The 115,343-nt window shown below is 70.9% G+C and carries 91 protein-coding genes and 1 pseudogene (2 of these 92 only partly in view); 43 read left to right on the forward strand and 49 right to left on the reverse strand.

The genetic code is table 11. The features are described from left to right. From AB0H56_RS11405 to AB0H56_RS11445, 9 genes are all read right to left on the reverse strand, one after another. Nucleotides 1-1,212, reverse strand: partial view of a sensor domain-containing protein gene (locus AB0H56_RS11405; protein WP_357160642.1) — the 5' portion only. It extends 39 nt beyond the left edge of the window; only the first 1,212 of its 1,251 coding nucleotides appear in the window; its start codon is at nt 1,210-1,212; its stop codon lies off the left edge, out of view. 188 nt (nt 1,213-1,400) lie between these two features. Further along, complete coding sequence (locus AB0H56_RS11410) at nt 1,401-2,393, reverse strand: putative sulfate exporter family transporter (RefSeq protein WP_357160645.1); 993 nt, start codon at nt 2,391-2,393, stop codon at nt 1,401-1,403. 238 nt (nt 2,394-2,631) lie between these two features. Next, nucleotides 2,632-3,303: a 3-oxoacid CoA-transferase subunit B gene (locus AB0H56_RS11415; protein ID WP_357160648.1), complete on the reverse strand. Its 672-nt coding sequence runs from the start codon at nt 3,301-3,303 to the stop codon at nt 2,632-2,634. 1 nt (nt 3,304) lies between these two features. After that, nucleotides 3,305-4,066, reverse strand: coding sequence for a CoA transferase subunit A (locus tag AB0H56_RS11420; protein ID WP_357160651.1), 762 nt, complete (start codon nt 4,064-4,066; stop codon nt 3,305-3,307). Continuing rightward, nucleotides 4,063-4,656 carry an alpha/beta fold hydrolase gene (locus tag AB0H56_RS11425; protein ID WP_357160654.1) on the reverse strand — a complete coding sequence of 198 codons (594 nt, stop codon included), beginning with the start codon at nt 4,654-4,656 and terminating at the stop codon, nt 4,063-4,065. Before AB0H56_RS11425 ends, AB0H56_RS11420 begins: the two co-directional genes overlap by 4 nt. 24 nt (nt 4,657-4,680) lie before the next feature. Then, nucleotides 4,681-6,018: an MFS transporter gene (locus tag AB0H56_RS11430; protein WP_357160657.1), complete on the reverse strand. Its 1,338-nt coding sequence runs from the start codon at nt 6,016-6,018 to the stop codon at nt 4,681-4,683. A gap of 69 nt (nt 6,019-6,087) precedes the next feature. Beyond that, on the reverse strand, nt 6,088-7,140 hold the full coding sequence (locus tag AB0H56_RS11435) for a 3-keto-5-aminohexanoate cleavage protein (protein ID WP_357160660.1): 1,053 nt from the start codon (nt 7,138-7,140) through the stop codon (nt 6,088-6,090). Between the two features lie 50 nt (nt 7,141-7,190). Further along, nucleotides 7,191-8,060 carry a TauD/TfdA family dioxygenase gene (locus AB0H56_RS11440; protein WP_357160663.1) on the reverse strand — a complete coding sequence of 290 codons (870 nt, stop codon included), beginning with the start codon at nt 8,058-8,060 and terminating at the stop codon, nt 7,191-7,193. A 27-nt stretch (nt 8,061-8,087) separates the two neighbouring features. Further along, nucleotides 8,088-9,062, reverse strand: a complete 975-nt coding sequence (locus AB0H56_RS11445) for a quinone oxidoreductase (protein WP_357160666.1) — start codon at nt 9,060-9,062, stop codon at nt 8,088-8,090. A gap of 271 nt (nt 9,063-9,333) precedes the next feature. Here AB0H56_RS11445 and AB0H56_RS11450 point away from each other — a divergent pair, with 271 nt between their 5' ends. Continuing rightward, the gene (locus AB0H56_RS11450) at nt 9,334-10,425 is read left to right on the forward strand and encodes an AraC family transcriptional regulator (RefSeq protein WP_357160669.1); all 1,092 of its coding nucleotides are present in this window, start codon (nt 9,334-9,336) and stop codon (nt 10,423-10,425) included. Nucleotides 10,426-10,609: 184 nt separating this feature from the next. After that, on the forward strand, nt 10,610-11,050 hold the full coding sequence (locus AB0H56_RS11455) for a hypothetical protein (RefSeq protein WP_357160672.1): 441 nt from the start codon (nt 10,610-10,612) through the stop codon (nt 11,048-11,050). Nucleotides 11,051-11,173: 123 nt separating this feature from the next. On the opposite strand, the gene AB0H56_RS11460 is transcribed toward AB0H56_RS11455, so the two are convergent. Then, a complete protein-coding gene (locus tag AB0H56_RS11460) occupies nt 11,174-12,106 on the reverse strand; it encodes a nitrilase-related carbon-nitrogen hydrolase (RefSeq protein WP_357160675.1) in 933 nt (310 codons plus the stop codon). A gap of 254 nt (nt 12,107-12,360) precedes the next feature. Between AB0H56_RS11460 and AB0H56_RS11465 the strand changes: the two genes are divergently transcribed. After that, nucleotides 12,361-12,756, forward strand: coding sequence for a hypothetical protein (locus AB0H56_RS11465; RefSeq protein WP_357160678.1), 396 nt, complete (start codon nt 12,361-12,363; stop codon nt 12,754-12,756). Between the two features lie 79 nt (nt 12,757-12,835). Here AB0H56_RS11465 and AB0H56_RS11470 read toward each other — a convergent pair whose 3' ends face one another. Further along, nucleotides 12,836-13,411: a GNAT family N-acetyltransferase gene (locus AB0H56_RS11470; protein ID WP_357160681.1), complete on the reverse strand. Its 576-nt coding sequence runs from the start codon at nt 13,409-13,411 to the stop codon at nt 12,836-12,838. Between the two features lie 111 nt (nt 13,412-13,522). Here AB0H56_RS11470 and AB0H56_RS11475 point away from each other — a divergent pair, with 111 nt between their 5' ends. Both AB0H56_RS11475 and AB0H56_RS11480 read left to right on the forward strand, forming a co-directional pair. Beyond that, nucleotides 13,523-14,074, forward strand: coding sequence for a TetR family transcriptional regulator (locus AB0H56_RS11475; protein ID WP_357160684.1), 552 nt, complete (start codon nt 13,523-13,525; stop codon nt 14,072-14,074). A 94-nt stretch (nt 14,075-14,168) separates the two neighbouring features. Next, the gene (locus tag AB0H56_RS11480; protein ID WP_357160687.1) at nt 14,169-14,858 is read left to right on the forward strand and encodes a hypothetical protein; all 690 of its coding nucleotides are present in this window, start codon (nt 14,169-14,171) and stop codon (nt 14,856-14,858) included. Nucleotides 14,859-14,866: 8 nt separating this feature from the next. Here AB0H56_RS11480 and AB0H56_RS11485 read toward each other — a convergent pair whose 3' ends face one another. Beyond that, nucleotides 14,867-15,529 carry a TetR/AcrR family transcriptional regulator gene (locus AB0H56_RS11485; RefSeq protein ID WP_357160689.1) on the reverse strand — a complete coding sequence of 221 codons (663 nt, stop codon included), beginning with the start codon at nt 15,527-15,529 and terminating at the stop codon, nt 14,867-14,869. 178 nt (nt 15,530-15,707) lie between these two features. On the opposite strand from AB0H56_RS11485, the gene AB0H56_RS11490 reads away from it, so the two are divergent. Continuing rightward, nucleotides 15,708-16,643, forward strand: a complete 936-nt coding sequence (locus AB0H56_RS11490) for an oxygenase MpaB family protein (RefSeq protein ID WP_357160692.1) — start codon at nt 15,708-15,710, stop codon at nt 16,641-16,643. Nucleotides 16,644-16,652: 9 nt separating this feature from the next. Here the strand turns inward: AB0H56_RS11490 and AB0H56_RS11495 are convergent, their stop codons facing one another. Beyond that, nucleotides 16,653-17,300: a TetR/AcrR family transcriptional regulator gene (locus tag AB0H56_RS11495; RefSeq protein ID WP_357160695.1), complete on the reverse strand. Its 648-nt coding sequence runs from the start codon at nt 17,298-17,300 to the stop codon at nt 16,653-16,655. Nucleotides 17,301-17,502: 202 nt separating this feature from the next. On the opposite strand from AB0H56_RS11495, the gene AB0H56_RS11500 reads away from it, so the two are divergent. Genes AB0H56_RS11500 through AB0H56_RS11515 form a run of 4 tightly spaced genes read left to right on the forward strand, consistent with a single transcriptional unit; the run spans nt 17,503 to nt 21,489 of the window. Beyond that, nucleotides 17,503-18,921, forward strand: a complete 1,419-nt coding sequence (locus AB0H56_RS11500) for an NAD(P)/FAD-dependent oxidoreductase (protein WP_357160698.1) — start codon at nt 17,503-17,505, stop codon at nt 18,919-18,921. Further along, on the forward strand, nt 18,914-20,695 hold the full coding sequence (locus AB0H56_RS11505) for an FAD-dependent oxidoreductase (RefSeq protein ID WP_357160701.1): 1,782 nt from the start codon (nt 18,914-18,916) through the stop codon (nt 20,693-20,695). The genes AB0H56_RS11500 and AB0H56_RS11505 overlap by 8 nt, the downstream gene beginning before the upstream one ends. A gap of 54 nt (nt 20,696-20,749) precedes the next feature. Then, complete coding sequence (locus AB0H56_RS11510; RefSeq protein WP_357160704.1) at nt 20,750-21,184, forward strand: hypothetical protein; 435 nt, start codon at nt 20,750-20,752, stop codon at nt 21,182-21,184. Continuing rightward, complete coding sequence (locus tag AB0H56_RS11515; RefSeq protein WP_357160707.1) at nt 21,184-21,489, forward strand: transcriptional regulator; 306 nt, start codon at nt 21,184-21,186, stop codon at nt 21,487-21,489. The genes AB0H56_RS11510 and AB0H56_RS11515 overlap by 1 nt, the downstream gene beginning before the upstream one ends. A 23-nt stretch (nt 21,490-21,512) precedes the next feature. On the opposite strand, the gene AB0H56_RS11520 is transcribed toward AB0H56_RS11515, so the two are convergent. The 3 genes from AB0H56_RS11520 to AB0H56_RS11530 form a co-directional block, all read right to left on the reverse strand. Then, a complete protein-coding gene (locus AB0H56_RS11520; RefSeq protein ID WP_357160710.1) occupies nt 21,513-21,986 on the reverse strand; it encodes a DUF4232 domain-containing protein in 474 nt (157 codons plus the stop codon). Between the two features lie 151 nt (nt 21,987-22,137). Further along, nucleotides 22,138-23,712, reverse strand: coding sequence for a GMC family oxidoreductase N-terminal domain-containing protein (locus AB0H56_RS11525; RefSeq protein ID WP_357160713.1), 1,575 nt, complete (start codon nt 23,710-23,712; stop codon nt 22,138-22,140). A gap of 24 nt (nt 23,713-23,736) precedes the next feature. Continuing rightward, nucleotides 23,737-25,452: an aldehyde dehydrogenase family protein gene (locus tag AB0H56_RS11530; RefSeq protein WP_357160716.1), complete on the reverse strand. Its 1,716-nt coding sequence runs from the start codon at nt 25,450-25,452 to the stop codon at nt 23,737-23,739. Nucleotides 25,453-25,739: 287 nt separating this feature from the next. On the opposite strand from AB0H56_RS11530, the gene AB0H56_RS11535 reads away from it, so the two are divergent. After that, the gene (locus AB0H56_RS11535; protein ID WP_357160719.1) at nt 25,740-26,927 is read left to right on the forward strand and encodes a helix-turn-helix domain-containing protein; all 1,188 of its coding nucleotides are present in this window, start codon (nt 25,740-25,742) and stop codon (nt 26,925-26,927) included. Nucleotides 26,928-27,015: 88 nt separating this feature from the next. Here the strand turns inward: AB0H56_RS11535 and AB0H56_RS11540 are convergent, their stop codons facing one another. After that, entirely contained in the window at nt 27,016-27,972 is a 957-nt protein-coding gene (locus AB0H56_RS11540) for a MerR family transcriptional regulator (protein WP_357160722.1), read from the reverse strand. Nucleotides 27,973-28,032: 60 nt separating this feature from the next. Between AB0H56_RS11540 and AB0H56_RS11545 the strand changes: the two genes are divergently transcribed. Further along, nucleotides 28,033-28,626 carry a lipocalin family protein gene (locus AB0H56_RS11545; RefSeq protein WP_357160725.1) on the forward strand — a complete coding sequence of 198 codons (594 nt, stop codon included), beginning with the start codon at nt 28,033-28,035 and terminating at the stop codon, nt 28,624-28,626. After that, nucleotides 28,623-29,933 carry a deoxyribodipyrimidine photo-lyase gene (locus AB0H56_RS11550; RefSeq protein ID WP_357160728.1) on the forward strand — a complete coding sequence of 437 codons (1,311 nt, stop codon included), beginning with the start codon at nt 28,623-28,625 and terminating at the stop codon, nt 29,931-29,933. Before AB0H56_RS11545 ends, AB0H56_RS11550 begins: the two co-directional genes overlap by 4 nt. A 35-nt stretch (nt 29,934-29,968) precedes the next feature. Here the strand turns inward: AB0H56_RS11550 and AB0H56_RS11555 are convergent, their stop codons facing one another. From AB0H56_RS11555 to AB0H56_RS11575, 5 genes are read right to left on the reverse strand one after another with little or no spacing between them, the layout of a single operon-like run. Continuing rightward, nucleotides 29,969-31,429 (reverse strand): SDR family oxidoreductase, encoded by a 1,461-nt coding sequence (locus AB0H56_RS11555; RefSeq protein ID WP_357160731.1) that lies wholly within the window; start codon nt 31,427-31,429, stop codon nt 29,969-29,971. Nucleotides 31,430-31,435: 6 nt separating this feature from the next. Further along, nucleotides 31,436-31,807, reverse strand: a complete 372-nt coding sequence (locus AB0H56_RS11560) for a hypothetical protein (RefSeq protein WP_357160734.1) — start codon at nt 31,805-31,807, stop codon at nt 31,436-31,438. Continuing rightward, complete coding sequence (locus AB0H56_RS11565; RefSeq protein ID WP_357160738.1) at nt 31,804-33,105, reverse strand: class I SAM-dependent methyltransferase; 1,302 nt, start codon at nt 33,103-33,105, stop codon at nt 31,804-31,806. The genes AB0H56_RS11560 and AB0H56_RS11565 overlap by 4 nt, the downstream gene beginning before the upstream one ends. After that, nucleotides 33,102-33,827 carry a DUF1365 domain-containing protein gene (locus AB0H56_RS11570; RefSeq protein ID WP_357160741.1) on the reverse strand — a complete coding sequence of 242 codons (726 nt, stop codon included), beginning with the start codon at nt 33,825-33,827 and terminating at the stop codon, nt 33,102-33,104. The genes AB0H56_RS11565 and AB0H56_RS11570 overlap by 4 nt, the downstream gene beginning before the upstream one ends. After that, nucleotides 33,824-35,185, reverse strand: coding sequence for an FAD-dependent oxidoreductase (locus tag AB0H56_RS11575; RefSeq protein ID WP_357160744.1), 1,362 nt, complete (start codon nt 35,183-35,185; stop codon nt 33,824-33,826). The genes AB0H56_RS11570 and AB0H56_RS11575 overlap by 4 nt, the downstream gene beginning before the upstream one ends. A 116-nt stretch (nt 35,186-35,301) precedes the next feature. Between AB0H56_RS11575 and AB0H56_RS11580 the strand changes: the two genes are divergently transcribed. Both AB0H56_RS11580 and AB0H56_RS11585 read left to right on the forward strand, forming a co-directional pair. Beyond that, nucleotides 35,302-36,261: an SDR family NAD(P)-dependent oxidoreductase gene (locus tag AB0H56_RS11580; protein WP_357160747.1), complete on the forward strand. Its 960-nt coding sequence runs from the start codon at nt 35,302-35,304 to the stop codon at nt 36,259-36,261. A gap of 113 nt (nt 36,262-36,374) precedes the next feature. Then, nucleotides 36,375-37,478, forward strand: coding sequence for a serine hydrolase domain-containing protein (locus AB0H56_RS11585; RefSeq protein WP_357160750.1), 1,104 nt, complete (start codon nt 36,375-36,377; stop codon nt 37,476-37,478). A 34-nt stretch (nt 37,479-37,512) separates the two neighbouring features. Here the strand turns inward: AB0H56_RS11585 and AB0H56_RS11590 are convergent, their stop codons facing one another. Beyond that, complete coding sequence (locus tag AB0H56_RS11590; RefSeq protein ID WP_357160753.1) at nt 37,513-38,871, reverse strand: MFS transporter; 1,359 nt, start codon at nt 38,869-38,871, stop codon at nt 37,513-37,515. Between the two features lie 122 nt (nt 38,872-38,993). Here AB0H56_RS11590 and AB0H56_RS11595 point away from each other — a divergent pair, with 122 nt between their 5' ends. From AB0H56_RS11595 to AB0H56_RS11615, 5 genes are all read left to right on the forward strand, one after another. Beyond that, the gene (locus AB0H56_RS11595; protein WP_357160756.1) at nt 38,994-39,479 is read left to right on the forward strand and encodes an Lrp/AsnC family transcriptional regulator; all 486 of its coding nucleotides are present in this window, start codon (nt 38,994-38,996) and stop codon (nt 39,477-39,479) included. A 156-nt stretch (nt 39,480-39,635) separates the two neighbouring features. Further along, a complete protein-coding gene (locus tag AB0H56_RS11600; protein ID WP_357160759.1) occupies nt 39,636-43,109 on the forward strand; it encodes an indolepyruvate ferredoxin oxidoreductase family protein in 3,474 nt (1,157 codons plus the stop codon). A 124-nt stretch (nt 43,110-43,233) separates the two neighbouring features. After that, nucleotides 43,234-44,313, forward strand: a complete 1,080-nt coding sequence (locus AB0H56_RS11605) for a Glu/Leu/Phe/Val dehydrogenase dimerization domain-containing protein (RefSeq protein WP_357160762.1) — start codon at nt 43,234-43,236, stop codon at nt 44,311-44,313. After that, nucleotides 44,313-45,806, forward strand: coding sequence for an amino acid permease (locus tag AB0H56_RS11610; RefSeq protein ID WP_357160765.1), 1,494 nt, complete (start codon nt 44,313-44,315; stop codon nt 45,804-45,806). The genes AB0H56_RS11605 and AB0H56_RS11610 overlap by 1 nt, the downstream gene beginning before the upstream one ends. 155 nt (nt 45,807-45,961) lie before the next feature. Beyond that, nucleotides 45,962-46,813 (forward strand): 3-hydroxybutyryl-CoA dehydrogenase, encoded by an 852-nt coding sequence (locus tag AB0H56_RS11615; protein ID WP_110036186.1) that lies wholly within the window; start codon nt 45,962-45,964, stop codon nt 46,811-46,813. A gap of 42 nt (nt 46,814-46,855) precedes the next feature. Here the strand turns inward: AB0H56_RS11615 and AB0H56_RS11620 are convergent, their stop codons facing one another. The 4 genes from AB0H56_RS11620 to AB0H56_RS11635 all read right to left on the reverse strand — a co-directional run bounded on the left by AB0H56_RS11620 (nt 46,856) and on the right by AB0H56_RS11635 (nt 56,652). Next, complete coding sequence (locus AB0H56_RS11620; protein ID WP_357160769.1) at nt 46,856-52,969, reverse strand: amino acid adenylation domain-containing protein; 6,114 nt, start codon at nt 52,967-52,969, stop codon at nt 46,856-46,858. Between the two features lie 432 nt (nt 52,970-53,401). Further along, complete coding sequence (locus AB0H56_RS11625; protein WP_357160772.1) at nt 53,402-54,349, reverse strand: lysophospholipid acyltransferase family protein; 948 nt, start codon at nt 54,347-54,349, stop codon at nt 53,402-53,404. A 5-nt stretch (nt 54,350-54,354) separates the two neighbouring features. Then, on the reverse strand, nt 54,355-55,173 hold the full coding sequence (locus AB0H56_RS11630; protein ID WP_357160775.1) for a GNAT family N-acyltransferase: 819 nt from the start codon (nt 55,171-55,173) through the stop codon (nt 54,355-54,357). Between the two features lie 204 nt (nt 55,174-55,377). Beyond that, nucleotides 55,378-56,652 (reverse strand): NAD(P)/FAD-dependent oxidoreductase, encoded by a 1,275-nt coding sequence (locus AB0H56_RS11635; protein ID WP_357160778.1) that lies wholly within the window; start codon nt 56,650-56,652, stop codon nt 55,378-55,380. A gap of 134 nt (nt 56,653-56,786) precedes the next feature. On the opposite strand from AB0H56_RS11635, the gene AB0H56_RS11640 reads away from it, so the two are divergent. Beyond that, entirely contained in the window at nt 56,787-57,641 is an 855-nt protein-coding gene (locus AB0H56_RS11640) for a LysR family transcriptional regulator (RefSeq protein ID WP_280217827.1), read from the forward strand. Nucleotides 57,642-57,676: 35 nt separating this feature from the next. Here AB0H56_RS11640 and AB0H56_RS11645 read toward each other — a convergent pair whose 3' ends face one another. The 5 genes from AB0H56_RS11645 to AB0H56_RS11665 form a co-directional block, all read right to left on the reverse strand. Beyond that, a complete protein-coding gene (locus AB0H56_RS11645; protein WP_357160782.1) occupies nt 57,677-58,660 on the reverse strand; it encodes an aminoglycoside phosphotransferase family protein in 984 nt (327 codons plus the stop codon). Nucleotides 58,661-58,711: 51 nt separating this feature from the next. Further along, nucleotides 58,712-59,362, reverse strand: coding sequence for an ankyrin repeat domain-containing protein (locus AB0H56_RS11650; protein WP_357160785.1), 651 nt, complete (start codon nt 59,360-59,362; stop codon nt 58,712-58,714). 28 nt (nt 59,363-59,390) lie between these two features. Then, nucleotides 59,391-60,044, reverse strand: coding sequence for a Uma2 family endonuclease (locus tag AB0H56_RS11655; protein ID WP_357160788.1), 654 nt, complete (start codon nt 60,042-60,044; stop codon nt 59,391-59,393). A gap of 125 nt (nt 60,045-60,169) precedes the next feature. Then, nucleotides 60,170-61,126: an electron transfer flavoprotein subunit alpha/FixB family protein gene (locus AB0H56_RS11660; RefSeq protein ID WP_110036192.1), complete on the reverse strand. Its 957-nt coding sequence runs from the start codon at nt 61,124-61,126 to the stop codon at nt 60,170-60,172. A gap of 37 nt (nt 61,127-61,163) precedes the next feature. Continuing rightward, entirely contained in the window at nt 61,164-61,949 is a 786-nt protein-coding gene (locus AB0H56_RS11665) for an electron transfer flavoprotein subunit beta/FixA family protein (protein WP_233000110.1), read from the reverse strand. Between the two features lie 184 nt (nt 61,950-62,133). Here AB0H56_RS11665 and AB0H56_RS11670 point away from each other — a divergent pair, with 184 nt between their 5' ends. The 4 genes from AB0H56_RS11670 (at nt 62,134) to AB0H56_RS11685 (ending at nt 66,199) form a co-directional block, all read left to right on the forward strand. Then, nucleotides 62,134-62,922 carry a class I SAM-dependent methyltransferase gene (locus AB0H56_RS11670; RefSeq protein WP_357160793.1) on the forward strand — a complete coding sequence of 263 codons (789 nt, stop codon included), beginning with the start codon at nt 62,134-62,136 and terminating at the stop codon, nt 62,920-62,922. After that, complete coding sequence (locus AB0H56_RS11675) at nt 62,919-64,475, forward strand: glycoside hydrolase family 57 protein (RefSeq protein ID WP_357160795.1); 1,557 nt, start codon at nt 62,919-62,921, stop codon at nt 64,473-64,475. The genes AB0H56_RS11670 and AB0H56_RS11675 overlap by 4 nt, the downstream gene beginning before the upstream one ends. Further along, nucleotides 64,472-65,725: a glycosyltransferase family 4 protein gene (locus tag AB0H56_RS11680; protein WP_357160797.1), complete on the forward strand. Its 1,254-nt coding sequence runs from the start codon at nt 64,472-64,474 to the stop codon at nt 65,723-65,725. Before AB0H56_RS11675 ends, AB0H56_RS11680 begins: the two co-directional genes overlap by 4 nt. Before the next feature lie 111 nt (nt 65,726-65,836). After that, complete coding sequence (locus tag AB0H56_RS11685) at nt 65,837-66,199, forward strand: STAS/SEC14 domain-containing protein (RefSeq protein WP_357160800.1); 363 nt, start codon at nt 65,837-65,839, stop codon at nt 66,197-66,199. Between the two features lie 7 nt (nt 66,200-66,206). Here the strand turns inward: AB0H56_RS11685 and AB0H56_RS11690 are convergent, their stop codons facing one another. Continuing rightward, a complete protein-coding gene (locus AB0H56_RS11690) occupies nt 66,207-67,544 on the reverse strand; it encodes a putative glycoside hydrolase (protein WP_357160803.1) in 1,338 nt (445 codons plus the stop codon). Nucleotides 67,545-67,660: 116 nt separating this feature from the next. Between AB0H56_RS11690 and AB0H56_RS11695 the strand changes: the two genes are divergently transcribed. After that, complete coding sequence (locus tag AB0H56_RS11695; protein ID WP_357160807.1) at nt 67,661-68,662, forward strand: polysaccharide deacetylase family protein; 1,002 nt, start codon at nt 67,661-67,663, stop codon at nt 68,660-68,662. Here AB0H56_RS11695 and AB0H56_RS11700 read toward each other — a convergent pair. Further along, entirely contained in the window at nt 68,656-69,951 is a 1,296-nt protein-coding gene (locus AB0H56_RS11700) for a PQQ-binding-like beta-propeller repeat protein (RefSeq protein WP_357160810.1), read from the reverse strand. The genes AB0H56_RS11695 and AB0H56_RS11700 overlap by 7 nt on opposite strands. 146 nt (nt 69,952-70,097) lie before the next feature. Here AB0H56_RS11700 and AB0H56_RS11705 point away from each other — a divergent pair, with 146 nt between their 5' ends. Next, entirely contained in the window at nt 70,098-70,835 is a 738-nt protein-coding gene (locus tag AB0H56_RS11705) for an acyltransferase (RefSeq protein ID WP_357161256.1), read from the forward strand. 57 nt (nt 70,836-70,892) lie between these two features. Next, nucleotides 70,893-71,432, forward strand: a complete 540-nt coding sequence (locus tag AB0H56_RS11710; RefSeq protein ID WP_357160813.1) for a DUF1697 domain-containing protein — start codon at nt 70,893-70,895, stop codon at nt 71,430-71,432. A 4-nt stretch (nt 71,433-71,436) separates the two neighbouring features. On the opposite strand, the gene AB0H56_RS11715 is transcribed toward AB0H56_RS11710, so the two are convergent. Beyond that, complete coding sequence (locus AB0H56_RS11715) at nt 71,437-71,634, reverse strand: hypothetical protein (RefSeq protein ID WP_357160816.1); 198 nt, start codon at nt 71,632-71,634, stop codon at nt 71,437-71,439. A gap of 112 nt (nt 71,635-71,746) precedes the next feature. Here AB0H56_RS11715 and AB0H56_RS11720 point away from each other — a divergent pair, with 112 nt between their 5' ends. Beyond that, nucleotides 71,747-72,436: a CoA pyrophosphatase gene (locus AB0H56_RS11720; RefSeq protein WP_357160819.1), complete on the forward strand. Its 690-nt coding sequence runs from the start codon at nt 71,747-71,749 to the stop codon at nt 72,434-72,436. A 28-nt stretch (nt 72,437-72,464) separates the two neighbouring features. Here the strand turns inward: AB0H56_RS11720 and AB0H56_RS11725 are convergent, their stop codons facing one another. The 9 genes from AB0H56_RS11725 to ctaD form a co-directional block, all read right to left on the reverse strand. Further along, nucleotides 72,465-73,796, reverse strand: a complete 1,332-nt coding sequence (locus tag AB0H56_RS11725) for a class I SAM-dependent methyltransferase (RefSeq protein WP_357160822.1) — start codon at nt 73,794-73,796, stop codon at nt 72,465-72,467. After that, nucleotides 73,797-74,774 (reverse strand): class I SAM-dependent methyltransferase, encoded by a 978-nt coding sequence (locus AB0H56_RS11730; protein WP_110036203.1) that lies wholly within the window; start codon nt 74,772-74,774, stop codon nt 73,797-73,799. A gap of 87 nt (nt 74,775-74,861) precedes the next feature. Beyond that, nucleotides 74,862-75,638 carry an enoyl-CoA hydratase-related protein gene (locus AB0H56_RS11735; RefSeq protein ID WP_357160826.1) on the reverse strand — a complete coding sequence of 259 codons (777 nt, stop codon included), beginning with the start codon at nt 75,636-75,638 and terminating at the stop codon, nt 74,862-74,864. Nucleotides 75,639-75,648: 10 nt separating this feature from the next. Further along, nucleotides 75,649-76,455, reverse strand: a complete 807-nt coding sequence (locus AB0H56_RS11740) for an NUDIX hydrolase (RefSeq protein WP_357160829.1) — start codon at nt 76,453-76,455, stop codon at nt 75,649-75,651. A 143-nt stretch (nt 76,456-76,598) separates the two neighbouring features. Then, nucleotides 76,599-77,432 carry an ABC transporter ATP-binding protein gene (locus AB0H56_RS11745; protein WP_110036206.1) on the reverse strand — a complete coding sequence of 278 codons (834 nt, stop codon included), beginning with the start codon at nt 77,430-77,432 and terminating at the stop codon, nt 76,599-76,601. A gap of 59 nt (nt 77,433-77,491) precedes the next feature. Continuing rightward, the gene (locus AB0H56_RS11750) at nt 77,492-78,271 is read right to left on the reverse strand and encodes a peptidyl-tRNA hydrolase (protein ID WP_357160833.1); all 780 of its coding nucleotides are present in this window, start codon (nt 78,269-78,271) and stop codon (nt 77,492-77,494) included. An 86-nt stretch (nt 78,272-78,357) separates the two neighbouring features. Beyond that, the gene (locus AB0H56_RS11755; protein WP_357160836.1) at nt 78,358-78,783 is read right to left on the reverse strand and encodes a protease inhibitor I42 family protein; all 426 of its coding nucleotides are present in this window, start codon (nt 78,781-78,783) and stop codon (nt 78,358-78,360) included. Nucleotides 78,784-78,864: 81 nt separating this feature from the next. Next, nucleotides 78,865-80,094: a phosphoserine phosphatase SerB gene (gene serB / locus AB0H56_RS11760; RefSeq protein WP_280346865.1), complete on the reverse strand. Its 1,230-nt coding sequence runs from the start codon at nt 80,092-80,094 to the stop codon at nt 78,865-78,867. A gap of 82 nt (nt 80,095-80,176) precedes the next feature. Next, entirely contained in the window at nt 80,177-81,919 is a 1,743-nt protein-coding gene (ctaD, locus tag AB0H56_RS11765; protein WP_357160839.1) for a cytochrome c oxidase subunit I, read from the reverse strand. Nucleotides 81,920-82,245: 326 nt separating this feature from the next. Between ctaD and AB0H56_RS11770 the strand changes: the two genes are divergently transcribed. The 9 genes from AB0H56_RS11770 (at nt 82,246) to AB0H56_RS11810 (ending at nt 103,358) form a co-directional block, all read left to right on the forward strand. After that, on the forward strand, nt 82,246-83,049 hold the full coding sequence (locus AB0H56_RS11770) for a VOC family protein (RefSeq protein WP_357160842.1): 804 nt from the start codon (nt 82,246-82,248) through the stop codon (nt 83,047-83,049). Between the two features lie 96 nt (nt 83,050-83,145). Further along, a complete protein-coding gene (locus AB0H56_RS11775) occupies nt 83,146-84,615 on the forward strand; it encodes a PQQ-binding-like beta-propeller repeat protein (protein WP_357160845.1) in 1,470 nt (489 codons plus the stop codon). Then, on the forward strand, nt 84,588-84,956 hold the full coding sequence (locus tag AB0H56_RS11780) for a hypothetical protein (RefSeq protein ID WP_357160848.1): 369 nt from the start codon (nt 84,588-84,590) through the stop codon (nt 84,954-84,956). The genes AB0H56_RS11775 and AB0H56_RS11780 overlap by 28 nt, the downstream gene beginning before the upstream one ends. 180 nt (nt 84,957-85,136) lie before the next feature. Beyond that, a complete protein-coding gene (locus AB0H56_RS11785) occupies nt 85,137-85,556 on the forward strand; it encodes an AMP-binding protein (RefSeq protein ID WP_357160851.1) in 420 nt (139 codons plus the stop codon). A 146-nt stretch (nt 85,557-85,702) separates the two neighbouring features. Beyond that, nucleotides 85,703-99,619, forward strand: coding sequence for an amino acid adenylation domain-containing protein (locus tag AB0H56_RS11790; RefSeq protein WP_357160854.1), 13,917 nt, complete (start codon nt 85,703-85,705; stop codon nt 99,617-99,619). Beyond that, the gene (locus AB0H56_RS11795; RefSeq protein WP_357160857.1) at nt 99,616-100,602 is read left to right on the forward strand and encodes an ATP-binding cassette domain-containing protein; all 987 of its coding nucleotides are present in this window, start codon (nt 99,616-99,618) and stop codon (nt 100,600-100,602) included. Before AB0H56_RS11790 ends, AB0H56_RS11795 begins: the two co-directional genes overlap by 4 nt. Continuing rightward, nucleotides 100,599-101,417: an ABC transporter permease gene (locus tag AB0H56_RS11800; protein ID WP_280219860.1), complete on the forward strand. Its 819-nt coding sequence runs from the start codon at nt 100,599-100,601 to the stop codon at nt 101,415-101,417. Before AB0H56_RS11795 ends, AB0H56_RS11800 begins: the two co-directional genes overlap by 4 nt. Then, nucleotides 101,417-102,214: an ABC transporter permease gene (locus AB0H56_RS11805; protein ID WP_357160861.1), complete on the forward strand. Its 798-nt coding sequence runs from the start codon at nt 101,417-101,419 to the stop codon at nt 102,212-102,214. Before AB0H56_RS11800 ends, AB0H56_RS11805 begins: the two co-directional genes overlap by 1 nt. 49 nt (nt 102,215-102,263) lie before the next feature. Then, nucleotides 102,264-103,358, forward strand: coding sequence for an ABC transporter substrate-binding protein (locus AB0H56_RS11810; RefSeq protein WP_357160864.1), 1,095 nt, complete (start codon nt 102,264-102,266; stop codon nt 103,356-103,358). Between the two features lie 309 nt (nt 103,359-103,667). On the opposite strand, the gene AB0H56_RS11815 is transcribed toward AB0H56_RS11810, so the two are convergent. After that, nucleotides 103,668-104,237: a TetR/AcrR family transcriptional regulator gene (locus tag AB0H56_RS11815; protein WP_357160867.1), complete on the reverse strand. Its 570-nt coding sequence runs from the start codon at nt 104,235-104,237 to the stop codon at nt 103,668-103,670. A 102-nt stretch (nt 104,238-104,339) separates the two neighbouring features. On the opposite strand from AB0H56_RS11815, the gene AB0H56_RS11820 reads away from it, so the two are divergent. Next, entirely contained in the window at nt 104,340-104,777 is a 438-nt protein-coding gene (locus AB0H56_RS11820) for a hypothetical protein (protein ID WP_357160870.1), read from the forward strand. A gap of 4 nt (nt 104,778-104,781) precedes the next feature. On the opposite strand, the gene AB0H56_RS11825 is transcribed toward AB0H56_RS11820, so the two are convergent. Then, entirely contained in the window at nt 104,782-105,396 is a 615-nt protein-coding gene (locus AB0H56_RS11825; protein ID WP_357161260.1) for a helix-turn-helix domain-containing protein, read from the reverse strand. Between the two features lie 135 nt (nt 105,397-105,531). Further along, nucleotides 105,532-105,735: pseudogene (locus tag AB0H56_RS11830) on the reverse strand (helix-turn-helix domain-containing protein); the annotation flags it as partial. Between the two features lie 252 nt (nt 105,736-105,987). Here AB0H56_RS11830 and AB0H56_RS11835 point away from each other — a divergent pair. Next, on the forward strand, nt 105,988-107,190 hold the full coding sequence (locus AB0H56_RS11835; RefSeq protein WP_357160873.1) for a serine hydrolase domain-containing protein: 1,203 nt from the start codon (nt 105,988-105,990) through the stop codon (nt 107,188-107,190). A gap of 124 nt (nt 107,191-107,314) precedes the next feature. Next, a complete protein-coding gene (locus AB0H56_RS11840; RefSeq protein WP_357160876.1) occupies nt 107,315-108,745 on the forward strand; it encodes a PQQ-binding-like beta-propeller repeat protein in 1,431 nt (476 codons plus the stop codon). A gap of 74 nt (nt 108,746-108,819) precedes the next feature. Here the strand turns inward: AB0H56_RS11840 and AB0H56_RS11845 are convergent, their stop codons facing one another. Further along, nucleotides 108,820-109,482 (reverse strand): TetR/AcrR family transcriptional regulator, encoded by a 663-nt coding sequence (locus AB0H56_RS11845; RefSeq protein WP_357160879.1) that lies wholly within the window; start codon nt 109,480-109,482, stop codon nt 108,820-108,822. A 95-nt stretch (nt 109,483-109,577) separates the two neighbouring features. On the opposite strand from AB0H56_RS11845, the gene AB0H56_RS11850 reads away from it, so the two are divergent. Both AB0H56_RS11850 and AB0H56_RS11855 read left to right on the forward strand, forming a co-directional pair. Continuing rightward, nucleotides 109,578-110,855, forward strand: a complete 1,278-nt coding sequence (locus AB0H56_RS11850) for a lipase family protein (RefSeq protein WP_357160883.1) — start codon at nt 109,578-109,580, stop codon at nt 110,853-110,855. Nucleotides 110,856-110,946: 91 nt separating this feature from the next. Next, nucleotides 110,947-112,503, forward strand: coding sequence for an AMP-binding protein (locus tag AB0H56_RS11855; RefSeq protein WP_357161263.1), 1,557 nt, complete (start codon nt 110,947-110,949; stop codon nt 112,501-112,503). Nucleotides 112,504-112,536: 33 nt separating this feature from the next. Here the strand turns inward: AB0H56_RS11855 and AB0H56_RS11860 are convergent, their stop codons facing one another. Next, nucleotides 112,537-115,343, reverse strand: partial view of an amino acid adenylation domain-containing protein gene (locus tag AB0H56_RS11860; RefSeq protein ID WP_357160886.1) — the end only. Its footprint extends 2,983 nt past the window's final position; 2,807 of the gene's 5,790 nt are visible here — the last part of the coding sequence; its start codon lies off the right edge, out of view; its stop codon occupies nt 112,537-112,539.

Consider the following 115,343-nt stretch of genomic DNA (forward strand, 5'->3'; position numbering starts at 1 on the left):
GCCACCGGGCGGGCTGGTCAGCACCATCCGGCCGTCGAGCGCCTCGGCCCTGCGCCGGATGCCGGCCAGCCCGCCGTCGTAGATCTCCACGGCGCCCCCGACCCCGTCGTCGCTGATCTCGATCGTCAGCAGCTCGGGCGGACCGCCGAGCACAAGGGAGATGCCCGTGGCGCCGGAGTGCTTGGTGGCGTTGGTGAGCGCCTCGGTGATGACGAAGTACGCGGCCGCCTCCACGGCGGCGGGAAGTCTGCCCACCTCGCCGAGATCGAGCACGCACGGGATGGGATTGCGGGCGGCAACTGCCGAAACGGCACTGACAAGGCCACGATCGGCGAGCACCGGCGGATAGACGTTGCGCACCACATCGCGCAGCTCGGCGAGCGCGGCCGTCGCGGTGTCCTGTGCCTTGCGCACCAGATCTCGGGCGGTGTCCGGGTCCTGGTCGCGCAGCTGGTCGGCCATTCCGAGCTGCATGATCACCGCCGCGAGCCGGGCCTGCGCGCCGTCGTGCAGGTCACGCTCGATCCGGCGCAGTTCGGCGCCGTGCGCGTCGAGCGCGGCGGCCCTGGTGGCGGTGAGGGCCGCGACCCGGTCGGCGAGCAGGGCGTCCTCGGTCGGTTTCAGCATCGCTCTGGTGGCCAGCGCCTGCCAGCGCGCGGCCACCGGAAGCTGCAGGGTCACCAGGGCCAGCGGGATCGCGAGCGAGCAGCTCAGGATCGCCTTCGGCCAGGAGTCCACGGCGAAACCGAAGCCGGCGAACTCCTGTCCCGGCGGCATCAGCTGCCAGAACGCCGGGATCGCCAGCTGAGTCAGGGTGCTCAGCGGCAGCGCGACGGCGAACACCGCGAGGTAGATGCCGGTCAGCGCGTGGGCGACCAGCCAGCCGAAGTCCCGGCGGTTCGCCGGATCGGTGAAGACGGTCGCGACCCGCTGCCGCAAGCCACCGGTGAACGGCTGATACGCCCGCACCGCCCGCTCCCCCAGAAACCCCGCCGCCCTGCGCCGCTCGAACGACACCAACGGCCGCACCAGCCGAACCGCCTCGGGCAGCGCCGGTATCCCGACCCCGATCAGGCAGAACGCGCCGACGATCAGCAGCCCGACCACCGCGAACAACGCGAGCAGCGCGGTGACACCACCGACCGCCAGGTACCAGACAGCACCCGGCAACCGCTGTGCCTTGTCGCGCGCGGTGCGCAGTGCCTCGATCACCCCGCCATCGTGTCAGACCCGTCGTCTCGCGAACTGGACCGCATGTCGGCGGACGGGCTCATAGACATCCGGTTCGGGCAGCAAGAACGCCGACCCGACAAGTGCCCGCACGCGATCACGAGGCCGGGACCGCACCGGCGGTGCGCGAACGCCGGGAACGGCGCGTGGCCGAGCTCGCCCGGCACCGTTCAGTGGGTCGCGATCAGCGCGCCTGCCAGTGCCAGCGAGCTCACCCACACGGTCGATCCGGTGGCCAGCAGGATCGGGCGGGGCCCGACCCGTGCCAGCGACCGCAGCTTCACACCCGTGCCGAGCGCGAACATGGCCGCGGTGAGCAGCAGGGTCTGCCCTTCGCGGGCCACCGCCAGCACCCCCGCCGGGACCACGCCGGTCGAGCGCACCGCGGCGCAGGCCAGGAAGGCCAGCACGAAGAGCGGAACCAGCGGCGGCCGGTGGCCCGCACCCACCGATTCGTCGGTCCGGCTGCGCCGGACGTGCCAGCTGACGGCGGCCAGCACCGGGGCGAGCAGGACGACGCGGGCGAGCTTGACCACCACCGCGACGGTGAGAGCGGTCCCGCCGAGTGCCCCGCCGACGGCCACCACCTGGGCGACCTCGTGGACGGCGGCTCCCGCCCACACCCCGCTGGTCACCGCGTCGAGCCCGAGGACGTGCGCCGCGGGCGGCAGGATCGCGATCAGCAGCGTCCCGAACACCACCACCAGCGCGATCGAGGTCAGCACTTCTTCCTCGTCGGCGTCCACGACGCCGTCGGCGGCGGCCGCGCCACAGATGGAGAACCCACAGGCGATCAGCAGACGCTGGGTCCATCCGATGCCGAGCATGCGGCCGAGCACCATGGTGCCGCCGATCCCCCCGACCACCACGACGAGTACGGCGAGCAGGGTCGCCGGGCCGAGTCCGAGGATGTCGGTGAAGGTCACCTGCACGCCCAGCAGCGCGACGCCGACCCGGAGCAGCCGCTTGGCGCAGAACTGCAGGCCGGGCCGCAGACGTTGCGGGATATCGACGACATTCGCGGCGATCGCCCCCACCAAGATCGCGGCCAGCAGCGGGCTGATGGCGGAGTATCGCCTGGTCAGCAACAGGATGGCGGTGACGGCAGCGGCGGCGAGCAGCAACCCGGGCGTGTACTCGCCGCTCCATCGACGCGCGCGCATCGCACGCGAGAGAGGTGCCGGTTCGGCCGGCGCGGGCGTTCGGCTCGACAGGTCGGACGCAGGGGGCTGCAACATGATTCGAGGTGCTCGTGCTTTCGGTAGGAGCGACCGTGGGTGGTGAGGCCCCGCGGTCGATGACATCGACGGTCCGTGCGCGCGCTGTCCGGCCGAGACGGTGGCCGGATTACGCTGGGCGAGATCGCGTTCGAGGATCTTGTCGCCGGCGGTCAGCGGCGGATCAGTGGTGAACTCGATCGAGCGCGGCTATCAGCGGGGCGGCGGTCGCGGCTCTGACCGCGGCTTCGGTGACGCCGGGCGCGCATTCCCGCAGCGCCAGTCCGCGCGGAAGGACGTCGATGACGGCGAGGTCGGTGATGATCCGGTGGACGACCCGCTCACCGGTCAGCGGAAGTGTGCAGCGCGGCACGATCTTCGGTCTGCCACTCTTGTCGGTGTGCTCCATGAGCACGATCACCCGGCGAGCACCGTGGACCAGATCCATCGCCCCGCCCATGCCCTTGACCATGTGCCCCGGGACCATCCAGTTGGCCAGGTCGCCGGCCGCCGAGACCTGCATGCCACCGAGGACGGCGGTGTCGATGTGGCCGCCGCGGATCATCCCGAAGCTGGTCGCGGAGCCGAAGAACGAAGCCCCGGCGAGCACCGTGACGGTTTCCTTGCCCGCGTTGATCAGATCGGCGTCGACCTCCGCCGCGTCCGGGTACGGCCCGGTGCCGAGGATGCCGTTCTCCGAGTGCAGGGTGACCCGCACACCCACCGGCAGATGGTTGGGGATCAGCGTCGGCAATCCGATACCGAGATTGACGTACTCTCCCGACCGCAGCTCGCGGGCGGCCCTGGCCGCCATCTCGGTGCGCGACCAGCCGAGAACTGTTGCGGTAGTGGCCATATCAGTCCTCCTTGGCGACGGTGCGCTTCTCGATGTGCTTGGTCTGCACGCCGGTGTGCACGATGCGGTCGACGAAGATGCCCGGCAGGTGGACCTGGTCCGGGTCGATCTCGCCCGCGGGAACGAGATGTTCCACCTGCGCGATGCAGACCCGGCCTGCCGTCGCGACGTCGGGATTGAAATTGCGGGCCGCCTTGTCGAAGACGAGGTTGCCGTCGGTGTCCCCGACGAGAGCGTGCACCAGGGCGTAGTCGGCGGTGATCGCCTCCTCGAGCACGTACCGCCGCTCGCCCCAGCCGCCGAACGTGCGCACCTCCTTGGGCGGTGACGAGATCGCGACCGAGCCGTCGGGCGCGTACCGCCAGGGCAGGCCGCCGTCGGCAACGGGCGTACCGACGCCGGCGGGGGTGAAGAAGGCGGGCAGGCCGGCGCCGCCTGCCCGGAGCTTTTCGGCGAGGGTGCCCTGCGGCGTCAGTTCCACTTCGATCTCGCCGGCCAGATACTGCCGGGCGAACTCCGCGTTCTCCCCGACATACGAGGCGATCACGCGGCGTATCTGTTTGTTCCGCAACAGGATTCCCAGCCCGATCCGATCGGTGCCGCAGTTGTTGGAGATGATCTCCAGGTCGGTGACGGCACTGGCCGCCAATGCCTCGATGAGCGCGTCGGGGATGCCGCACACCCCGAATCCGCCGACCGCCACCCGGGAACCGGAGGCGATGTCGGCCACCGCCGCTGCCGCCGAGGCGACGACTTCGCTCATCGCGCGGCCGCCGTATCGGGCGCGGTCGAGGCGATCAGCTCACTGAGCAGTTCCTGCGCCCGTGGCCACTCGCCGTAGCCGGAAGCCGGGTTGAGGTGACCGACATCGCCGAGATCCACCAGGCGGCTGCCCCAGGCCTCAGCCATGCCCGCCACCCGGCGGGACGACGCGAGCGGGTCGTTGGTGGACGCCGCGACGACGCTCGGGAAGGGCAGCCGCGCCCGTGGGATCGGATTCCAGCCGCCCGCCGCCAGTTCCTCGGCGGTCGGATACCCGTCCGGGAGAGCGGATTCCAGGTCGGCCGGGGTGGCCAGCAGCGCTGCCCGCACCGGTCGCCGGTGCTCCTGCGCCCAGTGCACGGCGATCAGCACACCGGCACTGTGCGCGACCAGCACGACGGGGCCGTCGATCGCGGTGACGACCGCGTCGAGCGCGGCGACGCGAGCGGCGAGGCTGAGCTTGTCGCGCTCGAGCGGCGGGACCGTACGGACCCGGTCCAGGCGTTCGGCGAGCAGCGTCTGCCAGTGATCGGGCACATGGTCACGGAGCCCCGGAACGATCACGACGGTGTGATCAGCGGTGTCTTTCATGGTGTGCGGTACTTCCTTTCGAGTTCAGTGCCCGGGCGCCGGTTCGACGGCGGCCAGTGCGCGCAGCCCGGCCGGGTAGACCCGTCTGCCGAGCAGCAGCGCCCCTATGGCGAGCAGGTAGGCCAGCGGGGTCAGGCGCAGCGCGGCGCCGAGGCCGATGTGGTCGGCGAGCACACCGACGACGAACGGTCCCAGGGCCAGCCCCAGCAGGCTGTTGGCCAGCGTCAAGGTGCCGAACGCGGACGCGCGGACCGATGTGTGGGTCAGATTGGCGACCATCGCCGCGGTAGGGCCGGAGGAGCCGCCGGAGAAGAAGGCGCCGATCCCGATCAGCAGCAGCTGTGCCGGACCGTCGCCGAGGCCGAAGCCGACCCCGAGGCAGACCAGCGAGAGGGTGCAGAACACGATCGCCGCGGACCATTTCCTGGACATGTCGTCGCGGCCGACCCGGTCGGTGATCATGCCGCAGCACACCATCCCCGAGCCGACGAGCAGCACGAACACCGAGGCGACCACGCCGGCCCGGTCCGGCGCCAGATCGTAGTTGCGGTTGAAGAAACTCGGCATCCACGACAGCAGCACCGCGGCGGTGAAGATCTGGAAGCCACTGCCGACGTAGGCGCACACCACCGCCGGGTTGGTGAACAGCGTCGAGACCGGAGCGCGGAAACCGGTGCCGGGCGGCGCGGCGCCGGATTGCTGGTCGGCCGCGTTCCTGGCGAGCCTCGACTCGCTCACCACCACGCTGAACAGTGCGGCCAGCACCAGACCGAATGCGGCCATGAGGGCGAACGACCAGCGCCACCCGAACTGGACGGCGACGACCCCACCGACACCGACACCGAGGACGGATCCGAACGAACCGCCCGCCATGAACGCGCCACTGAGCGCGGCGTGCATCCGGGGCGCGAAAACACTGAGCACGACGGCGATCCCGACACTGCCGTAGGCCGCCTCGCCGACACCGACCAGGAAGCGAGCGGCGAGCATCTGCTCGTAGTTCGCCGCGACGGCGCACAGCAGGGTCGCGGCGCTCCACAGCACCGCCATCAGCACCAGGCTGCGCACCCGCCCCCAGCGGTCGGCCAGCACCGACAACGGCAGGGTGAGAATGCCGACCATGAGCGCGACCACGCTGGTGAGCGAGGCCAGTTGCGAATCGGACAGTGCCCATTCGGTTTTCAGGAAGGGGAAGACGGCGCTCAGCACCTGTCTGGACATGTAGTCGGCCAGCAGCAGACCGAAGGCCAGCGCGAAGACGACCCACGGATAGCGGCGACGGTGTCCGGCATGCCGATTCGCCTCGACCGAGGCGGCGACGGTGTCGTCGGCCGCCCCGGCGGCGGTAGTGTGCAACTTCATCGGTGCTCCTACGAACCCGGTGCGTCGAGACGGTGGAGACGCACCGGAGCTGGTGAATAGACAGACGACTCAGGCGTGCTGGGTGAAACCGACCTGGCCGGGCCTGCGGTTGGGGGCGTAGCCGAGCTTGGCGAGGGTCTCGTCGACGCTCGCGTACTGCTCGCCGATCCGGTAGATGTCGCGCGCCTGCTTGCCGTCGGCGACCTCGCGGCCCAATTCCCTGGCGACGCGCACCAACTGCCGCACCTGGTCCACCGACTTCATCTTCTCGCCCTTGCGACCCCACAGGGTGTCCTCGTTGCCGCACCGGGGGTGCAGGCCCAGTGCGATGGCCATGGCGTTGACCGGAAGCACGCTGCGCATCAAGGTCTCCAGGGTCAGGCACGCGCCGTCGGGCACCCGCTGGATGAAGTTCATGATGTTGTAGGGGTTGGGGCCGTCGAACCCACCACCGATGCCCACCCAGGTGAGATTGAGCGGGCCAAGGTACTTGCCGCGCCGGATCAGCCGTTCGACGGTCTCGAGCTGCGGAATGCTGGAGAGCTGGAAGTGTGGCTGGATGCCGTTGGCGGTCAGCCTGCGCAGATGCTCCTCGACCCACGCCGGGCCGGCGGGCACCGTCATCTCGCGATAGGTCTCGTACAGCTCGGGACGCTGGATCGAGGTTCCCGCGATGTCGTCCTCGGTCATCAGCTCGACGATGTTCATCTGGCTGGTGTTGATCGCGATGGTCACCTGGTCCGGCTTCGGGTCCAGTTCGGCGAGCATGTGCCGGGTGTCGTCGGAGAGCCACTTCGCGTCGGCGCCTTCGCCTTCCGGCGCGAACGAGATGGACCCGCCGACCTGCAGGATCATGTCCGGCACCGCCTCGCGCAGCCCGGCGAGCAGTTCGTTGAACTTCGACAGGCGCTTGGAACCCTTGCCGTCCAGCTCGCGGACGTGGATGTGCAGGACCGACGCGCCCGCCTCGTAGCAGTCCACCGCCTGCTGGATGTGCTGTTCCATGGTCAGCGGCAGGTCCTCGCGGAAGTCGTCGGGCTCCCATTCCGGGCCGTACGGCGCGCAGGTGATGACCAGCTTGTCCTGGTTTTCCGGGAACAGCGCATCGTCGTGGAAATGCATGATCTTCTCCGATCGGTATCGAAACAGTCGTGAGGTGTGCGAAAGGAAAGTCAGAACGGTTTGTCGCCGACGATGCCCGCGCGCTCCATCTTGCGGACCCCGGGCCAGTAATCCTGGACGGCGTAATGCTGCGTGCAGCGGTTGTCCCAGATCGCGAAGCTGTTCTCCGTCCAGCGCCAGCGCACCTGGAATTCCGGAACCGCGGCCTGCCGCATCAGGTAATGCAGCAATTCGGCGGCGCCGGGGGCGTAATCCGCGCCGAAGCGCACATTTTCCGGCGTGTGGTAATTGACCAGATGCGTGGTGAAGGAATTGACGAACAGCACGCGCTCACCGGTTTCGGGATGGGTGCGCACCACCGGGTGCTCGGCATCGGGATACCGCCGGGCGAGATCGCGCCGCCGGTCCTCCGGCATCGCCGCGCCGAAACTGGCTTCGATGCTGTGCCGGGCCCGCAGGCCCTCGATCCGCGTCCGCACCCGCTCGGGCAGGCGCCGGTACGCCTCGGCCATGTTCACCCAGATGGTGTCACCGCCGACCGGCGGTGCCTGCACGCACCGCAGGACCGAACCCATCGACGGGTTCTCCCGCCATGTGGCGTCGCAGTGAAAGGAATTCTCGAAATGCTCGGGCGGGCTGTCGAGATCCTTGTAGATACGCACGAGCCCGGGGTGGTCCGGGTCGCTGCCGAGGACGGGGTGGTCCTCCAGCGGGCCGAATCGCCGCGCCAGCGCGACATGGTCGGCACGGCTGATGTTCTGATCGCGGACGAACAGCACCTTGTATTCGAGGAGCAGCGCGCGCAATTCGGCGAAGAGAGCATCATCGGCGGCGACCCGCGCGAGATCCACGTCCAGCAATTCGGCACCGATCGAACAGGTGAGTGGCGTCGCGGTGATGGATCCGGCAAAGGTTGTCATCGTTGTCCTCCAGTGGTGTCGCCGGGATCAGAGAGTGAAGACCGAGGAGCCGACGCTGCGGCCGGACTCCAGGTCGCGGTGGGCCTGTTCGGCGTCGGAAAGCTTGTAGCGCTGATTGATTTCGACGCGGATGCGGCCGGCCGCGACATGCGCGAACAGCTCACCGGCCAGCTCGGCGCGCTCGGCGGGATCGGCGATGTAGTCGGCGAGCGCGGGACGTGTGACGAACAGCGAGCCCTTCATCGCCAGCTGCATGGCATTGATGGGTGGGATGGGACCGGAGGCGGTGCCGAAGCACACCAGCAGTCCACGCCGCGCCAGCGAATTCAGCGAGGTGTCGAACGTGGTCTCGCCGATGCTGTCGTAGACGACCGGCACGCCGGCGCCCCCGGTGATCTCCCGCACCCTTGCCGCGACGTCTTCGCGGGTGTAGACGATGACGTGATCGCACCCGTGGGCACGGGCGATCCGCGCCTTCTCCTCGGTCGAGACCGTGCCGATCACAGTGAGCCCCAGCAGTTTCGCCCACTGGACGAACAGGAGCCCGACGCCGCCGGCCGCGGCATGCAGCAGAACCGTGTCGCCCGCGCGCAGCGGATGGATCCGGCGCAGCAGGTAGGCGGTGGTCAGACCACGCATCGTCATCGCCGCGGCGGTATCGAAGCCGATGCCGTCCGGCAGGGCGATCAGATGCTCGGCGGGCAGCACCCGTTCGGTGCTGTAAGCCCCGAGCGGGCTGCCGGTGTAGGTGACCCGGTCCCCCACCGCGAAACCGGTGACGCCCGGGCCGACCTCCTCGACCACCCCGGCCGCCTCGACGCCCATGCCCGCGGGGAGCGGAGCCGGGTAGAGGCCGGTGCGGAAGTAGGTGTCGGCGAAGTTCAGCCCGACGGCCTCGTGCCGGACCCGCACCTCGCCGGGGCCGGGGTGTCCCACCTCGACGTCCTCCCAGCGCAGGACCTCGGGGCCGCCGACTTCATGGAATCGAACAGCTTGTGCCACAACAGATCTCCTCTTCAATCGAGCGCACGGATGTGGGCGCGGTCGGCATCGGTGTGCCGAATTCGGGGCCTCCGGGGCGGTGACGTACCGCGCCGGAGTCCGCGATCGCGTGGTGGGAGCGAAAGGTCGCTGCCGGCGGGTCCATCACCCGCGGTCTCGCCTTATTCGCCCGTCGCCAGCACTGTGATGGGAACCACTGTATTTCGGCCCACGACTCGATGCTTATCCTGTGGGGACGAGTTTCTGTTCATTTCGGGACATAGGAGATCGCGTGAAGCCGCTCGCCCGCTACGCGGCCATCCATGGTTTCGTCGAGCTCGGTCGATCGCTGGGGCTCGACCCGGTGGCACTGCTCCGGGCGGGCGGACTCGACCCCGCCGGTCTCAGCGTGCAGGACCGCTGGGTGCCCGCCGCCGCGATCGCCGACCTGCTCGAACGATCCGCCGCCGCGTCTGGGCACGAGGACATCGGCCTGCGGCTGGCCGAACGGCGCCGCTTCGCCAATCTCGGGCCGCTGAGCATGGTCATCCGCGAGGAACCCGACGTGCGCAGCGCGCTGCGGATCATGACTCGCTACGAGCACATGTTCAACGAATCACTGCACACCGGGATCACCGAGCACAACGACATCGCCACCCTGCGCCTGAGCCTCGATCTCGGCGTGCCGGGCGAAACCAGGCAGGCCATCGAGCTCGCGGTCGGCATCCTGTACGGCCTCATGCGCGGATTCCTCGGGCCCACCTGGCAACCGCTGGAAGTCCGCTTCACCCACCCCGCCCCGCGTGACCGCGGCACCCACCTCCGCGTCCTCGGCCCGCATGTCGGCTTCGACCAGGACTTCAACGGAATACTCGTCTACACCGCGGATCTCGACGCCCCCAATGCCATGGCCGACCCCCAGCTGCGCACCTACGCGCAGCAGATCGTCAACGCGCCGCGGGCCGCCCCGGCCACGACGACCTCCGAGCGCGTCCGCGAACTCATCGAGCTGCTGCTGCCGACCGGACGCTGCTCGGTCGACCAGATCGCCCGCAGCCTCGGCGTCGACCGTCGTACCGTCCACCGTCGCCTCGCTGCCGAGGGCGCGACGTTCACCTCGCTGGTCGACGCCACCAGGGCCGAGCTCGCCGAGCACATGGTCGCCAGCCGCCGCCACGCCCTCACCGAGATCGCCGACCTGCTCGCGTTCTCCTCACCGGGCAACTTCTCCCGCTGGTTCCGCACCAGATTCGGGCACAGCCCCAGCCGGTGGCGGGCCATGTCCGCCGCGGACCGGCATCGATCGCGACCGGCTGCCGAGCCGCCTGCCGTTGCGCGCGACCAGGGCCCGCGACCTCCGGGCTCATTCCTCCGGGAACGGTGAAGGACCCAGCTTCGCGCGGCTTCGCCGAGGAGCGGGCGGAACTGCCCGATCCCGCGGACTCCGGTGATCCGGACGACGATGACGATTTGCCCAATACGGTGGTGCACAAGGGCGTTCGGCTTTGTATCGATCCTGAGCGGGGTCGTCGGCGGCAGACTGGATCGGACGGCGATAGCCTTTCGTCATGACCGACAACGAGCAGCCCGCGGGGCGACATCAACGGCCGGCGGGGGTCGATACGGCGACCGTGGCCGCGGTGGGGAAGCTGTCCGAGGCGCTGGAGACCACCGAGCGGGCGCGGGGGCACCTCTACAGCTTTCATCAGCTCACCGGGGGCGCCGATCTCGCGCTCGGTGAGGCGGTGGACATGCTGCGCGACGCGGGGCACGGTGAGCTCGCCGACCGGCTCGCCACCGAGCTGGTCGGCCGCAACGTGCTGCCTGGTCGGTGGACCTTCCAGATCGTGGAGGAGTACGACGAGGGGTATTACGCGCGGTTCCGGGAGCTCGAACGGGAGATCAGGGACGCGCTCGTCGACGGCCGCACGCATCTGTACGAGGCCGAGATGAAGGAAGACCGCCGTACGCACGGGCGGCCCGGGCACGAGGCCACACCGGATCGCTAGCGTCGCCGGCTGTTGGGAGCCGGGCCGCTCAGGCAAGGGGCGCTCAGGCAAGCGCTCGGCCAGGCACTGGCTCGGTCAGGCAAACGCTCGGTCACGCACGGGCTCGGCCAGGCGAAGGCTCGGTCAGGCGAGGGCTCGGTCGGCGCCGGGCGAGGCCGGGCGGCGGTCGGTGCCAGGCGAAGCTGGGCGGCGGTCGGTGCCAGGCGAAGCTGGGCGGCGGTCGGCCGCGGTGGCGACGATGAGGTCGGCGACGAGCAGGCCCTCCTCGTCGGGGGCCAGCGGCGTGGCGAGGTCGAGGCCGTCGGGGCCGAGGATCCGGGCGACGCCGCTGCGGCCGTGCAGCACGTCCGGGCGGCCCACGTCGCCTGCCTGCCATCCGGACAGCGGAACCACTGCCGTCGGCGCGATCAGATAGCTGCGGCTCGCCCGCGCGTATCGGCGGCAGGCGGCGGTACTCAGCTGCGGCACATCGGTTTCCGTGCCGCCACGGGCGACGGTGAAGCCGGGCCAGGAGGCCAGGTGGATGTGTTCGCCCGCCTCCTGCATGGCCTCGCACACCCCGGGCAGGAAATGGTCGGTGCCGCCGAGGACGCCGATCCGGCCGAAGGCGGTGTCGCGCACCAGCGGCCGCCGCACGGCCGTGCCGAAGACGGTGCGTTCCAGTGCCGTGGGCAGGGCTTTGCGGGAGACCGCCATGGCGCCCTCGTCGTCGATCAGCGCCTGCGACATGTACGCGCCACCGGCGGCACGCTCGGAGAATCCGAGGCCGACGTGGATGCGGCGCCGGCGCGCGGCGTAGCGGATCGCCCGGAGCTCCGGGCCGTCTGCGGCCATCGAATTGGCGTGGTACCTGGCCGTGATGTCAGCGTCCCACTGGACCGCGGGCAGCCACATCCACCACGGGAAACCGGGCACGAACGTCTCGGGGAAGGCCACGAGCCGAGCTCCCTGATCCGACGCGGCCTCGATCAACGCGATGACCTGGTCCACTCCGGCCGACAGGTCCAGCCACCGGGGCTCGGCCTGCACCGCCGCCACTCGCACCCTGCTCGTCATCGTTCTCCTCGTTACCAGCTGTGACACCTTGTACGAGGAAAGACACCGGGCACGCGCGGCCCTCACGCAGCCGAGACCGAGATCACGATGCCGGGTGAAAGCAGGTCCGCTCATGGCGCGGGGAGACGCGCGTGATCGTGTCAGCGATGCTGTCAGCGAGACGTCAGGTTCGTATCAGCGCGGCCCGACAGAGTGTGTTCATCAACGAAGCGGACCCGAAAACCCGGGGCCACCACCGAAACGAGGAACACGACATGAACGCCATCAGCACCCTGACCGACCAGGACAAGGTTACCCTGCGCACCGCCGCCTACGGCGCGGTCTCCCTGCTGGCCGCCGCGGGCGCGCCGCACAAGGCCATCGCGCAGGGCACCACCGCCCTGACCTCCGCCACCGGCCTCACCGGCCACGTCCTCTCGGCCAAGTCCCGTGACATCCGGCTGCCGGGCAAGACCGTCGCCCAACTCGCCGACCACGTCCTGCCCGCCCTCACCGCCGCCATGGCGTGCCTGGCCGACCAGCCCGGCGAAGCGGCGAACTTCCGCGACACGGTCCTGGTGGCGGTCGACGCCGCGCACGCCGGCAAGGCAGCACCGAGCCCCGCCGTCACGGCGATGGCAGCCAAGATCGCCGCCGCCCTCGCCGCCTGACGTGCGACCGAACGCCCACGGTACGGCCGAAGCCGCTGTCGCTGACAGTGATTCGGTCGTACGGCTTCGCCTGGGACGGCTAAGCCGCGTGCCGGTGCATTCGCCAGACCGGCACGCCGTCGTGCGTGAGGTGACCAACCACCGCGAACCCGAATCGCTCGTACAGCCGGAGGTTTCGTTCGGTCGAGGTGTCGAGCCAGCAGGGGTGGCCTGCCAGGTCCAGCTCGGCCAGGCCGTGTGCCATCAGCGCGGTGCCCAGTCCGGTTCCTCGCGAGTCCGGGGTGGTGCCGATGGTCGCCAGGAGCCAGGCGCCGTCGGGGACGGGCAGTGTCGACATCCGTTCTTCGGCCGCCATCAGGCGATCGAGGCGGTCCCCGTGCAATTCGGCGATTCTGGCCGACACCTCCTCGGACGGGGCGGGCGCGTCGGACGGGATCAGCGCGAGCACGCCGTTGCCCGTGTCGTCGATGTAGGCGCGGCCGTGCGGCAGGGCCAGGTGCTCGAGGTAGAGGCGCTGCAGCGCGGTGACACGGCGCAGGTGGTCGTCGCGCGCGACGCACCAGGTCGTCCAGGGGTAGTCGGCGAAGGCCGCGCCGAGGATCTGGGCCGCGCGATCGAGGTCCGCGGTGGTCAGGGGGCGAATGGACGTGGGCACGATCAATTTGTACCCATGTACAAATTTGGTGTCCAGTTCTTTTCCGGCCGCGTACGATCGCATCCCGACGCTCGCTGTCCGAGGCCGAGCGAACCTGTGACGGAGACACCGATGGCCTACCTCGCCCGCGCGGCGCGCCGCGACTCGATCGTCGAGGCGGCCGCCACGGTGGTGGCCAGAGCGGGTCTGAGCGCGGTGACGGCGCGCGCCGTCGCGAACGAGCTCGGCGGCTCGCCGGGGCAGATCCACCATCACTTCTCCTCCACCGACGAGCTCGCCGCCGAGGCGTGGCGACGGTACGCGGCCCGCGAGGTGCGGGCCTATCAGCGCGCCGTCGTCGACCTCGACCCGTACGCGGCGCTGACCCTGTTCTTCGCCGACCTGGTCGGCGAGAGCGAGGAGGGAGAGGCGCTGGCCCGGTGGGCAGAGGCAGGCGCGCACGCCCAGATTCGCGGCCCCGTGGCGGTCAGCTATCTCGAAACCCTCGCCCACTTGACCGATGTGCTCACGGACGTCCTGTCCGGCGCCGCGGACGCGCGGGCGGCGGCGGGACGCCTGCTGATGCTCGGGGTCGGGCTCGCCGGAATCACCCGGATCTCCGACGACCCACCGCTGCCGGTGCGGATGATCATGCTCTCCGCGATCCGCGCCGAAATACCTTGACCGCGAGGAACTCCACGCACCCCGCGCGTATCCTCGGCGTACGCACCCGAACCGGCACACGAGCGAACGGGTCCGAGGACGAGGAGCTCAGCGGTTGTCCACGGTGCGGCGGTTCTGGATCGAGTTCGACATCTCCCAGCCGTCACCGCCGGATTGGACCCGGCTGGTTCACGGTATCGGCGTCACGGCGTTCGACGAGCGTGACGCGTTGTCGATGGCCGCGGATCTGGTTCCGGACGCACCGCTGCCGCCCGTACGGCGGATCACCGCCGACATTTCGGTGGCGGAGCTGCCCCGGCTGCATCCGCCGTATTTCGGCGTTCCGGTCTGGCGGGGCATATGGTTCCCGCCGGACAATCTCCGCACCGGTCCGACATGGCGGCCCCGTGGTGTCGTCCCCGCGAGGGAGCGCGCCGAACGCTTCGGACGACCGACCCCGCTGGTCGGCCTGCACCCGACCTGGTGGGACGACATCCCGCACATCCGACGGCTGCAAACACCCCTGGTGTGGATCCATCGACCCGAGTTCGGCCGGGACATGTGGGAGCACAAGATCTCGATGGAACGGACCATCGTCGCCTCGGATCCGGACTACGGCGACCTGGTACGAGACGCGCTCGCCCACATGATCTCCCAGCGTCCGACACCGGAGCAGTGGTTCGACCCCACCGGGGCCCGCTTCGCCGACCAGGACGACCTCGTCGAATATCTCCGGGCCTACCGCGACTATCTGTTCGGCGATCGCGCCGAGGCGATCCGCCCGCCCGGTATCGACGAGCCGTAACCGCGGCGTCAGCGCGCCGGCTTGGCCCCCGCCACCTGGAGGACGCCAGAATTGTCGGTGATCAGGAGGAGCCGGGCGATGAGGTCGGTGAGGTGGGCGCGGGTGGCGGGGAATTCGTCGCGCATCCAGGCGGCGACCAGTTCGAGGCTGCCGCTGACGACGGTGTAGGCGGCCAGGTCGGAGTCGAGGGGGTCGGCGGGTTCGGCGACGAGTTCGCGGGCGACGGCCGACATGGCGCGGGCGATGGCGTGCTGGGTGGTGAGGCGGGCGGCCTGCAGCGACTCGGTGCTGTGCGCGCTGAGCAGCAGGGCCGGGCGCCGTGGGTCGGCGAGCAGGAAGCCGATCGCGGCGTCGGCGGCGGCGTACACCTGGCTGTGGATGTCGGGCGCGGCCGCGTGCGCGGCGGCGACGACCTCGATGATGCCGAGCGCGGTGTGTTCCTCCACCAGGGCGGTGAGCAGGGCGTCCCGATCGGCGAAGTGCTCGTAGAAGTAGCGGTCGTTGAGCTTGGCCCTGGCGCAGACCGCCCGCTTGGTGACCGCGGACGCGCCGCCCTCGGCGAGCAGGTCGAGCGCGGCATCGAGGAGCGCGTCGCGACGGCGGGACCGGCGTTCCTCGGCGGCGACTCCCCCGTAAGCCCGCGCCGCCGCGGTGCTCGTCCGCTCAGTCATGGGCCACCTCCCGATCCGATGCCCACCGAAGTTTGTGGTGCTGCACTGCACCAGAGTAATGGAGAGAGCCCACCGAGCACTCTTGACCATCCGTCAATTCTGGTGCACTCTGACACCAGATCGGTTTTGGTGTCACGTAGCACCAGAACCGCAGCAGGCGGAACAAAGGAGTTCACCGATGACCTGTCCCGTGCCACACCAGGAGCGCACGTTCGACGCCACCCGGACCACCACCGGGGCGGTCGAACGATTCGAGAACGTCGGCGGATCGATCCTGTTCGGGCTGTTCGGCGTCGCCCTCTTCGACCAGCCGATGCTGCCGCCGGTCTCGGCCGCCCTCGAGGCGACCGGGCGCACGCGCGACCAGCCGTGGAGCCGCGCGATCCGCACCGCGGCGGCCGACCAGCTGATCTACCACGGCGAGGACGCCGACCGTGACGCCGAGTCGCAGCGGTTGATGCTGCTGCACCGCGACGTCAAGGGCGTCGGCCCGGACGGGGAACGGTACTCGGCACTCAATCCACAGTCGTGGAACTGGATTCTCTACTCGACCTTCTTCGTCCAGCGCGGCGCCTACCTCGCGCTCACCGGTGACACCCCGACGCCCGCGGAGAGCCAGGCCATCTGGGAGCACTACCTGCACAAGACGAGCGGCCTGCACCTGCCCGGCAATTCGCGGCCCATCGCCGACTACGCGGAGCTGGTCGAGCACTACGAGCGCATGATCTCCGAACTGCGCGTCACCCCGGCGCTCGAGGCGGCCACCGGCACCGTCCGGCGGGCGCCCCGGCCGGATTTCCTGCCCGCCGCCGTCGGTCCGCTGTGGCGACTCGGCGCGCCCACCTTCGGCCACCTCGCCATGATCCTTGGCTGCGGCATCATGCACCCGGGGGTACGCGCCAAGATGCCGATCAGCTGGAATCGCAGGCAGGACATCGAGTTCCGCGTACTCACCACCCTGCTGCGGGTCGCCTACCAGCGGCTGCCCGCGGCGGTCACCGACTCGCCGATGGCGCGGAACCGGCGCAAGTACGAGCGCCTGGTCACCAAGTACCGCGACGTCGGACTGACCTCGTTCGCCCCCGACCCCGAACTCCGATTGGCCCGGCGCTGAGACCGGCCGTCAGCCGGCCGGGGGCGCGTCACCGTAGATGACGAGCCAGATCGCGCGGCCGAGCGACTCGGCCAGTGCCTCGTCGTCGATCCCGGTGTCGACGGCGAAGGCCACCGAGATCGTGCGTTCCACCATCGAGGTGACCACCAGCGCGGTGGCCTGCGGATCGAGCCGCGGCCCGACCCGGCCCGCCGCGCGTTCGGCCTCGAGCCGCGCACGCACCAGTTCGAGGAAGGTGGCCACCCGCGCGCGCCAGTAGGCGCCGACTTCCCGGTCGTAGGAGGCGACTTCGCTGAGCGCGAGCAGCAGGTAGCGATAGTCGCGGAAGCCGCCGATCATCGCGCGCATGGCCGCGACGACACCGGCCTGCTGATCAGTGTGCTCGGCGCCCCACCAGGATTCGGCCGCCGCGAACAGGTCGGTGGTGGCCAGCTCCGCCATCCGGATCAGCAGCCTGCTCTTGTCCGGGAAGTAGCGATAGAACGTGGAGCGGGCCGAGCCGGAGGCGGCGGCGATCTTCTGCACCGCGATCTCGGTGAAGGGGGTGCCGTCGGCGAGCAGGTCCTCGACCGCCGTCAGCACCCGGCGCTCGAACTCGGCGCGCCGGTCGTCGGGTGGTTTGCGGGCCGATCGCGGGACGCGGGTCAGCGACGGCATCGGCGATCCGGCACCGACGTCGCGGCCGAGGCGATGACGTAGACCATGCGACCCATTGTGCCCGCAGCCCGTGGGAACGGATCGCCGACGGGCGCGCGGCATCCCGATCTTGGTGTGCGAGGCGGCTATTGACACCTCCACCGCACCCACCCCATCATCGATCGGACACACTGTCCGAGACTGTTTGACCGAGGCGGTTCCCATGGTCGATTCCCCTGGCACCGCGCTCGAATGGGCCGACGTCGTCGTGGTCGGCGCGCGCTGCGCGGGCTCGGCCACCGCGACGGCACTGGCGGCGGAAGGCCGCGCGGTCGTCGTCCTCGACGCGGCCGCCCTGCCGTCGGACACGCTGTCGACCCACCTGCTCTGGCCCGCCGGAGTCGCCGAGCTGGGTAGGCTCGGCGCCCTGGCCGCCGTCGAAGCGCTCGGCGCGCCCCGGCTGACGGAGGCGTACGCGCACGGCGCGGGATACGGGGTCAGCGCCGCCTTCCCCGCGGTCGACGGCATCGACTACTCGATGTGCGTGCGCCGCACCGGATTCGACGACGCGCTGGTGCGCACCGCGGTGGCCGCGGGCGCGCAGGTGCGGCAACGCTGCCGGGTCACCTCGGTGCTGTGGGACGGAAACCGTTGCGCCGGTGTGCGTTACGTCGACGGCGCGGGCAGGCTCGGGGAGATCCGGGCGAAGCTGGTCGTCGGCGCGGACGGGCGGCGCAGCACCGTCGCGCGGGCGGTGGGCGCCGACGAGCCGTTCCTCACCGTGCCCAGCGGGCGCGACTGCTACTTCGCCTACTGGCGTGACGCGCCGGACGCCCCACGCCATGTCGCGGCGCAGTGGCGCGCGGGCGCCGACCTCGGCACGGCCTTCCCCTGCGACGACGGGCTGGTGCTGAGTCTGGTCCAGCCCCCGGTGGAGACCGGCGGCGGTCGCGGGCCCGGTGAGGCGGAACGTCGCTACACCGCCGCGCTCGAGCGGATTCCGGCGCTGGCCGACCGTTTGCGCGGCTGCGAGCGGGTGGGCCGGGTCAGGTCGGCCACCGGGATCGCCTCCTACTTCCGCCGTTCCACCGGCCCCGGCTGGGCCCTGCCCGGCGACTCCGGTCACTTCAAGGATCCCGTTACGGCGCAGGGCATCCGCGACGCGCTGCACTACGGGCGCACGCTCGGCGAGGCGGTCGCGGGCATCCTCGACGACCCCGTCGCGCTCGACGCGGCGCTGACGGAGTGGGAGCGCCGCCGCGTCGTCGAATGCCGCGAGATCTTCCACTGGACCAACCGGCTCGCGCGCGGTGAGGCCATGCGCCCCATGGAGATCGAGCTGTATCGCGCCGCCTGCGACGATCCGGATCTCGCGCGGATCACCACCGGCATCTTCGCCCGCACCCGCAGGCCCGCCGAGCTGTACACCCCGGCCCGCGCGCTGCGCCTGGCCGCCGGGGCGCTGCGGCACCAGCGCGGCGACCTGCCCGCCGTCCTCGCCGACCTGGCGCGCGAACTGCGCGACGCGGCCCGCGACCGGCACACCACGCGAACGACCTTGCGTGGCACGAGCTCTCGCGGCGCGGCACCGAGGCCGCGCTCTCCGCTCACCACCGCAGGTCCAGGAGAACACCATGCCTGATCAGCCGACATCGTCGTCCGCACCGATCACCCGGCGCACCGCGCTACGAGCCGGCCTCGCCGCGGGCACCGCGCTCGCCGTCGCTCCCCCGCTCGCCGCCGCGGCGCCACGCTCGCCCGCCTTGCGCACCGGCGGCAGGACCGTGGCCGTCTTCGGTGGCGGCATGGCGGGGCTGAGCGCGGCGCACGAACTGGCCGAGCGTGGCTACGAGGTCACCGTGTACGAGCCGGCGTTCCTCGGCGGCAAGGCACGCAGCATGGGCGTGCCGGGCACGGCCGCGCCGGGGCGAGCGGACCTGCCCGGCGAGCACGGATTCCGGTTCTTCCCCGGCTGCTATCAGCACGTGCCCGACACGATGAGCCGAATCCCGTTCCCCGGCAATCCGCACGGCGTGCTCGACAACCTGGTCCGGGTGGAGGGCACCGTCGCCGGGTTCGAGGGGCTGCCGCCGATCTTCACCCCCGTCGAACTCGGCGGGCTCGGCCAGCTGACGCCGGAACTGTTGCAGAACAGCATCATCGGCGCTCTGGGCTTCGTGCCCGACCTGCCGCCCCACGAACTCGCGTTCTTCGCCAAGCAGATGCTGGTGTGGTTCACCTCCAGCACCGAACGCCGCTTCGGCCAGTGGGAATACGTCACCTGGGAACAGATCATGCAGGCCGAGGGCAAGTCGCCCGCGTACCGCAAGTACCTGGTGAACGCGCTCACCCGGATCACCGTCGCCGCGAAGCCGCAGACCAGCTCGGCCCGCACCATCGGCACGATCGGCGAGGCGCTCGTGCTGGCCGCCTCCGGCGCGATCCCGCAGTTCGCCGGCGGCGTCGACCGGATCCTGAACCGGCCGACCAACGACGCCTGGATCGATCCGTGGGTGGCGTACCTGCGCTCGCTGGGGGTGCGGTTCGTGCTCGGACAGGGCGCGACCGCGCTGCACCTCTCGGGTGGCCGGATCAGCTCGGCGACGGTGTCCGGCGGGAGCGGCGCGACCACGGTGGCCGCCGACCACTACGTGTGCGCCATGCCGGTCGAACGCGCCGTCCGGCTGCTCGACGGGCCCATCCTGGACGCCGATCCGCGCCTGGCGGGCATGCGCGAGCTGGTCACCGACTGGATGGTGGGGATCCAGTACTACCTGCGGCGCCCCACCGAGATCCCGGAGGGGCACATCGCCGCGCTCGGCTCGCCGTGGGCGCTCACAGCCCTGCGGCAGGCGCCGATGTGGGTGGGCGACTTCCCGGCCACCTACGGCGACGGCTCGGTGCTGGAGTGCCTCTCGGTCGACATCTCCGATTGGGACACACCGGGAATCCGCTTCGGCCGCACCGCCAAAGAGTGCAGTGCGGACGAGATCGCCATCGAGACCTGGGCCCAGCTCGAAGCGTGGCTCAACACCGGCACCGGCTGGTTGCGCGCCGAGGACATCCACTCCTGGCACCTCGACCCGGGAATCACCTGGTCCGGCGACGGCATCCACAACGCGACGCCGCTGCTGGTGAACACGGTGGGGTCCTACGACCACCGGCCCGACGCGCACTGCGCGATCCCGAACCTGTACTTCGGCGGCGACCACGTCCGCAGCCACATCGACCTGGCCACCATGGAGGGCGCCAACGAATCCGGCCGCGCCGCCGCCAACGCCGTCCTCGACGCCGCCGACGACCCGTCCCCCCGCGCCCAGATCTTCCCCTTGGTCTCCCTGCCCGCCTTCGCCGCAGCGAAAGCCCTCGACGCCGACCGCTTCCGCGCCGGCCTGCCCCACCTACTCGACGGCTGAGCTCCGTCCGCCATCAAGTTGATGAATGGAAACTAGTTGCCGTATGGTGCGGATGTGCACGCACCCACCCCGCAGGACACGCTCGCCCTCGCCACGGCTGCCACCGAGCGGGCCAGAAACGCCCCGCCGACTCCGCGTTGGTTCCCGCCGACCATGGGCATGCTCGGCGGCGGCGCGACGATGCTGATCACCGCCGCGCTCCCCACCGACGGCGCGGCGCGGACGGTGCTCGGTATCGCCGGAATCGTGTTGACGCTCCTCCTTTTCGGGCTCATGGCGTGGCTGACCGGGGTCCGGAGGAAGGTCGGCGTCATGCCGCGCGCCGTGGCGGACGAACCGACGCGACGGTGGCTGCGCATCGGCCTGTTCGCGGTCCCGCCACTGGTCGCCGGCGCGCTCGCCGCGCTGGTGTCGGGTTGGCAGACGGTCGCTGCCGGCGCGGTGATCGGTGCCTGGATCTGGTACTCGTTGACCAGGCGGAGGGCCTGATGCCCGCCCTGAGCGAACTGCTCGGATCACTGCCGCGACTGAAACTGGTGGCGTTCCTCGACGGCTGCCGAGAGGCCGAGTTCGGCACCGTCACCGACCTGTGCGAAATGAACAAGAGCACCCTGTCGAAGGCGATGACGATCCTCGACGACGCGGGCTATCTCACGATCCGCAAAGGACACGTAGGTCGCCGACCACGAACCTGGCTGGCCCTCACCGACACCGGCCGCACGGCCTATCACGACCACCTCGCCGCCCTGGCCGAGCTCGCGCGGACCGCCCGGAACGCCGGCCCCGCCGACTGATCACCGACCGAATAGGGGCGCCCTCAGACCAGTTGTAGTGGGCTGATGAAGGTGCCGGGATGGGTGGCGGCGTCCTGGCGGGCGACGCTGCCCGCCTGGGGCCACGGCACTTCCAGCGAGGTGTCGGTGTCGGGTGGGGTGACGACGATCGTGGTGGGAGACCAGCCGTCGGGTCCGTCCGGCAGGTAGGTGAGTTCGCTGCTCACGGCGGCGCCGGGGGCGACGGTGAGGGGGACTGTGCCGGTCTCCTGGCGGGGCACCGAGAAGGTGGGGCCGAATGTGGGGTGATCGGGGCCGGTCAGGTCGATGCCGGGGTAGCCCTGCACCAGGCAGCTTCCCGACGACGTGTTGGTGAGCACGACGCGGAGCTTGTTCTGTCCGGTGGGGGCCGCGTCCTGCCGGGTGGTCGCGCTCAGCATGTCGGCCGAACACTGGGGCAGTTGCGCGGAACCCGTGCCGGGGACCACGAACGTCGCCGGAACAGCCACTGCCACCATCGCTATCGCGCGCCTCATCATCACCCTCGGGATTCCTCGTGCCGCCTACGCCGATCAGGGCCAACGGCCCACGCTCACCTGAATGCCCAATTCCCGCGCGATTACTCGAGCGACGATTCCGGTGGCGTGGCGCCGTGCGCACCCTGCGGCGTCAGCGGAGCAGGTCGGCGGCCCGCTCCCCGATGACCACCGCGGGCGCGTGGGTGTGGCCGCGGATGATGGCGGGCATGACCGAGGCGTCGGCGACGCGGAGACCGTCGAGGCCACGCACCTTCAGCTCGGGGGTGACCACGCTGGCCGGGTCGGTACCCATCCGGCAGGTGCCGGTCGGGTGGTAGAGGGTGTGGGAATGCCAGGTGAGGGCGTCCTCGAGGGTGTCCTCGACGGTGGGCTGTTCGCGTTTCGGTTGCAGGAAACGGCCGATCCGGGAGCCGAGCGGTTCGGCGGTCACGATGCGGTGGGCGATGCGCAGTCCGGCGAGCATCGCCGCGCGGTCGGCACCGTCGGGGTCGGACAGGTACCGCGGGTCGACGACCGCCTTGGCCAGCGGATCGCCGGAGGCGAGCGTCACGGTGCCGCGGCTGCGCGGCTGGAGCAGGATCGGACCGAGGGCAATGCCGTGGCCGGGCGCGACGCCGATCCCCTCGTCGTAGAACGGGGCGGGCCCGAAGATGATCTCGAGGTCCGGCAGTTCGAGTTCGGGCCTGCTGCGCACGAAGCCGTACGCCTCACCGACATTGGAGGTGAGCATGCCCTGGCGCCGGGCCAGATAGTTGAGCAGCTCCAGCGGCTTCTCCGCGGCGAACAGCGTGTCGGAGTCGACCGCGAAGCCGAGCAGCGAGATCAGGTGATCGGTGAGGTTGCGGCCGACCTCGGGCAGGTGATGCACGACCGGAATGCCGTGGTGGCGCAACTCTTCCCGATCACCGACGCCGGAGAGCTGCAGCAGCTGTGGGCTGTTGATCGCGCCACCGCAGAGCACCACCTCCTTGGCGGCGCGCACGATGTGTGTGCCGCCGCTCCTGCGGTATTCGACCCCGACGGCGCGCGTGCCCTCGAACAGGACGCGGGTCGCCTGCGCCCCGGTGAGCACGGTCAGGTTCGGGCGCTTGCGCGCCGGCTTGAGGTAGGCGTCGGCGGTGCTCCAGCGCGCGCCGCGCTTCTGGCACACCATGGTCTGTGTGAAGCCTTCCGGCTGGGGCAGATTCGCGCGCTCCCGCTTGAAACCGGCGTGTTCGGCGGCGGCGAGGAAGTCCTCGGTCCACCGCCGGGCGCTGCGCTGACGCGCGATCCGCAGCGGTCCGGAGCGGCCCTCGTCGGCTTCGGCGGCGCCCTCGACGGATTCGATGCGCCGGAAGTACTCGACCACGTTCGCGAACGACCAGTCCGGACCCGCGAGCCGGGCCCACTCGTCGTAGTCGGCCGCGTATCCGCGCACCCACATCATGGCGTTCATCGACGACGACCCGCCCAGCATCTTGCCGCGCGGCCAGAAGACGCGCCGGTCACCGAGTTCGGGTTGCGGGGTGGTCAGGTAGTTCCAGTCGAGGTCGGTCTGGAACAGCTTGGAGAAGGCCGCCGGGATGTGGACGGCCTGGTTCTTGTCCTCGGGTCCGGCCTCGAGGGCGATGACGCTGGTGCCCGACCGCTCGCTCAGGCGCGCGGCGAGCACAGCGCCCGCCGAGCCGGTCCCGACGACGACGTAATCGGCGATGCTGGTGTTCATCTGGTTCTCCCGGGTAGGTGGGGCTCAGCCGCGCAGAGCCGAGGCGAAGATCGCGGGCAGGCGCAGCCAGCCCGGGTCGGCGGCGAATCCGGCGAGCAGCCTGCCGGTACTCGCGGCGGTCTTGTTGCCGACGAACCACGGCGGCTTCGGCGCGAGGGCGAGTTCGCCGCGCAGCAGCGACCGCGGCGCGGGCCGGAACGGGCCACGCACGACGGTGCGCTCCACCCCGTCGATCAGCCAGGCGTTGTGCACCACCCCGATTCCGCTCTGCACATCGTCGATGGTGTGGCCGGGGTAGGCGCCCCAGGACGCGGTGGGGGTCAGGTAGCCGACGCCGGTCCAGGCGTTGATCGCCACCGTGCCGTAGCGCAGGTCCTCGACCATGAGGTCGAAGGCCGCGCCGAGTTCGTCGATGGTCTCCGGCATGGCGATGACGTTCACGCCGAGCGTGCCCGCGAAGGCGTCGTTGGCGGTCCGCGCGGCCGCCCTGGCGAATTCGGCTCCGGTACCCGGGATCTCGACGACGCCGAACACCGGCGCGAAGTACTCCTCGGTCAGCAGCGGCTCGGCCGGGGAGGGCGCGATCCCGGTGACGAGCAGGCGTTCGCCCTTCGCGCCGAGCCGCTCGGCGTTCGGGTAGCTCGTCCGCGCACCCGCGACGCGCTCGTCGCTGCCCGGGTAGTAGGCCGGGCGGGCCGGCGCCTGGGCGAGGGCCGTGCGCACCGCAGCGAGGAACCGCTCCTTCTGCGGCCAGTCCGCGGAGACGATCAGGGCCTGGGACGCGACGCAGTTGTAGCCGCCGTTGTGCAGGCGCTGGGTGGCGACGTGCTCGGCCTGGAAGGCGATATCGGCCTCGCTCCACTCGCCGGGCAGCACGATCGTCGGTGACACGCCGCCGAGTTCGCTGGTGACGGGCTTGGTGAGCTTCGGTGTGCCCGCGCGTCTGCGTTCGGCGGCCTCGGCGCCCGTGCCCCAGACGATCGCGTCGTGGGTGCGCGCGCTGCCGGTCATGTGCACGTGGTCGACGAGGTCGTTGCCGACCAGGTAGCCGCCGACCTCGGCGCCGCCGGTCAGCAGCCGCACCGCGCCGATCTCGATGAGCGGGGCCAGGATCTGGGCGAACACCGGCAGCAGCGGATCGGTGATCGGGTTGAGCTTCAGTGCGACGACCCGATTGTGCGCGATCAGCTCGTAGAGCACGTCCAGCGGCGCGATGGAGGTGATGTTGCCCGCGCCGAGCACCGCGCCGATCCCGTTGGTGCGGGCCGGATCACGCTGGGCGAGACCGGCTTCGGCTTTGGCCGCGGCGCTGCTGACACCGCGGCGCAGCCACACCTGCGCGCTGAACCCGTTGAGCAGCAGCGCGTCGAACGCGTTCGCGGGCAGCACGTCGACGGTCACCCGATCGCCCGCGACGCCGAAACTCGCCTTGTCGAGCGGACTCTCACCGCGGGCGAGCTTGTCCAGGGTGTTCGCGAGCGCACCGAGCGCGGCGGCCATGACGTAGGGCCCCGAGATCCATTCCTCGCCCACCAGCGGCGAGGAGGCGGGCAGACCCTTGATGCCGACGGCCGCGGCGACCCAGTCCTCGGCGTGGCGGCCGGTGAGTTCGCGGACGCGGTCGAGCAGCCAGCGGCGCTCGCGCAGCGAGGTCGCCGCCCACCTCCGCTCGCCGTCGACGAGGTCGGCCAGCGCGGCGTCCACGGCGTCCAGGGCGGGGTCTGCCTTCTTGGTGACCAATGCGATCCTCCACAGGTGTTGGGGCGGTCCACGGGGCGCGGTGGACGAGGTCATCGATTCTGGTCACGGCGCGGGGCTGCGCACCATGTGCCCGCGTTGCGGATCGCCCCCTGCGTGTTTTGTGCTCGTGCACAATCGACAGGTGATGTGAGCCATGGCTTGCCGTCGTCCGTCCTCCCGATCATCGCGTTGACCAGCGCGATTATCCACGGCACTCGCCCAGCGTGATGTGCGCATGCACAACACCAGGGTGGCGCCCGTCACGATGTGACAGCTAGGGTGGAGCCGTGACCGCACCACCGCCGACCGTCTCCGCGCCGTCGCTCGGACTGGCCGCGACCGTGCTCGACTCGGTGGCGGCGATGGCCGACGAACTGGTCCTGCGCATCGTCGACACCGACCGCTCCTACGCCGACGCGGGCCTGCTGACGGCCGAGGAACTGCGCGAGGCGTGCCTGGCCAATCTCACCGCGATCATCAGCGCCCTGGCGGGCACCCAGCCGACGCGCCTGCAGGACGCGCGGGCCGTCGGCCGGCTCAAGGCCGAACGCGGCGTCCCGATCGCGGCGCTGCTGCACGCCTACCGCCTCGGTGGCCGGTTGACCTGGGAGGAACTCACCGCCCGCTCCACCGGCCCCGGCGATCCGCGACTGCATGATCTCGCCACCCGGCTGTGGGAGCTGATCGACACGTTCTCCGACGCGGCGGTCGAGTCCTATCGCGAGACCGAGGTCATGCTCGCCCACGTCGACGCCCAGGCCCAGAGCCGTTTGATCCGTACGCTTTTCGACGATCACTCCGACAATCCCGCGCGCACCCTGTCGGCCCTGCGCACCCTCGGGCTCTCCGAGTACGGCACCTTCGCGGTGGTCTCGATCGAGACCGCCGACCCGGGCGCCGCGCTGCCCGCGGGCCTGGTCGGCGCGTTGAAGGACCTCGGTGCCAGGTCGGTCTGGGATTCCCAGATCGATTCCCACACCGGGTTGCTCACCGCGGCGAACCCGGCCGCGATCGAGCGCGCCGCCGCCGCGCTGGTCGAACTCGTCGACGGCCGGATCGGCCTCAGCACCGCATTCACCAGCCCGACCGCCATTCCCGGCGCGTTGACCGAGGCGCGGCTGGCGGCGCGCAGTGCCCGGCCGGGCGAGCGCACCGTGGTGCGGTTCGGCAGCGAGCCCGTCGCGCATCTGCTCGTCACGGTGCCAGAGGCCAGCAGGCGAGCCACCGCCCAGATCCTCGGCCCCGTCCTGCGCCTGCCCGTGCCCGAGCGCGACGATCTGCTCACCGCGCTCGACGCCTGGTACCGCTACCGCGGCTCGACCGCCGCGGCCGCCGACGCGCTGCACTGCCACCGCAACACCGTGCGCTATCGCCTGCGCAAGATCCGGGATCTCACCGGTCGCGACACCGCCGACCCGGTGCACTCGGCCGAACTCCATCTCGCGCTCCAGGCCGTCACCCTGCTCGGGCCGTAGGCCCGGAACGGGCTGTCGCGCACCACGATCGGCGCCACGGCGGGGCCCGGCGTCGCCCCGCAGCAGCGCATCGAATGCGCATCGCTTCTCAGCTCAGGGTTTCGATGGCGGCCGCCAGACCGTCGACACGCTCCACCGCCTCGGGCAGCAGCACCACATCCCAGCCCGGTCCACCCACCAGTACCCGCGCCCCCGCTTCACGGCAGGCGAGCACCGCCGAGGTCAGCGCCGTCGACTCGCGCTGGGACCACAGCAGCACCGGCGCGGCGCTCGCCTGCCGGGCCAGCGCGCCCGCGAGCGCCTCGGTCGGCACATCGGCGCCGAGCATGCGCGCGCCGACCCCGGCCTCGGCCAGGCCAGCGCGCAGCACGTCCAGCGGCAGGGAATGCGTCTCGCCGCTGGTACACGCCAGCAGGGCGGGCGCGGCGCTCGGCACCGACGCCACCCGCTGCATGACCGCCGCGATCGACCACGACAGCAGGTGCTCCACATCGATGCATCGCTCGCCCGCGCCCTGGCGCGCGACGATGTCGGCGAAGGCGGGGCGGCACAGGGATTCCCACGTCCGCACAACACCGTAGGCCCGCACGTGCGCTTCCAGGTGCGCGCAGGCCGCCGCCGTGTCCAGCGCGAAGGCGGCGTCGAGCAGGGCCGACCGATCGCCGAGCGCGGGCGCCGGACCGCGGGCCGCCGCCGCGGCGCTCGCCGGGCTCGCCCCGCCGCCGATCAGTTCGAGCATGTGCTCGAGTACGGCGATGTCGGCGTCGGAGTACAGGCGGTGTCTGCCGGGCCGATCCTGGGCGGGGCCGATTCCGTAGCGGCGGTTCCAGCTGCGCAGCGTGGCGGTGGGGATGCCGAGCCGCTCGGCCACCGAGCGCACCGTGTACCCGGCCACGGCGGAGACGGGAGCGGAACCGGCGGGCATCGTGTCATTCTGCCCCGCCGCCGCCCGCGCCGGGGACGCGGCCGGACCCGCGCGCGTCGGGCGCGCCCGGCCCGCGCGCTGATCCGACCGCTCCACGCCCTGTGCCGCCACCCTCGCCATGAATCAATTGTGCATCGTTTAGTGGTACCGTGGCCAGACCACCGATCTCGAGGAGTTTCCGTGCGCGTTCGACGTATCCCGAGAACCACCGCCCTGGTCGTCGCCGTGGCCGCGAGCCTGCTGGGCGCGGGCACCGCGCACGCCGCGCCACCGGCGCCGGTCCCCCGGCTCGATCTCGACCGCTATCTCGGCGAGTGGCGCCAGCTCGCGGCGATCCCGCAGGTGTTCAACCTCGAGTGCGCCCGCGACACCACGGCCACCTACACGCTCGACCCGCAGGGCGACATCGGCGTCCACAACCGCTGCCAGAACTGGGCGGGCGGCACGACGGAGATCCGCGGGACCGCGACGGTGAACGATCCGGTGACCAACGCGCAGCTGCACGTGAGCTTCCCCGGCGTCCCCGGCCAGGGCGAGCGCACGGGGGCGACCAACTACCTCGTGACCGCGCTCGGCCCGGATTACGACTGGGCCCTGGTCACCTCGCCGAGCAGACTGTCCGGCTTCGTGCTCGCGCGCACCCCGGCGCTGGACGAGGCCACCTGGCGCCGGATCGACGACGAGATCAGGGCGGCGGGTCAGGACCCGTGCGTGTATCTCGTCTCGCCCACGACCGGCGGCCGCACCGAACCGCGGCCGCTCTGCGCGCGATGAGCGTCGCCGTCGCCCTGTTCACCCGCGACCTGCGGGTGCACGACAACCCGGCGCTCACGGCGGCGGTCCGCGCCGCCGACCAGGTCGTGCCGCTGTTCGTGGTCGACACGGCCCTGGTGCCCGATCGGTGCCCGCCGAATCGCGCGCACTTCCTCGCGGCGGCACTGTCCGAGCTGGACGCCGAGCTGCGCGACCGGGGCGGCGCGCTCATCGTGCGGCGCGGCGCGGTGGCCGACGAGGTCGCGCGCGTGGCCGACGAGACCGGCGCCACGAGCGTGCACCTGGCCGACGACGTCAGCTACTACAGCGGACAGCGCGAACGCTCGCTGCGCGAACGCCTCGGCGGCGCCGTGCACTGCCACGCCGGTTCGGTCACCGCCACGTCCACCGAACTCGCGCCGTCGACAGGACGTGATCACTTCGCGGTGTTCACCCCGTATTTCCGGCGCTGGATCGACGTGCACCGGCGCAGTCCCCTGCCGGTGCCGCGCGCGCTCTCCGTGCCGTCGGTCCACAGTGACTCCTTGCCCACCGGAAGCGATCTCAGCTCCGGCGAGCCGTCGCCACGGCTGACGGTCGGTGGGGAGACGACCGCCCGTGCGCTCCTCGACGAATGGCTGGACGGGCCGATCGACCACTACGCCCGCGACAACGACGATCTCGGCGCCGACGCGACCTCCCGGCTGTCGGCGCACCTGCATTTCGGCTGCCTGTCCCCCACCGAGGTGGTGCGCCGCGTGGACACCTCGAGCGAGGGCGGGCTCGCCTTCGCCCGTCAGCTCGCCTGGCGGGACTTCCACCACCAGGTCCTCGCCGCACGGCCCGACGCCGCCTGGGCGGACTACCGGCGGCGCGCACCGCTCGGACCGGCCGACGACGACGCTGTCGCCGACTGGCGCGACGGTCGCACCGGGTATCCGATCGTCGACGCGGCGATGCGGCAGCTGCGGGCCGAAGGCTGGCTGCCCGGCCGGGCGCGGTTGATCGCGGCGAGCTTCCTCACCAAGTCGCTGCGCCAGGACTGGCGGCTCGGCGCCCGGCACTTCCTGCACTGGCTCGTCGACGCCGACGTCGCCAACAATCAACTCAACTGGCAGTGGGCGGCGGGCACCGGTACCGACACCCGCCCCAACCGGGTCCTGAATCCCGTGCGCCAGGCCGACCGCTACGACCCCGAGGGAACCTATGTGCGGCGCTGGCTGCCCGAGCTCGCCCACCTGCCGGGCGCCCGCATCCACCGTCCGTGGCGTGAGAACGTCGATCCGGCAACGTATCCCGAGCCGATCATCGACTGCGTGGGTCGCTGAACGGCCGACCCGGCACGAACGAGCACCGGACGGCGTTACGAGCGGGTCCCCTCGGCCGCGCCGGTGATGTTGCGGGCCATACCCCCGAAGATGACGGCGTGGAACGGGCTGAGCGCCTTCCAATACAGATGTCCGGCCAGGCCACGCGGTTCGAACAAGGCCCGCTGGCGGTAGTGCGACCCGCCGTCGGCGGCCGGGGTGACCGACAGTTCGAGCCAGCCACGCCCCGGCACCCGCATCTCGGCGCGCAGGCGCAGCTCGCGCCCGCGCTCGAGGTGTTCCACCCGCCACCAGTCCAGCGCTTCGCCCACGTGCAGGCGGTGCGGGTCGCGGCGGCCGCGGCGGAGTCCGACCCCGCCGGAGAGCCGGTCGATCCACCCGCGCAACGACCAGGCCAGCGGGAACGAGTACCACCCGTGCTCGCCCCCGACCGCTTCGAGGACACTCCAGAGGGTGGCGGGGTCGGCGGGTGTATCCCGTTCGCGCACATCGCAGTACAGCGATCCGCCGGACCAGTCCGGGTCGGTGGGCAGCGGATCGGACGGCGCGTCGGGCAGGCCCGCGTCGGACCAGCGGGTCGGCACGTCCCGATCGCGGATGCGGCGTAGCGCCAGGCTCACCGCGTCGGCATAGGTCGTGAGCCCCTCCGCCGGGTCCGGAATGTGTTCGGCGATCCGGTGATCCGCGCAGACGACATCGTTGACGAGCGACTCCATCAGCGGCACGGCGATGGCGCGCGGCACCGGCGTCACCAGGTTGACCCACTGTGCCGACAGCCACGGCGTGAGCACGGGGACCGGCACGATCACCCGGCGCGGCAGCTCGGCGGCCACGGCGTACCCGCGCATCATGCCCTCGTAGGTGAGCACGTCGGGCCCGCCGATGTCGAACGCGGCGTTCACCGTGCCGGGCAGCTCCGCCGCGCGCACCAGGTAGTGCAGGACGTCGCGGACCGCGATGGGCTGCACCCGGCTGCGCACCCACCGCGGCGTCACCATGACGGGCAGCCGTTCGGTGAGGTAGCGCAGGATCTCGAAGCTGGCCGAGCCGGACCCGATGATCACCGCCGCGCGCAACACCACCGCCGGGGTCGGCCCCTTCAACAGGATGTCGCCCACTTCGGCGCGGGAGGCGAGGTGCCGGGACAGTTCCTGGCCCGCGGGGGTGATCCCGCCGAGGTACACCGCCCTGGTCAGTCCCGCGCGCGCGGATTCCGCGGCGATCAGGCTCGCCGCCGCGCGGTCCACGTCCGCGAAGTCCGTGCGCCCCAGCGAGTGCACGAGATAGTAGAGGACGTCCTGGCCGGCGAGCGCGGCGCGCACGTCCTCCGCGCGGGTGACGTCGCCGCGCAGCACCTCGACGCTCTCGCGCCACGTCGCCTCGACGAGTTTGCCCGGATCACGCGCCAGCACCCGGACCGAATGCCCGGCCGCCAGCAGTTCCGGAACGAGTCGGCCACCGATGTAGCCGGTGGCGCCGAATACCACGCAGCGCATGGGGAATCACTCCTGTCCGACGAATTCGTAGGCGGCGGCCGCCGAGCACAGCAGCCCCCACACCGTGGTCACCATCAGTGTCTTGCCCCGCTCGGGTCTGCCCCGTAGCGCGTGCGCGAACACGGCCGTGTCGGCCGCGTCGGCCCCGATCCGGACGGCGGCGGCCACCGCGCGCGCCCGGGAACCGGTCGCCGTCGCCAGTGCCAGCCCGGAGCAGACATCGCGCAACGCGACCGAGCGGGCCAGCGTGCGCAGCCCCGATTCCGCGCCGGTGCCGAGTCCGCTGGGCCGCACCAGGATTTCGGGCCGGACCGCGACGGCAACACCATAGGCGGCGGTCGCCACCCCGAGGATTCGCGAGGGCGTCGTGGCGTTCATCGCGGCACCTCCTCGGTGGTCGGAGCGGGTCGCAGGATCAGCTGCAGACAGTCGAGATATCCCGAGTGGAATCCGGCTTCGGAGTAGGCGAGATACAGCCGCCACATGCGCCGGAAGACCTCGTCGAAACCGAGGGCGGCGACGTGGTCCTCGGCGGCGGTGAAGCGCTCCCGCCACAATCGCAGCGTGTGGGCGTAGTGCTGACCCAGCGTGGCGCGGTCCGCGAGTTCCAGGCCGGTGTGTCTGGCCAGCAGTTCCGTCAGCAGTTCCGCCGAGGGGAGGAAGCCGCCGGGGAAGATGTACTTCTGCACCCAGGTGTGGGTGGTCCGGCCTGCCCGCATCCGGTCGTGCGGCATGGTGATGACCTGCAGGGCGATCCGGCCGCCCGGCGCCAGCGCCCGCTCCAGGACGGTCAGGTAGCCGGCGAGGAAGTCGTAGCCGACGGCTTCGATCATCTCCACCGAGATCACGGCGTCGTAGCGCCCCTCGACCTCACGGTAGTCGCGCAGCTCGATCGTCACGCGGTCGGCGACCCCGGCCGCGGCCACCCGGTGGCGAGCCAGGTCCAGCTGTTCCCGCGAGAGGGTGACGGAGTGGACGGTGGCGCCACGCCGAGCCGCCCTGATCGCGAGTTCGCCCCACCCGGTGCCGATTTCGAGCACGGCCGTCCCCGGCCCCACCCCGGCGCCGTCGAGCAGGCGGTCGATCTTGGCGTGCTGGGCGGCGGCGAGGTCGTCCCACTCCGGCGCGGGCTCGAGCCGATCGAACAGCGCCGCCGAGTACGTCATCGTCTCGTCGAGGAACGCGGCGAAGAAGTCGTTGGACAGGTCGTAGTGGTGTGCCGCGTTGTCGCGGGCGCCGTCCGGCGTCGCCCTGGTCCGGGCCGGTCGGCGCGGCAGGAGCAGCGGCCGCAGTGCCCGCAGCGGCGCCGGGACGAGCTCACGCAGGTGCCCGGCGAACACGGTGAGGACCGCCGCCGGATCGGGGGCCGACCAGTCGCCCGTCATGTACGCCTCACCGAATCCGATGAGGCCGGTGGCGCCCAACCGGGTGGCGAAGGCGTCCGGGTCGTGCAGGACCATGCGCGGTGTGGTCGGGTCGTCGACCCCGCCGCCGAACATCGTGCCGTCGGGCAGTTCGACCCGCAGCGGAAGTCGCCGCACGGCGCGGCGGAACAGGGCCGCCGCGACCAGGCGACCGGCGTCGGCGCGGGCGCCGCGGGGCACCGCCGGAACCTGCCGGGGATCGGCGGGCGGCGCGGTAGCCGACCGCGCGTCGCAGGGTGAGAGGGCGGTCATGACAGAGCCTCCTGGGAGAGATGCGGTGTGCGTGGCACGATCGGCAGTCCCCTGCGCCACAGACGCAGGCCCTGCCAACGGATTCGGGCGGCGATCCGCCAGGTCTCGAAGGGGTGGGCAAGCGCGACGCCGAGCAGCGCGCGCCCACTCGCGGGACGGACGAGACCGCGCACGGTCGCCGTGAAGAGGGTCCGTCCGTCCGGTTCCTCGAGCGAGATCGTCAGGTGGAGACGCGAGCCGGGGACCGGAAGCCGCAGCCGGTAGTACCCGGCCACGGGATTGAACGGGGAGACGTAGAACCCTTTGGCGACAACCGTTTCCGGCACCGGCGCGACGAGGTACCGGTGCCGTTCGCCATAGGTGTTGTGGACTTCGGCCAGCACGCAGCGCAACGCGCCGGTCTCGTCGTGGCACCAGAACACGGTGAGCGGGTTGAAGACATAGCCGAACACGCGCGCGTTGGCGAGCATGAGAATCGTGCCGCCGCGCAGATCGATGCCGTGCCCGGCGAGGTGAGCGATCACGTTCTCGCGCAGGGTCGCCGCCGGATCGCCGAGATGATCGCGGGCCGGGAAGCCGGCGACGAGGCGCGCGGGCCAGGGCAGGCGCGGGAGGTCGTCGAGGTCGACGAGCCAGCTGTAGCTGCGATAGGCGAACCGGTGCCGGACCGGCTCGCGACGCGAATGCCGGATCACGGTGCGCACCAGGCGGGCTCGGGTCATCTCGCCACCTCGATCGCGCTCGCGGCGGAGGCGGGTCGCGCCGGCCAGTGGCCGCCGACGCGTTCGGCGGCGCGCAGCCCGGACAGCGCACCGTCCTCGTGGAATCCCCACCCGTGGTAGGCGCCGGCGAAGGCCACCAGCCGGTCGCCGATCTCGGGCAGGCGGCGCCTGGCGGTCATCGAACCCGGGGTGTACTGCGGGTGTTCGTAGGTCATGGTGGCCAGGACCGCGTCGGCGGCCACCCGGTCACCGTCGCCGAGGGTCACCAGGAACCGGCGATCGGCGGTGGCGGGCAGGCGGTGCAACCGGCTCAGGTCGTAGCTGACGAGCACCCGGTCGGGCGACGAACCACATTGCGGCAGACGGTAGTTCCACGAGGCGCGCGCGGCGGCGCGGCGCGGGAGCACCGACTCGTCGGTGTGCAGGACGGTGTGATTGGTCGAATAGGTGAGCGCGGCGAGGATGCTCGACTCCGTCCAGGTCGGGGTGTCGAGCAGCCGCAACGCCTGACCGGGGTGGGTGGCGAGCACCGCGGCGTCGAAATCGTCGACCCGATCGGCGTCGTCGCGGACGGTGACCGACGAGCCGCCGCGGTGCACGGTTCGCACCGGCGTCCCCGCCCGCACCTCCTGGACACCGGCCGCGACGGCCCGCACGTAGGTCGCCGAGCCGCCGACAACGGTGCGCCAGGTGGGCGAACCGAAGACGGTGAGCATGCCGTGGTGGTCGAGAAAGGTGAACAGGTAGCGGGCCGGATAGCGCAGCGCGAGGTCCGGCGGGCAGGACCAGACCGCGGCCACCAGCGGGACGAGGAAATGCGCGGTGAAGTAGGCCGAGAAGCCACCTGCGCGGACGAACTCGCCGAGGGTCCTGGCGTCGTCACCGGCGGAGTCCAGTTCGGCGCGGGCCAGGCGATGGAAGCGCACGATCTCACCGAGCATCCGCAGATAGCGCCCGCGCAGCGCGGTCCCCGGCTGCGGGAAGAGGCCGCGCAGACCCTTGGCCCCGGCGTATTCGAGCCCGCAGCCGTCGCAGCGGATCGACATCGACATGTCGGAATCCTGTGTGCGCACACCCAATTCAGCGAAGAGCCGGAGCAGCGTGGGATAGGTGCGGTCGTTGTGCACGATGAAGCCGGAGTCCACGCCGAGCTGATCGCCGGTGCCGTCCGCGTGGGAGTTCACCCGGTGCGTGTGGGCGTGGCCGCCGAGGCGGGTGTCCGCCTCGTAGAGCACGACGTCGCAGGTGCGGGCGAGTACCCAGGCGGCGGTGAGACCGGCGACCCCGCTGCCGATCACCGCGATCCGCCTGCGCCCGTGCTCGGCGGCGGTCTGCCCGCTGGGCCGGTTGTCGATCATCGCGTCCTCCGGAGCTCGGTCGGGCCGGTCGACTGTCCGGCGCGCACCACCGACGCTATCATGTAATTGATGCACAAACGATGCATCGTTTGCGGAGAAATCAGCAGAGGGATGCGATGACCACTCAGCTTCCGGCAGCTCTCGACACCGCGCTGGACCGTGCCATAGCGCCCGGCTACAGCCGCATCGGCTTCCGGCTACGGAGTCGCGGGTGGCCGCCGCTGCCGGCCGACGCCCTGCGGGGGCGGACTGCCCTCGTCACCGGTGCGAACTCCGGCATCGGCAAGGCCGTCGCCACCGGGCTCGCCCGGCTGGGCGCGTCGGTGAGCCTGGTCGTGCGCGACCGCGCGCGTGGCGAGGCCGCCGCCGCGGAGATCAGCGCGCGGGTACCGGGCTCGGTGATCGAGGTCGAGCGGTGCGACGTCGCCGATCTGCGCAGCGTGCGGGAATTCGCCGCCGAGTTCACCGGCAGGGCCCATCGCGTCGACGTCCTGGTCCACAACGCCGGAGTGCTGCCCACAACGCGAACCGAAAGCCCGCAGGGGCACGAATTGTGCTTGGCCACACATGTTCTCGGTCCCGTCCTGCTCACGGAACTCCTCGCCCCGGCGCTCACCGACGCCACGGTGGTCCTGATGTCTTCCGGCGGCATGTACACCCAGAGGCTGCACCTCGACGATCCGGAATACCGCGACGGCGCCTATCGCGGCGCCACCGCCTACGCCCGTTCCAAGCGGATGCAGGTCGCGCTGACCCCCGTCCTCGCCGAGCGCTACGCCCCCGCGGGCACCGCCGTGCACAGCATGCATCCCGGCTGGGTGGACACCCCCGGCATCGCCACCTCGCTGCCCAGGTTCCGCACCCTCACCCGCCCCCTGCTGCGCACCCCGGCCGAAGGCGCGGACACCGCCGTCTGGCTCGCCGCCACCGACGGTCTCCCCGCCGGCCGTTTCTGGCACGACCGCAGACCCCGGCCCGAGCACTACACGCGACGCACCAGGGAGTCCGCCGCCGAGCGGGAACGCCTGTGGCAGTTCTGCGCGACCGCAGCGGGCTTGGACACCACCGCGATATAACGACGCAATTTCGATTCATCGACTGAGCCTCGACGGCCTCTGATACCTCGGTCGCATACGACCAGTACCGCAGTCGGATGTGTTGTGGCACAGGGTCTTCCTACCGTCGGAGGATGCGCCTTCGATCTCTCGCCTTCGCGATCTGCACAGCCGTGGCACTGACCGCGTGCACCGCGGGCTCGGCCACGCCGACGCCGCAGCACGACGCCGTCCGCGCCGACCTCGACGCGCTGGTCGGCGCCGGTGCCGTCGGAGCGCTCGCCACGCTCACCGAGAACGGGGTCTCCACGGTCCTCGCCGCCGGACACGCGGACCTCGCGACGCGAGCGCCGATTCCCACCGGGCACCCGCTCCATGTCCGAGTCGGCAGCGTCACCAAGTCGTTCACCGCCGCGATCGCCCTGCAACTGGCAGCCGAACGGCAGCTCGACCTCGACCAGCCGGTGGACACCTATCTCCCGGGTCTCCTCACCGGCGACGGCGTCGACGGGCGGGCCGTCACGGTGCGGCAGATCCTCAGCCATCGCAGCGGACTGCCCGAGCCGGCGCCGACACCGGAACTGAACGAGGCCGCGGCGGCCCGGGACGGTGTCACCTTCACCCCGCGGCAGGAGATCGCCCTCGCACTGCGGGATCCGGCGCGGTTCGCTCCCGGCGCGCGGTTCGAGTACAACAACGTGAACTACATCGTCGCCGGAATGCTCATCGAAGCGGTGACCGGACGCTCCTACCCCGAGGAACTGCGCGACCGCGTTCTGATTCCGCTCGGCCTGACGTCGACCTACCTGCCCGCGACCGGTGACACCGGCCTACGCGACCCGCACCTGACCGGCTACGCCACTGTCGACGGGCGGGTGACGGAGGCGACGCGCATGGAGCCCTCCCTGCCGTGGACCTCGGGAGCGCTGGTCAGCACCGGCGCCGAACTGAACCGATTCTTCGCGGCGCTGGCGGCCGGACAGGTGGTGCCCCCGGCCCAGCTGGCACAGATGCTCGACGGCTCGGACATGGGTCAAGGCGACGGGTTCTCCTACGGACTCGGCCTCGCGTACACCGAACTACCTTGCGGTGCGCGCTTTTTCGGCCACGTCGGCGGTGTCCATGGGTTCTCCGCCCTTTCGGGCGCCACCACGACGGGTCGCGCGGTCACGTTCTCCCTGACCGGCGCACCGGCCACGGTCGACATCCGCGCCATGCTCACCCACGCGCTCTGCTGAGCCATGCTCACCCACGCGCTCTGCTGACCCCGGCTCAACCCTCCCCGACCGGCGTCAGGCCGATCGGCGCGACGGTGGTCGCGTGCAGGTCGCGGCCCTTGGTCTCGGCGGTGAACGCGAGGGCGGCCAGCGCCAGGGCGGCGGTCGCGGCGATGATGACGCTCAGCGGCACGCTCGAGCCGCCGAAGCCGGCCAGCAGGCTCGCGGCGATCATCGGGGTGAAGCCCGCGCCGATCAGGGCGGCGCTCTGGTAGGCGATGGACACACCGCTGTAGCGGATGGGGGTCGGGAACATCTCCGACAGCAGCGGGGTCAGCGGCGCGTACATCGCGTTCTGCAGCAGCTGCGCGAACATCAGGCCCGCGGTCATGATCACCAGGGAGCCGGTGTCGATCATGGCGTAGAGCGGGAAGGCGAACAGGATCGCGCCGACCGCACCGGCCATCATCACCCGCCGCCTGCCCAGCCGGTCCGACAGCGCGGCACACAGCGGGATGGCCACGATCGAGACCACCACCACGAACAGCAGGCAGCGCATGACATCGCCCACCGCGTAACCGATTCCGGTGGCGTAGGCGATGATGTGCGAGCTCGTCAGCGCGGTCAGCGCGAAGGGCGCGATCCCGGCGATCACCGCCAGGGCGAGCGGGCGCGGCCTGCGCAGCACCTCGAGCGCCGGAGTCGAGGGGCGCCGCGGCTCGGCCGCCGCGGCCGTGAAGACCGGGCTCTCGGCCACCCGCAGCCGCACGTACAGGCCGAGGACGAGCAGCGCCGCGCTCAGCAGGAACGGCAGCCGCCAGCCCCAGGACCGGAACGCGGCCTCGGGCAGCTGGGTCACCACGGCGACGACGGCGGTGGACAGCAGGAACCCGAGCGGCGTGCCCAGCTGCATGATGCCCGCCCAGCGCCCGCGTCGGCCCGCGTCGGCGTGCTCGACCACCATCAGCGCCGCACCGCCCCATTCCCCGCCGACGGCCAGGCCCTGCACGACCCGCAGCAGCACCAGCAGCACCGGCGCGACCGCGCCGATCGTGTGATAGGTCGGCAGCAGGCCGATCAGCGCGCTCGCGGTGCCCATCATGATCATGGTGATCAGCAGCATCGATTTGCGGCCGAGCCGGTCGCCGAAGTGCCCGAAGATCACGCCGCCCAGCGGCCGGGCGACATAGCCCGCGGCGAGGGTGCCGAACGAGGCGATCGTGCTCAGCGCGGGATTCGACCCGGGGAAGAACAGCGGCCCGAACACCACCGCGGCCATCGTTCCGTAGAGGATGAAATCGTAGTACTCGATCGTCGTTCCCAGCAGGCTGGAGAACGCCGCGCGCCGCCGTAGGCTCGCGTCGGCGCCCTGCGGGCCAAGGGGATTCGCACTCTCGGGGGGCGGCGTGTTCATCGGGCGAGAGTCCCAACACCCGCGCGGCACCCGCAATGGCGCCGACCGCTGAGCGGGAACGCGCCACCCGGTCCGTGCGCGAGCACGGCGCCTGCCCCATGGCGCCATGCCACAATGCGGCCATGACCATCAAGTTCGACGCACTCGATGCCGCCTTGCTGGCCGAGCTGGCCCGCGACCCGCGCGCGCCGATCCTCGAGCTGGCCCAGCGGCTCGGCGTCGCCCGCAACACCGTGCAGGCGCGGATGCGGCGGCTCGAGTCCTCGGGCGCGGTGCGCGGCTATCCGCCCGACATCGACGTGCAGGCGATCGGCTACGCGGTGCACGCCTTCCTCGGCATCGAGCTCGATCAGAACAAGATGGATCCGATCATCGAGACGCTGCGCGGGTTCCCGCACGTGCTCGAGGTGCACGCCACCACCGGCCGCGCCGACCTGCTCGTCCGCATCGCCGCGCAGTCCCAGCAGGACCTGCTCGAGATCATCCAGCGGGTGCACGCCATCGACGGCGTCAAACACACCGAGACGATGCTCGCGCTGGCCACCCCGATCGGCTACCGGAGCCTGCCGCTGGTCGAGCACCTGACGAGCACCCGCGATGTGACCTAGGTCTCCGCGCTCGAGCAGATTGACGCATTCGCGCCAGTGGCCCAGATCACTTTTGAGCAGTCTGATCAACTTTTCCGTCGACTGTTGACACAGATCACCCCTCCCCGGCACATTTCGCTGCACCGATAGCAAGTTCCTTCGCGCAGTGAGGTGATCATGACCAGCGTCGTCTGTTCCACCGCCCGACCGCTGGCCGACCCGGCCGCCCCCTACGACCTCGCCGATCGCTACCGCTCCGGCGCGGGCCCGGTGCTGCTGACCGGGGTCCAGGCCATCGCCCGGCTGCTGGTGGAACAGCATGTGCGCGACATCAGGGCCGGTCGCCGCGTGGCGACCTTCGTCTCCGGCTACCAGGGCAGCCCGCTCGGCGGCGTCGACAAGATGCTGCTGGGCATGCCCGAGGTGCTCACCGAGCACGACATCACCTTCGTGCCCGGGTACAACGAGGAGCTGGCCGCCACCTCGGTCTGGGGCAGCCAGGCCGATCTGCCCGCGGGCACACCGACCCACGACGGCGTGGTCGGCGTCTGGTACGGCAAGGGCCCCGGCGTCGACCGGGCGACCGACGCGATCCGCCACGCCAACATGTACGGCGTGAACCCGCGCGGCGGCGTCCTGCTGCTGGTGGGCGACGATCCGGCCTCGAAGTCGTCGACCGTGCCCGCGGTCAGCGAGCGTTCGCTGGCCGCCATGGGGGTGCCGGTGCTGTTCCCCCGCAACGCCGAGGAGATCATCACCCTGGGCATGCAGGGCATCGCGCTGTCGCGGGCCTCGGGCTGCGTGGTGGCGCTCAAGATCGTCGCCGATGTCGCCGACGGCGCGTGGACGGTGGACTCGAGCGTGGCCGACCTGGCCGTGACCGTCCCCGAAGTGCAGTGGGAGGGAAAGCCTTTCGTCTACCGGCAGCGTCCGATGGCCGCGCCGACCGACAGCGTGCTCGCCGAGGCCGACCTCTACGGCCCGCGCTGGGCGACCGTGCACGCCTACGGCGCGGCCAACGCCCTCGACGTCATCGAGGTGGACCCGCCCGCGGCGAAGGTCGGGATCGCGGCCACCGGCACCACCTTCGACGCGGTCCGCCAGGCGCTGCTCGACCTGGGCGTCGACGAGGCGGCGATGCACCGCGCAGGCATCCGCCTGCTGCGCATCGGCATGCCGTATCCGCTCGGGTCGGCCGCGCTCACCGAATTCGCGCGCGGGCTGGAGCGGCTCGTCGTGGTCGAGGACAAGACCGCGTTCCTCGAGACCCAGGTCCGCGAGATCCTCTACGGCACCCCGGACGCGCCCCGCGTGCTCGGCAAGCAGGACGAGCGCGGCGCCCGGCTGATGCCGGTCGACGGCGAACTCACCGCAGGGCGGCTGCTCGCGCCGCTGCGCCGGGTGCTGCGCGGCCACGTCGAGCTGAAAAGGGCTGCGCCGCCCGCTCTTCCACTGGAGGTGCTCTCCGCCAAGCGCACGCCGTACTTCTGCAGCGGCTGCCCGCACAACCGCTCCACCGCCCTGCCCGAGGGGTCGATCGGCGGCGGTGGCATCGGCTGCCACACGCTGGTCACCATGTCCGGGCGCGCCGACAGCGCGGTCACCGGGCTCACCCAGATGGGTGGTGAGGGCAGCCAGTGGATCGGCCAGGCGCCCTTCACCGATGTGCCGCACCTGTTCCAGAACATCGGCGACGGCACTTTCTTCCACTCCGGACAGCTGGCCGTGCAGGCCTGTGTCGCGGCCGGGGTGAACATCACCTACAAGCTGCTCTGGAACGAGGTCGTCGCGATGACCGGCGCCCAGGACGTGGAGGGCGGACTCTCCGTCGCGCAGCTGACGCACAAGCTCAGCTCCGAGGGCGTTCGCCAGATCATCGTCTGCGCCGACGAGCCCAAGCGGCACAACAAGCGCGCGCTGGCCAAGGGCACCCTGCTGTGGCACCGCGACCGGCTCGACGAGGCACAGCGCGCGCTGCGCGAGATCGAGGGCGTCACCGTCCTGATCTACGACCAGCACTGCGCCGCCGACGCGCGCAGGCAGCGCAAGCGCGGCGCGCTGCCCGTGCGCAACACCCGCGTGGTGATCAACGAGGCCGTGTGCGAGGGCTGCGGTGACTGCGGCGCCAAGTCCAACTGCCTGTCGGTGCAACCGGTCGAGACCGAGTTCGGCCGCAAGACCCGCATCGATCAGACCTCGTGCAACACCGACTACAGCTGCCTGGACGGCGACTGCCCCTCGTTCGTGACGGTGGAGCTCGACCCGGCCGCGAGCAAGGGCGCCCGCCGAAAGGTCGCCGAGCCGCCCGCCGTGCCCGATCCGGGCGTGGCCGCGCCGCAGCGCACCCAGAACGTGCTCATCGCCGGGATCGGCGGCACCGGCATCGTGACGGTGAACCAGGTGCTGGCCACCGCCGCCCTGCGCGCGGGCTACGAGGTCGAGAGCCTCGACCAGATCGGGCTGAGCCAGAAGGCCGGACCGGTGGTCTCGCACCTGCGCTTCTCCACCACGGCGCTGGAGCCGTCCAACCGGCTCACCCCCGGCAGCGCCGACTGCCTGCTCGCGGTCGACCTGCTCACCGCGACCGATCCCCGCTACCTCCAGTACGGCGACGCGGCGAGCACACTCGGCGTCGCCTCCACGAGCCAGACCCCCACCGGCGACATGGTCTACGACAAGTCGGTGGCCTACCCCGAGACCGCGACCCTGCTGGATCGCCTTGCCGCCGTGACGAAGTCGATCGCGCACTTCGACGCGCTGGCCGCGGCCGAGACGCTGTTCGGCAACACCGCGGCGGCCAACTTCCTGATCGTCGGCGCCGCGGTGCAGACCGGTGGGCTGAAGCTGCCCGCCGCGGCGATCGAGGAGGCCATCGGGATCAACGGGGTCGCCGTCGACGCCACCATCGCGGCGTTCCGCTGGGGCCGGGTCGCCGTCGCCGATCCGGCGGCGTTCGCCGCGGCCGTCGATGAGGGGCGGCCGCGGCGCACCGCGCCGGTGGCGCCCGCGGAACTGCTGGCGCACACCAGCTTCGAGGGCGAGGTGCGCAGGCTGGTCGAGCTGCGCGCGGCGAACCTGGTGGGCTACCAGAACACCAAGGTGGCGCGCCGCTACGTCGAGACCGTCGAATTCGTCTGGGCCGCCGAGCGTTCGGTCACCGAGCGCACCGAGTTCAGCGAGGCGGTGGCGCGCGGGCTGTACAAGTTCACCGCCTACAAGGACGAGTACGAGGTGGCCCGCCTGCTGGTGGACCCGGATTTCCTCGCCGAGGTGGGGGCCCAGGTGCCCGGCGGCAAGAACCTCACCTACAAGCTGCACCCGCCGATGCTGCGCGCGCTCGGCCGCGAGAAGAAGATCGGGCTGCGGCCGAAATCGCATGTGGCGCTGAAGATGCTGGCCAAGGGCAAGTTCTTGCGCGGCACCAAGCTCGATCCGTTCGGCTACGCGCACGTGCGCAGGGTCGAGCGCGAGCTGCTGGCCGGCTACACCGCCATGGTGCGCCGGCTGGCCGAGGGCCTGAGCACCGGGAACTACGACACGGCCACCGCGGCCGCCGCGCTGACCGACGTGGTGCGCGGCTACGAGGACATCAAGCTCGGCAATGTCGAGCTGTACCGCGCCGGGCTGCGTGAGCTGGGGATCGAGGACTGACCCCGGCACACCCCGCACATCGCCGCACCGAGCGGCACCGATGAACCGCCGCTGACCTGCGGCACCACGACACCGCCGCCCCGGGCACAACCCGCGGCTGTGGTAACCCGAAAGGATATCGACAGTGACCGTTGTGCACACCGAGGCAGGCGTCTTCGGCCGATCGCACGAACTCAGTGCCCGCGCCCACGAGCAAGTGGTGTTCTGCGAGGACGACAAGTCGGGCCTGAAGGCGATCATCGCCATCCACTCGACCGCGCTCGGTCCCGCCCTCGGCGGTACCCGCTTCTACCCGTACGCCGACGAGTCGGCGGCGCTGCAGGACGTGCTTCGCCTGTCGTGGGGCATGACCTACAAGGCCGCGGCGGCCGGTGTCGACCTCGGTGGCGGCAAGGCGGTGATCATCGGCGACCCGGCGACGCTCAAGAGCGAGGAGCTGCTCGCCGCCTACGCGCGCTTCGTCGAGACCCTCGGCGGGCGCTACATCACCGCCGGTGACGTGGGTACCAACACCGACGACCTGGACGTGATCGGCCGCCACACCCGCTACGTCACCGGCCGCAGCGTCGCCGCGGGCGGCAGCGGGGACAGCGCTCGGCTCACCGCCCTCGGCGTCTTCCACTCGATGCGCGCCGGCGCCGAATTCCTCTGGGGCGCACCCACACTGGCCGGACGCACGGTCGGCGTCGAGGGCGTCGGCAAGGTCGGACGGGAGCTCACCGCGCTGCTGCTGGCCGACGGCGCCGAGGTCTGCGTCACCGACGTGAACGAGGCGGCGCTGCGCCGCGTGGCCGACGAGCTGCCCGCCGTGCGGCTGCTCTCCACCGTGTCCACCGCGCCCGTCGACGTCTACGCCCCGTGCGCGCTGGGCGCCACCCTCACCGAGACCAGCGCCCGCGAGATCGAGGCGAAGCTGATCTGCGGCGCCGCCAACAACCAGCTGGCCACGCCCGAGGTGGAGCAGGCGCTCACCGCGCGCGGCATCACCTGGGTGCCGGACTTCGTCGCCAACGCGGGCGGCCTGATCCAGGTGGCGGGCGAGCTGCGCGACGCCGCCCCGGCCGAGGTGGAACTCGAGGTCGAGGGCATCTACCGCCGCTGCCGCGACATCATCGCCGACGCGACGACGGAGGGCATCGGCACCGGCGCCGCCGCCAACCGCTTCGCCGAACGCCGTCTCGACGCCATTCCGCGAGCACTGTGATGACCAGGATGAGCGGCCTGTTCCGCACCAAGTCCGTCGAGCAGTCCATCCGCGACACCGACGATCCCGACGCCAAGCTCCGCAAGGACCTCACGGCCAAGGACCTGACGATCTTCGGCGTCGCGGTGGTGATCGGCGCGGGCATCTTCACGCTGACCGCGCGCACCGCGGGCACCGTCGCCGGGCCCGCCGTCTCGCTCGCGTTCGTCTTCGCGGCGATCGCCTGCGGCCTCACGGCCCTGTGTTACGCGGAGTTCGCCTCCACCGTGCCGGTCGCCGGCAGCGCGTACACCTTCGCCTACGCCACCTTCGGCGAGGTGATCGCCTGGATCATCGGCTGGGACCTGATCCTCGAGTTCGCGCTCGCGGTGTCGGTGGTCGCCAAGGGCTGGTCGCAATACCTGGGCGAAGTGCTCGGCTCGTCGGCACCGGTGCTGCACCTGGGCTCGGTGACCTTCGACTGGGGCGCGGTGGTGATCATCGCGATCGTCGGCGTGCTGCTGGCCACCGGGACCAAGCTGTCCTCGCGGGTCTCGGCGATCGCGGTCGCGATCAAGCTGGGCGTGATCGCGCTGGTGCTGGTGGTGGGCGCGACCTACTTCAAGCCGTCGAACCTGACCCCCTACATCCCGCCCGCGCAGCCGTCGGAGAAGGCCGAGGGGATGCACCAGTCGCTGTTCGCCTTCCTCACCGGATCCGGCGGCACCAGCTACGGCTGGTACGGGCTGCTCGCCGCGGCCAGCCTGGTGTTCTTCGCCTTCATCGGCTTCGACGTGGTCGCCACCACCGCCGAGGAGACCCGCAACCCGCAGCGCGACGTCCCGCGCGGCATCCTGGGGTCGCTGGCCATCGTGACCGTGCTCTACATCGCGGTCTCGCTGATCCTCACCGGCATGGTGTCCTACACCGAACTCGCCGACGGCAACGCCACGCTCGCCACGGCCTTCGCCATCCACGGCGCGACCTGGGTGAAGAACATCATCGCCATCGGCGCCCTTGCCGGACTGTCCACCGTGGTGATGGTGATGTACCTGGGCCAGACCCGGGTGCTGTTCGCCATGGCCCGCGACGGCCTGCTGCCCCGCTCGCTGGCACAGACCGGCAAGAAGGGCACGCCGGTCCGGCTGACCGTGCTGGTCGGCGTGGTGTGCGCGCTGCTGGCCGGATTCGTCGACTTCGGCACGCTCGAGGAGATGGTCAACATCGGTACCCTCGTCGCGTTCGTGCTGGTGTCGATCGGCGTGCTGGTGCTGCGCCGGACCCGCCCGGACCTGCAGCGCGGGTTCCGCGTGCCGTTCGTCCCGGTGGTGCCGATCCTGGCCGCGCTGGCCTGCCTGTGGCTGATGCTGAACCTCTCGATCGAGACCTGGGTGCGGTTCGTGCTCTGGATGGCCCTCGGTGTCATCGTGTACTTCGCCTACGGGCGCAGGCACTCGATCCTCGGCCGCGGGCGGCCACGGTCCGAGGAACCGGAGCTGACCACGGTCTCCTAGGCCGAAATCCCCTGGGCCGCCACCCGCTCGACCGACGAGCGGGTGGCGGCCCGGTGTGTGCGTGGCTCCCTCGTCCCGGCCTGTGGCACTCAGTGCCAGGTCGGATGAAATAATCCCCGGGACAACCAGGGCAATGCGATGTTGGGAGTACGGCAATGGAGTTGATCGGTGTGATCGGTGGCGGCACCATGGGTGCCGGCATCGCCGAGGTGTGTGCCAAGGCGGGGAGCTCGGTCCTCGTGCTGGAGACCAAGCAGGAGTTCGCCGACGCCGCGCAGCAGCGCATCGCCGGCTCGATCGGCAAGGGCGTGGCCCGCGGCAAAATCACCCAGGAAGAGGCCGACGCCGCGATCGCGCGCGTGCGCGTCACCCTGGACATGGACGAGTTCGCCGACCGTGACCTGGTGATCGAGGCCGCGCCGGAGATCGAGTCGCTGAAGTACGAGATCTTCGGCAAGCTCGACAAGATCGTGAAGCCCGAGGGCATCCTCGCCACCAACACCTCCTCGATCCCGGTGATCAAGGTGGCCGGTGCCACCCAGCGGCCCGAGCGCGTCGTCGGCGTGCACTTCTTCAACCCGGTGCCGGTGATGCCGCTGGTCGAGATCATCTCGACCCTGGTCACCGCGCCGGAGGCGGCCGCGGCCGTCACCGACTACGCCAAGAACACCCTGGGCAAGATGACCGTGCAGGCGGGCGACCGCTCCGGCTTCATCGTCAACGCGCTGCTCATCCCCTACCTGTGCTCCGCCATCCGGATGCTGGAGTCGGGCTACGCCACCGCCGAGGACATCGACGCGGCCATGAAGGGCGGCTGCGGCTACCCGATGGGCCCGCTGACCCTGCTCGACACCGTCGGCCTCGACATCGCCCTGGCCGCCTCGGAATCGCTCTACGCCGAGTTCGCCGAGCCGCACCTCGCCCCGCCCGCCCTGCTGCGCCGCATGGTCGACGCGGGCCGCCTCGGCCGCAAGTCCGGCCGCGGCTTCTACGACTACGCCAAGTGAGACCGGCCGCGGGAGCCGTCGACCGGCTCCCGCGGGATCGGGTCAGGCCGGGGTGAGGCTGCCCCCGGGAGCGGGAAAGAACCCGGTGTCGATGTAGTGGTCGAAGTAGCGGCTGATGACCGTGGCGTCGACCGGGGGGAGCTCGATCGGGACGCCGCGGAAGGGCTCGGTGGGCGCGGCCGATTCGACGGCGCTCAGGACCGTGGCCGGGTCGGCCTTGGCGATGGCGGCGGCGTAGTTGCCACTCAGCGCCGAGGCGCGGGCCAGGATCGGGTCGGCGTCGACGCGTTCGGCGGCGGTGGTCAGCGCGAGGCCGAATTCCATCGGGTCGATGAAATCGAAGCGGTAGTGCCTGCGCACGATCTCCTCGTAGACCACCTGCAGCGGCACCTGGGCGCCCGCCGCGCGGTAGACGGTGCCCAGTGCGGCGGTGTCGCGGGAGCAGCGCACGATGCCCGCCGCGACATGGTCGACGGGCGCCATCTCGATGCCGATCGCACGCACGTCGACGGCGACGCCGAGCACCAGCATGGCGCGCAGCATGGTCCACCAGGCGTCCTCGGCGGGCGCGACACCGGTGCGCGAGTCACCGGTGATCAGGCCCGGCCGGTAGACGGCCAGGGGTACGCCGCGCTCGATCGCGGTGTGCACGAGCTGTTCGGCGACCCACTTCGTCATCGCGTAGCCGGGTAGCCCGGCGGGCACGCCGTCGGGCTGCGGGATCCCCGCCAGCACCGACAGTGTGGACACGTAGTGGATCGGCTTGAGCCGGGTCGTGGTGGCCAGGCGCAGCACCTCGGTGGTGCCGCCGACATTGGCGTCGCGCATCCTGGCGTACGGCTCGAGATGGTTGACCAGCGCGCCGTTGTGGTAGATCGCGTCGATCCCGGCGCCGAGTTCGGCGAAGCGCGCCGCGTCGAGTCCGAGCCGGGGCCGCGCGAGATCGCCTGGGACGCCGACGATCCGGTCCACGTAGGGCCGCAGGTCGATGGCGTAGCTCGCGGCGGTGCGCACGACGCGATCCACCGCGCCCGCGTCGTCGGTGGCGCGCACGAGGCAGTGCACGACGGCATCGGTCTGCTCGAGCAGCTCGCGCAGCAGGAAGCTGCCGAGGAAACCGGTGGCGCCGGTGAGCAACACCGTCGCCGGGGCGCCCGGTCGCGCGGGCGCACACCCGGCGGGATCGATCGACGCGTCGAGAATCGCGTCGGCGGCGGGGTCGGGCCCGCTCGCCCCGGCCGCGGATTCGTCGCGCACGGCCAACGCCAGATCACTGACCAGCGGATAGCTGAACAGCAGGCGCAGCGGCACCTCGACGGCGAGCCGCTCGGACAGTGCCGAGCGCACCCGGATGGCCGAGAGCGAGGTGCCGCCGAGGACGAAGAAATCGTCGTCGCGGCCGACCCGGTCGAGCCCGAGCACCTCGGCGATCACCTCGGCCACGATCCGCTCGTCGGCGGTGGCGGGCGCGCGGTACTCGCGCACCTCGACGGCCGGGGCGGGCAGCGCCTTGCGGTCGAGCTTGCCGGTGGCGCCGAGCGGGAACTCGTCGAGCACCAGCAGCCGGTGCGGAATCATGTACGGCGGCAACAAGGTACGGAGCGCGGCCTGCACGTCGACGAGGTCGATCGCCGCGCCTGCCACCGGAATGAGGTAGCCGATCAGCTGTTCGTGGTGCACGGCGACGGCCGCGCCCGCGACAGTGGGATGGGTGCGCAGGGCGGCCTCGATCTCCCCCGGCTCGATCCGCAGGCCGTGCAGCTTGAGCTGAACGTCGGTGCGGCCCAGGTAGGTGAGGTCCCCGGTGGGCAGCCGGCGCACCAGATCGCCGGTGCGGTACATCCGTTCCCCGGCGTCGGCGAACGGATCGGCGACGAAACGCTCCGTCGTCTTGTCCGGGCTCCCGAGATACCCGCGGGCGAGCTGCGCGCCGGCCAGGTACAGCTCGCCGGGTGTGCCCGCGGGCACCGGTCGCAGCCGGGCGTCCAGCACGTAGGCGCGAGAGTTCCAGTGCGGCTTGCCGATCGGGACCACGCCCGCGCCCACCTCGGTCACGTCGGCGCCGGTGATCGACACCGTGGCCTCCGTCGGCCCGTACAGATTGTGCAGCCTGCCCGCGGTGGCGGCGGCGAAGCGGGCGATGGTGGCGTTGGGCAGCGGCTCACCGCCGACCCACACCGCGCGCACCGAGCGCAGCGCGCCTTCCGGCGCGTCGGCGAGCAGCATCTGCAACACCGACGGCACGATCGTGGTTCCGGTGACCCGGTGCCGGGCGATGAGGTCGGCCAGGTAGGCGGGATCGGTGAGGCCGTGCGCGGCGGCCACGATCATGTGCGCGCCCGCCCGCAGCGGCGTCGCGAACCCGATCATCGACGCGTCGAAGGTGAACGGAATCGACTGCAGGACAGTGTCATTCTCCCCCACGCCGTACTCGCCGACCATGAAGGCCGCCTGGTTGACGATGGCCGCGTGCGGCACCCCGACACCCTTGGGCTTGCCGGTCGAGCCCGACGTGAAGATCACATACGCCAGGTCCTGCGCGCGCAGCGGCCGCAGCCGGTCGGCGTCGGTCAGCCACGCGTCCGAGAAGGCCGACAGCGCACCGGAATCCGCGACCAGATCCACCGAGACCACCGGCAGCCCCTCGGCCGTCACGGCATCGCCCGCGGTGGTCAGCAGGCAGACGGGATCGGCCGCGGACAGGATGTCGGCCCGGCGCTCCGCGGGCGAGTCCGGATCGATCGGCACATAGGCACCGCCCGCGGCGAACACCGCGTACATCGCCACCACCAGGTCGATCGAGGGCTTGATCCCCACCGCGACCGTCGAGCCCGGACCGACACCGGTCGCGATCAGCAAGCGCGCCAACCTGTTCACCCGGCTCGCCAGCTCCGCGTAGTCGAGGGTGCGGTCGGCGAAGGTGACGGCGGGTGCGGCCGGACGGCGCAGCGCCTGCGCGCGGAAGGCGTCGAGCAGCGTCGGGTCCGGCACCGGGCGCACCGCGCCCGCCGGTTCGACCAGCTCACCGTCGAGCAGGATCGGCAGGTCGCCGACGGGCCGCTGCGGCGCGGCGACGGCCGCTTCGAGCAAGGCGCGCAGGCGAAGGCCGAGCGCGGCGACCGTCGATTCGTCGAACAGGTCGGCGGCGTAGCGCCACGAGCAGCGCAGCCCGGCGGGACCGGTGGCGTCCTCGTGCGGGACGACGGTCAGCTGCAGGTCCACCGGCGCCACCTCGTCGCCGAGGTCGACCGCCGACACCACCAGATCGGGCAGTTCCAGCCGGACGCCGCCGAAGTTCTGCAGCGACAGCGCCACCTGATACAGCGGGTGATGGGCCTGGGTGCGCGGCGGATCCAGTTCGGCGACAAGGCGTTCGAACGGCACGTCGGCATGGGCGAAGGCCGCGAGGTCGGTCTCGCGGACCCGGTTCAGCAGGGCTTCGAAGGGCTCGGCCGCGTCGACGCGGGTGCGCAGCACCACGGTGTTGACGAACATGCCGACCAGGTCGTCGAGTTCGGGCTCGCCACGGCCGGCGACGGGAGCGCCGACCGTGATGTCGTCGGTGCCTGCCAGCCGGGCCAGCAGCACCGACAGCGCCGTCCGCAGCACCATGAACAGCGAGGCGTTGTGCTCGCGCGCGAGACGTTCCAGCGCCCGGTGCAGATCGGCGTCGAGCGCGAAGTGCGCGGCGGCGCCTCGGCTGCCCGCGACCGGCGGACGCGGATGATCGGTGGGCAGTTCCAGCAGGGTGGGCGCACCGGCGAGTTCGTCGCGCCAGTAGCCGAGCTGGGTCGCCAGCAGCGAGGCGGGATCCTCGGCGGCGCCGAGCATCTCGTGCTGCCACAGCGTGTAGTCGGCGTACTGCACCGGCAGCGGCGCCCAGTCCGGGGCGGCACCGGCCACCCTGGCGAGGTAGGCGGTCATGAGGTCGCGGGTGAGCGGGCCGAGCGAGAAGCCGTCGGTCGCGATGTGGTGCACCACCACGGCCAGCACGTGTTCGGTCGGCGAGAGCTGGAACACCTTGGCGCGCACCGGGACTCGCTCGCACACGGCGAACCCGCCGAGCGTGAGGCGGGCCAGCTCGCCGCGCAGCTCATCCTCGGCGATCGCGGTGACGGTCACGTCGATGCCCGCCTCGGCCACCGGCAGCACCCGCTGGTAGCCCTGGCCGTCGTGCTCGGGGTACACGGTGCGCAGCACTTCGTGCCGGTCGAGGACGTCGTCGAGGGCGGCGGTCAGCGCGGCGGTGTCGAGCGGGCCGGACAGGCGCAGGGCGACGGGGATGTTGTACGCGCTGGAATCGGGGTCGAGGCGCGCCATGAACCACATGCGCTGCTGGGCGAGGGACAGCGGCACCCGCTCGCCGCGCTCGCGCCGGGTCAGCGGGACGCGCGCCGCCGCATCGCCCACGAGGGCGTCGAGCGCGGCAGCCAGCGCGGCGACGGTCCCGTGTTCGAAGACCGTGCGGGCGGGCACCCGCACGCCGGTCACCGCGCCGAGGCGACCGGCCAGCTGGGTGGCGAGCAGGGAATTGCCGCCGAGGGCGAAGAAGTCGTCGTCGCGACCGATCCGCTCGGCACCGAGCAGCTCGGCGAAGACCGCGGCCACCGCGTCCTCGGTGTCCCCGCGCGGCGCTTCGACGGCACGGGCGGTGAACTCCGGCTCCGGCAGCGCCCGGTGGTCGAGCTTGCCGACCGGGGTCAGCGGCAGCCGCTCGATCGGCACGATCGCCGCCGGAACCGCGTGCTGCGGCAGCCGTCGCTGGGCCATGGCCGTCAGCGCCGCCGGGTCGACGGTGGCGCCGGGGGCGGGCACGACGTAGGCGACGAGGGCGTCGACGCCGCTGGGCAGGGTGCGCACGAGTGTGGTGGCGACGCGGACGGATTCGTCGGACCCGAGCACCGCGTCGATCTCACCCAGTTCGATGCGGAAGCCGCGCAGCTTCACCTGGGCGTCGGTGCGCCCGAGGAACACCAGCTGCGGTTCGCCGCTGGGCGCGTGGTCCCACTTCACGAGGTCACCGGTGCGGTAGAGCCTGCCGTCGCCCAGCGGGTCGGCGACGAAGCGGGCCGCGGTGAGTCCGGCGCGCGCGTGGTAGCCGCGCGCGGTACCCGGCCCGGTCAGATACAGCTCGCCGGGCACCCGGTCGGGCACCGGCCGCAGGCGGGCGTCCAGGACCCGGGCCGTCATGCCCGGAATCGGGGCGCCGATGGTGATCTGATCGCCGGGGACGAGCGGGTCGCTGATGGAGGCCGCCACCGTGGTCTCGGTAGGACCGTAGAGGTTGTAGAAGCGGCGGCCCGGCGACCAGCGCGCGATCAGGTCGGGCGGGCAGGCCTCGCCGCCGACGACGATCGCGGCGAGGTCGGGCAGTCCCGATCCGTCGACCCCGGCGAGCGCGGCGGGGGTGATGAAGGCGTGCGTCACCCGTTCGGACCGCAGCAGCTCGGTCAGCTCGTCGCCGCCGTAGATGTCGGGCGGCGCGATGACCATCGTCGAGCTGGCGCCGACGGCGAGCAGCAGCTCGAGGATGCTGGCGTCGAAACTGGGCGAGGCGAAGTGCAGGGTGCGCGCGGCACCGGTGATGCCGAAACGGCGGACCTGCTCGGCGCACAGCCCGGCCAGCCCGGTGTGGGTGACGGCGACACCCTTCGGCACACCGGTCGAGCCGGACGTGTAGATGACGTAGGCGATGTCGTCGCCGAAGAGCCTGCGCGTGCGGTCGACCGCGGCCACCGGCGCGTCCGAGACCAGGGCCAGCTCCTCGCGGCACGACGCGGAGTCCAGGGCCAACCAGCGCAACCCCGCGTCCAGCCGGGCGGCGTCGGCGGCCAGGGCGATGCCGAACCCGGCGCCGGAATCGGCGAGCATGTGGGCGACCCTCTCGGCGGGGTAGCGCGGATCGACCGGGACGAACGCGGCTCCGGTCTTGGCCACGGCCCACAGCGCGACGACGGCGTCCACGGACCTGGTCAGGGCGAGCACGACCCGGTCGCCGGGTCCGACGCCACGCCCGATCAGCACGCGGGCCAGCTGCGAGGACCGCTCGTCGAGTTCGGTGTAGGTGAGCGACTGCCCGGCGTAGGTGATCGCCACCGACTCGGGGGCGCGCTCGACCGCGGCCATCAGCAGTCGCGGCAGGGTACAGCCGGACACGCGGCGCACCCGGCGCACGGCGGGAGGGCGGACGCCAGAAGCTTGCTCGGACACCGGTAACGCTTCCCTTCACCATGGAGAACCCAGGCAATCGCCCTGTTCGACGTCGCCGGGACTCTCGGTTCTACCGGGGTATCGGGAAAATCCTGCGTGACGGTACCGGAAATATCTCATCAATTTCGGCGCATCGGCAATTCGTAGGTTTGACATCCCACGTATTGGGTATAGCCAACCGCTCAGTATGTAATCCAGGTCATAGACACCTCTTACGCAGGGGAAACGACCTCGCGGGCGGACGGTTGCTTTTCACATTTCGGCGGCAGCGCACCCTCGCGGACGACCTGCCACTTCCCGGCTAACCCACGGTAAAGCGAAAAGACCGGAGACCGCATAGAGCGGTCTCCGGTCCGGAAGTCTGCGAAATGCTGTCGATTACCAAGCGGTAGCCGTGGCCGCCTCGGGTGTCCGCTGACCCACCGACGGGTCTTGCACGCGGGTGGAGCCCGCTTCGATCCATTCGGTGTCGAGCACGCCGTGCCGGGAGCGGTCGGTACCGCGCACCGCGGCCTCGCATCGGCGGGCCAGGTCGCGACGGTCCAGTCCGGGGTGCTCCTGCGGTTCCAGCACGATCTCCACGACCATGCCCTTGCTGCGCAGCACCCGCTCGGCCGAATCGGCGAAGGTGTCCTCACCGACGAAACCCGGGACGGTACACGGCGTTCCGTGCCGGTCGAGATAGCGCAGCCGCACCGGCTGCACGGCGGTGGTGGTGTCGATCGCCGCCTGGAACATGGCGGGCCGCATCGAACCGTAGGCGCGCCCACACCAGGTGGTCCCCTCGGGGAAGACCGCGATCCGATTGCCCTCGGCGAGCCGCCCCGCCACCTGGCCGACCACGCCCGGCAGTTCCCGGAGCCGGGCGCGCTCGATCGGGATCACCCTGGTGAGCTGGGCGAGCTTGCCGAGCACCGGCCATTCGACCATGTCGGCGCGAGCCACGAAACCACACGGCTGCACGGCGGCCAGCGCCACCACATCGGCCCAGCCGATGTGGCCGGTCACCACCATCACCGCGGTACCGGAATCGGCGAAGCCTGCCGCCGACACCTGCTCCGGCGGGCGGTTGTCGACGATGCGCAGGCGCATGCCGAGGCAGCCGAGCGCGGCCCTGGCGTAGCGGCGCTGCAGGTTCTCCCGGCGCGAACGCGGGGTGGCGGCGGTGAGCACCGGGAAGGTGAGCACGAGTCCGAGCACACCGGCCAGGCGGACGACCATCCTGGCGGTGCCGACCTGGTCGATCGGTTCGATGCAGCCGGAACCACAGGGGCTCGACGGCATCCACGAGTGCGAGTGGGGGGCGGGCGGCGCGTCGAACACCATGGCGGTTACTTCCCGTCGAAATTGGCGGCCGCGCTCTGCAGCCGCTCCAGATACCGGGTATTGATGGTTTCCAGGCCGAGCAGGGCGACGAAGTCGGCGACCGCGAACTCGGGGTCGTGGGCCGGTTCGCCGCAGATCTCGGCACCCAGCCGCAGGTACCCGCGCAGCAGCGGCGGTAACTTGGGGCGGCTCGGCGGGGTCAACTGGTCGAGGGCGAGGCCGTCGACGACGACCGGGTTGTAGGGGTGCACGCGGCGCTCGGGGTCGCACGCGTGGCGGCCGAGCAGCAGGTCGCGCACGCCGCGCACGTTGACACCGGCAGGGTCGTCGGGACCGTCCTGCATGGGCACCGAGACGCAGCCCATCACCCAGTCGTAGCCGGTGAGCTGGATGTAGTGCAGGATGCCCGCCCACATCAGGGTGAGCACCGAGCCGTTGCGGTGATCGGGCACCACGCAGGCCCGGCCCATCTCGACGATGCGGTGGCCCTCGGGGTCGAGCTGGGCGAGATCGAACTCGGTCGCGGTGTAGTACCCACCGGCGGCGGCGACCTTGTCCGGCGGCAGCATCCGGTAGCAGCCGACGAACTGTTCGGTGAACTCGTCACGGACGAGCAGGTGATCGCAGTGCTCGTCGAACCGGTCGGCGTCGAGGCCGGTACCGTTGTCGGGCATCTGGAATCCCGGCTCGGACGCGAAGACCTGGAAGCGCAAGCGCTGCGCGGCTTCCCGGTGCTCGGCGTCGGACGCGACGACCAGCGAGTAACGAGACTTCCCCACCCCGGAGTCCGGCGCCGGCGCGGTCAACACGGACGAAATTGTCATAGTGCTGATGAAGCCAGTCCGAATCGGCATCGGGCTGACCGCGAAGTGTCGACCCGATGCCGGTTCGGTGAACGAGACTTCGGTCACACCGCCCGTTCACCGCCCGGCCGCGAACCGTTCGCCGACCTGCGGGGTTGCGGTTTCCATGACCCGAAAACGGCCCGCCGGAACACCGGCGGGCCGTTTCGGTCGAACGGGGGCGGATCAGGCCGCGTGCGGCACTGATTCGCGTTCGCGAGCCGGGGCGGCCTTGCGGACCTCGGCGAAACCGGGCCGGCCGGTGCCGAGGAAGGCGACCAGCCACGAGGCCACCGCGGCGAAGCGGTTGCGGAAGCCCACCAGGTACAGCAGGTGCACGGCCAGCCACATCCCCCAGGCGATGGTGCCGCGGAACGTGATGCGGTCGTTGAGTTTCACCACCGCGCTGAACCGGCTGATCACGGCCATGCTGCCCTTGTCCCAGTAGACGAAGGGGGTGCCCGCGTCCTTCTTGCGCCGGATGATGTCGGCGGCGTGGCGGCCCTCCTGCATGGCCACCGGCGACTGGCCCGGGTAACCGTTGAGCGAGGTCATGTCGCCGATGGCGTAGATGTCGGCGTGGCCGCCGACGGTCAGGTCCGGGTTGATCAGCAGACGGCCGGCGCGGTCGGTCTCGGCGCCGGTGGCTTCGGCGAGCAGCTTCGCGAACCCGCCGACCTGCACACCCGCCGACCACACCACGGTCTCGGCGGCGATGCCGCGCTCGATGCCGTCGCGGTCGCGCACGGTCACCTTGCCCTCTTCGATGTCGGTGACGAAGGTGCCGAGCAGCACCTCGACGCCGCTGTCGGTGAGCGAGCGCTTCGCGTACTCCGAGAGGCCGCCACCGAACGGCGGCAGGACCTCACCGGCGCCCTCGACCAGCGTCACCGACACCTCCTGATGGAAGTGGCGCTTGGCGAGCTCCTTGATCTGGCCCGCCACCTCGACACCGGTCGCACCCGCGCCGACCACGACGAAGCTGAGCAGCTTCTGCCTGGTCGCCGCGTCGGCGTGGTCGGCGGCGGCGAACACCGAGGCGATCTGATCGCGCAGGCGCTGGGCGTCATCGATGGTCTTGAGCGAGAAGGTCTTCTCCGCGAAGTCGTCGCGACCGAAGTAGCTCTGGCTGGCGCCGGTGGCCGCGATCAGCGATCCGTAGCTGATCTGGCGGGTACCCTCGGCGGTCTCGTAGGTGAGGACGGCGGCCTCGGCGTCGATCCCGGTCACCTTGCCGAGCCGGACGTCGGCGCCCTCGTGGCGGCGCAGGATGTTCTTGATCGGCGGGGCGATCTCCTCCGAGGCGAGCACCCCGGTCGCGACCTGGTAGAGCAGGGGCTGGAAGAGGTGCTCGGGCGTGCTCGAGATCAGGACGTAGTTGATTCGTGACTTGCTCAGTTGCTTGGCAGCGGCGAGTCCGCCGAAGCCCGAACCGACGATGACGACATCCGTGTGTTCCATGATCGCGCGCTCCAAGATCGGGTAATGAGTCCTTTCATATGAGTAAACGCGATGCGGAACGTAGATGTTTCCAGTGTTTGGGCGCATACTGAAGATGACTCTTATCTGTATAACTAATAAATAGGAGGGACCTGGTGGAACTTCGCCAGCTGGCGTACTTCGTCGCGGTCTGTGAGGAGCTCAGTTTCAGCCGCGCCGCGAGCCGCTGCTTCATCTCGCAGTCCGCGATCAGCCACCAGATCGCGCGACTGGAACGTGACCTCGGCGCCCAGTTGTTCGAGCGCACCACCAGGGCCGTCGTCCCCACCGACGCGACCCTGCGCCTGCTACCACTGGCCAAGCAGATGCTCAGTCTCGAGTCGGCGATCCGCGCGGCGGTGCGCACCACCGGTCCGCGCGTGCGCCTGGCCGCCAACATGTCGTTCGCGGCGCGCTCGCTCTCGGCCATCGCCGCCGCCCGCGCCGCGCACCCCGACGCCGAGATCGAGTACGTGATCAAACCGTTCCGGCAGCGGATCACCGCGGTGGCCGACGGCGACTGCGACCTGGCGCTGATCCGCGGCAGCGTCGACCAGCCCGGCCTGGCGGTGGAACAGCTGTGGGTCGAGGATCTGGTGATCGCGATCTCGAGCAGTCATCCCCTGGCCGGGCGCGGCGCGGTCACCCTCGCCGATCTGGCGCCCTATCCCCTGCTGCTCCCGCCCGAGCAGGAACAGGTGCTGTTGCACACCCTGATCCGCTCGGCCTTCGCCGACCTCCCGACCGGGCCCACCTTCGGCCCGCCGATCCCGCCCGATCACACCGCCACGATGGAACTGCTCAACCGGCCGGAATCCTGGACGATCCTCTATGAGGGCCCCACCCGGGGACTGCTCACCCTCGATCTCACCGATCACCGCCTGCGCATCCCGGTCTCGGCCGTGCTGCGCGAGGACGGGCGGCAGAATCCGATCGTGAAGACACTGCTGGACGCGCTGCACCGGCGCTGACGGTTGAGCCGGACACGGTCAGCGTGATCGCACGCTCAGTGTGGCCGGTCCATCGGCGGGAGGTCGGCCAGCGCGTAGGCGACAGCGGTGTGCAGAGCGAGCATGTCGGGGTCCTCGTCCTCGATCGCCCAGGTCATCTCCTCGACAGCGCGCACCAGCGCCCAGCCGCGGGCCCGGGCGGGGTCGACGCCGAGCGCCGCGGCGGTGATGGGCACGACGGCGTCCACGTGCTCGCGGGTGGGGTCGGACTGCGCCTGGATCATGAGCAGGAAGCCCGCATCGAACGCCGCCTCACCGAGGCAGGGTTTCGGGTCGATCAGCAGCCACGGTTCGCGTTCGGCGGCAACGATATTGCCGAGGTGGGTGTCGCGGTTGACGATCAGCAGCGGGCCGTCCGGTTCGGCCAGCGCGCCGCACCAGTGGTCGACGAGCTCCCGCAGTGGTGCCGAGAGCAGGTGCGCCAGTTCGGGATTCGGGGTATCCAGCCGTGCGAGGAGCCCGGCGGGGAGATCGGTGGCGAGGGGGAACGCGGGAAACCCCGGCGGCAGCGCGACGGCGGGACGCCGCAGCCTGCCGTACAGCGCGCACGCCAGGGCCACCTTGTCACGGTTCTCGGGCCTGCCCTCGAGGCTCGGGAATCCCGGCTGGGTCAGCAATTCCGTTCCCGGCCTGGCCCATTCGAGCAGCAACGCCCCGCTGTCCGGATCGAAGTCCAGCAGCCGGATCGCGCCGTCGCCGCCGTAGCAGTGCAGCGCGCTCGCCTCGGCGAGATTCTCCTCGTCCACCATCGGCACCTTCAGCACCGCCCACGACCCGTCCGCGCGCCGCACGGCCGCCACATAGGCGTGCGTTCCACCGCTGAACGGCGTCGAGAACTCCGTCAGTTCCCACCGGCGGGCCAGGTCCGCGACCAGGGTCGGCAGTGCCTCGATCCACTGCTCCCCGGCCGTCCCGAAGACCTCGCGAACGGTCTCTTCGACCTCGGCGGGCAGCACGACCGGCATCCGTCCCAACGACATCAGCCCACCCTGCCCAGGCCACCGCACGTGGTCAACCGAATATGCCGACCACTAGACGAAACCCTCTTCGACGAGTTCGAACCCGTCCGGCCGGATCCGGTGCCGCTGCCCCGAGCCACCGGCCACCCGGCACCAGCTCGAGACATCGAGTTCGTCCGCGTCTACGGCGAGTTCGATCGCGAAGCCGCCGTAGAACCCGGGAATCGCCGCCCACATGGTGGCCCCGGAGTATTCGAGCAGGGGACTCAGCGACGGCGCGCGGAACCCGCTCTCCCGGCACAGCTCGAGCACCCGGCCCAGAATCACCGCGTGCAACTGACATTCGAGCTGCGCGAGCACAGTGGCGTCGACCTCGCGCACCAGCTGCGGCGCGAGCAGTGCCGACAGGTGATCGTTGCCCCGCGCGTCGGCGATGTCCGCGGCGGTGTCCCCGTCGGCGGTCCGCAGCGTCCGCCACGCGCCGAGCTCGATCAGCCGCTCGACCACGGTCTCCGGCGCCCCGAGCCACGCGGCCTGATGCAGCGGCGCGAATCCCGAATTCCCCCCGACGCGAACGGCATTGACGCTGCGATGCCGCTCGGCGAGTTCGAGCACCACATCCCACTCGCCGGCCCGCGCCGCATCCGCCAGCCTGTCGCGCGCGGCGATCCCCTCGTCGCTGAAGGCTTTCCGCCGATGACTCCCCCACCACAAGATCTCCACGCGGGCAGTGTAGCGACAGGCGCTTCGCTCAGAAGGCGAGCGCGGACCAGGGAATCTCGATCGAGAAGGGCTGTGGGAACGACACCACCGCGCCATCGTCGTTGATCCATTCGTCGACAAGACGGTAGTCGACGGGGTGCAGCGGACTCACCCCCTGTGGCAGGCGCGCCGGAGCGGTGTCCAGTCCGTATGCCTGGATGACGGCGATCGCGCTGGTGTCCGGCTCCAGAATCACCTCCCAGTACCAAGGGATCCCAGCCGCCGCGTAGCGGGCTCGCTTCGCCTGCATGAGCGCCGAGGTGTTCGATGGCGACAGGACTTCGCCCACCATGACGGTGTCGGCGGCGCGAACATCGCGGTAAGGGCCGTCCAGGCAACGGTGTACCAAGAAGTCCGGCGTGACGAAGTCCGACTTGCCGGTCACACCGAGGAAGACATTCGTTTCGAGATTGGCCACCCAGCAACGGTCGGGGTTCGCCGCCATGTCGTCCCGCGCGGACCGCTCCAGAGCATTGGTCAGGCGGCGCATGAAGATCTGATGCTCGCCGGGGCCACGTCGCAGCCAGACGACCCGGCCCTCCCAGAGCTCGATCTGCCCGGCGATCTCCTCCGGAAGTTGCTCCAACTGCTCCCATGTCATGAACTCGGGCAGGTCAGGGCGATCGATACCGGGCAGGGACATGTCGCAATCATAAATGAGCGCGACACCGACGGGCGGGGCTCCGGACGGACCCCGACCACCGCGGACGCGAGCGGCCCCGTCCGGGAACCCGGACGGGGCCGCCTACGCGTTCGGCGCCGGAACGATCAGCCCTTGTGGGACTTGACGGCCTCGGTCAGCTGCGGGGCGACGTTGAACAGGTCGCCCACGATGCCGTAGTCCGCGATCTCGAAGATCGGGGCCTCTTCGTCCTTGTTGACCGCGACGATGGTCTTCGAGGTCTGCATGCCGGCGCGGTGCTGGATGGCGCCGGAGATGCCGAGGGCGATGTAGAGCTGCGGCGAGACCGTCTTACCGGTCTGACCCACCTGGAACTGGCCCGGGTAGTAGCCCGAGTCGACGGCGGCACGCGAGGCGCCGACGGCGGCACCGAGCGAGTCGGCCAGCGCCTCGACGACCGAGAAGTTGTCGGCGGAACCGACACCACGGCCACCGGAGACGACGATGCCGGCCTCGGTGAGCTCCGGACGGTCACCGGCGACGATCGGCTCGCGCGAGACGACCTTGACGACGCCCTCTTCCTGCGCGGGCACGGCCACGGTGACCTGCTCGCCGGCACCGGCCTGCGCGGCGGCCTCGATGGCGCCCGGACGGATCGAGATCACCGGCACGTCGCCGGTGGCCTTGGCGTCGACGGTGAACGCGCCACCGAAGATGGAGTGCACGGCCGAGCCGTCGGCGTTGACGCCGATGACGTCGACGAGCAGACCGGAGCCGATGCGCGCGGCGAGGCGGCCCGACACCTCCTTGCCCTCGGCGGTGGCGGCGACCAGCACGGCGGCGGGCGAGGCGGACTCGACCAGACCGGCGAGCACGTCGACCTTCGGGGTGACCAGGAAGCCGTCGACGTCGTCGGACTCGGCGACGTAGATCTTCTCGGCGCCCGCGGCGGCCAGCGCGGAGGCCAGCTTCTCGGCGGTACCGGCCGGGCCGGTGACGACGGCGGCGGGCTCGCCCAGGGTGCGGGCGGCGGTGAGCAGTTCGGTGCTGACCTTCTTCACGGCACCGTCGGCGTGCTCGACGAGCACAAGTACTTCAGCCATTGTTCTTTCTCCTTGGGGAAGTCTCAGACGGGGAGGATCAGATGATCTTCTGACCGATGAGGTAGGTGGCGATCTGGTTGCCGCCCTCGCCCTCGTCCGCGATCTTCTCGCCCGCGGTGCGCGGCGGCTTCGGGGTGGAACCGGTGACCTGGGTGCCCGCGTTGGCGACACCGACGGTCGACGGGTCGATGCCCAGATCGGCCAGCGTGAAGACGGTGACTTCCTTCTTCTTCGCGGCCATGATGCCCTTGAAGGACGGGAAGCGCGGCTCGTTGATCTTCTCGGTGACCGAGACGATGGCGGGCAGCGAGGCCTCGAGCTTGAAGACGCCCTCGTCGGTCTCGCGCTCGCCGGTGATCTTGTCGCCGTCGACGGTCAGCTTGCGCAGGTGCGTCAGCTGCGGGATGCCCAGGTACTCGGCGATGATCGCCGGAACGGCGCCCGCGCGGCCGTCGGTGGCCTCGTTGCCGGCGATGACCAGCTCGACGCCCTCGACCTGGCCCAGCGCGCCGGCCAGCACCCACGCGGTCTGCACGGCGTCGGAGCCGTGGATCGCCGGGTCGTTGATGTGGATGGCCTTGTCGGCACCCATGGACAGCGCCTTGCGGATGGCCTCGGTGGCGCGATCCGGACCGGCGGCCAGCACGGTGACCTCGCCGCCCTGCGCCTCCTTGATCAGCAGCGCCTCCTCGACGGCGCGCTCGTTGATCTCGTCGAGGACGGCGTCGGCGGCCTCGCGGTCGAGGGTGAAGTCACCATCGGTGAGCTTGCGCTCGGACCAGGTGTCGGGGACCTGCTTGATGAGTACGACGATGTTCGGCATCGGTCTTCGTCGACCTCCTTCTGGGGACACGTGTGTGGTGGCCGCACGAGCTGGGCCGTACGTCCGGGTGAGAAAACTGCTCAGGGCGGAACACTACCCTACGCTAAGTTACTCGTGGGTAACCTACATGACAAGGGGATCCCTGACTCCTGCACGAACCGGCGGTACCAGTAACGTCGGAGCAATGAGCGAGGCTGTGATCCCTGCCGCACCCGTGGCCGCCACACATGAACCACTGCCGTTGACCGGCGAGCGGACCGTGCCCGGCATCGCCGAGGAGAACTACTGGTTCCGTCGGCACGAGATCGCCTATGCCCGCCTGCTCGATCGCTGCACCGGCAAGACCGTGCTCGAGGCGGGCTCGGGCGAGGGCTACGGCGCCGACATGATCGCCGGGGTCGCCGCGCGTGTCGTCGGCGTGGACTACGACGAGAGCGCCGTCGCGCACGTACGCGCGCGCTACCCGCGGGTGGAGATGATCCAGGGCAACCTGGCCGCGCTGCCGCTCGACGACGATTCGGTCGACGTCGTGGTGAATTTCCAAGTGATCGAACATCTTTGGGATCAGGCGCAGTTCCTGCGGGAGTGCCTGCGGGTGCTCCGGCCCGGCGGCGAGCTGCTGATCAGCACTCCCAACCGGATCACCTTCTCCCCCGGCCGCGACACCCCGCTCAACCCCTTCCACACGCGCGAGCTCAACGCCGCCGAGCTGACCGAACTGCTGCTAGAGGCGGGCTTCACCGTCGAGCAGATGCTGGGCGTGCACCACGGCGCGAGCCTGAAAGCCTTGGACGCCAAGCACGGTGGGTCCTTCATCGACGCCCAGATCGAGCGCGCGCTCGCCGGTGAGCCGTGGCCCGCCGACCTGACCGCCGACGTCGCCGCCGTGACCATCGACGACTTCGACCTGCGCGAAGGCGATATCGACGCGAGCCTGGACCTGGTCGCGATCGCGCAGAAGGCACGGCGTTGACAGATTCCCGCTCCGCCCGGTCCGGCTCCGTGCCGGGCCAGTTCACGCTCGTGCTGCACTCCCACCTGCCCTGGCTGGCCCATCACGGGCGCTGGCCGGTGGGCGAGGAATGGCTCTACCAGTCCTGGGCCGCGTCCTACCTGCCCGTGGTCCGGGTGCTGAAAAACCTTGCGGCCGAGGGCCGTACGCATCTGCTGAGCCTGGGCATCACGCCCGTGCTCGCCGCCCAGCTCGACGATCCGCACTGCCTGGCCGGCATGCACCACTGGCTGGGCAACTGGCAGCTGCGCGCCGACGAGGCGTCGATGTCGGGCAACGTGGCCCTCGGTCGGCACGAACATCGGCTCGCCACAACGGCTTCGACCGAATTCGAGCGTGACTGGCGGCACGGCGGCTCACCGGTGTGGCGCTCGCTCATCGACGCCGACGCGATCGAGCTGCTCGGCGGCCCGCTGGCGCATCCGTTCCAGCCGCTGCTGGACGAGCGGCTGCGCCGATTCCAGCTCACCGAGGGCCTGGCCGACGCGCGGCAGCGCTGGGGCACCACCCCCACCGGTATCTGGGCGCCCGAGTGCGGCTACACCCCCGGCATGGAGCGCGGCTACGACGACGCGGGTGTGACGCATTTCATGGTCGACGGCCCGTCCCTGCGCGGCGACACCACCCTCGGCAGGCCGGTGCGCGACTCCGAGGTGCTCGCGTTCGGCCGCGATCTGCAGGTGAGCTACCGGGTCTGGTCGCCGAAGCAGGGTTACCCCGGGCAGAGCGCCTACCGTGATTTCCATCACTACGACCACGCCACCGGTCTCAAACCGTCGCGGGTGACCGGCAAGACCGTGGCCGGTCCTGACAAGGCCCCTTACGATCCCGAGCTCGCCGCCACCGCGATCACCCGCGATGTCGCCGACTTCGTCGAGACCGTGCGCACCCGCCTCATCGAGGAGTCCGCGCGGATCGGCCGACCGGCCCTCGTGGTGGCCGCTTTCGACACCGAACTCTTCGGGCACTGGTGGCACGAGGGTCCCGAATGGCTCGAGCAGGTGCTGCGCGCGCTGCCCGAGGCGGGGGTGAACGTCGGCACCCTCGCCGATGCCCGCGACAACGGGTACGTGGGCGAACCCGTGCAGCTCAACGACTCGTCGTGGGGTTCGGGCAAGGACTGGCGGGTGTGGGCGGGCGACCAGGTCGCCGATCTCGTGACGCTCAACGCCGAGGTCGTCCGGCTCGCGCTGGACACCCTCGACAAGGTGCGCCGCGACGGTTCGCTGCGCGATCCGGTGGCCGACCAATTGCTGCGCGAGGCGATCCTGACCGTCTCGAGCGACTGGGCGTTCATGGTCAGCAAGGACTCCGCCGCCGGCTACGCCCGCGACCGCGCGCACCAGCACGCGCACGCCGTGCGTGAACTCGCCGAGGCCATCGGGGCCGGACAGTTCGCCAAAGCGGCCCGTCTCGCGGCAGGATGGAGCCTGGCCGACGGATTCTTCCCTGGTCTGGACGCGCGGCGGTTGCCGACCGCTGTCCCGTCGGCCGCCGCTGAAGGATTCGCATGAAGATTTTGATGGTGTCGTGGGAGTACCCGCCGGTCGTGGTCGGCGGGCTCGGTCGGCACGTGCACCACCTGGCCGTGGAACTGGCCGCGGCCGGGCACGAGGTGGTCGTGCTGGCGCGCAGGCCGACGGGCACCGACTCGCTCACCCATCCCACCCACTCCTACGTCGCCGACGGGGTGCTCGTCGTCGCCGTGGCCGAGGACCCGCCCTGCTTCGACTTCGGCGAGGACATGCTCGCCTGGACCCTGGCGATGGGGCACGCGATGGTCAGGGCCGGTGTCGCGCTGGGTAAGCCGGGCGTCGGCGAGGGCTGGACCCCGGATGTGGTGCACGCGCACGACTGGCTCGTCGCGCATCCGTCGATCGCGCTGGCCGAGTTCTACGACGTGCCGCTGGTGGCGACCATCCACGCCACCGAGGCGGGCAGGCACAGCGGCTGGGTGTCGGGGCGGGTCAACAAGCAGGTCCACTCGGTGGAGTGGTGGCTGTGCAACGAGGCCGATCAGCTCATCACCTGCTCGACCTCGATGCAGGACGAGGTGGAGCGCCTCTACGGACCCGAACTCTCGCCGATCACGGTGATCCGCAACGGCATCGATGTCGGCGCGTGGACCTTCCGGCCGCGCGCGCCGCGCAGCGGTCCGCCGAAGCTGCTGTACGTGGGGCGGCTGGAGTACGAGAAGGGCGTGCAGGACGCGATCGCGGCGCTGCCCCGCATCCGCCGCGCGCATCCCGGTACGACCCTGACCGTCGCCGGGGTCGGTACCCAGTTCGAGTGGCTGCGTGAGCGGGCCAGGGTGCACCGCGTCGCCAGGGCGGTGAACTTCGTCGGCAGCCTCGGCCATGCCGAGCTGCTCGGCTGGCTGCACGGCGCCGACGCGATCGTGCTGCCGAGCCGCTACGAGCCGTTCGGGATCGTCGCGCTCGAGGCCGCCGCCGCCGGCGTGCCGCTGATCGCCTCCACCGCGGGTGGTCTCGGCGAGGCCGTCATCGACGGGGTCACCGGCGCCTCCTTCGAACCCGCCGATGTCGACGGCCTGGTCGACGCGGCCCGGGCCGTCCTCGACGACCCGGCCACCGCCCAGGACCGCGCCTACAACGCCCGCGAACGCCTCACCGCCGACTTCGCCTGGGACGTGGTCGCCGCCGAGACCGCCCAGGTGTACTCGGCCGCCAAGCGCCGCGTCCGCACCTCTCTCGGCCGCCCCGACATCGTCGAACGGCCGCTGCCCGAGCGCGACCCCAAGTAGCACCGGATTCGGCGCCGTCCGGCGCCGATTTCACCCGCAACGCATGACGCCGTCCCGACGGCCCGGCTCTACCGTCCTTCCTGTCGATCCCCAGGACGAAGGAGCCGCCGCATGCCCTTGCACCCGATTCCCGACCTGCCACCCGCGACGATCGGTTTCCGCGCGTCCGGCATCGTCACCGCCGAGGACTACACCACCCAGCTCGACCCCGCGATCGAGTCGGCCCTCGAACACCAGCAGCCGGTGAACGTCGTCTACGTCCTCGGCCCCGACTTCGACCGCTACTCCCTAGACGCCCTGTGGCAGGACCTGAAACTCGTCCAGGTCCCCCGCAGCGCCTGGGGCCGCATCGCCCTGGTCACCGACCACAAAGCCCTCGCCGAAGCCGTCCACCTCTTCGCCTTCCTCATCCCCGCCGAAATCCGCGTCTTCCCCGTCACCGCCGAACCCGACGCCCTCGCCTGGGTGGCGTGACAACCGCTCAGGCTGGGGGGATGCCGTTGGGGTGGTAGCGGGTGGCGGCGTTCCAGAGGAAGAAGCCGTCGATGTTCGCGGCTCGGGTGGCGTCGATCTGGGCGCGGACCTCGGGGTCGCCGTAGGGGACGCCGAGGGTGAAGTCCTGGAGCCAGGGGATCACCTTCGCGCCGGTGCCCGCGGTGGTGGTCTGGAAGTCGCGGAGGGAGGCGAGGGTGATGTCGTAGGGCTGGGCGTTCGGGTTCGCGACGCCGTATTCGCCGGGGTTCCAGTGCGAGGGGTAGACCATGGGGGCGACGTAGTCGACGTTGCGGGCGATGCGGGGGATGTCCTGGGCGATCTGGTCGGGGCGGGTGGCGGCGATGCCGTACACCGCGGCGCTCAGGTGCGCGCCCGCGGCGTGGACCGGGTAGCGGCTCTCGGCCACGAAGCCCGCGACCGCGTCGGTGGGTGTGTCGGTGAGTCCGGCGAAACGCATGCTCGACAGGCTGCCGTCCGGCCGGCGCACGTAGTCGTACATGATGCCGTCGAAACCGAGCCGGGCCGCTTCCACCGCGAGATCGATGTTGTAGCGGCGCACCTCGGGGTGGGCGACATTGGTGAAGGCGATCGGGCCGTAGTGGCTGGAATAGGGCTGGCCGGAGGGATTCTGGACGACCCAGTCCGGCCTGCCGCTGTGCCATGCCCACGCGGCCACCGTCGGATCACGGAACGCGACGATGCGCCCCACCACCCGCACCCCGAGCTCGTGCAGTTGACGCAAGGCGGCCGGAGCGTCGTAAATGGCCGCGACAGCCCCGGATTCGCGGGCGAGCGGCACCTGTGAGTCGTACCCGACGACGCCGTCCTCGTCCTTGATGTCGAGCTGCACGGTATCGATGCGCCCCTCGCGCGCCATGGCGAGCACACCCTCGCGCAATCCCTCGTGCGACCACGCGTGCGCGGTGACGTGCACCGCGCGCACCCGAGGCAGCGTGAACGCCGTGACCGCGATCGCGCCGCTCCGATTACCCGCCGCGTCGACCGCGACGACCTCGACGGCGGGCGCCCACGGCACCGAGAGTTCGAAGGCCCCGTCCGCGGCGGGCGTCACGAACTCCTCCCCGATGGACACGCGTACCGCGTCAATCGCCGTGCCGCGCACCACGATCGGCGCCCGGTAGGAGGTCACCGGCTCGGGCGCGAGCACCCGCAGTGCCGGGGGCGTGGTGTCGGCGGCCGGCGCGTTCACCGATCTGGTCACCGCGAAGCCGGCCAGCAGCGCGACGATCACGATCGCGAGGACAGCGCCCCCACCGACCGTCGCCCACCGTGTCCGATCCCACGACTGGATACGCAATCCCAACGCCCACACCAACTTCCACTAAGGTTCGCCAGGCCACTATGGCGCAGTCGCGTGCGGGGTCCACCGATTATCGCGAGATCGAGGGAAAACCTCTGCCGCCGCGTAACATTGCCGCGATGACGGGCGGTTCGACGGCGGTATCCCGGCTCTTCGGCGCGGTCCTGCTCGCCATGGCGGTCACCGCGTGCGCGGCCCAGACGCCGCAGGCGATCGTCGAACCGCCAGCGCCCGCACCGAGCAGCAGCCCGCCTGATCCGGCCGGGGTCGCCGCCAACGAACTGGGTGTCGTCCCGATCCTGATGTACCACCAGATCACCCCGGACCCCGCGGGCGAATACGACCAGACCCCGGCCGAGTTCCGCGACGAGCTGGACCGGCTGTATCGCGAGGGCTATCGCCCGGTGACCGTCGCGCAGTACATCTCCGGCGAGCTCGACCTGCCCGCGGGCACGCACCCGGTGGTGCTCACCTTCGACGATTCCACCAGCAGCCAGCTCGCGTTCACCGCCGCGGGCACGCCTGCCCCGGACAGCGCGGCGGGCATCCTCGCCGAATTCGGCGCGCGACACCCGGATTTCCGGCCGGTCGCCACGTTCTACGTCAACAACGAGCCCTTCGGTGGTGATCCGCGCGCACTCCCCTGGCTCGCGGCCAACGGCCACGAGATCGGCGCGCACACCGCCGACCACGCGAACCTCGCGAGCCTGGACGGCGAGGGCGTACAACGCCAGCTGGTGCTGAACGTGCGGGCGATCACCGCGGCCGCGCCCGGAGTCACGGTGCGCACCATGGCATTACCGCTCGGCATCGCGCCCCGCGACCGTGACCTGGCGCTGGCGGGCAGCTGGGACACCACCGGCTACCGCTTCGACGCGGTCGTGCTGGTCGGCGCCGAGCCGGCGCCCACCCCGTACGGCGCGGTCGATCCCGGTGGTGTTCCGCGAATCCGCTCGGGGCGGGGCACGGTGCCCTTCGATTCGGCGTACTGGCTCGACTGGCTCGCCGCGCACCCGGACCAGCGCTACACCGCCGACGGCGATCCGGCGCGCGTCTCGTTCCCCCGACGGCTCGCCGCCGAGGTCGACGCGCGCTGGGCCGACCGGGCCAACCCCTACTGAGCGTCGGGCTGGAAGGTGAAGATCTCGCCGAGCCGGGTCGCGACCACGACCTCGCCCTTCGGCCCGATCGACGTGCCGGTGGTGGTGCCGGTCGCGCCGGGCAGCACATCGGAGTCGACCGTGTTGCCGGTGGTGGTGTCGAAGGTGATGAGGTTGAGTCCGGCGCCGATGGCCGCCACGGTGTACCCGATGTCGCCCGCGGTCTGGGCGGGTGTGCCACGCAGGGCCAGGTCCTTGCGTTCCCAGGCCGGTTCGACGCGATCGCCGCGATCGTGGACGGCCATCAGGTAGCCGTCGTCGCCCGCGGGAATGATCAGGTCGTCGACGACGGAGATCCCGCCGCTGGGTGTCCAGCCGAGCGCGTGGGTCCAGCGGGTGCTGCCGTCCTCGGTGTTCACCGCGATCAGGCGGCCGCTGTTGTCGCCGACGTAGACGGTGGCGCCGTCGGCGGACAGGGTGGGGCTGGTGGCGCTGCCGCCGGTCAGCATGTCGGCGCTCCACACCTGGGTGACCTTGTCGTCGGCATAGCGCATCGCGCGCAGCGAGGCGACCGTCTTGCCCGGCTCCCAGACGGTCACGAAGAAGCGGCCCGAGTCCGGGTCGACGGCGGTGGTGTTGGCGATCGCGCAGCGCGGGCCACCGGTGCGGCAGTCGTCCAGGCCGTCGCCGGAGGCGGGGCGGGTGAGCCCGGGGTACTGCAGGAAGTCGGGCTCGCCGAGCAGTTGCAGGGTGGGGACCTCGCGGCCGCCGGTCTGGCGGCTGAGCACGTCGACCTGGCCGGACTGGGTGATGGTGAGCAGCTTGCCGTCGCCGGTGAACTGGATCGCCACCGGCACCCCGGCCACCGGCGTGCGCCAGCGCGGCTGTCCCAGGTAGTTGAAGGAGTTCACCGCGCCGTCGTCACCGACGTAGACGTTGTTGGTGCCGTCGACGACGGTCGGCGCCTCGATGGTCGACGGTCCGAGCGCGTTGCAGAACCGCTTGCGCCCGGTGTGCATCTGGAAGGAGAAGATCGCGCAGTTGGCGGTGCTCGTGGTGACGAACATCTGGCCTTCGGGACCGATCGTCAACGGCTGGGCGATGGGGCCGCCGACCGGCCGCGACCAGCTCAGCGTCACCGACTCGGCGCCCGTCACCGGAGTGGCGCCACCGTTGCGGCCGTCGTGATGCGCTGCGGGCCAGCCCAATCCGGCGCCGACGGTGATGTCGTCGACATAGGTGCCGCAACCGGTCAGCGCCACCACACCGGCGGCAGCGAACGCGACCGCGACACGAGTCCGAGTTCGCACCTGCTGTTCTCCCTGTGATGTTCGAAGCCGAGGATCGGGGTATCGCACAGTTCGTGTGCGCTCCGAAAGTACTCTGTTTACCCGATGACCGACTCCCCGGGTACCAGGCCCGGCGGATCACGACGGGAGAGTAGTTCGTGACGAGCATGTGGGGCGCGCCGCTGAGCGCGCGCTGGCGTGGATCACGCCGCCGCGATCCGCAGCAGGCACGCTTTCTGACCAGGGAATCGCTGCGCTGGGTGCTCGCCAATCGCGCCTACACCCCCTGGTACCTGGTGCGGTACTACCGGCTGGCCAAGTTCCGGCTCAGCAACCCGCACATCGTGCTGCGCGGCATGGTGTTCCTCGGCCGCAATGTGGAGATCCACGCGACCCCGGAACTGGCCCGCATGGAGATCGGCCGCTGGGTGCACATCGGCGACGGCAACGCCATCCGCTGCCACGAGGGTTCGCTGCGCATCGGCGACAAGGTGGTGTTCGGCAAGGACAACGTCGTCAACACCTACCTCGACATCGAGATCGGCGAGTCCACCCTGGTCGCCGACTGGTGCTACATCTGCGACTTCGACCACAAGATGGACGACATCACCCTGCCCATCAAGGACCAGGGCATCGTGAAGAGCCCCGTCCGCATCGGCCCCGACACCTGGATCGCGGCCAAGGTGACGGTGCTGCGCGACACCCGCGTCGGCCGCGGCTGCGTGCTCGGCGCGCACGCGGTGGTGCGCGGCGACGTCCCCGACTACAGCATCGCCGTCGGCGCGCCCGCCAAGGTGGTCAAGAACCGCAAGGTCGCCTGGGACGCGAGCGCCGAGGAGCGCGAGGCGTACCTGGCCGCGCTGGCCGATATCGAGCGCAAGAAGAACGCCGCCGCCCAGGCGTGATCCTCGCCCCGCCGACATTCGATGGTGCGTGTCGGTGGGGATGGGTACGGTCTGCTCGTGGAGAGCTATGCGGCGCTGCTGCGGGGCATCATGCCCACGAATCCGAACATGCGGAACGAGAAGTTGCGCGGGGTCTTCGAGGGACTCGGGTTCACGAAGGTGGCCTCGGTGCTGACGAGCGGCAACATCGTGTTCCGCACCGCCGACGATCCGGCCGACCTGGAGGACCGCATCCAGAAGGGGCTGGCGGCCGAGCTGGGTATCCCGGGCGGCACCATCATCCGCAGCCACCCCGAGCTGCGCGCCCTGCTCGACCGCGACCCGTTCGAGGGCCTGCCGCACGAGCGCGGCTCGTATCTCACGGTCACCTTCTTCAAAGACCGCATGCGTCAGGCGGATACGACGGCGTTCGAGGACGATCCGCTCACCCGCGTCATCGGCTACGACGCCGATGCGCGCGCCTTCCTCACCGTGATCGACAACAGCACCGGCAAGACCCCGGACTTCATGGCCCGCCTCGAGAAGACCTATGGCAAGGACATCACGACCCGCACCTGGCTCACTGTCCAGCGCGTGGTGAAGAAGATGGAGGCCTGAGTTCTCAGGGGGCGAACGCGAGGCCGCGCGCGGCCAGCTCCTCGCCGAGGATGCGGATGGCTTTGGGGCCGATGCCGTGGATGGCAAGCAGTTGCTTCGCGCTGACCTTCGTCAGCTGGTCGTAGCGCGTGTAGCCGTTGGCCGCCAGCTCACGGGTCGCCACCTTGCCGATGCCGTGGGGGAACTCGGATTCCGCCGCCATGCCGTCCTCCTGTCTGCGCTGTTCGTCGCGGCCAGGGTACGCGCGACCACCGACGAACGGTCGACCCCGACGACGCGCGGGGGCGGATCGACCGCTGGGGCAAGATCGAGGGGTGAGCAACCCGCACCTGCCGCGCAGCATCGCGGAATTCCGCGCCCTCGCCGAAGCCCGATTGGCGGCGTTTCCCCGGATCGCTGTTCCCGATGCCCCCGGCACGCGCCGGGCCGGCGTGACGCTGTGCGTGGTGCCCGGCGCCGAGGACGGCCTGGCGGTGCTCGTGATGAAGCGCGCCTATCGCGGTCGCAACGCGGGCCAGTGGGGATTGCCGGGCGGGCGCCTGGAGCCCGGTGAGACCGCCGAGTCGGCGGCGCTGCGGGAACTGCACGAGGAACTGAACCTGACCGCGAAACCGGCCGACGTGCTGGGCCTGCTCGACGATTTCCCGGCCACCTCCGGCTTCGCGATCACCCCGATCGTGGTCACGGTCGACGACGTCGACGCCCTGCGGCCGAACCCGGACGAGGTGTTCACCGTCCACCACGTCGACCTCGCCAGGCTCGCCGCCGAGGACGTGCCGCACTGGGTGCGCCCCGAAGACGCCACCCTCCAGCACGAACTACGCGGCGATCTGCCGGAGGCCGATGTCGGCGGGCTGCTCCAGATGCGTCTCGGCCCCGGGATGACCATCCACGCCCCCACCGGCGCGCTGCTGTGGCAGTTCCGCGCGGTCGTGCTCCTCGGCCGCTCGCCCGCCGAGTCCCGGGTCGCGCACTTCACCCAGCCCGACTGGACCAGGCACTGACGGCGGAGCGTCGTGGCACCGCGCGCAATCACCGCACGGCGGCAGCTGCCGTGCACAGGAAAGCGGTGCCGGTGCGGCCGATCCGGGTGAGGACGAGCGTGTACGGGGTGGAGCCACGAAGCTTCAGCTTCTTGCGGAGGGCGTCGGGATCGACATCGACACCGCGGACGAGGATCTCGAGCGCTCCGCAGTCGCGCCGGGCGAGTTCCTGGCGCAACGTCTTCTCCCGCAGCTCGAAGCGGTCCTCGATGCGGAAGCCGCGCATGCCGGAGGGGACTGTGTCGCCGGTGAGGTAGGCGATGTGTGGGTCCAGTTGCCAGAGGTCGTGTTTCGCGGCGTAGTGGCGGACCAGTCCCGCGCGGACGACGGCGCCGTCGGGGTCGACGATCCAGTCGCCGGGTGCGCGTTCGGGGATGTCGTCGGGGTCGGCGTCGGTGAGAGTGGTCGCGTCGCCCCGGGAGTCGAGGACGGTCGCGCGGCGGGTGATGCCGGGTTCCGTCAGCCCGGACGACCACAGGCAGGCTTCGCGCACGGCGCCGTCGAGGGAGACGATCTCGACTTCGCCGTCCCAGCCGAGCCGGTCGAAGTCGAGGCCGGGCGCGGACTTCACGGCGATGTCACGACCGACGTAAGCGGCCAGCAGATCGGGCAGCGGAGGCTGGAGTTTCGCCGGGTCGTAGGTCCGGCGGCCGTCGGCGCGACGGGCCGGATCGGCGATGATCACCGTGTCGCGGGTGATCGGGATGAGGGCATCGGCCTTGGCCAGCACGATGTTTCGGCCACGGTCCGCGGCGGTCGGCGCAGGGTGTGCGGCACCGGGACCGCGCACAGCCACCGACTGCGGGGCGGCACCGCCGATCGCCCCGCGGGCGGATTCCTTATCGCCGAGGTCCGGCCTGACCGGGTCGGAGGCGGCCCCCGGCGCCGCGAGGGGGGCGACCGCGAGGTTGTGGGCGGCCATGGCCAGCCGCACCTCGTCGAGATCACTGCCGACCACCACCGGACACACCGGCGCCAGCTCGGCGAGCTCGGCGCCGATCGAACAGGTGACATCGTGCACGGCGCGACCGGCCAGCCGCGCGGCGCGATGCCGGGCGACCAGGGCGGGCGTGGCCTGCTGCAGCGCGTCGTCGGTGAACAGCCAGTCGGCCGCCGCGGGCAGTTTCGCCGCGGCCTTGCGCCGCAGGCGCACCGTCTCGATCAGCGCGGCCGCGTGCTCGGCGTGCACACGACGCACCTGCTCGATGTCGCGCAGGTGCGTCGCGGTGGTCAGCTCCAGCCGGTCGACCTCGGCGAGCGCGGCACGGCCTGCCGCGCTGCCGAGATAGGCGACGTCGTCGCGGCCGAAGCGGTACCCCACCTACTTCTGCGCCGCGCCCGGCTTCACGCCGGTGATCATGGCGTTGTAGAAGAACTCGCGGGGCACGACCTTGCGCAGGACGTTCTCGTCGAGCCAGCTCAGGCCGAGCCAGGCCCGGTACTGCGCCATGCGGTAGCCGATGGTGAGCTTCTCGTCGGGCACGGCGGCCTCGAAGGTGCGCACCGGCCAGCCCCACAGGGCCGCGGCGAATTCCTCGGTGGTGGCCTTCACGTCGACGGCGCCCGCCGACTTCGCCATCTTCTCCAGATCGCTCGGATCGAAGGTGTGCAGGTCGACGACGGCCTCGAGCGCGGCGGCGCGGGAGGACTCGTCCAGCTCGGTCTGCGGACGGCGCCAGCCGGACAGGAACGGCAGCTTGGTGATCTCGGTGGTCACCTTCCAGGTGGCCTGACCGAGCTTGCGGGCGTAGAAGTTGCCGACGGTGGTGGGCTCACCGGCGAAGACGAAGCGCCCGCCCGGCTTGAGCACGCGCAGGCACTCCTTGAGCGCCAGTTCCACGTCGGGGATGTGGTGCAGCACGGCGTGGCCGCAGACCAGGTCGAAGGTGTCGTCGTCGTACGGGATGGTCTCGGCGTCGGCGACCCGGCCGTCGACATCGAGGCCGAGGTGTTCGGCGTTGCGCAGCGCGACCTTCACCATGCCGGGCGAGAGGTCGGTGACCGAACCCTTCTTCGCGATGCCACCCTGCATCAGGTTCAGCAGGAAGAACCCCGTGCCACAGCCGAGCTCGAGCGCCCGCTCGTAGGGCAGCGGGGCGGGGCCTACGGCGAGGTCGAACCGGCCGCGGGCATAGGCGATACAGCGTTCGTCATACGAGATCGACCACTTGTCGTCGTACGTCTCGGCTTCCCAGTCGTGATACAGGACCTGGGCGAGCTTGGTGTCCTTGAGCGCTGCTTCGACCTCGGCCTCGGTGGCGTGCGGGTTCGGCGCCGGGTCATCGGGGTGGACCGTCATAACCGCCAAGAGTAATAGGAGACCCTCAGCACGCAATGGGCGGTCTTGGTTCCGGCCGTTCCAATTGGTCGATTGACCGGTCTCAGCTCAGCGTCCGGTGAAAACAGCGCTGTTCGGACCGTCGGCGGCAAAGGCGCGCGTGCCGATGCGGGCGTCGTCGGTCTCGAACAACGCCGACCATTCGGCGACGGCCGCGGAGTGGCCGTGCGGGCCCGCCTCGAAGACCGCCTTGGCGGCGGCCAGTGCCCGCGGCGCGGCCGTCACGAACTGTTCGGCCCAGCGGCGGGCGGCGGCGAGGACGTCGTCGGGCGCGACGACCTCGTCGACCAGACCGAGCGCCGCGGCCTCCTCGGCGTCGACGAAGCGACCGGTGTAGACGAGGTCCTTGGCGCGGCTCGCGCCGATCAGCAGCGACAGCCTGCGGATCCCCGACAGCGGAATGAGCCCCGCCTTGATCTGGGGCAGCCCGAGCTTGACGTTGTCGCCGATGATGCGGTGATCGGCGCCGAGCGCCAGCTCGAGACCGGCGCCGAGGCAGTAGCCGGTGATGGCGGCGACCGTCGGCTGCGGCACCCTGGTCAGACAGCCCAGCGCCGCCTGCAGGTCGGCGGCCATCGCCGCGGCCTGCCCCGCGTCGAGTTCGGCGAGTTCGCTCATCTCGTCACCCGCGCTGAACACCCGCTCGTCGCCGTAGACGATGAGCGCGGCGACACCGGGGTGCTCGGCCACCGTCGCCGCCGCGGCGGCGACCTCGCGGGCCAGCTGGGCGTCGACGAGGTTCAGCGGTGGACGATCGATGCGCAGCAGCGCGACGCCGCGCGCGGACGGCTCCGCGGGCAGCTCGACGGTGACGAATTCGGCCATGCGGCCAAACCTACCGGCCGCCGAATCCGGCCTGCTGCGGGAGTTCCGCGAAATACCGTTCGTTGTCCGGGAAGTCCGAGAGCGGCCTGCCCCCGGCACCGGGTGAGTACCTGGGCATGATCGGCACGATGTCGCGCTCGGCGGCCAGCACGGCGGTCGTGTCGGCGAATCCGCACAGCGCGTCGAGCTGCGACCAGGTCGGCGGCATCAGCACGTGCTCGCCCGCCCGCCAGCTCGCCAGCGCGGCCCGGGGCGTACTCCAGGCGACGTGCGCGGCCTCGGAGGTGGCGCCGTCGGCGATCTGCCCCTGCGGCAGCACCGCGACGAAGAAGTGGGTGTCGTAGCGGCGGGGCTCGGACTCCGGGGTGATCCAGTTCGACCACGGGCGCAGCAGATCGGCGCGCAGCACCAGGCCCTCGGCGGCCAGGAAGTCGGCCAGCGAGAGTTCCCGGCGTTCGAGCTTGCCCCTGGCCTCGCGGTAGCGCGTCGAATCGTCGACGACGGAGTCGGCGGTCGGCCCGGCGAGCAGGACACCGCATTCTTCGAAGGTCTCCCGCACGGCGGCGGCGACCAGTGCCTGCGCCGCCGGCTCGTCGGTGCCGAAACGCTTCGCCCACCAGGCGGGTTCGGGGCCGGCCCAGGCGATGTCGGCGACACCGTCGGTGGCGTCGACCCCACCGCCGGGGAACACGGTGACGCCCGCGGCGAACGCCATCCCCGACACCCGGCGCTGCAGGAACACCTCGAGGCCCGCGCCACCGTCGCGCACCAGCATCACCGTCGACGCGGCCCGTGCGGGCACCCCGGACTCACTCATACCGTTCCTCTCCACCGCCTGATCACCGAGCCGACCACCGCCGACCCGGCTTTCCAGCACCCTAACGCCCGTGTGGTTCGCTCTGCGAACTATTCAGCAGGGCGAGCGGACGCGCGGGACCCCGGCATCCCGCTGAGTGGGCGTCAGGCCCTGCGGTGCTGACCCGCGCGCCGGGCCCGGCGGGCGAACCAGCGCCCGTCGACCCGGTCCAGCGCGATGGACTGGCTGAACGCCGCACTGAGGTTCTCGGCGGTGAGCACGTCCTCGAGCAGTCCCTGCCCCACCACCTCACCCTCCTTGAGCAGCAGGGCGTGGGTGAAGCCCGGCGGGATCTCCTCCACGTGATGGGTCACCAGGACCATCGCGGGCGCGTCGGGGTCGGCGGCCAGATTGCCGAGCCGCTCCACGAGTTCCTCGCGCCCGCCCAGGTCCAGGCCGGCGGCCGGTTCGTCGAGCAGCAGCAGTTCCGGATCGGTCATCAGGGCGCGGGCGATCAGCACGCGCTTGCGCTCGCCCTCGGACAGGGTGCCGTAGGTGCGATCGGAAAGGTGTTCGGCGCCCAGGGTTTCCAGCATGTCGATGGCGCGTTCGGTGTCGATCTCGTCGTAGCGTTCCCGCCACCGGCCCAGCACCGCGTACCCCGCCGAGACGACCAGGTCGCTGACCTTCTCGTCGACGGGGATGCGGCTGGCGACCGCGGCCGAGGACAGCCCGATGCGTGGCCGCAGTTCGGTGACGTCGACGCGGCCGAGCGTCTCCCCCAGCAGATTCGCCGCGCCCGAGGTCGGGTGGACCTCGGCGGCGGCCATTCTCAGCAGCGAGGTCTTGCCGGCCCCGTTCGGGCCGAGCACCACCCAGCGTTCGTCGAGTTCGACTTGCCAGCTGACGGGGCCCACGAGCGTTCGGCCCGAGCGGCGGATGGTCACGTCGGAGAAGTCGATGAGCAGATCGGGATCGGGTTGCGACACGCGCTCCATCTTGGCCCACCGGAGCCGTCAGTGGAACGACCGGCCCGCGCGGGATTCGTCGGCGCTGGTCAGGCGGTGCCGGGGACCGCGATCACCGTCATCGAGCCGGGCGCCACCTCGGTGAAGCCCGCGTCCCGCACCGCCACCGCCCGCCCCGCCGACACCTCGGCCACCAGTCCCGGCCACCGGTCGGGTCCGGCATCGCGCACCGCGCACCGGAATTCGCGCTCGGCCCAGGCCGCGGCCGCCGCCACCGGCAGTGCCCCCGCCAGCAACATGCTCGCGTGACCGACCTGCGCGGCCGCCTTGCCGACCGACATCTCCAGCGCCGCGTTCACCCACAGCACGGGCAGTTCCGGATCGGGCGGGCCGGGCTCGTCGTGGTCGAGGTCGGTGCCGCCGATCTGCAGTTTGCGGATCCGCTGGTCGATCGCGCCGACCGGGCCCGGCACGAAGGCACGCGCCTGGGCGCCGTCGACCTCGATCGTCACCCCGTCGACCGCGCCCGCGGCCAGCCACTGCGCGCCACGGGCCCGGCGCGCGACCTTCCTGATCCTGGACCGCTTCCACGCCAGGTACCGCGATTCCCACTCCCCGCCCGGCCCCGAGCGCGGATCCAGGCACACCGCGACCGCGGCGGCCGCGGCGGCTTCCAGCAGCGCGCTGCGGGCGGGCGGCTCGGCCTTGGGGATGTGCAGCACCATCTGCATGGCCTGCACCATGGCCGGGTCGTCGGGATCACCGGTGCCGCCGTAGCCGCGCGCCAATTCGGCGTGCCTGAGGGCGAATTCGGCCGCGTCGTCACGCTCCCGCGCCTCGGTCTCCACGCTCACGTCCCCGCTGCCCATGCCTCAACACCCGATTCGATCGACACCACCACTGCCGATCAGCCTATCGGCGCCGTCCCGCCGGGGCCGCGACGGGACCGTGCGCGCTAGGCGACCCGCACGGTGATGAGGAACTCCGGCCCTGGCTCGATCGGCGCCTCACTGGCCGGTCCGTACGCGAACTGGATGGTCGAGGTCCCCGGCCCGACGCCGCGGAACGGCCACAGCATGCTGGTGCCCTCCGACACCGGCGGTTCGGGGGCGAGCACACCGCGCTCGACGTTCACCGGCGTCCAGGAGTCGCCGTCGTTCGAGTTCTGCGGCAGCCGGACCAGCAGCCGCTGCCCGAGTTCGAGCGCGACGGTGCTCCCGTTGAACCGCTCGTCGACCTCGACCGCACCCGCGGCGCTCTGCGGCGCCGCGGTCGGCAGCCGGATCGTGGTCGAGGAGAGGTCGCCCGCGCGGTCGTCATCGTCTCCGCACCCGGTGACGGCCACCGTCACCGCGCAGACCGCGAGCAGGATTTTCCGCATGGCACGCTCCCAACGCCGAAGGACACCCTGCGCTGGAGGCTAACGCCGCGACCGGGTTGCGCCGGTCGCGACGCGCCAGGACTACCGGCCGAGCAGCGGAACCCGGCGCACGCCGCCGTCGCGCGCGTCGGCGGCCTCGACCTCGTCGCGGGTCACGCCGAGGATGAACAGCACCGCGTCCAGGTACGGATGCGACAGCGCGGTGTCGGCCACCTCGCGCAATGCCGGCTTGGCGTTGAACGCGACGCCGAGCCCGGCGGCGTTGAGCATGTCGATGTCGTTGGCGCCGTCGCCGACGGCCACGGTCTGCTCCATCGGCACGCCCGCGTCGGCGGCGAACTTGCGCAGCGCGGTGGCCTTGAAGGCCCGGTCGACGATCTCGCCGACCACCCGGCCGGTGAGCTTGCCGTCGACGATCTCGAGCGTGTTGGCCTGCACGAAATCGAGTTCCAGCTCGTGCGCGAGCGGCTCGATGACCTGCCGGAAGCCGCCCGAGACCACGCCGCAGCGGAACCCGATCCGGCGCAGGGTGCGGATGGTGGTGCGCGCGCCGGGGGTGAGCTCGATCCGGTCGGCGACCTCCTCGATCACCGACTCGTCGAGGCCCTCCAGGGTGGCCACGCGCTGGCGCAGCGACTCGGCGAAGTCCAGCTCACCGCGCATCGCGGCCTCGGTGACCTCGCGGACCTGGTCCTCGACGCCCGCGTGCGCGGCCAGCATCTCGATGACCTCGCCCTGGATCAGCGTGGAGTCGACGTCGAACACGATGAGCCGCTTGGCCCGCCGCGCCAGCCCGGCCCGCTCGACGGCGATGTCGACCTGCTCGGCGACCGCCACGTCGGCCAGCGCGGTGCGCAGCCGGGAGTCGGTGTCGGCGCCGGTGTCGGTCGCGGTGACCATCAGTTCCATGCCGGTCACCGGGTAGTCGGCGATGCCGCGGATGGTGTCGATGTTGGCGCCGAGGGCGGCCAGGATCCGCGAGATCGCGCTGAACGCGTGCGCGGTGACGGGCGCGCCGAGCACGACGACGGCGTGCGTCGACATCGGCGGCTTGCCGATCTGCGCGTCGACGGAGACGTCGACCTGCATGCCGACGGTGTTCATCGCCTCTTCGAGGTCGTCCTGCAGCGCCTCGGCGTCGTTCGGGCACGACACCAGCACGCCCAGGGTGAGGCGGCCCCTGATGACGACCTGTTCCACGTCCAGCAGGCTCACCTGATGCTTGGACAGCGCCGTCAGCAGCACGGACGTGACGCCGGGTCGGTCGGGGCCGGTGACGGTCACGAGAACTGTGGTGTCGGCCAAGTCGATCTGCTCCGTTCGATTACCCACAAAAAGAGTGTGCACCTGCTGGTGAACCCAGCAGGTGCACACCCTCGTCTTACGGTGTTTCCTACTTCTTCGCGAGCGCGCCTTCGCTGACGTGCGTGGCGTGCTTGCCCGAGCCCCAGCCCACGTGCGCCTCGGCCTTCATGCGCTCGATCATGTGCGGGTAGTGCAGCTCGAACGCCGGACGCTCCGAGCGGATGCGCGGCAGCTCGTAGAAGTTGTGCCGCGGCGGCGGGCAGGTGGTGGCCCACTCGAGCGAGTTGCCGTAGCCCCACGGGTCGTCCACCGTGACGACCTCGCCGTAGCGGTAGCTCTTGAAGGTGTTCCACACGAACGGCAGCATCGACGAGCCCAGGATGAAGGCACCGATGGTGGAGATCGTGTTCAGCGTGGTGAAGCCGTCGCTGGGCAGGTAGTCGGCGTAGCGACGCGGCATGCCCTCGGCGCCCAGCCAGTGCTGCACCAGGAAGGTGGTGTGGAAGCCGATGAAGGTGGTCCAGAAGTGCCACTTCGCCAGGCGCTCGTCCATCATGCGGCCGGTGATCTTCGGGAACCAGAAGTAGATACCCGCGAAGGTCGCGAACACGATGGTGCCGAAGAGCACGTAGTGGAAGTGCGCGACGACGAAGTACGAGTCGGTGACGTGGAAGTCCAGCGGCGGCGAGGCCAGGATGACGCCCGACAGACCACCGAAGAGGAAGGTCACCAGGAAGCCGATCGACCACAGCATCGGTGATTCGAACGTCAGCTGACCGCGCCACATGGTGCCGATCCAGTTGAAGAACTTCACACCGGTCGGGACCGCGATGAGGAAGGTCATGAAGGAGAAGTACGGCAGCAGCACCGCGCCGGTGGCGTACATGTGGTGCGCCCACACCGCGATCGACAGCGCCGCGATACCGAGGGTCGCGTAGACCAGCGTGGTGTAACCGAAGATCGGCTTACGGCTGAAGACCGGGAAGATCTCGGAGACGATGCCGAAGAACGGCAGCGCGATGATGTACACCTCGGGGTGGCCGAAGAACCAGAACAGGTGCTGGTAGAGCAGGATGCCGCCGGTGGCCGGGTCGTAGATGTGGCCGCCCAGGTGGCGGTCGTAGGCCAGACCGAACAGCGCCGCCGTCAGCAGCGGGAAGGCCAGCAGCACCAGGACCGAGGTCACCGCGATGTTCCAGGTGAAGATCGGCATGCGGAACATCGTCATACCGGGCGCGCGCAGGCAGACCACGGTGGTGAGCATGTTGACGCCACCGAGGATGGTGCCCAGACCGGAGACGGCCAGGCCGAGGATCCACAGGTCGGTACCGACGCCGGGCGAGTGCAGGATGTCGGTCAGCGGCACGTACGCCGTCCAGCCGAAGTCCGCCGCGCCACCGGGGGTCACGAAGCCCGCGGTCGCCATGGTGCCGCCGAACAGGTACAGCCAGTAGCTGAACGCGTTCAGTCGCGGGAAGGCGACGTCGGGGGCGCCGATCTGCAGCGGCAGGATGATGTTGGCGAAGCCGAACACGATCGCCGTCGCGTAGAACAGCAGCATGATCGTGCCGTGCATGGTGAACAGCTGGTTGAACTGCTCGGGCGAGAGGAACTGCAGACCCGGGCGCGCCAGCTCGGCGCGCATGAGCAGCGCCATGAGGCCGCCGACCAGGAAGAAGCTGATCGCCGTCACCAGGTACATGGTGCCGAGCACCTTGGGGTCGGTGGTGGTGACCGCCTTGTACAGGAACGAGCCCTTGGGCCCGGTCCGAGCAGGATACGGTCGAGTCGCTTCCAACTGAGGGACTGGCCTGGGCTCTACCGCAGTCACTGATCCTCCTGAAGATGCCTGTACGTCACTCGCGGGCTCTCCGTCCTCGGGCCAGAGGCAGACGACGGTCAGCATGCGTTGGAGTGAATCGTAAACCGTGCTGCCGCAGCACGACGCGCGGGTCCTACTCTGTGTCGTATTCAGCGCGCCGTAGACGATCCGCGGCGTGTCGAACCGACGCCGTTCTCGATCTTCCTCCGCAGGTCGCGCGGGTGCAACGGATGTCGCCGATGACTTTTCCGCCACCCGGGCGTCATGATCGATGACGGTGGGTGCGCGTCGCCACCGTCTCTGTCGAGCCAGTCCCCCGCAGCCGAGGAGTCGCCATGTCCGTCACCCGCCAGCCCGGTGATCCCACCTGGGTCGATCTCTACACCGCCGATCTCGACCGCGCCATCGCCTTCTACGGCGAACTGTTCGGCTGGACCGCCGAACGCGGCGGCGAGGAATTCGGCGGGTACACCACGCTGCGCAAGAACGGTAAGGCGGTCGCGGGCGCGATGAACCGCAGGCCCGACGACGGCGATCCGTTCCCGGACCGCTGGACGGTGTACCTGGCGTCCTTCGACGCCGTGGCCACGACCAGGCGGGCGGAGAACGGGGGCGGCAATGTGATCGTCGAGCCGATGGCGGTCGGCGATCTCGGCACGATGGCGGTGCTGGCCGATGTCGGCGGGGTGGGCGTCGGCGTCTGGCAGGCCGATCAGTTCCCGGGGTTCGAGGCGATCGGTGAGGTCGGCGGCGGCGTCTGGAGCGAGCACGCCGGGGTGCCGTCGTGGTTCGAGCTGATGACGCGCTCCTATGAGTCCTCGTTGTCGTTCTACCGCGAGGTCTTCGGCTGGAACGACGCGTTCACCGTCGCCGACTCCCCCGAGTTCCGCTACACCACCATCCACGCCACCTCCCCCATGCGCGGCGGCGTGATGGACGGCGGCGACCACCTGCCCGAGGGCGTCCCCGGCGCCTGGACGGTCTACTTCGGCGCCGACGACGTCGACAAGACCGCCGAACTCGCCGAATCCCTCGGCGGCGCCGTCGTCTTCGACCCGATGGACACCCCCTACGGCCGCATGGCCGGCCTCACCGACCCCACCGGCGCCCACTTCAGCATCGGCGGCAACCCCCGCTGAGCGTGGTGGCGACGCGTTGTCGGCGTCGCCACTATGGGCGCTAATCTCGACGCGACACCCGGGGGTGGTGTCGATCGAGTCTTCTTCGGGGGGAACATGTCCGACGATCAGTCCATCGATGACGCGCGTCCGCGGAGTGCGCTGCCGATCCTGGCGGGTGTGGTCGGTGCCGTGCTCCTCGCCGGCGGTGTCGCGCTCGCGCTGTACAGCCAGTTCGTCGCGGCGCCGATTCCGGTGCCGTTGGACGACGACGACGCGGAAACCCGCGATTTCCCCCTCCGCCTCGTCCGGGGCTCCCTCGTCCTCGCGGGAACGGTCGTACTCATCGGGGCCGCGGTGCTCATCGGGACTGCGGTACTGGCCCGTAAGCACCGCGGTGACGAGCGCGTCGCGGGCTTCACCGCCGGTGGCGTACTCGCGATGGTGGCGGTGCTCATTGGTGGCATCGCGTTCGCGGTCACCTCACACATCCCGTCGACGTATCAGCGACTCACCTCGATCTTCGTCGCCACACCGCGGGCGCCGTCCGCCATCGCCGCGCTGGCCCTCGTTCTCCTCGGCGCGGCGCTGGTCTTCGTGCTCGTGGCGACGCCGACGGCCGCGCGCCCCCGACGGTGGGCGCTCGCATCGGCCGTCGTCGTCGGCATCGTGCCGGTGCTCGGCGCCGCCGGGATCGCGGCCCGGCTGGGCGACGACACGAGCTCGATCGATCGAGCCACCGCCGGGCCCCGCCCGGAAACGGCCACGCCCGCGGTGCTCGGACCCGAGCGGTTCCGCCTGCGGCTTCCGGCGGAACCTGGTCAGCCGGGCTCCCGAATCATTTTCACCGGCAACGGATTCGTCGTCTCGGCCCTGGATGGCATCACGATGTACGACGGTGCGACAGGGACCGCGCGCTGGCACTACCGCCGTCTCGGCGTCGGGTCCGACGGCGTGGCGAACGTGCCGAGGATGACCGTTGCCCCGCGCGGCGAGAACGCCGTGCTGACCTACTGGGAGAAGCGTGGCTGGCTGGCCTTCGACACCGCCACCGGCGAACTCCTCTGGACTGCGACGGATCTTCTCGCCGACAGCGATCTCATCGACCGCATGATGCGGGGGAACCTGTTCGCCGTCAACGAGCCCATCGTGCGGGGGAACCTGCTCGCCTTCACCTCCCCCCGTGGGACGGTGACCCGAGTCGACGCCAGGACGGGTCGCACCCTGTGGAGCTCCCCGCCAGAAGCGTCCGGGTGCGCCGCAACCCTGCAGCGTGTCGTCGCCACCATGACCGCGATCCACCGAGTCGAGTCCTGCGGTTACGGCGACAACGCGGCGGTGGTCATCACCGAGCTCGATGATGAATCGGGCGCGATACACGACCAACGCAGTTTCCCCGCACCGACGAGAAAACGCCCTGCTATGCCGAGGTCCAGGTGCGCGACAGCGGGTTCGTCTGGACGACGTGCAGCCACGACGACGGCGAGACCGAAATTCTCCTCCCGCCGAACGGCCCGTTGGCCTCGGCTGTGGTCGTATCGAGCGACCAATACCCCCGTGTGCTCGAGGCGGACAACGACATCCTGATCAGTTCCGCCCGCCCGGACGATCCTGAGGACGGGTGGGCGGTCCTGTCGGCGGCCGACGGAACGCACACGACCGAGCTCGATCGAGCATCGGTCGGGGAGCACGCGCACTTCACCCACGCGACCGCGATGCTCGCCGACCAGGTGGTCGTCGTCACCCGTCGGAACAATGAGTACACGCTGCGCACATGGGACAAGCGGACCGGTCTTCCGGGTCAGGCCAGGCCGGTCACCGTGCCACCGGAGACCGTGGGTCTGCGATGGGTCACCCTCGGGGGCTCTCTCGTGCTGATCGCGACCGACCACGCCTACCGCGACATCGAGATCATCGGCTTCGGTTGACACCTCGTCCGGCATCGCGGAACGAGAACACCCGTCGCCGGGTTCACCACCTTGGGGTGAACATCACGCCCCCTGGGAGTCGGCACCCCAACGCTGGGGTTCCTGTCGGGAAGGCCGCTCGGGGACGAGATTGGAGGTGTACCGAAAAGCACCGCCGACTCGCCCTCGAGGAGACATCCGATGAGCACTCTGGTCACCGCCGACAATGTCATCCAGCTGCCGCGCAGGCAGGCCGGCGCCCCGATCGCCGACGGACATCTCGCCGACGCCGACCTGGACCGCTGGGCCAACCGGCTGGCCCGGCTGCTGCTCACCCGGGGCGCCGCGATCGGTGACCGGATCGCGCTGGCGATCGACGCCGACGTCGAGTCGATCGTCGCCGCGGCCGCGGTCCGCAAGATCGGCGCGACCCCCGTGCCCGTCGCGACGGGCGCGTCCGCCGCCCAGGACGCCCGTTTCGGGATCACCACCGCCGACCGCAGGCCCGAACTCAGCGACGCGATCGACTGGCTGGTCCTCGACGACCAGTGGACGCTGCGGCGCTACCTGGTCAGCTCGGACGCGCCGCTGTCCATCACAGATCTGCGCGCGGCTTCCTGAACCTGTTCCGGTCGGGTCCCCACAGGTTCAGAATGGAGCTTGTGAGTGCGCAGCGGCGAGCACTACCTCTCCGCAGGTAGCGACCCGTCCGGGTCGGGGACCCATGGTGAACACCGAGCTCCACACATGAGAACGCAGGTCTGCTCATGACCCAGTCTTCCTCGCGTGCGACGACGACCGAGGCCACCCTTCCGCTGTCCGCCGCCCAGCGCGGCATCTGGTTCGCCCAGCACATCGCGGGCGAGACCCCCATCTCCATCGCCCAGTACGTCGAGCTGACCGGCCCGGTCGACCACGCGGCGCTGACCGATGCCGTGCGGCGCACCGGGCGCGAGTTCGGTACCGGGTATGTCCGCCTGGTCGACGTCGACGGCGAGCCGCGGCAGCTCGTCGACCTCTCGCTCGACGACGACATCGCCGAACTGGACTTCCGGAACGAACCGGACCCCGAAGCGGCCGCCCACGCCTGGATGCGCGCGGAGTACTCCGCACCGCTCGAGATGATGACCGACCGGCTGGTCCGCGTCGCGCTGCTGCGGGTCTCCGACGACCGCTTGTTCTGGTATGCGCGGATGCACCACATCGTGCTGGACGGCATGGGCGCGCTCGCCCTGGTCCAGCGGACCGGGGAGCTCTACAACGCCACCGTCGAGGGCCGCGAGCCCCCGCCCGCCAAGGCCGAACCGCTGTCGAAGATCGTCGAGGCGGATCTGGCGTACCGGACCTCCGAGCGGTTCGCGGCCGATCGCGAGTACTGGCGCGCGCACCTGGCCGGGATGGCCGATCCGGTGAACCTGGCAGGCCGGGACGCACCCGTCGACGCCCATCCGTCGCGGGTGTCGGGCGCACTGTCCCCGGACACCGCGTCGCTGCTCGACACCGTTGCGGCCAAAGTGAATTCGGGCGTCGCGCCGACCGTGGTCGCGGCGTTCGGCGCGTATCTCGCGGCGATGACCGGCGCGTCGGAGGTGGTGCTGAGCCTACCCGTCTCGGCCAGGACCTCGGCCACGCTGCGCCGCTCCGGCGGCATGCTCGCCAATGTCGTCCCGCTGCGCGTCGCCCTGGCTCCGACGACGACGGTGGCCGACGCGATCCGCGCGGTGCAGGGCGAGCTGACCGGCGCGCTGCGCCGCCAGCGGTACCGGCAGGAGGACATCGTCCGCGATCTCGGCTGGTCGATGGACGAGGCGGCGTCGTTCGGACCGGCCGTGAACCTCATGATGGTCGACACCAGGATCGCGCTGGGCCCGGTCGTGGGGCGCCTGCACGTCCTCACCTCGGGGCTCATCGACGACCTGTTCGTCAATCTGTACCCGGGCGTCGGCGGCGAGAGCACCCACATCGATCTGCAGGGCAACGGCAATCTCTACAGCCCGGCCGAGCTGGCCGCCCACCATGCGCGGTTCCTGCTGTTCCTGCACCGTTTTCTGGCGGCGGGGCCGGACGCGCCGCTGTCCACGGTCCCCGTCCTCTCGACCGACGAGCACGCGCTCTCGGTGCCCGCGCGTGGCCCGGCGGGCGTGGCGCCACGCACCCTCCCCGACATCCTGGCGGCGGGCGCGGCCGTCGACCCGGACGCGGTCGCCCTGCGCTGGGGCAGCGGTGAGACACTCACCTACCGGGCACTGGACGAGTTCACCAACCGGCTCGCCCGGGTGCTCATCGCCGCGGGTGCGGGTCCGGAACACGGTGTGGCACTGTCGATTCCCCGATCCGCGGAGTCGGTGCTGGCCACCGTCGCGGTGGCGAAGACGGGCGCGCCGTTCGTGCCGATCGATCCGACCTATCCCGCCGACCGGGTCGAGCACATGGTCGGCGACAGCGGTGTGGTCAGCGGGCTGACGGTCGACGAGGCGCGAAAGTCCCTGCCGGACACTGTCTCCTGGCTCTGTCTCGACGACGAGTCGGTCGTGCGGCGGATCGCCGAGCAGGATGCCGGGCCGGTCACCGATGCCGACCGGCGCGGCGCGATCCACCTGGATCAGGTGGCCTACATCATCTACACCTCGGGCTCGACCGGCCTGCCCAAGGGCGTGCTGGTATCGCATCGCGGCCTGGCCAACCTCGCGGCAGGCTCGGGCGCCGGCTTCGGTGTCGAGCCGAGTTCGGTGGTGGCGCACGCCGTCTCGCCGAGCTTCGACATCTCGGTCGAGGAGATCCTGGTGACGCTCGCGAGCGGCGCCACGCTGGCGATCGTGCCGCCGTCGGCGTACGCGGGCGAGGACATGGCCCAGGTGCTGCGCGCGCATCGCGTCACCCATCTCAATGTCACGCCGGCGGTGGTCGGTTCGCTGGATCCGGCGACGCTGCCCGAGTTGCGCACCATCGTGGTCGGTGGTGACGCGTGTCCGCCGGAACTGGTGTCGAAGTGGTCGGATCGCGTGCTGCTCAACGGGTACGGGCCGACCGAGACGACGGTCACCACCACACTGAGCGCCCCGCTGCGGCCGGGGGCGCCGATGACCATCGGCGGTCTCGTCCGCGGTGTCACCGGGTTGGTGCTCGATCCGTGGCTGCGTCCGGTCGCGCCGGGCAGTCTGGGCGAGCTGTATCTCGCGGGTCCGGGAGTGGCGCGCGGGTATCACCGCCGCAGCGGGTTGACGGCGAGCAGGTTCGTCCCGAATCCGCACGCGCCCGGTGAGCGGATGTACCGGACGGGTGATCTCGTCCGGTGGACGGCCGCCGACGGCCACGTCACCCTGGCGTACCAGGGACGCAGCGATTTCCAGGTGAAGGTGCGCGGCTTCCGGATCGAGCTGGGCGAGATCGACGCCGCGCTGGAGCGGCTGGCCGAGATCGACTTCGCGATCACCCTCGGCGTCGAATCACCCTCGGGCGCGACGGCGCTGGTGTCGTACGTGACGGCGGCGCCGGGCGCGGAGGTTCATCCCGAGGCGGTGAAAGCCGCTGTCGGTGAGCAGCTTCCGGCCTACATGGTGCCGTCGGTGGTGATGGTCCTCGAGCGGGTGCCGCTGACTCCCTTGGGCAAGGTCGACCGCAAGGCGCTGCCCGCCCCGGATTTCAGCGCCAGAGCCGTCGAGCTGCGAGCGCCGTCGAACCCACGCGAACAACTCCTGGCCGAGCTGTTCGCCGACGTCCTCGGGCTGGACGTGGTCGGTGTCGACGAGAGCTTCTTCGCGCTCGGCGGCGACAGCATCGTCTCCATCCAGCTGGTCTCCCGCGCCAAGGCGGCCGGGCTGGCCTTCAGCGCCCGCGATGTCTTCGAGCGCAAGACCGTCGCCGCCCTGGCCGCGGTCGCGACCACCACCGAAGCCGTCGTGGTGCACGAATTGCCCGGCGGCGGTGTCGGTCCCGTGGAACTCACCCCGATCGTGCACGCCATGCTCGAGCACGGCGACACCTGGCACCGCTACGCCCAGGCGGTGCTCATCGGCCTGCCCGCCGGCACCGATCGCGCGGCTCTGGCCGCGGCGCTACGGACACTCACCGATCACCACGACCTGCTCCGCTCGTCGCTGCGGCAGGTCGACGGGCGCTGGGAATGGACTGTCGCGGAACGCGGTTCGATCGACGTCGGCGAGCTGATCGACGTCGTCACCCCCGTGCAAAGCGGCGCCGCGGCGGTCCACACACGAGCCACGGACGAGGCGCACGCGGATGCCGATCCGGCGACCGCCAGGGCCGCGTCCATGGGCGACGACTCGGCCCCGGCCGATGTCGACTCCGCCTCCGGAGCTCCGGAGGACACGATCGATCGCGCACTCCAGCGGGCCGCCGACCAGCTCGATCCGGCTTCGGGTGTCGTCGCCCGCTACGTCCTGATCGAACGACCGGATGACTCGCCCCTGTGCTGGCTGGTCCTGCACCACCTCGTCACCGACGGCGTCTCGTGGCGAATCCTGCTGCCAGACTTGGCCACCGCGGCCTACGGCGGCGCGCTCGACCCTGTCGGCACCTCGTTCCGGCGGTGGGCGCACAGTCAACCCGAGCAAGCGGCCGCACGCCGCGAGGAATTGCCGCTGTGGCAAAGGATTCTGGCCACCCCGGACACCGCGTACGGCCACGCCGCGTTCGATCCGGCGCGCGACACCGTCGCCACCATGGCGGAGTGCCGCACGACGATTCCGGCCGATCTCGCGCATTCGGTGCTCACCACCCTGCCGGAGCGATTCCATTGCGGCGCCGACGATGTGCTGCTCGCCGCCCTCGCCCTCGCGGTCTGCCGATGGCGAGACCGCACCGGCGCGCTGCTGACTCTCGAGGGACACGGCCGCAGCGAATCGCTGCTCCCCGGAGCGGATGTCGCGCGCACGGTCGGGTGGTTCACCAGCGTGTACCCCGTCGCCGTCGACCTGGCCGGCATCGACCTCGCCGACGCGTTCGCCGGCGGCCGGTCGGCGGGAGCGGCGATCAAGGCGACCAAGGAACAGCTGCGCGCGATCCCGGACAAGGGAGTCGGCTACGGACTGCTGCGCTACCTCGACGACGAGACGGCGCGGGCCCTGGCCGACGCCCCGACCCCGCAGCTCAGCTTCAACTATCTGGGCCGCGCGGTCACCGGCGGCACCGATCCGTGGATCCCGCGCCGCTTCGCCGCGACCAACGACGACGACGCGCCCCTCGCCGCGGTCGTCGACATCAACGCCGTCCACACCGACGCGGGCCTCGAAGTCACCTGGGCCTACGCGAGCAGACTGCTCGACGACACCGCCGTGCGGGAGCTGGCCGAGCTCTGGTCCGTGGCGCTCGACGCGCTGGTCACCCACGCGGCCGACGCGGGCGCGGGCGGCCGCACCCCGTCGGACTTCCCCCTCGTCACGCTCGACCAGGCACAGATCGAGCGGTGGGAGAACGCCTACCCGCGCCTCGCGGATGTCTGGCCGCTGTCCCCGTTGCAGTACGGCCTGCTCTTCCACGCCCTCTACGACTCCGACACCGCCGACGGCTACACGGTCCAGTCCCTGCTCACCCTTGCGGGCACGGTCGACGCCGCCCGCCTGCGCCGCGCGGCCCAGGGCTTGCTCGACCGCCACGAGAACCTGCGGGTGGCGTTCGTGGAAACCGACGACGGGCCGCGTCAGCTCGTCCTCTCACACGCCGAGATCCGCTGGGACACGATCGATCTCACCGATCTCGCCGATGCCGAGGAGCGCACGCGCGAGCTCGACCGGGTGATCGCCCTCGACGCGCGCACCCGCTTCGACCTGACCAGACCGCCGCTGGTCCGCTTCACCCTCGTCACCACGGCACCGGGCGAGTTCCGGCTCATCATGACCAATCACCACCTGGTGCTGGACGGATGGTCGACACCACTGCTCGTGCGCGAACTGCTCGCGCTCTATGTCACCGACGGCGATGCCTCGGCGCTGCCGCCCGCGCGTTCCTATCGTGAGTTCCTGGCCTGGCTCGCCGACCAGGACGCCGACGCCTCCCTCGCGGCGTGGCAGCAGGCCCTGGCCGGGATCGACACCCCTACCCGCGCGGTGCCCACGCTGGCCGGGATCGAGTCCACCGAGACCGGCATGCTCTCGCACGAACTGACCGCCGACACCGTCCGGGTGCTCGAGGCCGCCGCCCGCGAGGCGGGCGCGACGGTGAACACCCTGGTCCAGGCGGCGTGGTCGATGCTGCTGGCCATGCTCACCGGCCGCACCGATGTGGTGTTCGGCAGCACGGTGTCGGGGCGGCCGCCGGAGTTGCCCGGCGTCGAGGAGATGGTCGGGCTGTTCATCAACACCGTCCCGGTGCGGGTGACGCTGGACCCGGCGGAGAAGGTGAGCGATCTGCTGGCCCGCGTCCAAGCCGAACAGGCCCGGCTCATGGATCACCAGCACGTCGGCCTCGCGGCCATCCACCGCGCGGTGGGGCTGGCCGAATTGTTCGACACCCTCACCGTTTTCGAGTCCTATCCGATCGATCGCGAGGCGCTGTCCCAGGCGCTCGACATCGCCGGGATGCGGGTGCTCGACGTGGAGGGCACCGACGCGACGCCGTATCCGCTGAACCTCATGGTGATTCCGCTGCGCGGCGACACCGGCGACGCGCTGCGCATCACCGTGAAATTCCTGGCCGACCAGCTCGCCCCCACCGCCGCGCAGTCACTGCTCGACCGGTTCGTCCGGCTGCTCGGGCAGCTCGCCGACCACCCGCACGCCCTGGTCTCGCAGCTGCAGCCCTGCGACGACACCGAACGCGCCCTCCTGGCGCCGGTGCGCGGCCCGAGCGCCCTGCCGATGCGGACCCTGCCCGACATCCTGGCGGCGGGCGCGGCCATCGACCCGGACGCCGTCGCGGTCACCGCGGGTGAACTGTCCATGCGCTACAGCGAACTCGACGCCTGGTCGAACCGTTTCGCGCGGGTGCTGCTGCGGCGCGGGATCGGGCCCGAGGTGTTCGTGGTGCTCGCGCTCACCCGCTCGCTGGAATCGGTGGTCGCGGTGTGGGCGCTGGTCAAGACCGGCGCCGCGTTCATGCCGCTGGACCCGAGCTATCCGGTCGAGCGGATCGAGCACATGCTCGCCGATTCCAAGGCGCCGATCGGCGTCACCGTCACCGCGATCGGCGAGACCCTGCCCGGCACCATCGACTGGCTGCTGCTCGACGACCTGAACACCCTGCGCCGCGCCATGCTGGTCTCCGACGCGCCCATCACCGACGCGGAGCGCGGCGGCGCCATCGACCTCGACCACACCGCCTACCTGATCTACACCTCGGGCTCCACCGGCAAACCCAAAGCGGTGCTGCTCAGTCATCGCGGCGTCGCCAATCTCACCGCCGCCCAACGGGAAACCATGGCGCTGGACCCGTCGGCGAGTGCCCTGCAGGTCGCCTCCCCCAGCTTCGACGCCTCGGTGTTCGAGATGCTCACCGCGCACGCGGCGGGTGGCCGGCTCGTGGTGTCGCCGCCGGAGGTGTACGGCGGCGACGAACTCGCCCGGCTGCTGCGCACCGAACGGGTCACCCACGCGGTCATCACGCCGTCGGCGCTGGCCACCATGGAGCCCGCCGGGCTCGACGCGCTGCGCGTGCTCTCGGTCGCCGGGGAGGCCGCCACCCCCGAGCTCATCGAGAAGTGGGCACCCGGCCGGCGGATGCTGAACCTGTACGGCCCCACCGAATTCAGCATCTGGGCCACCGGTCCGGCCGAACTCGTCGCGGGTGAGCCGGTCACCATCGGCGGGCCGATCCGGGGTGCGGCGGTGGTCGTGCTCGACGGCTGGCTGCGGCCGGTCCCCGTCGGCATCCAGGGCGAGCTGTATCTGGCCGGGCCCGCCTTGGCCCGTGGCTATTTCAACCGTTTCGAGATGACCGCGAGCCGCTTCGTCGCCAACCCCTTCGGCGCCGCCGGGGAACGCATGTACCGCACCGGTGACATGGTGCGCTGGGTCGAGGACGACGGAGAGCCGGCGCTGGAGTACCTGGGCCGCAGCGACTTCCAGGTCAAGATCCGTGGTCTGCGCATCGAACTCGGCGAGATCGACGCCGTGCTCACCCGCGACGACGAGATCGACTACGCGGTCACCATCGGCCGCGCGGGCCCGGCGGGCGCCACGGTGCTGGTGTCCTATGTGCTGCCGGTGCCGGGGGCCGACCTCGACACCGAACGGGTACGCGCCGCGGTGGCCGCCGAGCTGCCCGGCTATATGGTGCCCGCTCACGTCGTTGTCCTCGACGAGATCCCGCTCACCCCGGTCGGCAAGCTGGACCGCAAAGCCCTTCCGGTACCGGACTTCTCGATCACCGACCGCCCCTACCTCGCGCCGCGCACGCCCACCGAGGAGGCTGTCGCCCGGGTGTTCGCCGAAGTGCTCGGCGCCGAACGGGTCAGCGTCGACCAGTCCTTCTTCGAACTCGGCGGCAACTCGCTCAGTGCCACCAAGGTCGTCGCCCGCGTCAATTCCGCCCTCGGCGCCACCATCGCCCTGCGCGACCTGTTCGACGCCCCGACGGTCGCGCACCTGTCCGCGCGGGTCGTGCCCGCCGCCGTCGGCGGACCCGGCCGCCCCGCCCTGGCCGCGCGCATCCGCCCCGACCGCGTCCCGCTCTCCCCCGCCCAGCAGCGCATGTGGGTCCTCAACCAGCTCGACCCCAGCTCTTCGGCCTACAACATCGCCATCGCCCTGCGCCTCACCGGCGACCTGGACGTCGACGCCATGCGCCGGGCTCTCGCCGACGTGGTCGAGCGCCAGGAAACACTGCGCACCCGCTACCCCGCCGACGCCGAGGGCCCGCGCCAGGTCGTCGTCGACGTCGACACCGCCGTTCCCCCCATGCCGGTCCTCACCACCGAAGACGGCGCACCCCTGCGCGCTCGAATCAACGACCTGGCAGGAACCGGCTTCGACCTGACCAGAGAACCACCACTCCGAGTTGCCCTGTTCCGCATCGACACACCGGCACCGGACCGGACCGACCTGCGCGCAGATGCGCTCGCTGGCTCCCCCTCGGGCGCAGACTCCCGCGCGAATGGGGACACCGACGCGGGCGCGAACTCTGGCCCCAGCGCGGGCGCCAACTCCAGCTTCAGCGTGGGCGCAGACACCGGCGCGAACTCCACCTCCGGAGCGACCACAGACTCCAACGTCAACTCGCGCGCGGACCTCCGCTCCAGCGCAGCCGCGAACTCCAGCTCCAGCGAGGGTGCGGATTTCAGCGCGGGCGCGGGCTCAGGCGCGGCGGAACACCCACCCGTCCACGTCATCGTCCTGGTGGTGCACCACATCAGTGCCGACGGCGCGTCGATGGCACCGCTGGCCGGCGATCTGGTCGCCGCGTATGCGGCGCGGGTGGCGGGAGACGAGCCGGATCGGGTGCCGCTGGGTGTGCAGTACGCCGATTTCGCCCTGTGGCATCGCGAGCTGCTCGGCAGCGAGGCCGATCCGGAATCGATGGCCGCACAGCAGATCCGGTACTGGGGCGAGGCTCTCGCGGGTGCGCCGGATGCCCTGGAACTGCCGAGTGATCGTCCGCGTCCCGCGGTGCAGTCGATGCGCAGTGACGATGTCGGTTTCACCATCGACGAACCGACGCACCGTGCCCTGGTCGAGGTCGCGGCGGCGAACAATGTCAGCGTCTTCATGGTGGTGCACGCCGCGCTGGCGGCGCTGCTCGCGCGGCTGGGCGGCACCGACGACATCGTCATCGGCACGCCGGTCGCCGGGCGGGGCGAGGCCGCGCTCGACGACCTGGTCGGCATGTTCGTCAACACCCTGGCGCTGCGCACCCGGGTCGACCCCGACACGGGTTTCCGGGAGCTGCTCGCCGGGATCCGCACCATCGACCTCGACGCCTTCGCCCACTCCGACGTGCCGTTCGAGCGCCTCGTCCAGGTTCTCGACCCGACTCGGTCGACGGCACACCATCCGCTGTTCCAGGTGTCGCTGTCACTGCAGAATTTCGTCGAACCAGTCCTCGAACTGCCCGGCCTGCGGTTCGAGGTCGAGGACTTCGATCGCCGCTCCTCCGCCTTCGACCTCACCCTCGATCTGCGCGAACGCTTCGACGAGACCGGTCCGGTCGGCATCGAGGGCGTACTCACCTACGCGACAGACCTTTTCGATCCGCCGACCGTCACCGAGTTCGCCGCCAGATGGCGCCAAGTGCTCACGGCGGTCCTCGCCGACCCCGACCTCCGCATCGCCGACATCGACATCCTCGCGGAATCCGAACGCGCCGAACTGGTCCCGGTCCGCGGCCCGTCCACCACCGGCACGACCACCCTGGCCGACCTGCTCACCGGCACCGCCGCCACCCACCCGAACCGCCCCGCCCTGGTCATCCAGATCCCGGACGATCGCGCCCCCGTCCCCGGCAGTCATGCCCCGGCGACCACCGCACCAGACCACAACGCCACCACCGCGATCGGCGCCACAGCACCAGACCAGAACGGCACCGCCGACGCTTACGGCGCGGCACAGGCCACCGCTGAGCCCGGCGCCTTCACCACAGCCGGTGATCCAGCGCGCTTGCACAGCGAAACCGCCTCGTACTCTCCCGGTTTCGTCGACCGGCGCGAATCCAGGACAACCACGTACCAAGAGCTCGACGCACGCTCGAACCAGCTGGCCAGGCTGCTCATCGAAGCCGGTGCGCGCACCGAAACCGTGGTGGCACTGGGCCTGCCCCGCTGCGCCGAACTCCACGTCGGCATCTGGGCCGCTGCCAAGGCCGGTGCCGCGTTCCTGCCGGTCGATCCGAAACACCCGGCGGACCGGATCACGCACATGCTCACCGATTCGGGCGCGCCGGTCGGGCTGACCCTGGCCGCCTACCGGCCGAAGCTGCCGGACACGACCCGCTGGCTGGTCCTCGACGACCCCGGGTGCACCGCCCGCCTGGACGAGCTGAGCGCGTCCGCGCTCACCGCCGCCGAACTCCCGGCCGCCGTCCACATCGACAGCCCCGCGTGGATGATCTACACCTCCGGCTCCACCGGGACGCCGAAGGGCGTCACCGTCAGCCACCGCGGGCTGGCCGACCTGGTCGCCGCGCAACGCGCCGACCTGCGCCTGGATGAACGGGCCCGCGTCCTCCAGGTCGCCTCACCGAGTTTCGACGCCTCGATCTTCGAAGCCCTGATGGCCTTCGGCGCCGGTGCCGCCTCGGTGATCTCGCCGCCGGACGTCTTCGGCGGCGGCCCGCTCGCGGAGCTGATCGCGGCGGAGTCGGTGACGCACATGGTGATCACCCCGTCGGCGCTGGCCACCATCGACCCGGCCACCGTCTCGAGCCTGCGGGTCCTGGCGGTCGCCGGTGAGGCGGTCGGCCCTGATCTCGTCGCGCGCTGGTGCGGTGGCGATTCCGTGCGGACCATGGTGAACCTGTACGGCCCGACCGAATACACCATCTGGGCCACGGGCTCGGCGCCCCTGTCGGCGGACGAACCGGTGACCATCGGCGCACCGATCCGCGGCGCCGCTGCCCTCGTCCTGGATGACCGGCTGCGACCGGTACCGGTCGGCGTCGCCGGTGAGCTCTATCTCGCCGGCTCCGCCATGGCACGGTGCTACCACGCCAGGCCGGGCCTGACCGCCGCGCGCTTCGTCGCCGATCCATTCGGCGCTCCCGGCGAACGCCTCTATCGCACCGGTGATCTCGTGCGCTGGACCGGCAACACCCGCGTCACCCGGCACGGTCACCTCGCGGCCGACGAGCACCAGGCCGATCGCCAGGAACACCGAGCGCGCCCGGACCAGGCCTCACGGCCAGGCCCCAGCCCGGAGGCGGCACTCACCCTGGAGTACCTCGGCCGCACCGACTTCCAGGTGAAGGTCCGTGGGCAGCGCATCGAACTCGGCGAGATCGACGCCGTCCTCAGCCGCCTCGACGGCATCGAAGTCGCTGTGACACTGGGTGTTCCGGGTCCGACCGGCGCGACCGCGCTCGCCGCATACCTGGTGCGCTCCCCCGGCACCGACCTCGACATCGCCCGGGTCAGCGCCGAAGCCGCCGACATCCTGCCGGGGTACATGGTCCCCGCGGCCTTCGTCGTCCTCGACGAGATCCCCATCAACGCGGTCGGCAAGCTCGACCGAAAAGCGTTGCCGGACCCCGTGTTCACCGTCGAGGACACGCCGTACCGCGCACCAGGGACGCCGACCGAGCAGATCCTCGCCGAGATCTACGCCGAACTGCTCGGTCGCGACCGGGTCGGCGTGGACGACTCCTTCTTCGCCCTCGGCGGTGACAGCATCCTCGCCATCCAGCTGGTGACGCAGGCGAAACTGCGTGGCGTGCACTGCACTCCGCTGCAGGTGTTCGAGCACCGCACCGTCGGCGCGCTCGCCGCGGCCGTCGACACCGCGGGCGCGGCCGTCGAACTGGCCGAGCTGCCCGGCGGCGGCGTCGGCGAACTCCCGCTCACCCCGATCGTCCGGTACATGGTCGAGCGCGGCGGCGATTTCGACCGGTTCGCCCAGACGGCGGTGCTGGAACTGCCCGTCGGGATCGAGCGCGAGGGTCTGGTCGCGACCCTCGGCGCCGTGATCGACCGCCACGACATGCTGCGCTCGCGGCTGTGGCGGGACGCGGACGGCTGGCACCTGCGGGTCGCCGATCCCGGCTCCGTCGATGTCGACGCCCTGGTGCACCGCACCGAGTTCGACGCGCTCGACAGCATCGACCTGCGCGAATACGCGCAGACCGAACTCGAGGCCGCCATGAACCGGCTCGACCCCGCGCGCGGCGTCGTGCTCCAGTTCCGCTGGCTCGACCCGATCGGTGACGCGGGCGCCCGCACCCGCCCTGGCCGGCTGATCATCGTCGCCCACCACCTCGCGATCGACAGCGTCTCGTGGCGCATCCTCGTGCAGGACCTGATCGGCGCGTGGGCGCAGGTGTCGGCTGGCGCCACCCCGGTTCTCGCCGACGTGGGCACCTCGATGCGCCGCTGGTCGTACGCCCTCACCGAGGCGGCACGCGAGCGCGCGGACGAACTCGGCTACTGGCGGCGCGTCGTCGACTGCCCCGATCCGCCGCTCGGCGACCGGGAGCTCGATCCCGCGGTCGACCTGAGCCCCACGGTGCGCCGCGTGGACATCGAGGTCACCGAGGAGGTCACCGAGGCCCTGCTCACCACCCTGCCGCGGCTGTTCCACGGCAGCGTCACCGACGGTCTCTACGCCACCCTCGCCCTGGCCCTGGTGCGGTGGCGCGCCCGCCGCTGCATCGACGAACGGTCGACGCTGCTGCGGCTGGAAGGCCATGGGCGCCAAGAGGAGATCGTGCCCGGCGCCGACCTGTCCCGGACCATCGGCTGGTTCACCTCGCTGTACCCGGTGCGCCTCGACCTCGACGACATCGACCTCGACGACGCCTTCGCCGGCGGTCCGGCCCTCGGCACCGCGATCCGCGCCGTCAAGCATCAGCTGCTCGCGGTGCCGGACAAGGGAATCGGCTTCGGCCTGCTCCGCTACCTGAACCCGGACACCGCGGCGCGACTCCCCGCCCGCCTGCCGGGACAGATCGTCGTCAACTATCTCGGCCGCCACACCTCCGCCGAGATCCCCGCCGGGCTGGAAGGTCTCGGCTGGCTCCCCGCCGACGACCTCGGCGACCTGCACGCGCCCGAACACCCCGATGTCCCGGCCATGTCGGCGATCGATGTGAACGCCCTGGTGTCCGGCGACCGCCTGCGAGCCGACTTCGGCTACCCGGAACACCTCCTGACCCGCGCGGCCGTCACCGAACTCGCCGACCTCTGGGTCGAAGCACTTACCGCCGCAGCACGATTCGCCGACTCTCCCGCCGCACAGCGGGCCGCGGCCGAGGAGACCGCCGCGCTGGCCGCGCGCGCCGCCGACGCGGGACCCGCCGGGCTCGGCCTGGACGTGCTGCTGCCGATCCGGCTCGGCGGCGACCGGCCCGCCCTGTTCTGCGTGCACTCCTCCTCCGGAATGTCGTGGAGCTACCTGGGTTTCGCCGAACGGCTGCGTCCGGGCCGCCCGATCTACGGCCTGCAGGCCCCCGACCTCAGCGGCCGCGAACCGTCGGCCCGCTCCATCGAGGAGTTCGCGCGCCGGTACGTCCGCGAGATACGCGCCGTGCAGCCACACGGCCCGTATCACCTGCTCGGCTGGTCGTTCGGCGGCCTGATCGCCCAGGCCATGGCCGTCGAACTGGCGGCCGCGGGCGAGCGGGTGGGCGTGGTCGCCCTGCTCGACACCGACACCGCCGACATCGACGGCGACACCATCGAGCGCCTGACCCCCGGCGCCTTCATCAACACCTTCGGCTCGATCTTCGGCATCGACAACGTCCCCGCCGAGGCCACCGCCGCCGAAGCCGCCCAGCTCATCACCGCGAAGATGGGCGGAGTCGAACTCGTCGACGCCGCCACCATCGAACGCATGGCCGGCTCCTACAACGCCTCCGCGGGCACCCGCACCGGCTATCAGCGACCCGTCTACCACGGCGACGTCCTGTATTTCACGGCCACCGTCGACCCCGCCGAATGGATGGGGCCCGAGGGCTGGCGGCCCTACGTGACCGGCCAGATCGTCGACGTACCCGTCGACGTGACGCACGACGAGATGACCACTCCGCAAGCACTGTCGGCAATCTCGCCGGTGCTCGACGACCACATGGAAGCAGGAGACCGATGAGCGCAACGAGTTCCGGCGGCGTGATCGTCGAAGGCATCGAGAAATCGTTCGGCGAGGTCCATGCCCTGCGCGGCGTCGATTTCGAGGCCGCGCCCGGGGAGGTGCTCGGGATCCTCGGACCCAACGGAGCGGGCAAGACCACCATGGTCAACGTCTTGTCGACGCTGATCAGCCCCGACCGCGGCCGGGCGGTGGTGGCCGGACACGATGTCGTCGCCGATCCCGCCGCGGTGCGCAGATCCATCATGCTGACCGGGCAGTACGCCGCCCTGGACGACATGCTCAGCGGCTACGAGAACCTCGTCATGTTCGGCAGGCTGATGGGCCTGCGCAAACCCGCGGCCAAGGCCAGGGCCGGCGAACTGATCAGCGAGTTCGACCTGGACCGTGCCGCCGACCGTCGCGTCGGCACCTATTCCGGCGGCATGCGCAGGCGCATCGACATCGCCTGCGGGCTGGTGGTGCGGCCCGACGTGGTGTTCCTCGACGAACCGACCACCGGTCTCGATCCGCGCAGCAGGCAGGGGGTCTGGGATCTCGTGCGCGGCTTCAAGAAGGAGGGCATCACCACCCTGCTCACCACCCAGTACCTCGAGGAGGCCGACGCGCTCAGCGATCAGATCATCGTGATCGACCACGGCGTCGTCATCGCCTCGGGCACCGCCGACGAACTCAAGCACCGCACGGGCGGCAGCTACTGCGAGATCGTCCCGCTCGACCTCGAGGAACTGCCCGCCATCGTCGCCGCGCTCGATTCGCTGCTGCCCGCCGACCACCTGGCCACACTCGGGCCGGAGACCGATCGCATCACCATCCCGGCCCCCGACGGCGCCAAGACGCTCGCCGAGGCGTTGCGCAGGCTCGACGACGCGGCCGTCGAGCTCGTCGACATCGCCCTGCGCCGCCCCTCCCTCGACGACGTCTTCCTGCAGCTCACCGGCCATCTCGCCACCACCGAGCCCGCATCGGAGGCGTTCTCGTGACCGCCACCACCTGGCGCACCGACCTGCGCGCCACTCCCGACACCGTGCAGCAGTGGTGGGTGCTCACCACGCGCCTGATCGTCCCGTCGGTGAAGTCCGGCGAGGTGCTGGCCTCCGTGGTGGCGCCCGCCGCCTTCACCGCCAGCTTCTACATTCCGCTCAAGACCGTGATGATGTTCTCCGGCAACGGGTTCAGCAGCTACGCCCAGTACATGATGCCGCTGGTGATCCTGCAGGCCGCGGCGTTCACCGCCATCTCGGCGGCGTTCCGGGCGGCCACCGATTCCGTCGCCGGGCTCAACCGGCGGTTCGGCTCGATGCCGTTGCGGCCGCTCGTTCCGGTGGCGGCGCGCATGTCGGCCAATGTCTTCCGGCTGCTCATCTCGTTGGCGGCGGCGATCGTGGCCGGATACGTCATCGGGTTCCGGTTCCGGCTCGACGCCGCGCACACGCTGGGATTCCTGGCGTTCTCGCTGCTCATCGGGCTCGCGTTCACCCTCGGCGCCGACGTCATCGGGACCGTCTCGCGCAGTCCGGAGGCCACCTCGCAGGCGCTGGTGCTGCCGCCGTTGATCTTCGGCATGCTCTCCACCGGGCTCGCGCCCGCGAGTCAGTTCCCCAGCTGGATCCAGTGGTTCGTCCGCAATCAGCCCGTCTCGCAGTTCGCCACCGCGCTGCGCGCCCTCGCCGGTGACACCGCGGGCAACGCGGGCACGGTGAGCTGGTCGCTGATGGGCCCGCCGCTGCTGTGGGTCGGCGCGATCCTGCTGATCTGCACCCCACTGGCCATCCGGCTGAGCGCGAGGAGGGCGTGATGTCCACGACGAACCCCGCCTCGGAGACCTCGGCCGGCGCGCTGGTCCGGCACACCGCGATCCAGACCCAACGGCTGCTGCTGCGCTGGGCGCGCAATCCGATCACCCTGCTCGAGACACTGCTCATCCCGTGCCTGCTGCTGATCATGCTCGACATCGTCGTCGGCGGGCAGATCCAGAAGTTCACCGGTGAGGACGCGCTCTACGGTTCGGTGCCGATGGTCGCCATCGTCGGCGCGCTCTCCGGCGCCGTCGCGAGCGGGGTGCTGCTCGGCCGCGAACGCGACGCGGGACTGCTGGCCCGGTTCTGGGTGCTGCCGGTGCACCGCGCCTCCGGACTGGCCTCGCGCATCATCGCCGAGGGCTGCCGGATCGTGCTCGGCACCATCGCCGTGGTGCTCGTCGGTTTCCTGCTCGGCTTCCGTTTCCATCAGGGCCCGCTGGCCGCGCTCGTGTTCCTGCTGGTGCCCGTGCTGTTCGGGCTGGCGTTCGCCACGATCGTCACCGCCGTGGCCGTGTACACCGCGAAAGCCTCACTGGTGGAGGGCATCACGATCCTCACCTCGCTGATGATGTTCTTCAGCACCGGGTTCGTGCCGCTGGTCGCCTTTCCCACCTGGATCCAGCCGGTGGTGCGCAATCAGCCGATGTCGGTCGCCGTCGACGCCATGCGCGGGCTCGCCGATCACGGGCCCATCGCCCGGCCGCTCGTGCTCACACTGATCTGGTCGGCCGGGGCCATCGTGCTGTTCGCCGTGCCCGCCGCCATCGGCTTCCGGCGGGCCAGTCGCCGATGACCTCGGCCCGCGACCGTCACGCGCGGGACCACGCAGTACCCTCGTGCGCATGCCGGTGAGCGCCCGAGAACGCACCCGATTCCGTCGCACCGCCGAGCAGGGCCGTGGCGCCCGCTCGCGCGGCGTCCTCGCCGTCGCCGCGCTGCTGTGCGTCGCCGTGGTCAGCGCCGGATGCGCGGACAAGCACGACGACGCCAGCACGATCATCCGCACCACCACCAATATCGCGGGCGCGGGCGTGGTCGGCGCCGATCGCGACACCGCGACGGCCTGCCCGCTGCCGAGTGCCCCCGATCCGGCCCAGGGCGCCACCCGCACCGTCCGGCACGCGGCCGGGACCTCGCAGGTCCCCGCCGATCCGCAGCGCATCGTGGTGCTCACCAGCTCGGCGCTCGATGCCGCCTGCGCGGTCGGCCTGTGGGAGCGCGTCGCCGGCGCGGTGACCCTCGACGGCCCGCGGCCGCAGCCGATGTACCTGGGCTACGGCGTGCTCGAGGTGCCCAGCGTCGGCCCGGTCGGGCAGCCCGATCCCGCGCGCATCGCGGAGCTGAAGCCCGACCTGATCCTCGGCGACATCGCCCCCGCCGCGGGCGGTTACGAGGCCCTCAGCGCGATCGCCCCGACCGTGCTGATCGGGTCCGGCGGCAGCTGGCAGTCCGATTTCGCCGCCTACGCCGCGGGCATGGGCCGCGACGGCGCCGCCGACACCGCCCTGCAGAGCTACCTCACCGAGGCGCGCGATCTCGGCACCGCGCTCAACGCGAACCAGTCGCAGGCCTCGGTGCTGCGCTTCACCGCCGACACCACCCAGGCGCAGGGCACCGAGACCTTCGCCGCCCAGATCCTGTCCGATGTCGGCGTGCAGCGGCCCACCGCCCAGCGCGGCACCTCCTTCGACATCGCCACCGGCGAACTGGCCGACAAGGCCGAAGGCGACATCATCTACGTGATGTTCGCGGGCGAAGCCGGCGAGGAGCACGGCAGGAAAGTGCTGCGCTCGGACGAGTTCGAGGAGCTCGGCGCCGCCATGGACCGCCGCGTCTTCGCCGTCGACGACGCCATCTGGCACACCACCGGCCTCACCGCCGCCCGCGCGGTCCTCACCGACCTGCGCAACAGCCTCAACGGCTACGTCACCGACTGACCGGGTTCCCAGCGACCTCCCAGCGAGTTCGCGGTTCCGGCGCAGTGACCGGACCTACCGTCGCGGGTATGGACGAACACGACCTGGGACTCGGGCACGACCTGCGGGTGATGTCGCGGCGGAAGGCGCTGGGGTTCTTCGGCGTCGCCGGCATGGCGGTGTCGCTGACGGTCGGGGTGGCCGCGAAGTTCCAGAACATGCAGTCCGGCAACGGTTCTCCTCTCCCGGTGGTGGCCGGGGTTCGGGTGGTCAGCCACCGAGCGGGCAGGCACCCCGGTAGCGGACGTCGGCCGTTCGCACCGGCGCGGGTCAGTCGAACTGCACCGTCGCCAGCATCGCCCGCGCGAGTTCTTCGGGATCGGTCGACGTGGCGAGTTCCGATCCCGCCAGCGCGCCTTCCCGCCACAGCGTGGCGAAGCCGTGTACCAGCGACCACGCGGCCAGCCGGGTCGAGCGTTGCCGCTCGGCCGACTCCCCCGACCGCAGCTCCGCGATCCCCGACCGCAGGGCCGCGCCAGAGCGCGCCCTGGCGGCGAGCAGGTCGGGATCGTCGGCGCGCAGCAGTTCGCGGCGGTACATGATGTCGAACCGGCCGGGATTGGCCAGGGCGAAGCGGATGTAGGCGACCGCGACTTCGCGCATGTCGTCGCCCGCGCCCGCCAATTCCGTTGCCAGCAGCTCGAATCCCTCGATGGCCAGCGCGGTGAACAGACCCGCCCGGTCACCGAAGTGATGCGCGGGCGCCGCGTGCGACACTCCCGCGCGCCGCGCCAGCGCCCGCAACGACACCGCCTCGACACCCTCCGCCGCGATCTGCTCCGCCGCCGACTCGAGCAGCGCGGCCCGCAGATCCCCGTGGTGGTACCCGGTTTTGCTCATGCCCCGATCCTGACCCACAAACTTGCCATTGACAAGTTCGTCCGGCGGTGTCAATCTTGCCAATGTCAAGATTGTCGTCAGCGCTCGTCCCGAGGAACCCTCATGGCCCCCTTCATCGTCCTCATCGCCGTCACCGCCCTGACCCGCCTGATCGGCCTGCTCACCGACCTCACCTGGCCCGATTCCTGGCCGCACGCCCTCGCCGTCGGCCTGGCCGCGATGTTCGCCCTCACCGCCACGGCCCACTTCCAGCAGCCGCGCCGCGCGGCCCTGATCGCCATGGTCCCGCCGAGCTTCCCCTCGGCCCCCGCCATGGTCACCCTCACCGGCGTCCTCGAAATCGCCGGCGCCATCGGCCTTCTCATCCCCGCCACCACCGCACTCGCCGCGGCCTGCCTCTTCGCGCTCCTGCTGGTCATGTTCCCCGCCAACATCCGCGCCGCCCGTCAAAACCTGGGCATCAAAACCATGCCCCTCCCCGCACGCACGGCCTTGCAGGTCGTCTTCCTCGCCGCCTGCGCCGTGGTCGTCGCGAGCTGAGGGTTCAGCGTTCGAGCGCCGCGCGTTGCGCCGGGGACAGGCGGTCAGGTCGCGTGGTGACGGTGAATGTTTCCGCGCCGGTGGCGAGGAGGGCGAGTGGGTCACCGAGGGTGGGGTGTCGTTCGAGCAGGTCGAGCGCGCCGACGACGCGGTCTCGGGGCCACGCCAGGGCGAGGGCCAGCGCGTCGATCGCTTGCGGACGACCGGCGTGCGCGAGAGCGGCGAGGACGGTCAGCGCGCGGTCGGCGGCGGCGTCGGCGAGGTCGCTGCCGCGCATCTGCGCGCTGAGCCGGGCGAAGAACCGGCCCATCTCGGCGAAGCGGGCGCCCGCGGTCGTGTCCGCGCCGAAGATCTCGATGCCCCGCTGGGCGGCGAACGCGATCTCGCCGTGTGCGCCGGTGTCGGCCTGCCACGCGCGCAGCCATACCCCGTCGTCGATGCGGTACCGCTCGCGTCGCCCCACCGAATCCGGTTGGCGCCGGACGAGTTCCATCGTTTCGAGGTAGCCGATGGATTTGGAGACCGAGGCGGGGCTGACGCGCAGCTCGCGTACCAGGTCGGCGGAGGTCAGGCCGTCGGCGTCGGCGATCAGCAGCCGGACGAACACCCGCGCGATCATCTTCGGCAGCCCCGTCGCGGACAGCAGCGCCGCGAATCGGTCGACGAACTCGCGTTCCACGGCGGTGGGCCGCCCCTCGTCCGGCGGTGCCGCCGGCGACGGCACTCGCCTGCGCGCACGCTGACCCGCCGCCCGCTGCGCGCGCTCGGCCAGGTAGTCGCCGGACGCCCCGTTGCGCGCGACCTCGCGGCTGATCGTCGAGGTGGGCCTGCCGAGCCGCCGCCCGATCTCGGCGTAGCCGAGTCCGTCGGCGAGCCAGCGCGCGATTCGGCGGCGCTCCTCGTGTGTCAGCCTGCCTCCCGGCACCGGAACACCTCCTTTGCTTTCGCCACAATACATCGCAACGACCCTGTCGGGAGAATTGCGTTCATTCGCAATGTTGTTGCAACGATAGGCATCTGAACTGGCATTTGTGTCGCGATCTCGTTGACCGGCCACTGAACGCAACGTAGCTTTTCCTCATCAGGAAATACTCGGAATCGGAGGCGACTCGATCGAGGATGTCCGTGAGTTCGTCGAGGCACACGCGGGCGCCTACGCGACGACGGCGTACTTCGAAGCCGACGCCGCGAACGCGGTCGGGCTCCCGCGATGACGCTCGACCTGGCGCGGACCAGGGCCAGGATCACCGAACTGCTCGCGGAGTACGGCATCCCGAGCGCGGCGGTCGGTGTGCTGCGCGACGGTGAGCGCGCCGAATTCGCTGTCGGTGTCAGGAATGTGGACACGCGTGAACCCGCGACCACGGACACCGTCTACCAAATCGGGTCGATGACCAAGACCTGGACCGCGCTGACGTTCCTGCAGCTCGTCGACGAGGGCCGCGCCGACCTCGACGCCCCCGTGCGAACCTACCTGCCCGACTTCACGGTCGCCGATCCCCACACGAGTGCCGAACTCACCGCCCGCCACCTGCTCCACCACACCAACGGGATCGAGGAGACCTACGGCGACCCCGGCGAGGACGACGACGTCTACCAGCGCCTCGTCGCCGACCTCGCCGGCGCGCGACAGGTGTTCCCGCTCGGTCACACCCACGGCTACAGCGCGGCGGTGGGCTATGCCGTGCTCGCCCGCATCCTGGAGGTGCTCGACGGCAAACCCTGGGACACCGTCATGCGCGACCGGCTCTTCGATCCCATGGGCCTGACCAGCACGAACACCTGGCACGAGCAGGTGGACCGGACCAGGGCCGCCACCGGCCATCTGCTCCGCGCGCCGGCGGAGGGGCCCTTCGTCACCCCGATCGACCACCTGCCGCGCGCCTTCGGCCCCGGCGGGAACATCACCTCCACCATCGGTGAGGTGCTCGCGCTGGCCCAAGCATTACTCGGCGGAGGTCTGGCGCCGAACGGGAAGCGCGTCGTCTCGGCCGCGACCCTGCGGGAGATGATGAATTCCCATGTGCCCGTGCCGGATCCGTACCTGATCGGGCACGAGTGGGCGCTCGGACTCATCATGCCCGACCTGCCCACCCCCGACCCTTCGCTGCGCCTCGATCCCGCCCGGTACGAGGGCGTCTACGGCGGCCCCGACGCCCGCTACGAGATATCCGCTGAGAACGGAAACCTTTATCTGACAATGGTTCTCGACCCGATGCGGGCCGAATTGCTCCATCGTCCCGACTGCCTCCGTTACGACCTGCTCCCTGTGACCGAGACCCACTTCCTGATGCCACCGACCGACCCGACCGAGGACACCCAGACCGTCGCCGTCTACGACTTCACCGACGGCCACGCCCGCTACCTCCACACCAACTGCCGCGCGAATCCTCGCCTGGACGCCGGCAGCTGAGCGGCACAGCTCTCCTCGCCGGTCCGGGCCTGCCGCTCCCGCTGATCGATCCGTCCGCCGACACGAACGCTATTCTCTGAGCGGGCGGCGAACGGGATCGCGCGCCCTCGTGGGGGAGGAAACGATGGAAACCAGCGCTGCGTCTTTGCCACGGCTACGGGACTATTCGCGTCCACTGACGGCCGCCGCGATTCTCGGTGTCGTATTGCTGACCGGCGGCATCGCGCTGGGGCTGCACAGTCTCTTCTTCGCGGCGGGGAACCCGGTCGACACCGAGACGCGCGTCTCCGGCGGCATCGCGCACGACCTCGGGGTCTTCGCCACCGCGCTCGGCGTGGCGACGTTGCTGGCGCTCGCGAGCGCGCTGCGCTGGTCGCGGTCGCTGCAAGCCGCCGGATTCGGCAACCTGCCGACCGTCGCGATGCACCTCATCGTCGTCGCCGAGTTCGTCCTCAGCATCAAGCTCGACATCCGCGATTCCGTGGTACGCACCTTCGAGCACTACGCCCGGTTTCCCCAGCTGCCGGTAGCGGTCGCGGCGTGGATATTGACCGTCGCCGGCACGGTCCTCGTCCTCGGCGCGTCGTTCTCTCCGCCGGTACGCGGTGCGCTGTCACGACGTTCCGGCGCCACGATGGCGATGATCGGTGTCCTGGTCTGCGCGATCGCGACGGGTGTCGCCGTGCGCGCCGGGGACGACAGCCGGTTCATCGACCAGCACACCGCACCACCCGCGGCAGCGGCGCCCCTTCCGAGTCGGCTGGGGACCGAGCAGTTCCGCCTCGATCTGCCCAGCTCGGCCACCGTGGTGGCGGGCGGACCCGGGTTCCTCGTCGGAACCGACACGGGCATCACGGCTTACGACGGCGTCACGGGGACACCACGCTGGCACCACCGTCGTCCGGGCGCGCACGAAAAGGGCGTGCACCTCGACCTTCGGTCGCTCGCGGTGATCGGGCCCGAAAACGTCGTGGTCAGCTACTGGAGTGGTCTGGGCTGGAAGGCTTTCGACGCGTCGACCGGCGAGCTGCTGTGGACCACTTCGGATTTCGGTCGGGACGTGTCGACAGGTCTGGGCGCGACCGAGTCCGACGTCCCACTCCCGATGCTGACCAGGCGCGAGGACGGCGCGCTCATCCGCTACGACGCGCGGACCGGGCGCACGATGTGGTCCGCTCCGCGCGTACCCGTCGGCTGCGCGAAGCGCCAGTCGACCACCGCGATCACCTCGACGGCCGTCTACCAGGTGATGTTGTGCGGCACCGGATCCGCCGCGACGACCACCGTCCGCGCTCTCGACCAACAGACCGGCACTCCGATCGCCCAGCGCGACCTACCCGCACCCGAGCCTCCGCAGGTGCCGGAGGTGTCCGTTGTCGACGACATCGTTTCGGTGGACTGGAACCACCGGACCGATCCGCTTCGTCACGTGCACTTCACCTCTCCCGACGACCTGCGCACCGCAGAGGTGACCGAACCCGGGAGCGTACTTGCCGCCGACCCCGCCGCCGTCCTCAGCACACGGGGCTGCTCGCGGCGCCGGGGATCATCCTGATCATGTGCGGCGCAACCGCCGAAACCCAGCAGATCATCGGCGCCGCTCCCCGCTGATCGGCAACCGATCGTGGTCTAGCGGGTGGCGCTCAGACCGAGGTGCACGGTGTCGGCGAAAGCGGTCATGTCCCTGATCAAGACGTCGATGTCACCCGCGGTGCCCGCGTCGGTGTGCAGCCAGTCGGAGACGGTTTCGAACAGCCCGCCGATGGTGGCGACGGCCAGTGCGTGCAGGTCGATGCCGACCCCCTCGGGGGGCACGAATCCGTATTCGCGCCACAGGGTTTCGAGGAATTGGGCGGCCCAGCGGCGGTTGACGCGGCGCTGCTGTTCGACCTTGGCCGAGATGCCGCTGGCCTCGCCGAAGGTCACCTTCGCCACGCGCGGGTCGTCGACCATCGAGTGGGCGAAGGCGCCGATCACGGCGGCCACCACGGCGCGGCGGTCGCCGGAGGAGTCGGCCAGCGCCGCGGCGACCAGGCCCTGGGCGCGTTCACTCTGCTGCTGCAGCAGCGCCAGGTAGCAGTCTTCCTTGCTGTCGAACAGCTCGTAGAACGCCTTGTTGCCGACGAACGCGGTCTGGCAGATCTGCTCGATCGCGGTGTTGACATAGCCCTCGGCGGCGATCAGCTCGAACGCGGCGGCCAGGATCTGCTCGCGGCGGCGGGCGCGGCGCTGTTCGGCGTCCAGTCCCTGGATGCGCCGGGAGCGCACTGGACTCTTGTCGGTCGACGTCACGCAGCTCAGCCTACAGATCACCGAATAAGAACAAGACCTCTTGTTCAAAACAAGCGAACCTGCTGTAATCGGGATCACCTACCGAAGGAGATGCCATGCGACGCTGCACGGCCACCCACCGATCCCGCCTCGGCGCCACCGCCCTGCTCAGCGCCGCCGTGCTGGCGCTGGCCGCGGGGACGGCCACCGCCGAGGATTTCCAGCTCCCGCCGCTGCCGAACGAGGCGCAGGTGTATCCGGCGGTGGTCCCGCTGCCCACACCCCAGAACGACCCCTGGTACGCCGATCCGGCCGACCTCGACAGCCGCGCCAACGGCGACGTCCTCCGGAGCCGGGTGGTGCAGACGTACGCGCTCGGCATCCCCGTTCCCGTGCACACCACCCAGCTGCTCTTCCGCAGCACCGACGCGCAGGACACCCCCCTCAGCACCGCGACGACCGTGCTCGTGCCGGGCATCCCGTGGCTGGGTCCCGGTGCGCGACCGCTCATCTCGTACCAGGAGGCAATCGACAGCCTCGGCCAGCAGTGCAATCCCTCGTACACCCTGCGGGCGGGCATCCAGAAGGAAGTCGCGCTGATCGGCCAGTTCCTGTCGGCGGGTGCCGCGGTGGCGGTGACGGACTTCGACGGGAAGCGCAACACGATCATGTCCCCGGCCGAGGGCCGGATGGTGCTCGACGGCATCCGCGCTGCCAAGCGCGCCGGGCTCGGCCTCGAGGCGTCACCGGTGGGCCTGTGGGGTTACTCCGGCGGCGGCAATTCCTCGGCGTCGGCGGCCGAACAGCGCCGTCACTACGCGCCCGAGCTCGAGATCAAGGGCAGCGCGCAGGGCGGCATTCCCGGCGACAAGGTCGCCATCGCCCCGTTCGCCATCTCGGGTCAGCAGCCGCAGGCCAATTTCACCGGCTGGCTGGCGGTGCTCGGCCTGGCTCGCGAGTATCCCGAATTCGACCAGGCCCTGCAGACCTACCTGACACCCGAGGGCAAGCAGGTGGCGGCCGATCTCGAAAACCGTTGTCTCTACACCACTGTCGCGTCCACGCTGCTCCGTCCCGTGGTCGACTACCTGACCGATCCGCAGGCCGCACTGGCCGCGGCGCACGAAGCGCTCTCGGCGGCGAGCTTCGGCCGTCCCGAGAACACGCCCGACATTCCGCTGCTCATGTGGCACTCGACCACCGATCAGCTGCTGCCCGCCGAACTCGCCATCGACCAGATCGCGGCGGGTTACTGCGCGCGTGGGGTGAACATGCGGATGTTCCGGGTTCCGATGTCGGAGCACATCAGCGCCGAGATCGTGCCCGAGCTGGGGACCGTCGCCTGGCTGCTCGCGGTGACCGCGGGTGCGGATCCGGGGCCGCGGGTATGTTGAGCCGCACCAGTTCCCGTGCCCGACAGGGTGTTTCGTGGTGAGGGCGCGGCGGGTGCGGGCCGCGCGGACCTCCCTGCGGCAACTCGCGGTGATGCAGCGGGCCGGACTGATCGACCTCCGGCGGCCGGACGAACTCGTCCGGACCGCGCGCACGATGCGCACGCTGGGCCCGATCGCCGGCGGCATCCGGACCTCGGCGCGCCGCGCGCCGGACCGGGTCGCCATCGTCGACGGCGACATCCGGGTGAGCTACCGGGAACTCGACCGGCGCACCGACGCCATCGCCGCGCGCTGGCACGGCGACGGATTGCGGGCGCGGGACACGATCGGAGTGCTCGCGCCCGACGGCCTGTCGCTCGTCGAAACCATCGCCGCCGCAGCCAAACTCGGCAGCAAACTGGTTCTGCTCAACACCGGCTTCGGGGCGGCGCAATTGCGTGACGTGCTGGTCCGCGAACAGGTCGGCGCGCTCGTGCTCGATCCGGCGCTCTCCGCGCTCGCGACGGATCTGCCGAAGGGAATCACCCTGCTCGATCCGAGCCTATCTCCGCAGACCCACAGCACCCTGCTCGGTCCCAGCGCCGCCAAGGCCCCATCGGGCGGCGCGCGGTTACCCGATCCGGCGCGGCAGGGCGGGTTCGTCCTGCTCACCGGCGGTACGACCGGCACACCGAAGGGCGCACCGCGACAGGTCGAATCGCCCTTGGCCGGTGCGCAATTCGTCGACCGGGTGCCGTTGCGCCGCGGGCAGACGATGCTGCTGTGCGCCCCGCTGTTCCACGGCACCGCCCTGTCCCAGTTCATCCTCGCCCTGAACCTCGGGTCGACCGTCGTGCTGCACGGCAAGTTCGACGCGGCCCGGGCACTGGCCCAGCTCGCCGAGCATCGCGCCGAGATGATCGTGCTCGTCCCGACCATGTTGCGGCGCATTCTCGATCTCGGGCGGGCGAGGCTCGACGCCGCCGACACCAGTTCCCTGCGCATCGTGTTCACGGCGGGTGCGGCGCTGCCGTCCGCACTGGGGACGCGGGCGATCGAGACCTTCGGCCCGGTGCTCTACAACTTCTACGGCTGCACCGAGACCGGCACCGCCACCATCGCCACGCCCGAGGACTGGATCGCCGCGCCGGGCACCGTCGGTCGAGCACCGGTCGGGATCACCGTGGCGCTCTTCGACGGTGACACGCCGGTCACCGAACTGGGGAGCGTCGGGACCGTCCACGTCGGCAACTCGATCGCCTTCCACGGGTATTCCGGCGGCGGCTCCAAGCAGATCCGCGGCGGGCTGATGAGCACCGGCGATCTCGGCCACTTCGACAGCGGCGGCAGGCTTTTCATCGACGGTCGGGACGACGACATGATCGTCTCCGGCGGCGAGAACGTCTTCCCCGGCGAGGTGGAGGATCTGCTCTACCGGCATCCGGCCGTCACCGAGGCCGCGGTGATCGGCGTCGCCGACGAGGAGTTCGGACAGCGCCTCGCCGCCTTCGTGGTCCGGGCCGACGACCTCGACGCCGACGCGGTCCGCACCTATGTGAAGGCCCATCTGGCGCGGTTCAAGGCGCCGCGCGACGTGGTGTTCGTCGACGAACTGCCACGCACGCCGACCGGCAAGATCGATCGGCGCGGACTGGCGGCCCTGCGCTGACCCGGTGGCGGCGGCGAGGGGTCGCCGCCACCGTCAGCCCGCGTCGGCGGCCGGCCGATCGCCCGCCGGCGCGCGGGTTCCACGCGGTCGTCCGTCGAGCGCCTCGGCCAGCGCGGGCCCGATCGTGGCCAGCGCGCGGGGGCCGGTGATGTCCCAGTGGGTGGCGTCGACCGGCACGTCGCGGATGTCCCCGGCAATGTGGTCGCGCCAGGCGGGGGCCACCCTGCCGGCACCGCGGTCGTCACGGTCGGCGGTGAAGAACAGCAGGTCGCCGTCGTAGACGCGGGGGCGGTGGGCCGCGCCGATCACCTGCGTGTGCAGGATGCCCGCGAAGAGCCGGTGCACCCGCTCCTCGGTCAGTTCCTCGAACGGGCCGGGCAGGCTCGACACCAGGGTGACCGCGTCGGCAGGCGTGAATTCGGTGACGGGAGTGGCGAGTTCGTGTTCGGTGCCGAACTGGCCGAGCAGATCGCCCACCGTCACCGGGTCCTCGCTGCGGTAGCCGACGTCGCCGACGAAGGAGTCCAGCATGGCCAGCACCTCCACCCGCTCCCCCAGTTCCCGCAACCGGACGGCCATGGCCTGCGCGATCACCCCGCCGACGCACCAGCCGAGCAGCCGGTACGGTCCGTGCGGCTGGACGGCGCGGATCCTAGTCACGTAGTCGGCGGCCATGGCCTCGATCGACTCGGGGTGCGCGGTGTCCTCGGCGATGGCGGGTGACTGCAGGCCGTAGATCGGGCAGGACAATTCGGCGGACAGACCTGCGAAGCTCCAGGCCAGGCCGACCACCGGATGCACGCAGAACAGCGGCGCGCCGCGGCCACGTCCGCGCAGGGTGAGCACCGGCGCCAGCGCCGATTCCGCGGATCCCTCGGCGACCCGGCGGGCCAGTTCGGCCGGGCTCGGGTCGCTGAACAGCCAGGCGAGGGCGACTTCGGCCGCCAGCTCCGAGCGGAGGCGGGCGACCACCCGGGTCGCCAGTATCGAGTTGCCGCCGAGGTCGAAGAAGGAGTCGTCGGCGCCGACGCGGTCGCCGCCGAGGAGTTCGGCGAACACGGCCGCGATCGTCCGCTCGATCGCGCCCTCGGGCGCCCGGTACGCGCGATCGGAAGCGAACTCGGGGGCGGGCAGCGCGGTGAGCGCGAGCTTCCCGTTCGCTGTCAGCGGCAGGGCGTCGATCACCATCACGGCCGCCGGGATCTGGTACTCGGGCAGCGTGTTTCGCAATTGCGCCCGGACGGCGGCGCCGGTGATCTCCGCGTCCCTGGCCGCCACCACGTAGCCGACCAGCTGCGGTCCCTTCGCCGGATCGTCACGCACGACCACCACCGCCGCCGCGACACCGGCGCACCTCAGCAGTGCCACTTCGATCTCGGCGGGCTCGATACGGTAGCCGCGAATCTTCACCTGGCGGTCCGCGCGACCGAAATGCTCGAGGGTGCCCGCGCGAGTCCAGCGGCCCAGGTCGCCCGAGCGATACAGCACGCCACCCACCGCACGGGGGTCAGCCACGAACCGGGTGGCGGTGAGGCCCGGCCGATGCAGGTAGCCGCGGGTGACCTGGGCGCCGCCGACATAGATTTCGCCGACGACACCGGTGGGCACGGGATGCAGCCGGTCGTCGAGAACCTGGACGGTCAGCCCGTCGAGCGGCCGGCCGATCGGGCTGCCGGCCCGGTGGTGTTCGGCGTCGGTGATCGGCGCATGTGTGACATGGACCGTGGTCTCGGTGATGCCGTACATGTTCACCAACCGGGGTCCGTCCGACCCGTGCCGGTCGATCCAGGCGGTGAGGCGGCGCGGATCCAGCGGCTCACCACCGAACACGATGCGGCGCAGGCTCAGCGGGCCGTGCTCTGTCGTCCGGCTATAAGCGGACTCCGGCTCGCCACGGACCTCCGGAACACGGCCGGCGTCCCGCGGTGTGCCCTGATCGGCGCGTCCGCGACCCCGCGCGACCCGTTCGTTCGCCGCCGCGCGCGTGTCCGCCTCGTCCAGACCGGCGAAGGCGGACGGCGTCTGCCCCAGCACCGAAACCTGTTCCCGGCACAGCAGCTCGCGCAGCCGCTCGGGTGAGCGCGCGGTATCCCGATCGACCACCACCAGCGCGGCGCCGGTGGTGAGCGCACCCCACATCTCCCACACGGCGAAATCGAAAGCGGCCGAATGGAACAGCGCCCAGACATCGCTCGCGCGCGTGGCCAGTGCCCGCCGCGACCGCTCGAGCAGCGCGACGATCTGACGATGCTCGACCGCGACACCTTTCGGCGCGCCGGTGGACCCGGAGGTGTAGATGACATACGCGAGGTTCTCCGCGCGGGCCTGTCCACCGCGGACGCGATCGGCTCCGGCACCCGCTCGCGTCGGCCGCACGACCAGGCCGTCCTCGATCACACACACCGGCCGCGCGTCGGCCGACAGATAGTCGATCCGCTCGCGGGGCGCGTCCGGGTCGATGGGGACATAGGCCGCGCCACTGCGCACCACCGCGAGGATCGCCACGATCAGCTCGGCACCACGGCCGACGCGGATCACCACCCGGCGCTCCGGACCGGCCCCCGCGGCGACGAGCCGCCGGGCGAGGGCGGCGCTTCGCGCGTCGAGTTCCCGATAGGTCAGCGTGGTCGCCCCGGCGCGGACCGCCACCGCGGACGCGTGCCGGTGTGCCGCGATGTCGAACAGGTCGTTCAGCGTGCGGTGGTCGAGGCGACTCGCGGCCGGGGACGCGGCGGGAGCAGCCAGGTCGATGTCGCCGACCGTCGCGGTGGGGTCGGCGGCGACCGCGCGGGCGATCCGCTCGAGGGTGTGGACGAACAGCTCGATCGTCTCGCGGTCGA

The sequence above is a fragment of the Nocardia sp. NPDC050717 genome (genome assembly GCF_040654275.1).
Taxonomy (GTDB): domain Bacteria; phylum Actinomycetota; class Actinomycetes; order Mycobacteriales; family Mycobacteriaceae; genus Nocardia.

Bases quoted from the DNA above. Each gene is read 5' to 3' on its own strand.
- AB0H56_RS11410 (WP_357160645.1), bottom strand. From the start codon at position 2,393: ATGCGCGCGCGTCGATGGAGCGGCGAGTACACGCCCGGGTTGCTGCTC.
- AB0H56_RS11415 (WP_357160648.1), bottom strand. From the start codon at position 3,303: ATGGCCACTACCGCAACAGTTCTCGGCTGGTCGCGCACCGAGATGGCG.
- AB0H56_RS11420 (WP_357160651.1), bottom strand. From the start codon at position 4,066: ATGAGCGAAGTCGTCGCCTCGGCGGCAGCGGCGGTGGCCGACATCGCC.
- AB0H56_RS11425 (WP_357160654.1), bottom strand. From the start codon at position 4,656: ATGAAAGACACCGCTGATCACACCGTCGTGATCGTTCCGGGGCTCCGT.
- AB0H56_RS11430 (WP_357160657.1), bottom strand. From the start codon at position 6,018: ATGAAGTTGCACACTACCGCCGCCGGGGCGGCCGACGACACCGTCGCC.
- AB0H56_RS11435 (WP_357160660.1), bottom strand. From the start codon at position 7,140: ATGCATTTCCACGACGATGCGCTGTTCCCGGAAAACCAGGACAAGCTG.
- AB0H56_RS11440 (WP_357160663.1), bottom strand. From the start codon at position 8,060: ATGACAACCTTTGCCGGATCCATCACCGCGACGCCACTCACCTGTTCG.
- AB0H56_RS11455 (WP_357160672.1), top strand. From the start codon at position 10,610: ATGACCGACAACGAGCAGCCCGCGGGGCGACATCAACGGCCGGCGGGG.
- AB0H56_RS11460 (WP_357160675.1), bottom strand. From the start codon at position 12,106: ATGACGAGCAGGGTGCGAGTGGCGGCGGTGCAGGCCGAGCCCCGGTGG.
- AB0H56_RS11465 (WP_357160678.1), top strand. From the start codon at position 12,361: ATGAACGCCATCAGCACCCTGACCGACCAGGACAAGGTTACCCTGCGC.
- AB0H56_RS11475 (WP_357160684.1), top strand. From the start codon at position 13,523: ATGGCCTACCTCGCCCGCGCGGCGCGCCGCGACTCGATCGTCGAGGCG.
- AB0H56_RS11485 (WP_357160689.1), bottom strand. From the start codon at position 15,529: ATGACTGAGCGGACGAGCACCGCGGCGGCGCGGGCTTACGGGGGAGTC.
- AB0H56_RS11490 (WP_357160692.1), top strand. From the start codon at position 15,708: ATGACCTGTCCCGTGCCACACCAGGAGCGCACGTTCGACGCCACCCGG.
- AB0H56_RS11495 (WP_357160695.1), bottom strand. From the start codon at position 17,300: ATGCCGTCGCTGACCCGCGTCCCGCGATCGGCCCGCAAACCACCCGAC.
- AB0H56_RS11500 (WP_357160698.1), top strand. From the start codon at position 17,503: ATGGTCGATTCCCCTGGCACCGCGCTCGAATGGGCCGACGTCGTCGTG.
- AB0H56_RS11505 (WP_357160701.1), top strand. From the start codon at position 18,914: ATGCCTGATCAGCCGACATCGTCGTCCGCACCGATCACCCGGCGCACC.
- AB0H56_RS11515 (WP_357160707.1), top strand. From the start codon at position 21,184: ATGCCCGCCCTGAGCGAACTGCTCGGATCACTGCCGCGACTGAAACTG.
- AB0H56_RS11520 (WP_357160710.1), bottom strand. From the start codon at position 21,986: ATGGTGGCAGTGGCTGTTCCGGCGACGTTCGTGGTCCCCGGCACGGGT.
- AB0H56_RS11525 (WP_357160713.1), bottom strand. From the start codon at position 23,712: ATGAACACCAGCATCGCCGATTACGTCGTCGTCGGGACCGGCTCGGCG.
- AB0H56_RS11540 (WP_357160722.1), bottom strand. From the start codon at position 27,972: ATGGCGAGGGTGGCGGCACAGGGCGTGGAGCGGTCGGATCAGCGCGCG.
- AB0H56_RS11550 (WP_357160728.1), top strand. From the start codon at position 28,623: ATGAGCGTCGCCGTCGCCCTGTTCACCCGCGACCTGCGGGTGCACGAC.
- AB0H56_RS11555 (WP_357160731.1), bottom strand. From the start codon at position 31,429: ATGCGCTGCGTGGTATTCGGCGCCACCGGCTACATCGGTGGCCGACTC.
- AB0H56_RS11560 (WP_357160734.1), bottom strand. From the start codon at position 31,807: ATGAACGCCACGACGCCCTCGCGAATCCTCGGGGTGGCGACCGCCGCC.
- AB0H56_RS11565 (WP_357160738.1), bottom strand. From the start codon at position 33,105: ATGACCGCCCTCTCACCCTGCGACGCGCGGTCGGCTACCGCGCCGCCC.
- AB0H56_RS11570 (WP_357160741.1), bottom strand. From the start codon at position 33,827: ATGACCCGAGCCCGCCTGGTGCGCACCGTGATCCGGCATTCGCGTCGC.
- AB0H56_RS11575 (WP_357160744.1), bottom strand. From the start codon at position 35,185: ATGATCGACAACCGGCCCAGCGGGCAGACCGCCGCCGAGCACGGGCGC.
- AB0H56_RS11580 (WP_357160747.1), top strand. From the start codon at position 35,302: ATGACCACTCAGCTTCCGGCAGCTCTCGACACCGCGCTGGACCGTGCC.
- AB0H56_RS11585 (WP_357160750.1), top strand. From the start codon at position 36,375: ATGCGCCTTCGATCTCTCGCCTTCGCGATCTGCACAGCCGTGGCACTG.
- AB0H56_RS11590 (WP_357160753.1), bottom strand. From the start codon at position 38,871: ATGAACACGCCGCCCCCCGAGAGTGCGAATCCCCTTGGCCCGCAGGGC.
- AB0H56_RS11595 (WP_357160756.1), top strand. From the start codon at position 38,994: ATGACCATCAAGTTCGACGCACTCGATGCCGCCTTGCTGGCCGAGCTG.
- AB0H56_RS11600 (WP_357160759.1), top strand. From the start codon at position 39,636: ATGACCAGCGTCGTCTGTTCCACCGCCCGACCGCTGGCCGACCCGGCC.
- AB0H56_RS11610 (WP_357160765.1), top strand. From the start codon at position 44,313: ATGACCAGGATGAGCGGCCTGTTCCGCACCAAGTCCGTCGAGCAGTCC.
- AB0H56_RS11615 (WP_110036186.1), top strand. From the start codon at position 45,962: ATGGAGTTGATCGGTGTGATCGGTGGCGGCACCATGGGTGCCGGCATC.
- AB0H56_RS11625 (WP_357160772.1), bottom strand. From the start codon at position 54,349: ATGGTGTTCGACGCGCCGCCCGCCCCCCACTCGCACTCGTGGATGCCG.
- AB0H56_RS11630 (WP_357160775.1), bottom strand. From the start codon at position 55,173: ATGACAATTTCGTCCGTGTTGACCGCGCCGGCGCCGGACTCCGGGGTG.
- AB0H56_RS11635 (WP_357160778.1), bottom strand. From the start codon at position 56,652: ATGGAACACACGGATGTCGTCATCGTCGGTTCGGGCTTCGGCGGACTC.
- AB0H56_RS11645 (WP_357160782.1), bottom strand. From the start codon at position 58,660: ATGTCGTTGGGACGGATGCCGGTCGTGCTGCCCGCCGAGGTCGAAGAG.
- AB0H56_RS11655 (WP_357160788.1), bottom strand. From the start codon at position 60,044: ATGTCCCTGCCCGGTATCGATCGCCCTGACCTGCCCGAGTTCATGACA.
- AB0H56_RS11660 (WP_110036192.1), bottom strand. From the start codon at position 61,126: ATGGCTGAAGTACTTGTGCTCGTCGAGCACGCCGACGGTGCCGTGAAG.
- AB0H56_RS11665 (WP_233000110.1), bottom strand. From the start codon at position 61,949: ATGCCGAACATCGTCGTACTCATCAAGCAGGTCCCCGACACCTGGTCC.
- AB0H56_RS11670 (WP_357160793.1), top strand. From the start codon at position 62,134: ATGAGCGAGGCTGTGATCCCTGCCGCACCCGTGGCCGCCACACATGAA.
- AB0H56_RS11680 (WP_357160797.1), top strand. From the start codon at position 64,472: ATGAAGATTTTGATGGTGTCGTGGGAGTACCCGCCGGTCGTGGTCGGC.
- AB0H56_RS11685 (WP_357160800.1), top strand. From the start codon at position 65,837: ATGCCCTTGCACCCGATTCCCGACCTGCCACCCGCGACGATCGGTTTC.
- AB0H56_RS11695 (WP_357160807.1), top strand. From the start codon at position 67,661: ATGACGGGCGGTTCGACGGCGGTATCCCGGCTCTTCGGCGCGGTCCTG.
- AB0H56_RS11705 (WP_357161256.1), top strand. From the start codon at position 70,098: ATGTGGGGCGCGCCGCTGAGCGCGCGCTGGCGTGGATCACGCCGCCGC.
- AB0H56_RS11715 (WP_357160816.1), bottom strand. From the start codon at position 71,634: ATGGCGGCGGAATCCGAGTTCCCCCACGGCATCGGCAAGGTGGCGACC.
- AB0H56_RS11730 (WP_110036203.1), bottom strand. From the start codon at position 74,774: ATGACGGTCCACCCCGATGACCCGGCGCCGAACCCGCACGCCACCGAG.
- AB0H56_RS11735 (WP_357160826.1), bottom strand. From the start codon at position 75,638: ATGGCCGAATTCGTCACCGTCGAGCTGCCCGCGGAGCCGTCCGCGCGC.
- AB0H56_RS11740 (WP_357160829.1), bottom strand. From the start codon at position 76,455: ATGAGTGAGTCCGGGGTGCCCGCACGGGCCGCGTCGACGGTGATGCTG.
- AB0H56_RS11745 (WP_110036206.1), bottom strand. From the start codon at position 77,432: ATGGAGCGCGTGTCGCAACCCGATCCCGATCTGCTCATCGACTTCTCC.
- AB0H56_RS11750 (WP_357160833.1), bottom strand. From the start codon at position 78,271: ATGGGCAGCGGGGACGTGAGCGTGGAGACCGAGGCGCGGGAGCGTGAC.
- AB0H56_RS11755 (WP_357160836.1), bottom strand. From the start codon at position 78,783: ATGCGGAAAATCCTGCTCGCGGTCTGCGCGGTGACGGTGGCCGTCACC.
- AB0H56_RS11770 (WP_357160842.1), top strand. From the start codon at position 82,246: ATGTCCGTCACCCGCCAGCCCGGTGATCCCACCTGGGTCGATCTCTAC.
- AB0H56_RS11775 (WP_357160845.1), top strand. From the start codon at position 83,146: ATGTCCGACGATCAGTCCATCGATGACGCGCGTCCGCGGAGTGCGCTG.
- AB0H56_RS11785 (WP_357160851.1), top strand. From the start codon at position 85,137: ATGAGCACTCTGGTCACCGCCGACAATGTCATCCAGCTGCCGCGCAGG.
- AB0H56_RS11790 (WP_357160854.1), top strand. From the start codon at position 85,703: ATGACCCAGTCTTCCTCGCGTGCGACGACGACCGAGGCCACCCTTCCG.
- AB0H56_RS11795 (WP_357160857.1), top strand. From the start codon at position 99,616: ATGAGCGCAACGAGTTCCGGCGGCGTGATCGTCGAAGGCATCGAGAAA.
- AB0H56_RS11805 (WP_357160861.1), top strand. From the start codon at position 101,417: ATGTCCACGACGAACCCCGCCTCGGAGACCTCGGCCGGCGCGCTGGTC.
- AB0H56_RS11810 (WP_357160864.1), top strand. From the start codon at position 102,264: ATGCCGGTGAGCGCCCGAGAACGCACCCGATTCCGTCGCACCGCCGAG.
- AB0H56_RS11815 (WP_357160867.1), bottom strand. From the start codon at position 104,237: ATGAGCAAAACCGGGTACCACCACGGGGATCTGCGGGCCGCGCTGCTC.
- AB0H56_RS11820 (WP_357160870.1), top strand. From the start codon at position 104,340: ATGGCCCCCTTCATCGTCCTCATCGCCGTCACCGCCCTGACCCGCCTG.
- AB0H56_RS11825 (WP_357161260.1), bottom strand. From the start codon at position 105,396: ATGATCGCGCGGGTGTTCGTCCGGCTGCTGATCGCCGACGCCGACGGC.
- AB0H56_RS11835 (WP_357160873.1), top strand. From the start codon at position 105,988: ATGACGCTCGACCTGGCGCGGACCAGGGCCAGGATCACCGAACTGCTC.
- AB0H56_RS11840 (WP_357160876.1), top strand. From the start codon at position 107,315: ATGGAAACCAGCGCTGCGTCTTTGCCACGGCTACGGGACTATTCGCGT.
- AB0H56_RS11850 (WP_357160883.1), top strand. From the start codon at position 109,578: ATGCGACGCTGCACGGCCACCCACCGATCCCGCCTCGGCGCCACCGCC.
- AB0H56_RS11855 (WP_357161263.1), top strand. From the start codon at position 110,947: ATGCAGCGGGCCGGACTGATCGACCTCCGGCGGCCGGACGAACTCGTC.